This is a genomic window from Amycolatopsis thermoflava N1165 (assembly GCF_000473265.1).
Lineage (GTDB): Bacteria > Actinomycetota > Actinomycetes > Mycobacteriales > Pseudonocardiaceae > Amycolatopsis_E > Amycolatopsis_E thermoflava.
This window is the reverse complement of sequence record NZ_KI421511.1, coordinates 2,182,384-2,291,846: the sequence shown is the minus strand read 5'-3', so window position 1 is coordinate 2,291,846 and position 109,463 is coordinate 2,182,384. Positions and strand designations below refer to the sequence as shown.

Here is a 109,463-nt window from a genome sequence, read left to right as displayed (position 1 = left end):
GAGTCCTGCAGCCCGACCGCCACCACCATCCGCGACAGCGCCAGGAACAGCAGGCTCGGCGGCACCAGGTAGACGAGGAAGATCCCGATCGCCATCGGCCCGGACCACGGCCGGTCCAGCCGCGACAGCGCGTAGGCGGCGGGCAGCCCGAACGCGAGCGTGATCAGCACGACCAGCACCCCGACCAGCAGGGTGTTGACCACGAACGTGCCGAACGCGGTGTCGGTGAACAGGTAGGTGACGTGGTCGGGCGTCGGCGGCCGGTTGAACAGGAACGGGTTGTTGACCGGGTTGTACAGGTCCCGGTTCTGCTTGAAGGCGGTGATCAGGCTCCACAGGAACGGCGCGGCGCAGATCAGGGCCGCCAGGATCGCCGCGACGTACAGCCCGATCCGTGCCGAGACGTGCCGCCGCGCGTAGCGGCGCCGCTGCCGGGAAACCTCCTCGACGCCGGTCATCGCACCTCGATCCGGCGCACCGCGCGCAGGATGAGCACGGCGGCGGCGAGCAGCAGCGGGAACAGGAACAACGCGATGACCGCGCCCTGTGCGACGTCGCCGCCGTCGATGCCGCGGTAGAACGCCCAGCTCGCGAGCACCTGTGTGGCGTCGTTCGGCCCGCCGCGGGTGAGCACCCGCACCACGGCCATGTCGGTGAACGTGAAGATCGCGCCGAACAACGCGGCGATCGCGGCCACCGGCAGCACCAGCGGCACGGTGATCTCGAACATCCGCCGCCAGTACCCGGCCCCGTCGACGCGGGCCGCCTCGTCGATGTCCTTCGGGATCGACATCAGCCCGGCCATCATGATCACGGCGGCCAGCGGCACCAGCCGCCACACGTGCACCGCGATCAGCGACCCCATCGCCAGGTCCGGCCTGCCCAGCCAGTACACGTTCTCCGCCGGGCCGAGCGCGCCGAACTGCCGCAACACCCAGTCGATCGGCGAGTAGATCGAGTCCAGCAGCCACAGCCACGAGATCGACGACAGCGCCACCGGCGTGGTCCACGGCAGCAGCACGAGGAACCGCACCACCCACTTGCCGCGGAAGTCGGCGACCAGGATGTTGGCCAGCACCTTGCCCAGCAGCACGATCAGCACCATCGACACGACCGTGAACAGGAACGTGTTGCGCAGCGACCGCCAGAACACCGGGTCGTCCAGCACGGCCTCGAAGTTGCGCAGCCCCACCCAGTCGAACGACGGGTCGCCCGCGCTCACGTCGGAGAACGCGAACGCGATGGCGAGCACGAACGGCACGCCGATCAGCGCGACGATGTAGAGGATGCTGGGCACCAGGAACGCCCACGCCAGCACGCCGTCGCGGTCGGCCATGCGGCGGCGTCCGGTGGTCACCCCGGGCCGGGTGGCGGTGTCCGCGGTGGTGGCCATGTCAGCCGTCCAGCCGCACCGGGGCCGCCCGCTGCCCGGTCGCGGAGTCGAAGAACCGCAGCCGCCGCGCGGACACGGCGAAGGAGTGCGTCTCCCCGGGGATGATCGGGGTGTCCACAGTGGCCGGAAGCCGGGCGACGACGCGGGTGCGCTCGCCGATCCGGGACACCGTGCCGTACACGTGCCGGTCGCCGGAGAGGTACTCCATGCGGTCCACCTCCAGCGGCACCGTGACCCGCTCGCCGTTGACCACCTCGGCGGGCAGCAGGTGCTCCGGGCGGAACCCGACGAGCCTGCCGTCGTGCGGGATGAGGTTCATCGGCGGCGAGCCGATGAATGTCGCGACGAACGTGTCGGCCGGGTCGTCGTAGACGTCCACCGGCGGGCCCGCCTGGCACACCCGGCCCGCGTTGAGCACCGCGATCCGGTCGCCGAGGCCCATCGCCTCGGCCTGGTCGTGGGTCACGTAGATCGTTGTGGTGCCCAGGTCCTGCTGGAAGCGCTTCAGCTCGTCCCGTGCGCTGGCCCGCAGCTTGGCGTCCAGGTTGGACAGCGGCTCGTCGAGCAGGAACACCTGCGGGTCGCGGACCATCGCGCGGGCCAGCGCGACCCGCTGCCGCTCGCCGCCGGACAGCTGCCGCGGCTTGCGGTCCAGCAGCTGCTCGATGCCCAGCAGCCCGGCCGCCCAGCGCGCCTTGCGCTCGCGTTCGGCGCGATCCATGCCGGCCGCGCGCAGCGGGAAGACGATGTTGGCCAGCACCGTTTTGTGCGGGTAGAGCGCGTAGCTCTGGAACACCATCGCGATCTGCCGCGCCCGCGGCGGCAGCCCGGTCACCACGTGACCGCCGATCAGCACGTCCCCGCTGGTCGGCTGCTCCAGGCCGGCGATGGTCCGCAGCAGGGTCGTCTTGCCGCAGCCGGACGGGCCGAGCAGCACCAGGTACTCGCCGGCCGCGGCGGCCAGGCTCACCCCGTCGATGGCGTGCACCCGCCCGCCGTCGAACTCCTTGACCAGTTCCCGGACCTCGACGACCGCCATGGCACTCAGCCGCCGACGAGCCCGGCCGCGCGCCACTTCGCGAAGATGGCGTTGACCTGGTTCTCGGCCTCGGCCACCGACTGCTGCGGCGTCATCTCACCGCGTGCCGCCCTGGCGAACATGTTGGGCACCACGAACGTGCTGAACACCTCGCCGATCGCGGTGCTGGCCGGGCCGGGGTGCCCGATGTTCGCGCTCCACGGGATCGCGTCGGACAGCAGCTTCAGCTTGTCCGGCGGTTTCGACCCGAACGGGTCGGTGGCGAGCCAGCCGGGCAGCTCCGGCGTGAGGCCGGACCACGCGCAGAAGTCGTACAGCTTGGACGCGTACGTCGCCGCCTTGAAGTTGGCGGTGTAGTGCAGCAGGAACTCCTTCGCCGCGTCCGCGCCGGTGGCGTGCTGCGGGACGATCCAGTTGTAGAGCACGTGCTGCGCGGCCAGCGCCGCCCGCGGTCCGCGCAGCGCCGGGACGAAGTAGGTGTCGTCGGCGACGTCCGGGTTGGACGTCGCCGCGGTGCGCCACGCCGAGATCGAGTTGACGATGTAGGACAGCTTGCCCGCGACCAGGCCCTGGTTGTTGCTGGCCGCGTTCCAGGAGAACACCTCGGGTGTCATCGCCTGCTGGTAGAGCCGCGTCATGTACTCGATGGCCGCGATGGTCTCCGGCGAGTTGATCACCACGCGCTCGTTCTCGTCCTGCACCGAGGCGCCGTAGGACCACATCAGGGCCCGCAGCACCATGTTCGAGTCGATCTCCTGCGACATGCCGAGGCCGAGCGGGACGCCCTTGCTGCGCTTGATCTCCGCGGCGCCGGTCAGCAGCTCGTCCCAGGTGGACGGACCACCCGGCATGCCGACCGGCTCCCACAGCGAGCGGCGGTAGTTGCCGGGGTCGGGCACCCAGCCGGGGGAGTAGGCGTAGAACTTCCCGGTCGCCGGGTTGCGGCTGGACTTCTCGCACAGTGGCAGTTGCCGGCCCCAGCGCCGGTTCGCCTCGGCGACCAGGTCCTTCATGTCCAGCACGCTCGGCTCGAACTGGGACAGCGTCGCGATGTACTGGATCAGGTCGTGCCCCTGGCGGGCCTGGATCTCGGCGGCGATGCGGGTCGGGATCTGGGCCTGGTCGATGTGGTCGACCGTGACGTTGACGCCGACGCGCGAGCCCCAGTCGCGCGCGAACCGGTCGAACCACTCGTCGTGGCTGGGCACGAAATGGCTCCACAGCAGGATCCGCAGGTCGCCGGACAGCTTCGTGGCGGGCTCGGTGAAGACCTCCTGCGGCGCCTGCCCCGGGGCGGTGCCCACGCCGCCGGTGTCCTCCTCCGAGGCGCACGCGGCGAGCGCCGCCGACCCCAGCGTCAGGGCTGCCGCCGCGCGCAGCACGTCCCGCCTGCTGTGTCGTGAACCGAAGAAGTCGTTCATCTCGACTCCTCCCCGTGGGGGTGGCTCGAATCCCAGCGTGTATCCCCCAATGTGATCCACAACACATTTTGTGACCGATCTGAGATACAGTGCGGCGTGGTCGCGGTCATCGCCCTGGTCGTCGCCGCCTTCCTGGCGGCGGTGGCCGCGTTCCACTGGTGGGCCTGGCGGCGCCTGGTCGCCGACGCGCTGCCGCACGGCTCGGTGCGGCGGCGGGTCGCGACCGGGACGCTCGTGGCCGGGCCGCTGCTCATGGTGGCCGCGCCGCTGACCGAGTTCGCCGGCGCGCCGTACTGGCTGGTCCGGGTGGTGTCGTGGCCCGGGTTCCTCTGGATGGCGGTGTGCGTGTACCTGCTGCCGGCCCTGCTGGCCGGCGAGGTGGTGCGCCCGCCGCTGCGCCGCCTGCTCGCCCGCCGGGACACCGGGCCGGTGCCGCCGCAGACGGCGGTGACGCGGCGGGTGTTCGTGTCGCGCGTCGTGGGCGGCGCGACCGTCGCCGCGGTGGCAGGCACCGTCGGCTACGGCGTGCACAGCCTGTTCAGCGGGCCCCGCGTGCTGGACGTGACGGTGCCGCTGGCGAAACTGCCGCCCGGCGCGGACGGGTTCCGGATCGCGGTGGTCAGCGACATCCACGCCGGCCCGCTGCTGGGCCGCGGGTTCACGCGGCACGTGGTGGACACGATCAACGCGACCTCGCCGGACCTGGTTGCGGTCGTGGGCGACCTGGTCGACGGCGACGTCGAAGACCTCGCCCCCGCGGTGGCGCCGCTGGCCGGGCTGCGCTCGCGGCACGGCACCTTCTTCGTGACCGGCAACCACGAGTACCTCTCCGGCGCCGGGCAGTGGGTGGACCACGTGCGGGACCTCGGCATGCGGCTGCTGGCCAACGAACGTGTCGAGCTGCCCGGTTTCGACCTGGCGGGCGTCAACGACGTGAGCGCGGACGAGGGCGAGGGCCCGGACTTCGCGAAGGCGCTCGGCGGCCGCGACCTTGCGCGGGCCACGCTGTTGCTGGCGCACCAGCCGATCCTGGTCGGCGAGGCGGCCGCGCACGGCGTGGACCTCCAGCTGTCCGGCCACACGCACGGCGGGCAGTTCTGGCCGGGGCACCTGGTGGTGTCCGGCATCCAGCACACCCTGGCCGGGCTGACCCGCCACGGCGGCACGCAGCTCTACGTCACCCGCGGCGCGGGGGCGTGGGGACCGCCGGTGCGGGTCGGCGCCCCGCCCGACATCACGGTGGTCCGCCTGGCGTCGCGCTAGGACTCGACCAAGGCGCCTCCGGTGAACAGCTCGTACACGAAGTTGACGAAGAAGAACCCGAAGAACAGGAAGTTCAGCAACAGGGTCGCGGTGATGCCCTCCGGCGGGGCGGCGGGGGTGACGAGCCCGCGGATCGCGTCCCACCACACCGATCCCGGCACGGTCGCCGGTGGCCACGACGTCGCGGGAGATCTCGACGTTGTAGGAGGTCTGCAGCAGCGCGGAGACCGTGATGACCCAGCCGACTGCCGATGGAAATGCCGAGCGTGATCAGGCTCGGCCCGATCACGAACCGGACGACCTGCGCCGGCCTCAGCCGCTGGACCCGGAGCACCTCCTGCTGACGCCGATCTGGTGCTCACCGACCGCGGCCGGGGGCACCGGCCTTCCGGATGCGCCGACCATGACCACCTCCGGGCCCGATACGGACTTTCCGGGCAGCAAGCACCCCGGTGCGCGCCGGGTCAAGGGCCCGCGCGCAGATCGTGACATTCGGCTCTAGGCGGCCCCGGCCACGGTTCGCTATACCCCTGCGGAGGCCCTCGACGGGGAGGAAGGCCAATGTCCAGAAGGCTGATCGTGTGCTGCGACGGCACCTGGTGCGACCCCGAACTGGACGCGGTCACCAACGTGCGCCGCCTGCACAACGCGCTCGCCGCCGCCGACAGCAGCGGCCGCGAGCAGCTGTCGAGCTACCGGCGCGGCGTCGGCACCCGGGGCGGGCTGCTGAGCAGGCTCGCCGCGGGCGCGATCGGCGCCGGGCTGCCGAAGGACATCGTGGCCGCCTACCTGTGGCTGTGCACCAGCTACCGCCCCGGCGACCAGATCGCGTTGTTCGGGTTCAGCCGCGGCGCCTTCACCGCCCGCAGCCTCGCCGGGCTGGTGAAGGAGTCCGGCCTGCTCGACCTGCGCGAGGTCGACTCGCGCACCAGCGGGCTGCTGGCCGCCCGCGCCTACCGGCACTACCGCACCCGCTCACCCGGCGACACGTGGCGGGGCGGCCTGCGGTTCCACTTCGACCCGGAGCGGGCCGCAAACATCCCGATCGACTTCATCGGCGTGTGGGACACCGTGGGCGCGCTCGGCGTGCCCGGCTACTTCGCCGGGCTGAGCGAGCTGACCCCGGGCTCGCGTTACCAGTTCCACGACGTCGAGCTGAACCCGCACATCCCGTACGCGCGGCACGCGCTGGCGCTGGACGAGTGGCGACGGCCCTTCACCCCGACGCGGTGGACGCCCAACGGCAGCACCGACATGGCGGAACGCTGGTTCCCGGGCAGCCACATGGATGTCGGCGGCGGCCACCGGGAGACCGGGCTGAGCGACATCTCGCTGCAGTGGATGACCGACGAGGCGGCGAAGTGCGCGGGCATCGCCTTCCACCCACCCGCGCTGGCCGGCCTCGCGCCGGACCCGGCCGGGCTGCTGCACGACGACGACCGCGGCGTGTTCGGGGTCGCGCCGCCGCTGGTGGACCCGCTGCTGCAGCCGCTGCTGGAGGTCGGTCTGCACTACCGGCCGCGAGCGGTGCCCGCCGTCGTGCCCGGCGGCCAGGGCGGTGTGCTGGACCCGTCGGCGCTGGAACGGCAGCAGGCGCAGCCGATCACCGGCGGCCCGTACCGGCGGACGCGCATCCTGGGCAGCGGCCAGCAGGCGACGATCGAGGTTCCGGCGGAGGAGCTGTGGACCGGCACCGGGCTCTACCTGGAACCCGGCCGGTACACGTTTACGGCGGCCGGGCAGTGGTCGGACGGCGTGGACTGGTGCGGGCCAGGCGGGATCCCGCTGCTGCGCGGGCTGAGCCCGCGCCGGCTGGCCGGCAGCGTGGTCGGCGAGGCGGTCGGACTGTACCGGCTCGTGCGCCGCGCCCGCGGCGCGCACGCCCCGCTCGCGCCGCGCGAGGTGGACCTGCCATGGCTGTACCTCGTCGGCTACGTCGCCAACGACAGCGACCGCACCGGCGCGGACCCCGAACACGAACGGATCGCGATCGGCGCGGGCACCGCCCACGAGGTCACCGAGCCCGGGTACTTCTACGCCTTCGCCAACGACGCGTGGGGTTTCTACGGCCGCAACTCCGGCGCGGTCCGCCTGACAGTGACGCGGCTCTAGATTGTGCTGCCCGAGCGGCGATCGGTTGTGCTGCCCGAGCGGCGAGCCGGCTGCGGCGGGCCGGCAGCCGGCGCGCGGCCGGTGGTGGCCGTCGGCGGGCTGGGCCGCTACCCGCACAGGCTCCGGCGCAGCGCGGGTGGCTGCGGCTGCGGTGGTTCACTCCCGGTGGCGGGCCGGTCAGTCACCGCCCCGGCACGTAGCGCCGGGGCGCGGTGGGCCGCCTGGCGGTGACCCGGGCTAGGCGAGGACGGCTTCGATGCGGAAGTAGTCCAGCGCGTAGGGCATCGGTGGCTGGGCGGGCAGCCGCGGGGTGCGGATGGTCAGCGTGCGCATCAACGCCGCGCGCAGTGCTTCGCGGCCGGTGAGCAGCGCCAGGTCCACCCCGGCGCAGCGCTGCGGGCCGCGGCTGAAGTGGTTCACCCCCGGCGGCGGGCCGTCCAGCCACCGCCCCGGCACGAACGCGTCCGCGTCCGGCACGCGCGCCGGGTCGCGGTGGAAGAACGTGTTCACCACCAGGATCCGCGTCCCGGCGGGCAGGACCGTCCCGTCGTCCCACACCACCTCGGCGCGGGTCTCCCTGGACAGCATCGGCGTGGTCGGCCACAGCCGCATCGTCTCCTGCAGGCACGCCGCCGCGTGGTCCGCGTCCGCCAGGGCGCGTTCGGCGTCCGCCGGGCGCTGGCCGAGCACCGCGAGCGCCCGCAGCGCGTTGGCCGCCAGGGTGTCGCCGAGCGCGAACAGCCAGTGCGTCACCTGCGCGCCCGGCTCGGTGTCCGGACCGGCCGGCGTGTCCGCGATCGCCGCGGCCAGGCTGCCCGGCTCGGCTCGTTCCAGGTGGCCCTCGACGCTTGCGCGGAAGGCGGGCAGACGCCGGGACGGCCGGCGCGGCAACCGGTTCGCCTCGGCCATCATCCGCTCCAGCGTCACCGACAGCGCGTCGTCACCGGCGGCCTCGTCGCCCAGCACGACCCGGCGCGCGATCCGCTGGAACGCCCGGTTCCACGGCCGCCACCCGGTCACCGCGGGCAGCCGGGTGATCTCCTCCGCGACGCACTGCGCCACGCGCGGCGCGAGGGCGGGCACCGACGCGAGCACCGCGTCCGTGAACCGGCGCCGCTCCCGCCACGCCTCGCCCCGTGAGATCGTCACCGCGCCGGGCTGGAAGTGCGCCATGCCCCGGTGTTTCGGGTCCGGGTCGCCGGCGTAGACGTCGACCGGCCCCTCGAGCACCCGGTCGGCGTCGCGCGGGTCGAGCAGAAGCACCGTCCCGCCGACGCGCACCGGCCGGGGGTTCCGGCGCGCCATCGCCGACAGGTGCCGCACCGCCGCGCCGTCCACCCCGGCGGCCGCCGCGGCCCGGACCACGGCGGGCCTGCGGGCGAACAGCCCCTGCGCCAGGTTCGGCGCCAGCACCAGCGCGCCGACCGCCAGCGCGTCGGGCAGGGCCGCGCGGGGCACCACGGCGCGGGCGGGGAGGGTGGTCGTGGACATCAATTCCACCTCCGGCGAGGACAATTCCGCGGAGATTCGATTCCGGCCTTTTCCAGGCTACCCGGGAAAATGCGCAATCGCCCGGCTGCCGGTGTTGGTGAAATTCCCGCAGCGGCGCCGCGCACTTGGGCCATCCGGGTACTGGACAGGGCGCGTGATCCGGTGCCACGCTGGGCATTTCGCGACGCACGCTGGCAGGCAAGGCGCCGATCTTCGCACGTCCATTCGCGCAACCGACGAATACGGGGGAACCCGCGATGGCCGATCAAGAAAACACCACCCGGACATATCGCACCAGCCTGCCCTGGCGGGCCTTCACCATGATCACCGGAATCGTCGACCGCGTGGTGGGCTGGGACCGGCTGCCGGTCCCGCTCGGCCTGCTCGACCTGATCGGCCTGCGCACCAGGCTGCGCCAGGAGAACCTGCACGACATGAGCCGCCTGCCGGCGATGGGCACGCCGCCGGTGCCGCCGCTCACGCCGGACCACCTGGTGAGCCGGTCCGTCGACGGCAGCCACAACGACCTGACCGAGCCCGCGATGGGCATGGCGGGCTCGCGGTTCGGCCGCAACATCCCGCTCGACAAGATCACCCCGGCCACCGAGGACTCGGTGCTCACGCCGAGCCCGCGCGAGATCAGCCGGAAACTGCTGACCCGCACCACGTTCGTGCCTGCCACGTCGGTGAACTCGCTGGTGGCCGCGTGGCTGCAGTTCATGATCCGCGACTGGTTCAGCCACGGCACCAGCCCCACGGAGAACCCGTGGGTGGTGCCGCTGGCCGACGACGACACCTGGCCGGACAAGCCCATGCGCATCATGCGCACGCCCGGCGACCCGACCCGCCCGCCGGGCGCGTCGATGCCCCAGACCCGCGTCAACGTGCTCACCCACTGGTGGGACGGCTCGCAGATCTACGGCGTCACCGGCGAGGAGCAGGGCTGGCTGCGCAGCGGCGAGCAGGGCAAGCTGCGGGTGCTCGACAACGGCCTGCTGCCGATCCCCGACGACCCGTCCCGCGATCCCGCGCTGGTCCCCGGCTTCTGGCTCGGCACCGAGATGCTGCGCACGCTGTTCACGTTGGAGCACAACGCGATCTGCGACCGGCTGCACGCCGAGTACCCGTCGTGGCCGGACGAGGAGCTGTTCCAGCGCGCCCGCCTGGTCACCTCGGCGCTGCTGGCGAAGATCCACACCGTGGAGTGGACGCCCGCGGTGATCAGCCACCCGACCACGAAGGCCGCGCTGCGGGCCAACTGGTTCGGGCTGGCGGGGGAGCGGGTGCACCGGCTGTTCGGCCGCATCAGCGGCAGCGAGGTGGTCAGCGGGATCCCGGGCGGCGCGACCGACCACTACGGGGTGCCGTTCGCGCTGACCGAGGAGTTCGTCGCGGTGTACCGGATGCACCCGCTGGTGCGCGACACCTGGAGCCTGCGCTCCGCCGGCGACGACGCCACGATCCTGGACTGCGAGTTCCCCGACATCGCCGGCGCCAACGCGCTCAAGGTCCTCAACAGCATCGCGATGACCGACCTGCTGTACTCCTTCGGCACCCTGCCGCCGGGCCTGGTCACGCTGCACAACTTCCCCAAGCACCTGCAGCAGTTCCAGCGCCCGGACGGGCACCTGCAGGACCTGGCGGCCACCGACATCCTGCGCTCGCGGGAGCTCGGCGTGCCGCGGTACAACGAGTTCCGCCGCCTGCTGCACCTGCCGCCGGCGCGGGACTTCCGCGACCTGACCGCCGACCCGGAGTGGGCCGAGGAGATCCGCCGCGCCTACGACGGGGACATCGAGCAGGTCGACCTCACGGTCGGCATGTTCGCCGAGCGCCGCCCGGAGGGCTTCGCGTTCAGCGACACGGCGTTCCGCATCTTCGTCCTGATGGCCTCGCGGCGGCTCAACAGCGACCGGTTCTTCACCGAGTACTACACGCCCCAGGTCTACTCCGAGGCCGGGCTGGCGTGGATCCGGGACAACTCGATGGCCACCGTCCTCACCCGGCACTACCCGGGCCTGCGGCCGGTGCTCGCGACGGTGGACAACGCGTTCGCCGCGTGGGAGGTGCGGACATGACCGTCGTGGACGAGGCCGCGCTGCTGCGCGCGAGCCACGACGAGCTGGACCGGCTGTTCCGGGCCAGCCCGCCCGGCGAGGTGCCGCACGGCCCGATGGACGGCACCGCGGTGCTCGCGCCGGGCACGCCGGTGAACCGGCTGGTCGCCTCCCTCGCCCGGTCGGTGGCCTGGCGCGGCAAGGTCTTCGACCCCGCGGGCCGGACCCTGGCGAACCGCATCGGCCCGGTCGGCGTGACCGCGATCAAGGCGGCCGTCGCGCCCGGGCACAGCTGGGTGGACGGCCGGGAGTGCGTCGTCATCGACTACTCCAAGACCTCGCTGGTGGCCCGCGGGGTGCGGGACGAGATCCGGCTGGTGGCCAAGGACCTCTACCTCGGCGTGGTGTGGCTGTGGCGGCGCCGGGTCGGCTGGTTCCTGCTGCGCAGGCCCGGCACCGGCGCCGCGGCCCGCCCGTCGCCGCACCAGGTCCCGCTCACCATCCGGGCGCCGCTGCGGCAGGGCCACGAGGGCGACGTGCCCGGACTGCTGGACGAGCTGCGCAAGGGCGTCGACTCCGACGGCGGCCCGTTCCGCGACATGGCCGGGGTGCACTTCGCGCGGGTGTTCGTGCTCCCGCCCGACGGTGACGGCCGCGAGTCGCTGGTCTACATGGCCGAGCTGGACACGCCCGTGCTGGCCCACCTGCACGACCTCGCCGCCGCCCGCGGCGACGCGCTGTCCGCGTTGCTCGGGTTGTGCGAGGAGTACCCGGAAACCCGCACCGCGGGCGGCCGGGTGCGGTGGCTGCGCGACCACGAGATCCCGCCCGTCGCGACGTACGTGCACCGCGCCGGGCGGAGCCTCGCGCGGATCCGGGACGAGGCGAGGCTGCGGGAACGCATCGAGCAGTTCCTCGACGAGAAACCGGAGTGGACGGGCACCGGCGAGGTGGCGGTGCACCGCGCGATCCGGGACTTCGTCGCGCAGCAGCCGGACCTGTCCTGGGCGCTGCGGCCCGCGGCCCCCACCGCGGTGGGGCACCGCCTGCGCGAGGCCGCGCACCTGGTCGCGGTCCCCGCGGTCGCGCCGCTGCTGCTGCCGGCCGTCCCGGCGCTCGCCGCGCTGATCCGCCTCAAGGAGCTGCGCGACGAGCCCGAACACGCGACCGTGTCCCGGGAGCGGCTCGCCGAGCTGACGCAGCAGGAGGACACCCGGGTGCAGAACCCGTTCACCGCCACCGGCTACGTCAAACCGGGACCGGTGCGGCACTTCACCCTGCGCACCGTCCTGTTCGGACTGGACTGGTTCAACCGGCACGTCTACGCCACCGACAACCTGGCCGGGGTGCGGACCATCCACTTCGCCCGGTGGGTCTACCTCGACGGCGGCCGCAGGCTCGTCTTCGCCAGCAACTACGACGGCAGCCTGGAAAGCTACATGGACGACTTCATCGACAAGCTGTCCGCCGGGCTCAACGCGGTGTTCAGCAACGGCGTCGGCTACCCGCGCACGCGGTGGCTGCTGTGGGGCGGGGCCCGGGACGAGCAGGCCTTCAAGTCCTACCTGCGCGCCCACCAGCTGCCCGCCGTCTGGTACTCCGCCTACGGCGACCTGTCGGCCCGCAACATCGACGACAACTCCGCCCTCCGGGACGGTCTCACCCGCGACCTCGACGCGGATGCGGCGCGGTCCTGGCTGGCCCTGCTGTGAGGTGCCGGTGATGACCCTCGACTTCAGCGACACCCAGGGCCTGCTCGTCCGCGGCTACGGCGGGCTGCGGCACGCCACGTTCCTGCTGTTCGCCGTCACCGACGAACGGGCGGCCCGCGCGGCGCTGCGGAACCTGGCGGGCCAGGTGTCCACGGCGGCGGCCAAGCCGGCCGAGACCGCGGTCAACGTGGCCCTCACCGCCGCCGGGATGCGCGCGCTCGGCGTCCCCGCGGCGGTCGCCGACTCGTTCTCGGCGCCCTTCGCCGAGGGCATGACCACCGAGCACCGCAGCCGCCTGCTCGGCGACTCCGGCGACGCCGACCCGCGGCGGTGGGCGTGGGGCGGGCCGTCCACCACGCCGGTGCACGTGCTGGTCCTGGTGTACGCGGCGACCGCGACCGCGCTGCGGCGGCGCGCAGCCCAGATCAAGCGGGAGAGCGAGGGACTGTCCCTGACCGTCGCGCTGCCCACCGACGCGCTCACCCCGACCGAGCCGTTCGGCTTCCGCGACGGCCTGTCCCAGCCGAAGCTGTCCGGCCTGGGGGAGGAGGCCGCGCCCGGCGACGTCGAGCTGGGCGAGTTCGTCCTCGGCTACCCCAACGCCTACGGGCGGCTCACCGAACGGCCGCTGTTGCCCGCCGACGCCGATCCGCGCGGCCTGCTGCCGCGCACCGCCGACGGCGCCGCCGACCTCGGCCGCAACAGCAGCTACCTGGTGTTCCGCCAGCTCCGCCAGGACGTCGACGGGTTCTGGGCGCACCTGCGCGAGCGGGCGGGCGGCGAGCAGCCCGCCCGGCGGCTCGCGGCCAAGATGGTGGGCCGGTGGCCCAGCGGCGCGCCGCTCGTCCTCGCCCCGGAGCGGGACGAACCCGCGCTCGCCGAACAGGACTTCGCCTACCACGCCGAAGATCCGCACGGCCTGTCCTGCCCGCTGGGCGCGCACGTGCGCCGCGCGAACCCACGCGACTCGCTCGACCCCGACCCGGGCTCGGCGAAGTCGGTGGCGGTCAACAACCGGCACCGGCTGCTGCGCCGCGGCCGCAGCTACACGATCGCCGGCGCGGACGGTTCCGGCCCGGACGAACGCGGGCTGCACTTCCTGTGCCTGAGCGCCAACCTGGCCCGGCAGTACGAGTTCGTGCAGCACACCTGGATCAACAGCCCGGTGTTCAACGGCCTGCACGACGACGCCGACCCGCTGGTCGCGCCGAAGAACGGGCGGGGCGCCCTGTTCACCGAGCAGGCCACCCCGGTGCGGCGGCGGCACAGCGGGTTGCCGTCCTTCGTGCAGGTCCGTGGCGGCGCGTACTTCTTCCTGCCCGGCGTGGCGGCACTGCGGTACCTGGCGGCGTGATGAACTGGCTGAAACTGCTCAACGACGCGGTGCTCGGGCTGGTCGCGGCGGAGCGGCGGGTCGACCCGTGGGTCCGGCCCGCCTTCGACGCCGTGGTCCGGCCGCCGGTCCAGGCGCTCGTGCAGGCCGCGCTGGTCCGTAGCCGGGTGCCCGGCTCGCCGGTGCCCGCCGAGGAGACGCCGCTGCCCGGGGAGGCCGCCGCCACCGACGAGATCGTCGACCTGATGAGCCGGTTCCTGCACCGGCACTACACGCACGGGCACGCGCTGCGGGCGGGCAACACGAAGACCTACGGCGTGGTGCGCGGCTCCCTGCGGATCCACGACGATCTGCCGTTCCCGGTGCGGCACGGGCTGTTCGCGCGCCCGGCGACCTACCCGGCCTGGGTACGCTTCGCCGGCCCCGGGCCGTTCGCCCCGCCGGACCTGAAGGACAACGGGGTGCTCAGCATCGGCGTCAAGCTCGTCGGGGTGCCGGGGCCGAAGCTGCTCGACGACGAGCGGCACACGCTGGACCTCACCGGCATCAGCGCGCCGACGTTCACCACCCCGGACGTGGTGGAGAACGCGAAGCTGCAGCGGCAGATCGGGAACGACTCGCCGCTGTGGTACTTCGTGAACCCGCGGGACAGCCACCTCGCCGACCTGGTGATGCAGGGGCTCTACGCCCGCACGCACAGCAGCCCGCTGGACACGCCGTACTGGAGCTGCGCGGCGTACCTGCTCGGCCGGGGCCGGGCGATGCAGTACCGGTTCGTGCCGCGGGGCGCGCGCGGGCGGGCGCCGTGGAACCCGTCCGACGACTACCTGTCCGAGGCGCTGCGGGCCACGCTCGCGCAGCGCCAGGCCGGGTTCGACCTGTGCCTGCAGGTGCAGACCGAGCCGCGGCGGATGCCGGTCGAGGACGCCTCGATCGTGTGGCCGGAGCGGCTGTCGCCGCCGGTGCGGGTCGCGACACTGGTACTGGACCGGCAGGAACTCGACCCGGCAGAGCAGCGCGCCCGGGCGGACAGCCTGTCGATCAACCCGTGGCACACCATCGCCGAGCACCGGCCGCTGGGCAGCCAGAACCGGGCCCGGCGGGAGGTCTACCAGCAGCTGTCCCGGCTGCGGCAGGACATGAACGCGGTCAAGCACGTGGAACCGGGCGCGGAGCGGTTCTTCCCGGAGGACGGCCGTGGTTGAGCACCTGCGGGTCGCCGCGAACGGGCTGGACTTCCACGTGCTGGCCGACGGCCCGCGCGACGCCCCGCCGGTGTTGCTGCTGCACGGGTTCCCGGAGGGCGCGGCCGGGTGGCGGCCCACGATGGCTGCCTTGGACGGCCTGCGGGTGTACGCGCCGGACCTGCGCGGCTACCCGTGCAGCGACCGGCCACGGCGGGGCTACGACGTGTTCACGCTCACCGACGACGTCCGGCTGCTCATCGAGGCGCTCGGGCTGGACCGGCCCGCGCTGGTGGCGCACGATTGGGGCGGCGCGCTGGGATGGATCTTCGCGCACCGGTTCGGGCCGGTGATCAGCCGGCTGGTCGTGGTGAACTGCACCCACCCGCGCACGCTGGTGCGGGCCGCGCTGACGTTCCGGGAGCTGCAACCGCTGCGGATCCCGTGGGTGCTGCCGTTCCAGGTGCCGTTCGCGCCGGAGTTCCTGCTGACGACCCGGCTGGGCCGCGCCGGGCTGCGGCTGTCGTTCACGCTGCGGGAGGGCTCGCGGGGCCGGATGGACCGGGCGCTGGTGGACGAGCTGGTCGGCCGGTTCCGGTCGGCCGCCGATCTGGGCCCGCCGATCGACTACTACCGCGCGATCCTCGCGACGCTGGTGTTCCCGCTGTCCCGCGCGCGGCTGTACGCCACCTACGACCGCCCGATCCCGGTGCCGGTGACGCTGGTGTGGGGGCTGGAGGACGAGGCGCTGCCGTCGGCCGTGGCGCGGGACAGCTTCCGCGACGCGGGCTGCGACGTGGAGTGGCGGCCGCTGGAGGGCATCGGGCATTTCGTGGACCTGGAGGCGCCGTCGTTGCTGGCGGCGGAGATCGAGCGGGCGGTACTCGTCAAACCGGCTTGATGTATCAAGGCAGTTTGATGCACCATGGGGAGATGGTCCCGGATTTCGTCCGGCTCGCCGCCCACCCGCTGCGGTGGCAGCTGCTCGGCCTGCTCGCGGGCGGCGACCTGCGCGTCCGCGAACTGGTCGCGCTGACCGGTGAGCCGCAGAACCTGGTGTCCTACCACCTGCGGCTGCTGCGCGAGGCCGGCCTGGTGACCGCGGCGCGCAGCACGTTCGACGGCCGGGACAGCTACTACCACCTCGACCTGCGCCGGTGCGGGGACGGGCTGGCGGCGGCGGGCGCCGCGCTGCACCCGTCGCTGGGCCAGGGCGTGGTGCCGGTGCGGCGGGGGATCGCCGTGTTGTTCGTGTGCACCGGGAACAGCGTGCGGTCGCCGATGGCCGAGGCGCTGCTGCGGCACCACACCGAGGGGCGCGTGCGGGCGGCGAGCGCCGGGGTGCGGCCGGCGGAGCGCCTGCACCCGTCCGCCGTGCGCGTGATGCGCGAGCTGGGCGTGGCGGTTTCGGGGAGGCCCCGCGACGTCCGCACGATGACGCGGCGCCGGTTCGACCACGTGATCACGTTGTGCGACAAGGCCCGGGAGGTCTGCCCGGAGCTGGGGGCGCGGCGGGCGCACTGGAGCATTCCCGAGCCCGAGGGGTACGAGGGTTTCCGCGCGACGGCCGCGGAGATCGATGTCCGTGTCCGGCACCTGGTGCCGGCCCTGACCGGAGGAGCAGTGTGATGACCGAACACGCCTCGGTCCGCTACCTGGTCGACGACGTCCAGGCGGCGGTCGACTTCTACACCGGGCACCTGGGGTTCACGGTGAACACCAGTGCGGCCCCCGCGTTCGCCGACGTGCTGCGTGGACCCCTGCGGCTGCTGCTGTCCGGCCCGGCGAGCTCCGGCGCGCGGGCCACACCGTCCGGAATGGACGGTGGAGGCAACCGGATCCACCTGGTGGTCCCGGAACTGGACGCGGAGATCGAGCGCCTGCGCGCCGAAGGGGTGTCCTTCGTCGGCGAGCCGGTCACCGGACCGGGCGGGCGGCAGATCCTGCTCACCGACCCGGCCGGCAATCTGGTCGAGCTGTTCCAGCCAGCGGCCGGGTGAACGGCGTCACGCCGCGGCGCAGCGCCTCGCGACAGCCAACTCACCGCCCGGAAGAGCCAACACGGCCGCGGGCGGCGTGTTTGCCGCTTCGGTGAGCGGAGCCGGCTTCTGGCGCACGCCCGTCCGGGCTTGCACCGGCGGCCGGTGAATCGTCACCGGCGGGTGGCGCGCACGAGCACATCGGGGCGAACGCGCGCGCGTTCGCTGATCGCCCACGCCCCGAGCGCGCCCAGGGCGAACGCCGCACCCAGGAGGGCGCAGGTCGTCCAGCCCGCGGCGTCGAACAGGGCGGTCGTCGCGGTGGCGCCGAGTGCGGAGCCCAGCGAGTAGAAGACCATGTAGCCGCCGATCGCGCTGCTGGTCCGGTCCGGGAACGCGCTCGTGAGGACGTGCTGGTTGCCGACGTGCACGGCCTGGACGGCGAAGTCGAGCACGACCACGCCGGCGATCAGCAGCACCAGTGACCAGCCGAGCTGCCCGATCGCGACCCACGACCCGAGCAGGAGCGCGAGCGCGACGCCGCTGACCCGGGCGCCGTGGCCGGCGTCGGCCCAGCGGCCGGACCGCGCGGCGCCCAGCGCGCCGGCCAGCCCGGCGATCCCGAACAGCCCGATCTGCGCCTCGCTCAGCCGCCACGGCTCGCCGGCCAGCGGCAGCGCCAGCCCGCTCCACAGCGTGCCGAACGAGGCGAAGAGGAAGAACGCGATCAGCCCTCGCCCGAGGAACACCGGCCGCGTGAACAGCCCGCCCAGTGACCGGAGCACCCGCCGGTACGGTTCCGCGCCGGCCCGGACGTCCGCGGGCAGCGCGACCAGGCTGAACACGCACAGGGCGGCCGCGAGGACCGCGAGGGCGAGGTAGCTGCTCCGCCAGCCCCACAGCTCCGCCAGGCTCCCGGTGACCACCCGCGCGCCGAGGATGCCGGCCACCACGCCGGAGGTGACGACGCCGAGGTTCCGGCCGCGCTCGCCGGGCGGGGAGATCGCCGCGGCGAACGCGACCGCGGTCTGCACGACCACCGCGAACGCACCGGCCACGACGAGACCGGCGAACGCCAGCCACGCGGCAGGCGCGGTCGCGGTGACCGCCAGTCCGGCGGCCACCAGCCCCAGGTGCGCGGCGATCAGCCGCCTGCGGTCGAGCATGTCGCCGAGCGGCACCAGCAAGACCAGCCCGGCCAGGTACCCCAGCTGCGCGGCGGCCACGAGCCAGCCGGCCGAATCGCGGGCGACGCCGAGGTCCTGCCCCATCTGGACGAGCACCGGCTGCCCGGCGTACACCCCGGCGACCGCCACCCCGCACACCGCCGCCAGCAGCAGCCTCGTTCCGCGCCCCACCCGTGCCTCCAATTTGGTTTCAAATTGCAACTCTTCGGAGGTTAGGGCAGAATGGTTTCATTACGCAACTCATTGGAGGGCGGCGTGTGGACGGACCCGGAGTGCCCGGTCGCGCGGGCGGCGGACGTGGTCGGGGACCGGTGGAGCCTGCTGATCATCCGGGACGCGATGGACGGCGCCCGCTCGTTCACCGACTTCCAGCAGCGCACCGGCATCGCCCGCAACATCCTCGCCGACCGGCTCCGCAAGCTCGCCGCGCACGGCCTGATCACCCAGGTCGAGGCGCCGTCGGGCAGGCGGAAGGTGTACGCGCTCACCCCGGCTGGCAAGGACCTGTTCCCGGTGATCGTCACGCTCCGGCAGTGGGGCGAGCGCCACGCCTACGCGACCGGTGAACGGCATTCGGTGCTGGTCGACGACCGCGGCGAGGTCGTCCCGCCGCTCGTCCCTGCCGACGCGGGCGGGCGGCCGCTGACGAGTGACACCACGTCGGTGCGCAAGTAGTGTGCGAAGCGTGCGGCGGGTCGGCGTGACGGACGAGGAACTGCTGGTGGAGGTCGCCCTCACGCGGCTGGACCACCCGGACCTCGACCTGGAGGAGATCGCCGAACTGGTGGTGCGCAAGGCGGGGCCGGACGCCGTGCTCGAGTTCGCGTCGCGCAACCTCGCCGAACGGGGCGAACTGCGGGGCGCCATGTTCGCGGCGGCTGTCGAGCACGTGATCCGGGTGGTGCTGACGCTGCGCGGGCCTTCGGACTAGCCCGCGGTCTGCGTGTTGTCGGTAGTGGGCGGGGTTTGCGGCCACGACGAAGGAAGCCGGCAGCGGCCGGCGTCGGGGTTTTGGGGCAGAGGCTGCGCGGCGGTCGTGGGGCCGGCGCGACCGAGAGCCGGCGGCCGTCGAGCACGTGATCCGGGTCGTGCTGACCCTGCGCGGGCCTTCGGGCCAGCCGCGCGCGACCGCCGCCGCATCCTCCCCGGCTCCGGTGAACTCCCGGCGCGTGCTCGCCGGACTAGCAGGTGGGGCTGCCCGCGCCGGCGGACAGCCCCACCCGGCTCACGCGCCGATCGTGGCGGTGTCGATGACGAAGCGGTACCGCACGTCGCTGTTCTCGACGCGCTCGTAGGCCTCGTTGACCTGGTCGGCGGAGATCGTCTCGATCTCGGCGCCGATGCCGTGCTCGGCGCAGAAGTCGAGCATCTCCTGCGTCTCGGCGATCCCGCCGATCATCGACCCGGCCAGCACCTTGTTGCCGCCGAGCAGGGAGAACGCGTTGTAGGACAGCGGCTCGCCGGGCGCGCCGACGTTGACCATCGCGCCGCCGACGCGCAGCAGGCCGAGGTAGGCGTCCACCGGCAGCTTGGCCGACACGGTGTTCAGGACCAGGTCGAACCGGCCGCGCAGCGCCTCGAACGTGCCCTCGTCGCTGGTCGCGTAGTAGTCCTTCGCGCCGAGCCGCAGGCCGTCCTCCTGCTTCTTGAGGCTCTGGCTGAGCACGGTGACCTCAGCGCCCATCGCCGCGGCCAGCTTGACCGCCATGTGGCCGAGCCCGCCGAGGCCGATCACGGCGACCTTCTTGCCCGGGCCGGCGCCCCACCGCCGCAGCGGCGAGTAGGTGGTGATCCCGGCGCACAGCAGCGGCGCGGCGACGTCGAGGCCGATGCCGTCGGGGATGCGGCAGACGAAGGCTTCCTTGACGACGATCTGCCTGCTGTAGCCGCCGTAGGTGTTCTCGCCGTCGAAGCCGACCCCGTTGTAGGTCTGGACGTTGCCCTTGACGCAGAACTGCTCGGTGCCCGCGCGGCAGTACTCGCACTCGCCGCACGAGTCGACCATGCAGCCGACGCCGACGCGGTCGCCGACCCGGTACTTGGTCACGTCGGGGCCGACAGCGGCGACGACACCGGCGATCTCGTGACCGGGCACCATCGGGAAGATGGCCTGGCCCCAGTCCTCCTTCGCCTGGTGGATGTCGCTGTGGCAGATGCCGGCGAACTTGATGTCGATCAGCACGTCGTCCGGCCGCAGGTCCCGCCGCTCGATGGTGGTGGGCGCGAGGGGCGCGCCGGGCGACGGCACCGCGATAGCGTGCGTGGTCGTGGTCATGGATCCTCCCGGAAACGACGTCGCGGGGCATACTGTAAGAGCCCTCATACATCACCTACGTAAGAGGGCTCTTACATATTTCGGCCGGGGGATGTGAGCTGGGTCATGGGCGGCAAGTACCACCACGGCAACCTGCGCGACGAGCTCGTGCGGGTCTCCCTCGACCTGATCGCCGAGCGCGGCGTGGCCGGGTTCTCGGTCGCCGAAGTCGCGCGGCGCGCCAAGGTCAGCCCCGGCGCCCCCTACCGGCACTTCCCGGAGCGGGAGAGCCTGCTCGCCGCCGTCGCCGCCACCGTCGCCTGGCAGCTCGCCGACGAGGTGCGGGCCGCGGTCGAGCGCGAGGACGACCCGGCCGGCGCGCTCGCCGCGGCGGCGGGCGCCTACACCGCGTACCTGATCCGGCGGCGCGCCGGCATGAACCTCATCTACGCCGAGGGGCTGCACGGCCCCGGCTACACCGAGCTGCACGAGAACACGCGCACCCTGACCGACCACTTCCTCGTGCTGTGCCTGCGCTTGTGCGACAGCCCGCAGGAGGCGCTCGAGCTGATGGAGCAGCTGTTCACCCAGGCGCACGGCTACGGCATGTTCTGGCTCGACGGCGTGTTCGTCAAGCACGGCTACACGCCCGAACTGGTGGTCGCGAAGTCGGTCGCCGCGGCCCGCGTCATGATCGAGGGCCACCGCGCCACGACCGGCCCCGGCTGATCAGTCCACAGTAGACGCCGTACCCGCGGGCACGTTCCCCAGCGGTGGCCGGCAGGCGTACCGTCGGCGTTGAAGGGGAACGGGTGTTCCGGATCGTGCGGAGGTGCGACACGTGGGGGCCGGAGTGACGCGGAAGGCCAGGGCGGACAGCGAGCGCAACCGCAGGCGCATCGTGGAGGTCGCGCGCCGTGGGTTCGCCGCGGAGGGGATCGGGCTGCCGATGCGCGAGATCGCGCGCCGGGCCGGTGTCGGGGCTGCGACGCTGTACCGGCACTTCCCGGCGCGACCCGACCTCCTCGACGCGGTGCTGGCCGAGCAGGTCGCCGCCTGCCGCGAGGACGTGCGGACCGCGCTCGCCGACCCGGACCCGTGGCGGGCGCTGAGCGCGATCGTCCGCCGGTTCGGCGAGCGTCAGGTGCGGGACCGTGGCCTCAACGACGTCCTGCTCGGCTCGCACCCGGAGGCGGAGGCGTTCGCCGAGGAGCGGCGCGAGCACACCCGCGCGCTGGACGCGCTCGTGCGCCGCGCCAGGGCCACCGGCGCCGTGCGGCGCGACCTCGCCCCCGAGGACGTGCGGGTGGGGTTGATGGCGATCGCGTCGCTGCGGGGCCTGCCACCGGACCGGGCGCCGGTGGCCATCCGCCGCCTGACGGAGCTGCTGCTCGCCGGCATGCGTTAGCTGCCCGGGTGGCTGACGAATTCAGGGCAGGCGGGCGTGTTCGGCTCGGGTGGCAGCGATCCGCTCACGCGCGAGCGCACGGGCCCGCTTGGTGTCGCCGCCGGTGAGCCGGGCGAGGATCGCTGCGAGCGGCCTGATCTGGCCCCAGCCGCCCCAGTGACCTTCGGGGATCTCGGTGGGGAACACCCAGATCCGGCTGGGGTCACGCGGCCAGGCGCCGTTCTCCGCGTCGAGGATCGCCTCGGTGACCTCGGCGATGACGCTCGCACGCTTCTGCTCGTCGAGCTGGCCCTCGGGGACGGACGGGACGATCTTGTAGCGAGGTGCGTCCGCGGGTTCTCCGCCGACGTAGACGCCGGCCGGCCGGTGCAGCCAGAGCCAGGAGACGGAACGGCTCACCGGGTCGGCGGGGTCGAATCCCTCGTTGCGGACGAGGATCTCGGTGATGCGGTTCAGCAGCGCCGCCTCGGCGTCCGGTTGGAGCGCGCCGTCGGGAATGTAGACGTCGAGCATGGGCACGGTCGATCTCCTTCTTGAGTTTAGTTTTTCAACTCAGGTCGGAGAGCCTAGCCGAGCTGAGTACAGCTTGTAAACTCAGATGGGTACACTCGCCCCATGGAGACGCGGCGGATCGACCCGGTGAACTGCTCGGTGGCGCGCGCCCTCTCGGTGGTGGGGGAGCGCTGGTCGCTGTTGATCGTTCGGGAAGCGCTGGACGGCGCGCGCCGGTTCGGCGAGTTCCACTCCCGCCTCGGGATCGCCAGAAATCTCCTGGCGACGCGGCTCGAGACCTTGGTGACAGCTGGGGTGATGCGCCGCGTGCCGTATCAGGAGCCCGGGGATCGGCAGCGTTTCGCCTACGAGCTCACCGAGCAGGGCCGGGCGTTGCGGCCCACGCTCGTGGCGCTCCTGGAATGGGGCGACAGGTACCTCGCCGATCCGGAGGGACCGTCGGTCATCGTCCGGCACCGGCCCGTCGACGATGGCAGCCCCTGCGACGAGCCGGTCAAGGTCGTCCTCGAGTGCGCTGCGGGGCACAGCCACCTCGCCCCGGAAGACGTCTGCCGCACGCCCGGGCCGGGCGCGCGCTTCGTGGAAAACTCCTGAGGTTCCAGGACCGAACTCAGCAGCTCATATCGCGGGTGGGGTCCCGGCGCGGGCCGGCCGAACCCCGCGACGATCCGCCGGCGCGCCGGCGCCGACCGGCTTCACGCGTCGCGGTTGCGGCGCGAGCGGTAGGTGCGGGTCTTGTGGCGGTTTCCGCAGACCTCCATCGCGCACCAGCGGCCACGGCCGTTGCGTGAGACGTCGTAGAACGCCCACCGGCAGTCGGGTGCGGCGCAGAGCTTGATGCGCGCCCACTCGCCCCTGGCCACACTGCCCGCCACGGTCTCGACGATGGTGTTCAGCCAGGCCGGGCCGGAGGTCGCGACGAGGCGCATCCCGCCGGAGTGGTCCGGTGCGAGCCGCAACGGGTGGTCCTGCAATGCCGCGGCGGCCGAGGTGTCAGCGACGAGCGCCTTCCGGAGCGCCGTGCGCAGGGCGACGGCGGCTGCCACGTCCGACGCACGCGGCGGGGTGTCACCGAAGGGCAGCCTCCGGGCAGTCAGCCAGTCCGCGAGGGCCTGCGGAGAGGTCAGCCGCTCGCCGGGCACATGACTCTCCCCGTGCCGCTTGAACGTGCGCTCGTCCACGGTGTTGAGGAAGTCTTCGATCACCTGCAGCGCCACCACGACACCATCATCGCACGACAGTGGTGTTGCTGGTTGGCGACACCACTGTTAGCTTTGGCTGGTGTCGCAGATGAAGGAGAGAGCGATGGCCGGCACGCGCGCGGTGCTCGATGTTCCCGACGCTGACCTGGAGGACCTGCGAGAACGGTTGCGCCGCACCCGGTGGGCGCGACCGTGGCCGGCCGAACCCTGGGCGGCGGGCACGGACGGCGACGAGCTTCGCCGCCTGACCGGCTACTGGGCCTCGGCCTACGACTGGCGCAAGCACGAAACCGCGATCAACGCCCTGCCACACCGGTTCGCCGAGATCGGCGGCACGGTCGTGCACTACCTGTACTTCGGCGCCGAGAACGGCGGAACACGAGCGATCCTGCTGGCCAACGGCTGGCCCAGTTCGTTCCTCGAGCTCGTCGGCCTGGCGGAGCGGCTGTCGGCCCCGTCGCGTTTCGGGCGCGACCCGCGGACCGCCTGCACCGTCGTCGTCCCGTCGCTGCCGGGGTTCGGGCTGTCTCCGCAACGCCCGGCGCTCGCCGAGGGCATGCACACGCACGACCTGTGGCATCGGCTCATGACCGAGGAGCTGGGGTTCGACCGCTACGGCGCGCACGGGTCCGACATCGGCGCCGGGGATGTGAGCCGGCTGGCGCAGGCGCATCCCGACGCGCTGCTCGGACTTTACCTGCAGGACGCCGCGAACCCCGCCGGCTACGACGTGGCCGGGCTGAGCGAGGAGGAACGGACCTACCTGGCGGCCGAGCACGCATGGGAGGTCGCCGAGCGCGGGTACTCGCACCAGCAGCAGACCCGTCCGCTGACCCTCGCCCAGGGGCTGTCGGATTCCCCGTCCGGGCTGCTCGCCTGGATCCTTGAGAAGTACCGCGCCTGGAGCGACTGCGACGGCGTCCTGGCCAACCGGTTCAGTGACGACTTCCTCCTCACGCAGGCCTCGTTGTACTGGTTCACCAACACGATCTCGACCTCGTTCCGCCCGTACTACGAGCGCCACCACCAGCTGGTCCCGCCCGTCGAACGGGTCGAGGTGCCGACCGCGCTGGCGTTGTTCCCCGCCGACATCGGCGGACGGCAGCCCCGCAGCTGGGTGGAACGCGTCTACCACGTCACCCGCTACACCGAGATGCCCCGCGGCGGCCACTTCGCCGCCTACGAGGAACCGGATCTGCTGGCCGACGACATCACCGCCTTCTTCGGCTCGCTGAGGTGAGCACGTCCGTCCACACCGGAGCGCCCCAGAACGGAGAACTCCATGCCTGATGCGATCCCCGAAGCCGTTCCGGCGCCGGTGCTGCAGGATCTGCGTGCCCGGTTACGGGCCTACCGCCGGGTGGCGCTGCCCCCGGGATTCGGGTGGGAACGCGGTGTCGACGGCGACTTCCTGGCCGAACTCGTCGCCCACTGGGCGGACCACTACGACTGGCGCGTGCACGAAGAACGGATTCGCGCACTGCCGTGGACACTGGCCGGCGGGCTCCGGCTGATCCACCAGCGCGGAGCGGCTCCCGGCGTTCCGGTCGTCCTGCTGCACGGCTGGCCGGACTCGGTCCTGCGGTTCGAGAAGGTCCTGCCACTCCTGGCGGATCTGAACGTGGTCGTCCCCGCACTGCCGGGTTTCCCGTTCGCCGCCCCGGTGGCGCGCGGGGGCATGTCGGCCGCGGCGATGGCCGAAACGGTGGCCGCCGCCCTCGCCGAGCTGGGCTACGACCGGTACGTGGTGTCCGCGGGCGACGTCGGCTGCGATGTCGCCGAGGTGCTCGCCGCGGCGTACCCGGCCAGAGTCGCCGCACTCCACCTGACCGATGTGTCGCAGTACCGGTTCCTGGTCGATCCGCCGGCGGACCTCTCGCCCGTCGAGCAGGCCTACGTGCGGTCCGGGCACCGCTGGCAACGCCAGGAAGGCGGCTACATGCGGGAGCAGGCGACCAAGCCGCACACCCTCGCGGTGGGGCTCGGCGACTCGCCCGCCGGGCTCGCCGCGTGGCTGCTGGAGAAACTGCGCACCTGGACCGACTGCGGGGGCGACGTCACCACGGTGTTCACCCGCGACGACCTGCTGACCTGGATCACGGCGTACTGGGTCACCGGCTCGATCGGCACCTCGTTCACCCCGTACGCGGAGGCCGGGCCCGGGCCGGGACCGATCGTCGCGCCCACGGCGTTCACGATCTTCCCCAAGGACCTCGTCAACGCGCCACGGGAATTCGCGGCCCGGTTCTTCGACATCCGGTCGTGGGTCGAGGAGCGCCGCGGCGGGCACTTCGGCGCGTGGGAATGCCCGGAGCAGTACGTCGCGGGCGTTCGCGCCGCCGTGTCCCTCGTCTGAGCGTCCTCAGGTGCGGCGGGCGGCCCAGACGGAACGCCTGGTGCGGACCGCGAGGTCGTGCCGCCGCAGCAGGCTGTGCGGGCCGTCGACGTCGAGCAGCCGGTCCAGCGCGGCGAGGTCCGCGCTGTCGAGCTCGGCCGCGACCGCGCCCCGAACGCGTTGCAGCGCACGGAGGGCGTACTGGCCGACCGCCGGGTTGCCGGCGCCCTCGATGTTCACGTCGAGGGCGAGCTCGCCTTCCACCACGAACCCGGCGGCGGTGAGTTCCGGCCCCCAGTCCGCGCCGCGGTGGGGGAGGTGCCGGGCGTGGAGCCGGTCGCCGGCGGCGTGGACGCGGTCCTCCAAGCCGGGCCGCTCGGCGGGTGCGGTCCCGGGCAGGAAGCGCGGCAGGCCGGCCATCTCGACCACGACGAACAGGCCGCCGGGCGCGAGCAGGTCGTGGACAGCGCGCAGGGCGCGGCCGGGATCCGCCAGGTGGTGCACGGAGCCCGAGGCCCACACCAGGTCCGGGGTGCCGAGGTCGGGCCAGCTGGCCTCGTCGAGGTCGGCGAGCACCGTGCGCACATGTCCGTCGACCCCGCGGGCGCACGCCTTCTCGCTGAGCCGCCGCATGTGGCCGGGCGAGCTGTCCACGGCCGTGACATGGGCCTCGGGGAACTGGCCGAGAAGGGCGAACGTGCCGGCTCCGGTGCCCGCGGCGAGGTCGACGATCTGGCGCGGGCTGCCGTGCAGGGGCAGCCACCGGATGATGCCGGTGGTGTGCTCGGCGAGGGCTTCCGCGTCCAGTTCGAGGATCTCCGCCTGCGCGCTGTCCGCGTCGTGGTGGTCGTGATCGTGGCTGTGGTGCTGGGCATGCGCACGCGTCATGCCGCCACGATAAGAGCGTTGCGCTGGTCTGCTCACTCCGTTGCCGATTGCGCAAGGAAGTCGGCTCCCGCGATGCCCCGGACGCAAATCGCCGCCGTCATGAGCCGTTGTTCCCGTCGTCGTCGGTCTCGTTTTCGCGATGTCCGCGGCGAGCGTCGCGGTCGTAGATGAACATGACCTCGCACGGGCGGCCACGGGCGCCGATGGCGTGCGGCGTCATGGTCGGGAACTCGGCGGCGCGGTTCGTGTCGACGCGGAAGCTGCGGTCCCCCAGCAACAACGTGGCGGTGCCGGACAGCACGACGAGCCATTCCCGGCCGGGGTGGGCACGCATCTTGGCGGGGTTGTCCGGCGGCGGGTCGGTGAACCGCCTGCGCATGACGGTCATGCCGGGATCGCCCTTCATCGGCCAGCTCAGCCCGTGCGGGCCGTGGTTCATCGGGCTGATGACGACGTCGTCCACGGTGTTCTCGACCAGCTGGTCGAGGGTGGTGTCCAGGGCGCGGGCCAGTGCGACGAGCTGGTCCAGCGCGAGGCGGCGCTGGCCGTTTTCGATGCGGCTCAGCGAGGACTGTCCCAGGTGGACCCGGGCGGCCAGTTCCTCGAGGGACAGGCCTTGGGCGACCCGCAGCGCCCGGATCCGTTTGCGCACGAGGCTGTCCAGCGCTCCTTCTTCTTGCTTCATAGGCAAGATGAAATGCCAGCCCGGCAACTCGTGCTTACCCTCGCGGCAGTCGTGAACTCCCACGCCCTTCCGAGAGGAACCCATGAGCACCAACCAGCCCGCGCAGGGGGCTGCCACACCGGACGCGCGCCGGCTGCGCACCATCCTCATCTCCGTGTCCACCTCGTTGATGGCCGTCGTCGCCTCGGTTTCCGGCCTCGGCGTCGCGCAGACCCACCTGGCCGTCGAGTTCGGAGCCTCGCTCGGCACGGTTCTGTGGATCATCAACGTCTACACCCTGACCCTGGCCGCGCTGCTGCTGCCGTTCGGCGCGATCGGTGACCGCGTGGGCCGCAAGCCCGTGCTGACCGCCGGGGTTGCGTTGTTCGGCGTCGCGAACGTGGTGGCGGCAGTGTCCCCGACGGCGGAGGTCATGATCGCCGCCCGCGTGGTGAGCGGCGCCGGCGCCGCGATGATCATGCCGATCACGCTGGCCGTCATCACCTCCACCTTTCCCGAGGAACAGCGCGGCAAAGCCATCGGCGTGTGGACGGCCGTCGCGGGCGGCGGCGGCATCCTCGGCATGTTCCTCTCCGCGCTGCTGGTCGACGTCGCCGACTGGCGCTGGCTGTTCGCGCTCCCGGCCGCGCTGATCGTCGTGGCGCTCGTGACGACGGTGAGGTCGGTGCCCAACTCCCGCGAGCGCTCGGCTCACCCCTTCGACGCGGTCGGCGCGCTGCTGTCCGCCGTCGCCGTCGTCGGCCTCATCTTCGTGCTGCAAGAGGGACCCGTTCGCGGCTGGACCGCCCCCGTGACGGTGATCAGCGTCGCCGCCGGCCTCGTCGCCGGCGTCGGTTTCGTGGTCTGGGAACTGCGCCGCCGCGACGCGGCGCTGCTGGACGTGCGGATGTTCGCCGAACGCGGCCTGATGGGCGGTTCGCTCACGTTGCTCGTGGTCTTCGGTGTCCAGGCCGGTATCGCAGTGGTGCTGTTCCCGTTCTTTCAGGCCGTGCTCGGGTGGTCCGGACTGGTGTCGACGGCGGCCCTGATGCCCATGGCGGTTTCGATGATGCTGGCTTCCGGTCTCGCGGCCAGGCTGGCCGGGCGCATCGGCTCCCGCGCGACGATGACCACCGGCGTCGCGCTGGCCGGCGTGGGACTGGTGTCCATGGGGCTGTTCGTCTCGGTGGCGGGCGGCTACCTGTCGATCCTGCCGGGGCTGGTCGCCATGGGCCTCGGCATGGGGCTGGCGATGACGCCGTCCACGGAGGCCGTCACCGGCTCCTTGCCGCGGGACAAGCAGGGGGTCGCCTCCGCGCTCAACGACATCACCCGCGAGTTCGGCACCGCGCTGGGTGTCGCCCTCCTGGGCGCGCTCCTGTCCGCCGGCTACCGCGGTTCGATCGACGGCATGCTGTCCGGTGTGCCCCGGGAGGCGGCGGACGTCGCCAGGGAAGGCGTCGCCAACGCGATCGAAGTCTCGGGCAGCACCGGCTCGCACGCCGCGCAGATCGTCCACGCCGCCCGGGAGTCCTTTGTGGCCGGTTGGCAGCACGCGATGTGGGCGGGCGCGGCCGTCATGGCGGTGCTGGCCGCCTACGTCGCCGTGCGGGGCCCCCGGAGTCGCCCCGCGGCCGATACCGCCGCGTCCAGCCGGGCGGGATCAGCCCGGTGACCGCGCCCGTCCGCGGTGCGTTTCGCGATGACCAGCCGCTCCGCGATCTTCCGGTTCGACAGGCCGTTCTCGACGAGGGCGGCCACCTCGAGTTCCCGCTTGGTCAGGGCTTGCGGCACGCCGTCCACCTTGGTCAGGTCCCGCTCGACGCCCAGCCCGAGCGTGATCACGGCGTGCAGGTCCGCGAACGGGCCCGATGCGGGAAGGCTCTCCGGCACCGGGGAAGACCGCGGCTGCGGAGTGTGCCGCTGGGTGCCCGTTCGACCTGGCGCCGGTCGTGCGCCACGCAGGCCAGCAGGTGCGTGGTGAGGGCGACGCAGATGCCGTCGGACAGAGCACGCTGCAGTCGCAGCACCGCACGCGCCGATTGTTCGGCCTCGTCGAGGCGTCCCAGCCGCCATTGCGCGACGCCTCCCGCCCACAGGGTGCAGCAGCGAGATCCACGTCAGGCCCCACACGCAGTCGTCCCGCCCCGCGGTGGGCGCGGGAGCTTGCGCGAGCAAGGCCTCGATCCGCATCCGCCCCTCGGCGAGCAGCCCGCCGGACAACCAGTGGTACCGCAGCCGCGCCAGCAGGCGCAGGCCCGCCTCCGCTTCGCCCGGCGTGGTGGCGCTCCACTGGATCGCCGCGACGTACCCGGCGTGATCGAGTCGCATGTCCTCGCATGAAAGCGGTAGTGGTCAGCTGAAGGTGCTTCGCACACACGGCACGCTGGTGTTCTGCGGACCGCTGATCGGCGACGTGCCGACCATCGCGATGAACGAGATCGCGCGCAACACCCGGCTCACCTACGGCACCCTCCGGACCACATCCGCCCGCGCGAAGAGCTCCTCGAACACGCGGCCGAGCTGTTCGCGACGGTCCACAAAGGAGAGTTGACAGTGCGGATCGGCGGCCGCTACCCGCTCGCCGAGGCGGCGCGGGCGCGCGCGCGGACATCAAATCGCGCGCGACGACCGGGAAACTGCTGCTGATCCCGTGACCGCCGGCTCCCGGTGAGCCACATCACTTGCTTCGAATTCGAAGCGGGAGTACCGTCGCTTCCAGTTGCTTCGAAGTCGAAGCAAGACGATCGAAAGGGAGAACCCCGATGAAGGCAGTGCGTTTCCACGAGTACGGCGACCCCGGCGTCCTGCGTTACGAGGACGTGGACCTGCCGGTTCCCGCGGCCGGGCAGGTCCGGGTCCGGGTGGCGGCGACGTCGTTCAACTCCGTCGACGGCAACATCCGCGGTGGCTTCATGCAGGGGCCCATCCCGGTGCGGCTGCCGCACACCCCCGGCCTCGACGTCGCCGGCACGGTCGACGCGCTGGGCGAAGGCGTCGACGGCCTCGCGGTCGGCGACCAGGTCATCGGTTTCCTGCCGATGGACAAGCCGGGTGCGGCTGCGGAGTACGTGCTAGCCCCGGCGGAGGTCCTGACGCCGGCGCCGACGAGTGTCCCGCTGGCTGACGCTGCGGCGATGCCGGTGGTGGCGCTGACCGCCCGGCAGGCGTTGTTCGATCACGGCAAGCTGGTGGCCGGGCAGCGCGTGCTGATCAACGGTGCCGGGGGAGCGGTCGGCGGTTACGCCGTGCAGCTGGCCAGCGGCGCCGGAGCGCATGTCGTCGCCACCGCCAGCGGGCGCAGCAGCGAGGCGGTCAAGGCCGCCGGCGCGCACGAGGTCATCGACCACACCACCACGAGCGTGACGGACGCGGTGACCGAGCCGGTCGACGTCGTGCTGAACCTCGCCCCGGTCGACCCGGACGCACTCGCCGCACTGGTCACCCTGGTCCGGCCGGGTGGGGTCCTGGTCAATACGACGGTGTGGATGCCCGCGCCGAGCGACGAGGAGCGCGGCGTGCGCGGCATCGACCTCTTCGTCCGCAGCGACGCGGAACAACTGGCGTCGCTGGTGACGCTGGTCGACCGCGGCGAGCTGCGCGTCGACGTCGCCGAGCGGGTGCCCCTGGCCGAGCTGCCTGCGCTGCACGCCCGGGCCGCCGAGGGCGCGGTGCGCGGCAAGGTCGTTGTCGTCGTCTCGTCCGCCGCCTGACGTCCCCTCCCGAGCACGACAATGCGAACGGCTCAGTCGAGGTCACACCAGTGGACGCCACGGCGGACGACAGCGGTCGGATCGCGATGCGGTGGTACCGCAAGGACGGGCGGGGCTTGCCGTGCTGTTCTTCCACGGCTGCGGCGCGGATCGGCGAGCTCTGTGCTCGCCTATCCCACGCGCAGTTCGGCGCCGCCGACGGTCACGACGTCGCCGCGCCGCAGCTGCCGTCCCCGGCGCTCCTCGACCTCGCCGTTGACCTGGACCTGCCCGTCCTCCAGGAGCGCCCGGGCGTCGGACCCGGACTCGACCACGTTGGCGAGCTTGAGGAACTGACCGAGCCGGATGGACCCATCACTGGTGGCGATCTCGCGCATACCACCATTGTCCCGGACGGCCTCGGTCCCAGGGCGGCGCACGCCAGCGACGGCCTTCACGGTCACGCTTCCCGGTGGCCGAGCGTCGCATGTAAAGGATGGTGCCCCCGGTGAGATTCGAACTCACACTGGACGGGTTTTGAATCCGTTGCCTCTGCCAGTTGGGCTACGGGGGCGGCGCAGCCAGACTTTACGCGCCCCGCCTGCTGCCCCGGCAGTGGGGGTAGCCCTGCGTGACGACCGGTCACACGGGAGCCGATCAACGCGACACGCCGTGCCACGACGTGGTGAACACCATGCTCACCACGTGGTCCGCGTCATCCACCGACTGGATCGTTCCGGGTAGGCTCGTCCTGCGGTTAGCCGCATTCCACATTCCGTCGAGCACGCAGGAGGACCCCGGTGACCGAAGAGGCTACCGAGGCCAGCGGTGTGGCCACCGCTCCGCAGCGTCGGGTGCTCGTCGCCGAAGACGAAGCACTGATCCGGCTTGACCTCGTCGAGATGTTGCGCGAAGAGGGATACCAGGTGGTCGGCGAGGCGGGCGACGGCGAAGAGGCCATCAAGCTGGCAGCCGAGCTCAAGCCCGACCTGGTGATCCTGGACGTCAAGATGCCCAAGCTGGACGGCATCGAGGCGGCGTCCCAGATCACCACCGACCGCATCGCCCCCGTGGTCATCCTGACCGCGTTCAGCCAGCGCGAGCTGGTCGAGCGCGCCCGCGACGCGGGCACGATGGCGTACCTGGTCAAGCCGTTCAACAAGCGGGACCTCGTTCCCGCGATCGAGCTGGCCGTGAGCCGGTTCTCGGAGATGCAGGCACTGGAGGCCGAGGTCGCCAGCCTGTCCGACCGGCTGGAGACCCGCAAGGTCATCGACCGGGCCAAGGGCCTGCTGATGACCCACCAGGGGCTGACCGAGCCGGACGCGTTCCGGTGGATCCAGCGCACCGCCATGGACCGGCGCACGACCATGAAGGCCGTCGCCCAGGCGGTCGTCGAGAGTATCGGTCAGAAGTAACCCCGCGCGATCGCGTGGGAGGTCAAACGCTCCGACATCACTCCAATGAGGGCGTGACGGCGCTGCTCATCTGAGCAAAAGGTCACTGGTTGTTATCACCCGGTTGTTGCAATGCGGCAACCGGGTGTAAATCATGCGTGAACTATAGTGACCCCCGTCACGATGTGGAAACAAGACAGCGCGTACCGCTGTGCTTGACCTCACCGGGCGGCTACGTTCAGCGCCCGATAGGTCCCATCCCGGGACGGCCGCAGTCCGCGGCCGGCTGGATATTGGAGGAACGAGTGTCAGGAGCACGACTCACGCGAGTTCTCGTGCTGGCGGCGGCAGCAACGCTGGCGCTGGGTGCGTGCGCGGCGCGTGACGAGGGGAGCACGTCGGGCAACACCACGGGCTCGGCGGCGGCGCCTTCGCAGGCGGCCGACGCGGCCAACCCGCGCGGCGACGGCAAGGCGGTGTGCTCGGGAGTCTCGATCGCGTACGCGGGCACCATCAACGGCGCCAGCGCGGCGCTCGGCCAGAACATCCTTCGCGGCGCCGACCTCGCGGTGAAGCAGCACAACGAGGCCAACCCGAACTGCCAGGTCACGCTGAAGCAGTTCGACACCGAGGGCAAGCCGGACAAGGCCCCGGGCATCGTCACCCAGGTCATCAACGAGGCCGACATCATCGGCGTCGTCGGCCTGCCCTTCTCCGGTGAGTCGAAGGCCGCGGGCAACCTGTTCAACCAGGCAGGCCTGGTCACGATCAGCCCGTCGGCGACCAACCCGGCGCTGGCCGACAACGGCTGGAAGACCTTCTTCCGCGGCATGGGCAACGACTCGGTCCAGGGCCCGGCCGCGGCCAAGTTCCTCACCGACACGCTCAAGGCCAACAAGGTCTGCGTGATCGAGGACGACTCCGAGTACGGCATCGGCCTGTCCAACGCCGTCAAGCAGGCGCTCGGCTCCAAGGCCTCCTGCACCGACAAGGTGAAGACCGGCCAGACCGACTTCTCCGCGGTGGTCAACAAGATCTCCACCGAGAACCCGGACGCCATCTTCTACTCCGGCTACTACCCCGAGGCCGGCCCGTTCGCGCAGCAGCTGAACGACAAGGGCGTCACCGCCAAGTTCGTCGGGCCGGACGGCGTGAAGGACAACGAGTTCCTCAAGGGCGCCGGCGGCGGTGCGACCAACGCCTACTTCACCTGCCCGTGCGTCCCGGAGGACAACTTCAAGGACTTCACCGCGGCGTTCAAGTCGGTCGAGGGCGCCGACCCGGGCACCTACTCGCCCGAGGGTTACGACGTCACCACCATTCTGCTCAAGGGTATCGACAGCGGCATCAAGGACCGCGCGGCGATGCTGAACTACGTCAAGAACTACGACGGTCAGGGCTTGACGAAGAAGTTCAAGTGGAACGACAAGGGCGAGCTCTCGGACACCCCGGTCTGGAGCTACCGCGTCGAGAACGGAAAGATCGTCAACAACGGCCAGATCAGCTAACGACCTGACCTATCGGGCATGCACGCGGCCGATCGTCGCGTGCATGCCCGATCCATACCCGGGAATAGAGTGAACCCTTGCACCCCGCGATGACCCCATTCCTCGCGCAGTCCGAGCCATGGATCTCCTTCGACGTGGCCGGCCTGGCGGAGCAGTTCTGGAACAACACCGTCGACGGCCTCGCGCTCGGCGGCATCTACGCACTGGTGGCGCTGGGCTACACGCTCGTCTACGGCGTGCTCAAGCTCATCAACTTCGCGCACTCCGAGGTCTTCGTCGTCGGCGCGTTCGCGACCTGGCTGACGTTCTACGGCCTCGGTTTCCGGTCCGGCGCCACGCCGGTCCTCTCGGTCTTCGAGATCATCCTCTTCCTCGCCATCGCCTGCCTCGCCGCGATGGCGGTCTCCGGCGGCACCGCGGTGCTGCTGGAACGCGTGGCCTATCGTCCGCTGAGAAAGCGCAACGCGCCGCGCCTGGTCTTCCTGATCACCGCGATCGGCGCCTCGTTCGCCATCCAGCAGACCCTGCGCCTGATCTTCGGCCTCAACCAGCAGCCCCAGATCCGGCTGCTGCAGCCGGAACCGCTGTTCAAGCTCTTCGGCGCCACGGTCACCAACATCCACGTCATCCTGTTCGTGGCCGCCGTGCTGCTGTGGTTCGTGGCCGACTACTTCGTGAACCGGACCCGGCTGGGCCGCGGCATCCGCGCGGTGGCCCAGGACCCGGACACCGCCACGCTGATGGGCGTCAACAAGGAACGGGTCATCGTCATCACGTTCCTGGTCGGCGGGCTGCTCGCCGGCGCCGCCGCGCTGTTCTACATGATGCGGATCCCGCAGGGCGCCATCTACAACGGTGGCTTCCTGCTCGGCATCAAGGCGTTCACCGCCGCGGTGCTCGGCGGGATCGGCAACCTGCGGGGCGCGCTGCTCGGCGGGTTCCTGCTCGGTCTCGTGGAGAACTACGGCCAGTCGCTGTTCGGCGGCGAGTGGAAGGACATCGTGGCGTTCGTCGTGCTGATCGTCGTCCTGATGTTCCGTCCCACCGGCATCCTCGGCGAGTCCCTCGGGAAGGCACGCGTATGACGACCCAGACCGTGAGCGCGCCCTCGAAGCGCCGCTCCATCCGCGAGCAGTGGAACAACCTGTCCCGGCCGGCCCAGTGGGCGTTCCTCATCCCGGTCGTGGTGCTGATCTACTTCCTGCCGGTGCTCAACCCGCCGCTGATCGCGACGACCGGCACCGACTTCCCGACCGCGATGTTCGACGTGGCCCGCTACGCGCTGGTCGCGATCGGGCTCAACGTGGTGGTCGGCCAGGCCGGCCTGCTGGACCTGGGCTACGTCGGGTTCTTCGCCGTCGGCGCCTACGTCGCGGCGCTGTTCACCAGCCCGAACTCGAGCCTGCACCACCTGCCCTACCTGTGGACGCTGCCGCTGGCGATGGTGGTCACGATGATCTTCGGGATCATCCTGGGCACCCCGACCCTGCGGCTGCGCGGTGACTACCTGGCGATCGTCACGCTCGGGTTCGGCGAGATCATCCGCCTGGTGGCGGACAACGTCGACCCGCTGCGCGGCCAGTCCGGTTTCGAGCGGGTCGGCACCGATGCGAACGGCACGCCGTTCTTCGCCAACGCCACCGCCTGGTACTGGCTGACGGTCACGATCATCATCGCGGTCCTGCTGCTGGTCGGGAACCTGGAACGCAGCCGGGTCGGCCGCGCCTGGGTGTCGATCCGCGAGGACGAGGACGTCGCCGAGATCATGGGCGTCCCGGTGTTCAAGTTCAAGATCTGGGCGTTCGTCATCGGCGCCGCGATCGGCGGCCTGTCCGGCGCGCTCTACGCGGGCAAGCTCGGGTTCGTGAACAACCAGTCGTTCGACGTCATCACCTCGATGCTGTTCCTGGCCGCGGTGGTGCTCGGCGGCGCGGGCAACAAGGTGGGCGTGCTGCTGGGCGCGGCCGTGGTGGCGTACCTGCCGCTGCGGTTCGTGCAGCTGGCCGAGTACAACTACCTCATCTTCGGCATCGCGCTGATCATCCTGATGATCTTCCGCCCGCAGGGCCTGCTCGGCGCCCGGCAGCGGCTGCTGGCCCGGGGCCGCCAGGCCTACCAGCGGCTGCTCGGCCGCGGTGAGCAGATCAGCGGGGAGAGCGCGCTGGCCGCCGACACGACGGGAGGTCCCCGATGAGCCACCCCACCGAGGACGCCCCGGTCGAGGGCGGCCTGGTCGCCGAGGTCGCCCGGATGACCCCGGAGCAGCTCGCCGAGCACGAGGCCGAGGTCGCCGAGGCGGTCGCCGTCGACCGCGACATCAAGGTCGAGGTCGGCGAGACCCTGCTGGAGATGCGGGACGTGACGCTGAAGTTCGGCGGACTGACCGCGCTGGACTCGGTGTCCTTCGGCATCCGCCGCGGCGAGATCCTGGGCCTGATCGGGCCCAACGGCGCGGGCAAGACCACCTGCTTCAACGCGATGACCGGGGTCTACCGGCCCACGTCGGGGCAGGTGCTGCTGGAGGACAAGCCGCTGGGCAAGGCCAACCGCCACCAGATCACCCAGCGCGGCATCGCCCGCACCTTCCAGAACATCCGGCTCTTCGGCGAGATGACCGCGCTGGAGAACGTGGTGGTCGGCACCGACGCCCGCCACAAGACCAGCGTCATCGGCGCGCTGCTGCGGCTGCCGCGGCACCACCGCGAGGAGAAGACGGCGGTCGAGCGGGCGATGGCGCTGCTGGAGTTCGTCGGCATCGCCGACCGGGCCGCGGACAAGGCCAAGAACCTCCCGTACGGCTACCAGCGCCGCCTGGAGATCGCGCGGGCGATGGCCACCGAGCCGAAGCTGCTGTGCCTCGACGAGCCTGCCGCCGGGTTCAACCCGGCGGAGAAGGAAGAGCTCATGGGGCTGATCCGGAAGATCCGCGACGACGGCTTCACCGTCCTGCTCATCGAGCACGACATGAAGCTCGTCATGGGCGTGACCGACCGGATCGTCGTTCTGGAGTTCGGCAAGAAGATCGCCGAAGGACTGCCGGCCGAGATCAGGGAGAACCCCGCTGTGATCGCCGCCTACCTGGGAGTGCCTGACGATGACGCTGCTTGAGCTTGACGGGGTCTCCGTCCACTACGGCCGGATCCAGGCGGTCTCGGAGCTGACGCTGCGGGTGGACGAGGGCGAGGTCGTCGCCCTCATCGGCGCGAACGGCGCGGGCAAGAGCACCACGATGCGCGCCATCTCCGGCATCCGCCCGCTGTCGGCGGGCCGGATCACCTTCGCCGGCGAGGACATCACGAAGTTGCGCGCCGACCTGCGGGTCGTCCGCGGCATCTCGCAGGTGCCCGAGGGGCGCGGGGTGTTCCCGGGGATGACGGTCGCGGAGAACCTGGACATGGGCGCCTACGCGCGCAAGGACCGGAAGAACCTGCAGCCCGACCTGGACCGCGTGTTCGACCTGTTCCCGCGGCTGGCGGAGCGGCGCAACCAGGCCGGCGGCACGCTGTCCGGCGGTGAGCAGCAGATGCTGGCGATGGGCCGGGCGCTGATGGCCAAGCCGCGGCTGCTGCTGCTCGACGAGCCCTCGATGGGGCTCGCGCCGCAGTTCATCCAGCAGATCTTCCGGATCGTCACGGAGATCAACAAGCAGGGCACCACCGTGCTGCTGGTGGAGCAGAACGCGCAGCAGGCGCTGTCCCGCGCCCACCGCGCGTACGTGCTGGAGACCGGCCGGATCACCAAGACCGGCACCGGCACCGAGCTGCTGGCGGACTCCGCGATCAAGGAGGCCTACCTGGGCGTCGCCTGATCGGGTGGACCTGGAACGAGAAGGGCCCCGGCGCTCGTGCGCCGGGGCCCTTCTTCGTGATTGTCAGCGGCTGCCGGGGGCGGCGTCGCGCACCAGGCAGGACAGGCGCGCGGTGCAGGTGCGGCGGCCCTGGTCGTCGGTCAGCACGATCTCGGCGGTGATGGTGCCCCGGCCGACGTGCAGCGGCGTCGCCACGCCGGTGACCAGGCCTTCCCGCGCGGCACGGTGGTGGGTGCAGGACAGCTCGAACCCGAGCGTGGCCTTGTCCGCCCCCGCGTTGAGCGCTGCCACGGTCGAGCCCAGCGCCTCCGCGAGCACGGCGTTCGCGCCGCCGTGCAGGAGGCCGTAGGGCTGCAGGTTGCCCTCGACGGGCATCGTGCCGACCACCCGCTCCGCCGTGAGCTCGACGAACTCGATGCCGAGCTTGTTGTTGAGCTGCTGCTCCGCGACGCGCGGATCGATGCCCGCGAGCTGCTCGCGGATGGCTTCGGAGAGGTTCTCGGTCAACGCGGGTGACTCCTCGGTGAGACGACGGCAGGGCGGAACGACCGCTCGCGCGGTTCTGTCGGTGCCCCACCCTAGACTCGCACCCGTGAGCCCCAGCCAGAACCAGCCAGTAGCCAACACCACAGCGACGGCGCCCGCGGAAGGACGGCCGCGGCTGTTGCTGATCGACGGCCACTCGATGGCCTACCGCGCCTTCTTCGCCGTGCCTGCCGACCGGTTCAAGACCTCCACCGGCCAGGTCACCAACGCGGTGTTCGGGTTCACCTCGATGCTCATCAACCTGCTGCGCGACGAGCAGCCCACGCACCTCGCGGTGGCGTTCGACGTGTCGCGGCAGACGTTCCGCTCGGCCACCTTCGCCGACTACAAGGCGACCCGGACGTCGACGCCGGACGAGTTCAAGGGGCAGGTCGACCTGGTCAAGGACGTGCTCGGGGTGCTCGGCATCCCGGTGCTGACCAAGGAGAACTACGAGGCCGACGACATCATCGCCACGCTTACCACGCAGGCGACGGCCGAGGGCTACCAGGTCCTGATCTGCACCGGCGACCGCGACGCGCTGCAGCTGGTGGACGACTCGACGACGGTGCTGTACCCGCGCAAGGGCGTGTCCGACCTGGTCCGCTACGACCCGGCCGGGGTCGCGGAGAAGTACGGGCTCACGCCCTCGCAGTACCCGGACTTCGCGGCGCTGCGCGGCGACCCGTCGGACAACCTGCCGGGCATCCCCGGCGTCGGGGAGAAGACCGCCACCAAGTGGATCCAGCAGTTCGGGTCGCTGGACGCGCTGATCGACCGGGTCGACGAGGTCAAGGGCAAGGTCGGCGACGCGCTGCGCGCCCACCTGAGCTCGGTGACGCTCAACCGCCAGCTCACCGAGCTGGTGCGGGACGTGCCGCTGGACGCCACGCCCGGCGACCTCGCGCTCAAGCCGTGGGACCGGGACGCGGTCCACCGGCTGTTCGACGAGCTCGAGTTCCGGGTCCTGCGCGACCGGCTGTTCCAGACGCTGTCCAGCGCCGAGCCGGAGGCCGAGTCCGGGTTCGAGGTGGAGGGCGCCGCGGTGCCCGCCGGCGGTCTCGCGGCGTGGCTGTCGAAGCACACCAAGGCGGGCCAGACCGTGGGCCTGTCCTTCCGCACCACCGGTTCCTCGGTGCGGTCCGACATCCAGTCGATCAGCCTGGCCGCGCCGGGCGGGGAGGCCGGCTACGTCGACGTCACCGCCCTGGACGAGGCCGACGAGCAGGCGCTGGCCGCGTGGCTGGCCGACCCGGCGATCGCCAAGGCCGGGCACGCGCTGAAGGTGCCGCTGCACGCGTTGCGGGCGCGCGGCTGGAAGCTCGCCGGCCTGGCGATGGACACCGAGCTGGCCGCGTACCTGGTCCGGCCGGGGCAGCGGTCGTTCGAGCTGGACGACCTGGTGCTGCGGTACCTGCAGCGCGAGCTGCGCAACGACAGTGACTCCGGCGACGGCCAGCTGTCCCTGCTCGACGGCGACGACGGCGACCAGAAGCTGGTGCAGGGCGAGCTGGTCCGCGCCAGCGCGGTCGCCGAGCTGGCCGGCGCCCTGTCCGGCGAGCTGGAGAAGATCAGCGGCACCAAGCTGCTCGGCGACATCGAGCTGCCGTTGCTGCAGGTCATCGCCGAGGTCGAGGCCGCGGGCGTGGCCGTCGACATCGAGCAGCTGACCGCGCTGGAGGCGCACTACGGCGCCCGAGTGAAGCAGGCCGCCGAGGCCGCCTACGGCGTGATCGGCAAGCAGGTCAACCTCGGCTCGCCCAAGCAGCTGCAGGTGGTGCTGTTCGACGAGCTGGGCATGCCGAAGACCAAGCGCACCAAGACCGGCTACACCACCGACGCCGAGGCGCTGCAGACGCTGTACGAGAAGACCGAGCACCCGTTCCTGCAGCACCTGCTGGAGCACCGGGACGCCACCCGGCTCAAGAGCACCGTCGAGGGCCTGCTCAAGTCGGTCGCCGACGACGGCCGGATCCACACCACGCTGCACCAGACCATCGCGGCCACCGGCCGGCTGTCCTCTGTGGACCCGAACCTGCAGAACATCCCGATCCGCACCGAGGAGGGCCGCCGCATCCGCGACGCCTTCGTCGTCGGCGACGGGTACGCGGAGCTGCTCACCGCGGACTACAGCCAGATCGAGATGCGGATCATGGCGCACCTGTCCGAGGACGCGGCGCTGATCGAGGCGTTCCAGTCCGGGTTCGACTTCCACGCCGCCACCGCGGCGCGCGTGTTCGGCGTCGACCCGGCCGAGGTCACCGGGCCGCAGCGGGCGAAGATCAAGGCGATGAACTACGGCCTGGCCTACGGGCTGTCGGCCTACGGCCTGTCGCAGCAGCTGCGGATCTCCACCGAGGAGGCCCGCGGGCTGATGGACGAGTACTTCGCCCGGTTCGGCGGGGTGCGCGACTACCTGCACAGCGTCGTGGTCGAGGCGGGCAAGGTCGGCTACACCGAGACGATCTTCGGCCGCCGCCGCTACCTGCCCGACCTCAACAGCGACAACCGGCAGCGGCGCGAGATGGCCGAGCGGATGGCGCTCAACGCGCCGATCCAGGGCAGCGCCGCCGACATCATCAAGGTCGCGATGATCGGCGTGCACCGCGCGATCGCCGAAGCCGGCCTGCGGTCGCGGGTGCTGCTGCAGGTGCACGACGAACTGATCGTCGAGGTCAGCGAGGGCGAGCGCGACCAGGTCGAGGAGCTGGTGCGGCGCGAGATGGGCGCGGCGTACGAGCTGGCCGTCCCGCTGGAGGTGTCGGTCGGGTTCGGCCGGTCCTGGAACGAGGCGGCGCACTGACGGCATGACGGACCGGGCGGCGGTGGTGGCGCAGGTGCGCCGCGCCAAGGACTGGATGGACGCGCACTACGCCGAACCCCTCGACGTGGACGCGCTCGCCGCCGTCGCCTGCTGTTCGCGCTACCACTTCATGCGCTCGTTCGCCGCCGCGTACGGGGAGAGCCCGAAGGCCTACCTGACGCGGCGGCGTATCGAGCGGGCGCAAGACCTGTTGCGGTCGGTGAACCTGACCGTCACCGAGGTGTGCCTGGCCGTCGGGTTCACCAGCCTCGGCACGTTCAGCCGCCGCTTCGCCGAGATCACCGGCTCCTCGCCGAGCGAGTACCGGACGCGGGTGCGCTCGGACGCCCCGCCGCCGGTGCCCGGGTGCTACCTGATGATGTGGACCCGGCCGACGGCGGGAACAGCACATTCGGAGAAGCCCGGGGACGCCCCAGGTCAGTAGCGTTCCTCCCATCGACCACAGGAGGTTCGCGATGATCAAGGGGCTGTCCCACTCCAGCGTCTACGTGCTGGACCAGGACTCGGCGAAGGCGTTCTACACCGAGAAGCTGGGCTTCGAGGTGCGGCAGGATCTGCGGATCGGCGAGTTCCGCTGGCTCACGGTCGGCCCGGCCGGCCAGCCGGACCTCGACTTCATCCTCATGAAGCCGGGGCCGCCGCAGCACGACGCGGAGACCGAGAAGCAGATCCGGGAACTGGTGGCCAAGGGCGCGCTCGGCGGGGGCGTGTGGAAGACCGCCGACTGCCGCGGGACGCACGCCGAACTGGCCGCCCGCGGGGTCACGTTCCTGCAGGAGCCTGCCGAACGGCCGTACGGGATCGAGGCCGTGTTCCGCGACGACTCCGGCAACTGGTTCAGCCTCACCCAGCCGCACGCGTTCGACCCGGGCAAGGACTGGGGCTGATCTTCGCCGGTTTCCGGCCGGATCGGGCGCTTCGCAGTGGAAATGTGTCCGGCGCGTTGCGGGCGGGAGAACGCCACGTCGCGAGGCTGCCCGTGCCGGGAGCAGCAGGTAGCGTGGGGTCATGGCTGGCCGGAAAGCGCTGATCCTGGCGGGTACGGGGATGCTGGCCGGGCTCGCCGAAGTCCTGACGCGGGAGGGCTGGCACGTGGTGCTGCCGTCCCGGCGGTACCACCCGCTCGACTGCGAGGTGCGGCCGGGGGAGGCGGCCCGGCGGTCGATGCGGCCGCCGGGGCACCGGCCCTTCCGCGACGGCACGATCCGCCCGTGGGGCGGTGGGAAGGCGATCTGGGTCGAGGCGCACTGGGACCGGCCGCGGGAGCTCGCGGCGAAGGCGGAGCTGGCGCTGCGCGGGCAGGCGGACCTGCTGGTCGCGTGGATCCACGAGCAGTACCGGCGGTCGGTGATGGGCGCGGTGGAGTCCCTGCTCGCCGACGGCGCGCCGGTGGTGGAGGTGCGGGGCGGCCTCAGCGGCACCGGGGCGGCCGAGCCGCCCGACCCGCTGCTGCCGCTGCACCCGACCCAAGTGGTGCAACTGGGCACGGTCTCCGGCTACGACGCCCACCGGTCACTGGCGCAGGCCGAGATCGGCGAGGGAGTGCTCGAAGCGGTGCGCCGGGCCCTGGACGGCCACACGACGTCCACGCACCAGATCGGCCAGCTGCGGCCCATGGTGCGCTGAGCCCCGCGGCAGGCAGCTCCGGCCGCCGGCCCCGGAGGCTCCCCATGCCCGGCGCGACCTGCCTTGATAGCGGGCCTATGTCGGGCGGGGATCGGTCTTGATGACGGGCAGGTTGTGGCCGCTGGTCCGTTGGGTCGTTTGCTCGGCGCCCGCCGGGACCGCATGCCCAGGGGAGCGCCCCGGCGGTGGGCCGCCGAGCGCGGCGCGTCAACCCGGGGCGTCCCTTTCCCGCATCTCGGCGAGGCGGTCCGCCAGGAACGCGCGTTCGGCTTCGTTCTCCGTCAGGCGCAGTGCTTCCGCATAACACCCGGCGGCCTCGGGGAACCGGCCTAATCGCCGCAGCAGATCGGCCTTGATCGCGGGCAGGTACCGGTACCCGGACAACCGGCGGTCGTCTTCCAGCTCCGTCACCTCGGCCAGGGCCTGCGCCGGGCCGTCCACCATCGCCACCGCCACCGTCCGGTTCAGCGCCACCACCGGGGACGGCCACACCTTCGCCAGTTCGTCGTACAGCACCAGGATCTGCGGCCAGTCCGTCTCCGAGTACGACGGTGCGCTCGCGTGCAGCATCGCGATCGCCGCCTGCAGGGCGAACCGTCCTGGCGGGCCGCCCCGCAGGGCCGACACCACCAGCTCGTCCGCCTCCGCCAGCGCGCCGCGGTCCCAGCGGGAACGGTCCTGTTCGGACAGCAGCAGGAGCCGCCCCGACGCGTCCGTGCGCGTGGCCCGGCGCGCGTGTCCCGCCAGCAGCAACGCCAGCAACCCGCGCACCTCCCGCGAGTCCGGCACCAGCTCCCGCAGCAGCCGCGCCAGTTCCAGTGCCCGCTCGGCGCACGACACCCGCGTCAGCGACTCGCCCGACGGCGCCGTGTGCCCGGTCGTGAACAGCAGGTGGATCGTGGTCAGCACCGCGTCCAGCCGCTCCGGCAGCTCGGCCGGCGCGGGCATGCGGAACGGGATCCGCGCCGCCGCGATCTTCTTCTTCGCCCGCGTGATCCGGGCCGCCATCGTCGCCGGGGGCACCAGGAACGCGGCCGCGACGTCCGGGGTCGGCACGCCGCACACCAGCCGCAACGTCAGCGCCACCTGGGCCTCGGGCGACAACGCCGGGTGGCAGCACAGGAACACCAGCCGCAGCGGGTCGTCGGCGACCGGGCGGTCCGGCGCGGGCTCGACCAGCAACGGCAGCTTCGCGCGCAGCGTCGCCGCGCGCCGCAGGGCGTCCAGCGCGTTGTGCCGCGCCGCGGTCGTCAGCCACGCGGCCGGGCGGTCCGGGACGCCGTCGCGGGCCCACGAGTCGAGCGCGGCGGCGTAGGCGTCCTGGACGCACTCCTCCGCCAGGTCGAGATCACGCGTGACGCGCACTGTCGCGGCGAGCACCCTGGCCCACTCGCGGCGGTGCGCGACGGCGACGGCGTCCCGGACCCCGGTCACACCTCCATCAACGGCCGCACCTCGACCGCCCCGTCCATGATCGGCAGCAGCTTCCCGATGGCCACCGCCTGGTCGAGGTCGGCGGCCTCGACCACGAAGAACCCGGCGATGACCTCCTTGCTCTCCAGGAACGGGCCGTCGGTCACCGCGCCGCCCTGGTGGATCGTGCGGGCCCGCGCCACCGGCTGCAGTCCCTGCTCGTGCACCACCCGCGCCCCCATGGCCTCGATCTTCGGCCCGACGGCCAGGTTGGCCTCCATGACCTCCGGCGGGATGTCGGCCACGCCGCCGGGAAGTTCCTTCTCGTAGATCAGGATCGCGTACTGCGGCATCGTCTCGTCCCCGCTCACCAGTTGCCCGTTTCCGGGCCCATCGCACCACATTCGAGCCCGCCCGCGCGCCGGTAACGGTGGAGCAGCCCGCCCCGCGGCAGCCGCTCGGAGTGGGTCAGCTCCAGCCCGCCCGCGGTCGTCCCGTCGCCGAAGAGCCGTTTCCCCGGCCCGGTCAGCACCGGGAACAGCAGCAGCTGGAACTCGTCGGCCAGGTCGTGGGCCAGGAGCGTCTGCACCAGTTCACTGCTGCCGTGGACCTGGATGTCCCCGCCCTCGCCACGCTTGAGCTCGGCCACCGCCTCGGCGGCGTCCCCGCGCAGCAGCGTGCAGTTGCGCCGGCCCACCTCGCTCAGCGTCCGCGAGGCGACGAACTTCGGCAGGCCGTTCACCACGTCGCCGAACGGGTCGTCGGCCAGCGGCCACGTGGCGGCGAACTCCTCGTAGGTCTTCCGGCCGAGCAGCAGCGCGCCTGCCCCGCGGGTGAACTCGAGCATCAGCTCCAGCACCCGCTCGCCGATGAACGGCACCGCCCAGCCGCCGTGGGCGAAGCCGCCGTCGCGGTCCTCGTCCGGGCCGCCCGGCGCCTGCATCACGCCGTCGGCCGTCACGAACGCCGTGACCACCAGTTTCCGCATGTCGATCCTCTCCTCGGGGGCGCCCTGGTGACGCCCGCGCCCTGACGGCGAACGAGCGGCCCCGGAATCGACAACCGGCGGGAACTAATCGGCGCGGGCCACACCCCGCACGAGGAGCATGATGCCCTCGCGCACCTCGGCGCGGGAGCGCTGTGGCTGGAACACCTGCCAGTCCAGCGCGACGACCAGCAGCGTGCCGAACAGCCCGGCCGCCGCGGTCGGCACCTCGATCCCCGGCGGCAGGCGGCCGGCGTCGGCCACCCGCTGCAGCTGCTCCTTCACGATGGAGACGATGTCCTCGCGCAGCAGCGACAGCGTCTCCTGCCACTGGCCCGGCGTCCGCCACAGCTCGCTGACCAGGATCTGCGAGAACCCGCGGTGCCCCGCGATGAACTCCAGCCCGGTGTCCACCAGGGACTCCAGCGCGGCCACCGGGTCCGGCTCGGCCGCGTGCGCCCGCAGCCGCTCGGCGAGCTGACCGACGCCGTAGCGCAGCAGCGCGTCGATCAGCCCGTCCTTGCTGCCGAAGTTGTAGTACACGGTGCCCTTCGCGACCCCGGCCGCCGCCGCGATCTCGTCCACCGTCAGCCCGGGCAGCCCCTTCTCCGTGGCCAGCCGCAGCGTCGCCTCGAACAGCTTCTGCTTGGTGCTTTCGCCGCGCGGGCTCACAGCGACAGCTCCGGCTGCAGCTTCGACACCGTCCACACCCGTTGCCTGCGCGCCGCCAGCGCCGACACCGCGAGAGCGCCTGCCAGGTAGGCGACCAGCACCCCGATGTCCAGCAGGTTCCGCAGCGACGCGCCGGTGTAGAGCAGGTGCCGCAGCCCGTCGACCACGTACCCCATCGGCAGCACGACGTGCAGCGGGTACAGCGCGTCCGGCAGGGTCTGCCACGGGAACGTGCCGCCCGCGCTGACCAACTGGAGCACCAGCAGCACCAGCCCGAGGAACTTGCCGACGGCGCCGAAGAACGCGTTGAGCGCGTGCACGATCGCGGTGAACGTCAGCGACGCCAGGATCGCGAACGCCAGCGCGCCCACCGGGTGCGCGATGTGGATGCCGACGAACCAGGTCACGGCGGCGAACAACACGACGACCTGCGCGATGCCCAGCAGCGCGGAGGGCAGCCACCCGCCGAGCGCGACCCGCAGCGGCGCGGTGCCCGCCGCGATCGCCCGCGACGACAGCGGCCGGATCAGCAGGAACAGCACGAACGCGCCGATCCAGGTGGCCAGGGCGAGGAAGAACGGGGCCAGCCCGGCGCCGTAGGTGCCCGCGGAGGCGACGCCGACCGAGTTGACCGCGACCGGGTCGGCGATCGTGTCCGCCGTCGCGGTCCGCGTCGGGTCGCTGGGGTTGGGGATCTGCTGCAGCCCGTTGTTCAGGCCGTCCCGGAGCTGCCCGGCTCCGGTAGCCAGCTCCTGCGAGCCGGACAACGCGGCCTTCTCACCGTCGTTGAGCTGGTTCGCGCCGGCCGAGAGCGTGCTCGCGCCGTCGGCCGCCTGCGCGATCCCGCCGGACAGCGCGGGCGCCGAGTTCGCGAGCGTGGCGGCGCCGGCCGCGACCTGCCGTGCCCCATCGGCGAGCTGGTTCAGCTGGGACGACGTCTGCTGGACCTTCGCGTTGGCCTGGTCGACCGGGGCCCGCAGATCGCCCAGCACGCCCTGCACCCGCTCGATGTCGGCCTCGGACAGCCCGGCCGCGCGCAGCCGGTCGGTGAGCTGGTTGTTCACGTCGTCGAGGTTGCGCACGAGCTGGGCGGACCCGCTCGCGACGGTGGACCCGGCCGCGGCGACCTGGCTGTTGCCGTCGGCGACCTGCTGCGCGCCGTCGGCCAGCTGCCGGGTGCTCTGCGGCAGGGTCGCGGTGCTCGACCGGAGCGTGGACAGCCCGGACGACAGCTGGGCGCTGCCGGTGGCCAGCTGCTGCGCCCCGTCCGCGAGCTGCCGCTGGCCGGACAGCAGGCGGTTCGCGCCGTCGGCGAGCTGGGTGGCGCCGGTCGCGGCCTGCTGGGTCTGCTGGTAGATGGTCGAAAAGCCCATCAGGAACCGGTTCGCGGCTTCGCTGCCCACCTTCTCCGCGATCGTGTCGCGGATCTGCTCGGCGACCTGGTTGGCGATGGTGTGCGAGAGGTAGTTGTTCGCGTCGTTCGTGGTCAGCTGGATCGTGGCGCGCTGCGGGGTGAAGTTCCCGCTGGAGAGCAGCGCGGCGGAGAAGTCGCGCGGGATCGTGATCGTGAACGCGTAGCGGTCGTCGCGCACCCCGGCGTCGGCCTCGGCCGCGGAGACCTCGTGCCACTGGAACGTGCCCGACCCGACCACCGAGGACGTGACCTCGTCGCCGACGTTGCGGTCGGCGGAGCCCGCGTCCTCGTTCACGATCGCCGCGGGGAGCTTGCCGAGGCGGCCGTAGGGGTCGAAGTTGGCGTAGAGGTAGAACGACGCGTACAGCAGGGGGACGAGCACCAGCGCGGCCACGGCGAGCTTGGGCAGCTTGCCGGAGGTCAGGCGGCGCAGTTCCCCGGCGGCGAGCCGGAGGCCGGTCACTGCGGATCTCCTTGCACGAGTTCGGGTTCGGGCTGTTCGGTGTGGCCGAGCAGCGCCGGGGGAGCGGGCAGCACCCCGGGCGGAGCGGTCGCGGTCAGCACGACGACTGCGAAGCCGCGCTCGGCGTGGTCGCGGGCGAGGTCCGCCCAGGTCCCGACGTCGCTGGTGTGCCGGTCGGGGGTGTCCAGCACGATCAGCCGCACCCCGGGCCGCGCCGCGGCCAGCGCGGTGAGCAGCCGGGTGCGCTCGGCGGGGGACAGGTGCTCGAACCGGACGTCCGCGCGCCCGGCGAGGTCGTGCTCGGACAGCCACCGCGCGACGGCGTCCTTGCCCGCGGGCAGCTTCCCGATCGACAGCTCCTCGGCGACGACCATCCGCACCGGCAGCGAGCCCTCCGGCGCGGTGATCTCCGGCGCGTCCACCACCGCGCTGACGCGGCGCAGCTTCGCGGCGTCCGCCTTGCCGTCGAGCGTCACGAGCCCGGTCGTCGGCCGCATCCGCCCGGTCAGGGCGAGACCGAACGCGGACACCCCGGCGCCCGGCTCGCCGTGCGCGAAGACGAGTTCGCCCTCGGCGACGGTGAGCGAGGTCGGCGGCAGCACCGTGCCGTGCGGACCTTCGACGGTGACGCGGTCGGCGTGCACCCGCACAGGATCCCCCTCTTTTGAACTGACTGGTCAGTTCAAAAGCTACGCCCGTCCCCGGGAGCCCGCAACTCGGGGGTCAGCGCAGCGCGGACGCCGGCCGGACCTCCCAGTACGACCACAGCGGCCGGTACCCCTGGCGCGGCCAGAACACCGAGGACAGCGGGTTGGCCGGGTTGTAGTAGAGGTAGGTCGCGCGGGCGCCGAGGTCGGCGAACTCGCGGTGAACCCGGCTCAGCAGCGCCCTGCCGATGCCTTCGCCGCGCGCGTGCTCGCTGGTCGCCACGTTGTTGACGTAACCCCACTGCCCGGCGGGCAGCAACTCGGCGGCCCACGACCCGGGCGCCGACTCGACCCAGCCGCAGTCGGCCAGCGCGACGGCGACACCGTCCCGTTCGGCGAGCCAGACCGGCGCGTCCGCGGCGAGGTTGCGCTCCAGCCGCGGGATGATCAGCTCCGCGGTGCCCGGCCGCCACGGCCCCGCGACCAGGCTGGAGTAGCGGAACGTGACCAGCGACAGCGCCACGACCTCCTCGAGGTCCTCCGGCCGCGCGCGGCGGATCGTCACCCCCGGCGGGGGCGGGTGCTCCACCGGCGGGCCGGTGCGCACGGCGAGCACGGACAGCGGGACCAGGCCGTGGTCGAGGAACGCGCGCACCGCCTCGGCGTCCCGGCTCGGCCAGGTCACCGTGCACGACGAGTCCGCGCCGGGCGACTCGCGGTCCATCCGGCGCCGCCAGGCCCGCAGCAGCGCGTCCATGCCCGCGGTCCCGGTGTCCCCGACGCACGGGAACAGCTGCCACACCTGCGCGGCCGACCACAGCAGGTCGAACGCGCCCGGCTGGTGCCGCTGGACCTGGACCACCCCGGTGACGCGGGTGCCGTCCGCGGTCGCCGCGATCAGCACCTCGCCCTCCGGCGGCGGCGCGGCGGGCGGCAGCAGCGGGTCCAGCGCGCTGAACCGGGCCCGCTGCGCGGACAGCAGGGCCGCGCTCACGGGCACGCACGCGCCCGGAAGATCGCCGTGCCGGGGAAGAGCTTGCCCCGCAACGGGCTCCACTGGCCCCACACCCGGGTGTGCCCGGCCGGCCACTCCTGCTCGATCAGGTCCTCGAGCGCGAACCCGGTGGCGGCCAGCGCCCGCACGTAGTCGCCCACCGTGCGGTGGTACTCGACGTAGGTCGCCTTCCCGTCCGCGTCGACCTCCACGTAGGGGGTGCGGTCGAAGTACGGCTGGCTCGCGGTCAGCCCGGCGGGCCCCGGGTCGTCCGGGAAGATCCACCGGATCGGGTGGGTCACCGCGAACACCCACGGCCCGCCCGGCCGCAGCACCCGGCGCACCTCGGCGAACACGGTCTCGATCGAGGCCACGAAGGGGAGCGCGCCGAAGGCCGAGCAGGCCACGTCGACGCTGCCGTCCGCCAGCGGCAGCCGCTCGGCCGTCGCCTGGACCAGGGGGACCTCGATCCCGGTGCGCGCCGCGCCCGCGCGGGCGTGCCGGAGCATCCCGGCCGACAGGTCGAGCCCGACCGGGTGCGCGCCCGCCGTGGCCAGCCAGCGCGAGCACGCCGCCTGGCCGCACCCGATCTCGGCCACACGGCGGCCGCGCACGTCGCCGAGCAGCCGGGCGTCGGCCTCCCGCACGCCCTCCGGGCACCACACGAAGTCCGCGTCGCCGAGGAAGCCGCCGTGGGCCGCCTGGTAGTCGTCGGCGTCGGCGTCCCACCAGGCCAGGTTGGCCGCCGTCGCCTCGTCCGCGGTCACCTGCCGGTGCGCCACGCCGACCGTGCCGAGCCGGTGTTCGGCGCGGGCGTGCCGGTCCGGGTCGAGGTCGCCGCCGTTGTCGTCTGCCGCCGTCGTCACACCGGTATTCTCACCGGTCAGCCCCGCCGCGTCCGTGCGGGCGACCCTGTTTGTGCCGCGCGTGGGCGGCCGCGTACGATATCTCTAGCGCAGTGGGTTCGCGCTACCTTCCACTCGGCAGAGCTGAGCCGGGTTTCGGGTCGCGCACCGTCGGCGGTGATGCTCCGCGGCCGTTCCGTTGTGAACGTTTGCTCATGGTTGCCGTCGCACGCTCACCGCGCGCGCAAACTGCAAACCTACTCGAGCCGTAAACCAACCGGAGCAACCCACCTAATGACCACCGACACCACCACCGCCCCGACGTCCGGCGCCGCCCAGGTCGCCGTCAACGACATCGGGTCGGAGGAAGACTTCCTCGCCGCGATCGACAAGACGATCAAGTACTTCAACGACGGCGATATCGTTGAGGGCACCATCGTCAAGGTCGACCGCGACGAGGTGCTGCTCGACATCGGTTACAAGACCGAGGGCGTCATCCCCTCGCGTGAGCTGTCCATCAAGCACGATGTCGATCCCGGCGAGGTCGTCAGCGTCGGTGACGAGGTCGAGGCCCTCGTTCTCCAGAAGGAGGACAAGGAAGGCCGGCTGATCCTGTCCAAGAAGCGCGCCCAGTACGAGCGCGCCTGGGGCACGATCGAGGAGCTCAAGGAGAAGGACGAGCCCGTCAAGGGCACCGTCATCGAGGTCGTCAAGGGCGGCCTGATCCTCGACATCGGCCTGCGGGGCTTCCTGCCCGCCTCCCTGGTGGAGATGCGCCGCGTGCGCGACCTGCAGCCCTACGTCGGCCGCGAGCTCGAGGCGAAGATCATCGAGCTGGACAAGAACCGCAACAACGTGGTCCTGTCCCGCCGGGCCTACCTCGAGCAGACCCAGTCCGAGGTCCGCAGCGAGTTCCTCAACGCGCTCGCCAAGGGCCAGGTCCGCAAGGGCGTCGTGTCCTCGATCGTCAACTTCGGCGCGTTCGTCGACCTCGGCGGCGTCGACGGTCTGGTGCACGTCTCGGAGCTGTCCTGGAAGCACATCGACCACCCGTCCGAGGTCGTCGAGGTCGGCCAGGAGGTCACCGTCGAGGTGCTGGACGTCGACATGGACCGCGAGCGCGTGTCCCTGTCGCTGAAGGCGACCCAGGAAGACCCGTGGCGCCAGTTCGCCCGCACCCACGCGATCGGCCAGATCGTGCCGGGCAAGGTCACCAAGCTCGTCCCGTTCGGCGCGTTCGTCCGCGTCGAGGAGGGCATCGAGGGCCTGGTGCACATCTCCGAGCTGGCCGAGCGCCACGTGGAGATCCCGGAGCAGGTCGTGCAGGTCGGCACCGAGGTCATGGTCAAGGTCATCGACATCGACCTGGAGCGCCGCCGGATCTCGCTGTCGCTGAAGCAGGCGAACGAGGGCTTCACCACCGACACCGAGTTCGACCCGACGCAGTACGGCATGGCCGCCGAGTACGACGACCAGGGCAACTACATCTACCCCGAGGGCTTCGACCCCGACACGCAGGAGTGGCAGGAAGGCTACGACAAGCAGCGTGAGGAGTGGGAGCGCCAGTACGCCGAGGCGCACGCCCGCTACGAGGCCCACATGCGGCAGATCGCCAAGGCTGCCGAGGCCAGCGCCCAGGCGGCGGCCGAGGAGGCCACCGGTGGTCCGGTCGGCGGCGGCGAGCAGAACTACAGCTCGACCGGCGGCGGCTCGGAGCAGCGCAGCGGCGGCACCCTCGCCAGCGACGAGCAGCTCGCGGCTCTGCGCGAGAAGCTCTCGGGCGGTGCGTGAGCCCTCCCGGCTGAGTGACTGATCCGTGGCCCCCGGTCCTGCTTGGACCGGGGGCCACGGTCGTTCCCGGGGCCGAGTGGCGGCCGCGGCCCGAGGCCGACGCCGCGGGAGTGACTCGGGTCGGCGCTTCGATGCGTAGGGGGGCGCGGTGTCCCTTCGTGCGGGGGTGTCGCGTCGCGGAGGGGTGCGGGAGTGGCTCAGGCGAGTTCGAGGTCCAGCCCGTTGATCATCGCGCGGATGCCGGAGCCGAACACCTCGTCGTAGGCGTCGTCGGTGGTCTCGATGAACCACTTCGGCGGTGGGTTGCGCGCGCGGTGCGTCAGCTCGACGCTCACCAGCCCGTGCATCGTGGTCCAGATCAGGTATCCGGTGACGTTCGGGTCGCGGCCGGGCGGCGTCACCGGCGCCACCCGGTCCACGAGCAGGTCGAAGCTGCTGCGCTGCGCGAACGCCCGCAGGTCCGGGTCCGGGTCGAACCCGGGCACCGACTGCTCGAACATGAACGCGTACCGCGCCGGGCTGTCCAGCGCGAACCGTCGGTAGGCGCGGGCCAGCGCGAGGATCCCCGCCGCCGGATCGCCGGAAACCGGCGGCACCGCCCGGAACTCCTCGTGCAGCATCTCGAAAGTGCGCTCGTACAAGGCGTCCAGAACGCCGTTGCGGCCGCCGAAACGCGTGTAGACCCCGATCGTCGACGTGCTGGCCGCCTCGGCGACGCTGCGCACCGTCAGCCCGGAAACGCCCTGCTTGAGGAGAACCGTCAGCGCGGCCTGCAGGAAGCGTTCCCTGCTGTGGCTGTCGCCCTGGCCGTGTCGGGTGGCCATCCGCCGCGCACCCCCTTCGCTCTCCTGGAAGCAACTTAGGGCATAACGCGCGTTATCGCGCCCCCGCCACGGCAGGCATGATGAACTCGTGGCAGTCGACTTGGTCTTCCGCGGGCGGCGCGTCGTCGCCGACCGCGCGCTCGTGATGGCGATCGTGAACCGCACACCCGACTCGTTCTACGACCGGGGCGCGTCCTTCGCGGACCCGGACGCGCTGGCGGCGGTCGACCGCGCCGTCGTGGAGGGCGCGGACATCGTGGACATCGGCGGGGTCAAGGCCGGCCCCGGCAGCGACGTCGGGGTCGACGAGGAGACCCGCCGGGTGGTGCCGTTCGTCGCGGAGATCCGGCGGCGGCACCCGGACCTGGTGATCAGCGTGGACACCTGGCGGCACGAGGTCGGACGGCTGGCCTGCGAGGCCGGGGCGGACCTGCTCAACGACACCTGGGCGGGCGCCGACCCGCGACTGGCCGAGGTCGCGGCCGAGTTCGGCGCCGGGTACGTGTGCTCGCACACCGGGGGAGCGGTGCCGCGCACGCGCCCGTTCCGCGTCCGCTACGAGGACGTCGTCGGCCAGGTGATCGAGGAGATCACCCGCCGGGCCGAGGAGGTCGTGGCGCTCGGCGTGCCCCGCGGCGGGGTCCTGATCGACCCGACGCACGACTTCGGCAAGAACACCTGGCACAGCCTCGCCCTGCTGCGGCACGCGAGCGAACTGACCGCGACCGGCTGGCCGGTCCTCATGGCACTGTCCAACAAGGACTTCGTGGGGGAGACCCTCGGCGCGGACGTCACGGAACGGCTGGACGGCACCCTGGCCGCCACCGCGCTCGCGGCCAGGGACGGTGCGCAGGTGTTCCGGGTGCACGAGGTCCAGCAGACGCGCCGCGTGCTGGAGATGGTGGCGACGATCGCCGGGGACCGGCCACCGGCCCAGGCGGTGCGCGGCCTGGCCTGAGCCGGGTGCCGGAAAGCGCTATCGCGAGGAGCCGTTGAGCCCGTGCAGCACGCGCTGCAGGATCTGCGAGTCCAGGAAGTCCGGCTCCGGCAACGGCTCCTCGGCCGGGTACTCGGTCGCCGGGCTGGGCATGCGGTGCGGGGAGCGCGTCGGGAGGGCCCCGGTCAGGCCGGCCGGCAGCGGCAGCTCGCACCACGCCGTGCGGTGCCCGCCGGGCAGGGCGACGGTGTTGATGGTCCAGCCGGGCAGCTCGGGGGGTTCGCCGGGGCGGTCGTCGTCGAGTTCGACGACCACGACGTCGCGGTGCAGGCGCAACCGGACGGTCAGGAAGCGGGGCGATCGCCGGTCCGCCCCTTCCACCGAGGACCGCACCAGGTGCCGGATGACGGTCGCCGCGTCGTCGGCCAGTGGCCGCAGTTTCCACTCCAGGAGGGCGAAACGGACGAACATCTCGGCGCAGCTGACGGCGGTCGGTGCAGCCACGAGCCGAAGGTCGTCTACCTGGGTGGTCGCGGTGGTCACGCCAATCCTCCCTAACATCCCCGTGGCCCGGCGAGCGCCACGGGACCGTACATGTCGATCATCCCCGCTGGTGCGCGAGACCCTACGGCAAGGCTCGCGACAAAGCGAGAGCCGCCGTGCGCACCGCTGGAGAGACGCGCTCGACCCGGACCCGGTTGCTCCAGCCCGAGATCGAAATCGCGGCCCGTGCCCGGCCGGTCGCGCCGAGCACTGGACTGGCTGCACAGGTTACGCCCACCCCGGATTCCTCCCGCTCGTAGGCGACCCCCTCGTCGCGGATCCTGGTCAGCTGCCGCCGCAGCAGCCCGGGCGCGGTGATCGTGCGCGGGCCGACCCTGGTCAGGCCCGCCGCCAGCACGGTGTCCAGAACGGACGCGGGGGAGTGCGCCAGGATCGCCTTGCCCACCGCGGTGGCGTGCGCGGGGAAGCGGCCGCCGATGCGCGAGGGCAGGGCCGGCGCGTCCGGGCCGCGCACGATGTCGAGATACACCACCTCGGTGCCCTCCAGCACCGCCAGGTGCACCGTGTTGCGCGTGGCCTCCCGCAGATCGGCCAGGTAGGGGCGGGCGGCGTCGACGAGCCCGCGTTCGCGGCCGGCGAGCTGCCCGATCTCGAACAGCCGCAGCCCGAGCCGCACCGCGGTGCCGTCCCGTTCCAGCAGTCCCTGCGTGACCAGGTGCCCGGTCAGCCGGTGCACCGACGACTTCGGCAGGCCGGTGCGGCGCGCGAGTTCGGACGCGCCCAGCGCCTGATCGCCCGGCCGGAACGCGCCGAGCAGCGCGGCGATCCTGGCGGCGGTCATCCCGTCGTCCCGCTCAGCGGCACACATGCGTTGAGTGTGCCGCACTCCGGGGCGCACCGTGGAGCCGACCCCGGAAGGAGGGCGCATGAGCACCCGGAAGGCACGGGCCGCGATCGTCGGACCCGGCAACATCGGCACCGATCTGCTCGTCAAGCTGCGGCGCAGCGAGCACATCGAGGTCGCGTACATGGTCGGGGTGGACCCGGCATCGGACGGCCTGAAGCGCGCGGCCGCGCTGGGCGTGGAGACCTCGGCCGAGGGCATGGACTGGCTGCTGTCCCGCGACGAGCTGCCGGACATCGTCTTCGAGGCCACGTCCGCCAAGGCCCACCTGGCCAACGCGCCGCGATACGCCGAGGCCGGCATCCAGGCCGTCGACCTGACCCCGGCCGCCGTCGGCCCGTTCACCTGTCCCGCGGTGGACCTGCCGGACCAGCTGGGCGCCGCGAACTTCAACATGATCACCTGCGGCGGCCAGGCCACGATCCCGATCGTGCACGCCGTCGCGCGGGTCACCGAGGTGCCCTACGCCGAGATCGTCGCGTCGGTGTCGTCGCGGTCGGCGGGTCCGGGCACGCGCGCCAACATCGACGAGTTCACCCAGACCACCGCGCGCGGGCTGGAGATCGTCGGCGGCGCCGCGAAGGGCAAGGCGATCATCATCATCAATCCGGTCGAACCGCCGCTCATCATGCGCGACACGGTGTTCTGCGCGATCTCGCCGGACGCCGACCGCGACGCGATCACCGCCTCCATCGAGCGGATGGTCGCCGACGTGCAGGAGTACGTGCCCGGCTACACGCTCAAGGCGGCGCCGCAGTTCGACGACCCGCGGCCCGGCTGGCAGGGCCGCGCCAGGGTGGCGGTGTTCCTGGAGGTCGCCGGCAACGGCGACTACCTGCCGCCCTATGCCGGGAACCTGGATATCATGACCGCCGCTGCCGCCCGCGTCGGCGAGCTGCTGGCCGCGAACCGGACGCAGGAGGTGCCGGCATGACCGAGCGGGAGGTGCGGCTCGTCGACACGAGCCTGCGCGACGGCAGCCACGCCATGGCCCACCAGTTCACCGAGGAGAACGTGCGGGACACCGTGCGCGCGCTCGACGCGGCCGGGATCTCGCTGATCGAGGTGACCCACGGCGACGGGCTCGGCGGGTCGACCTTCAACTACGGCTTCTCTCTGGTGGACGAGCGGAAGCTGATCGCCGCGGCCGTCGAGGAGGCCAAGCAGGCCAAGATCGCGGTGCTGCTGCTGCCCGGCCTCGGCACGGTCGCCGACCTGGAGGCCGCCGCCGACCTCGGCGCGGGCGCGGTGCGGATCGCCACGCACTGCACCGAAGCGGACGTGTCCATCCAGCACTTCACCGAGGCGCGCAGGCTCGGGCTGGAGACCGTCGGGTTCCTCATGCTGTCGCACATGGCCACGCCGGAGACGCTGGCGAAGCAGGGCCGGATCATGGTCGACGCGGGTTGCCAGTGCGTGTACGTCGTCGACTCGGCCGGGGCGCTGATCCTGGAGGAGGCCGCCGACCGGGTGGCCGCGCTGGTCGCGGAGTTCGGCGACGCGGCGCAGGTGGGCTACCACGGCCACCAGAACCTGAGCTTCGGCGTCGCGAACTCGGTGCTCGCCCACCGGGCGGGCGCGAAGCAGATCGACGGTTCGCTCGTCGCGCTCGGCGCGGGCGCGGGCAACTCGCCGACCGAGGTGCTGGCCGCGGTGTTCGAACGGCTCGGCGTCGCGACCGGCGTGGACAAGGACGTGCTGATGGACGCCGCGGAGAACGTGGTGAAGCCGTTCATCACGCGGCTGCCGGTGATGGACCGGTCGTCGATCGTGCAGGGCTTCGCCGGGGTGTACTCCAGCTTCCTGCTGCACGCCGAGCGCGCCGCGGAGCGCTACCAGGTGCCCGCGCACGAAATCCTCTACCGCGTGGGGGAGAAGCGCTACGTCGGCGGTCAGGAGGACATGATCATCGACATCGCGTTGCAGCTGGTGGCGGAGCGCGAGTCTGCTTAGGACGACCGCACCAGCAGGCGCACGCAGTGCTCGACCAGGCGCTCCCGGGGCATCTCGGGGGTGCCGGACAGGTAGGCGGTGAACAGGTGGGTCAGCGCGCCGACGAGGCCGATCGCGGTCAGCTGCTTCTCCAGCGCGTCCATGCGCGCGGGCAGCTGCTCGCGGATCAGGCCGGCGAAGGCGGGCAGCAGCGCCATCCCGCGCGCGGACAGGGCCGGGTCGGTGATCGGGGCCAGCAGCAGGACCCGGCCCTTGCGTGGATCGTCCAGCATCAGCTCGACGAACGCGGTGACCGCCGCTTCGGCCCGCTGGGCCGGGTCACGGCGGCTGTCCGGCACCGCGCCGGCGATGGCGCTGTGGGCCTCGGCGGCGACCTGCTCGTAGACCGCGACCACCAGTTCCTCGCGGTCGGCGAAGCTCTCGTAGAAGTACCGCTCGGTGAGCTTCGCGTGCCGGCACACCGCGCGCACGGTGACCGCCGCGCTGCCCTCGGTGCCGAGCAGGTCCAGCCCGGCGTCGAGCAGCTGGGCGCGCCGGGCCGCCCGGCGGTCGCTCAGGGTGGTGCCCGCCCAGGTCTTCTCCGCCATCCGCCCTCACAATTGACTACAGGTGTTGTCAATTGTAGCGTTCGGATCATGGCACCGCAGCCCCTGGGCCCCGATTCCCTGACGTGGAAGTACTTCGGCGACTGGCGGACCCTGCTCATGGCACTGTGGGCGGGATCGCTGCAGAACATGCACCCGGAACTCGGCGCGGGGGTGGAGGAGCACTCGCGGTTCTTCGCCGAGCGGTGGGAGCGGTTGTTCCGCTCGCTCTACCCGATCGGCGGCGTGGTCTACGACGGGCCGCGCGCGGCCGAGACCGCCCGCGCGGTGCGCGGCTACCACGAGACGATCCACGGCGTGGACTCCCGCGGCCGCCGCTACCACGCGCTGAACCCGGGCACGTTCTACTGGGCGCACTCGACGTTCTTCATGCTCACCGTGGTCGCCGCGGAGCGGATGATGGGCGGGCTGAGCGAGGCGGACAAGCGGCGGCTGTTCGACGAGCACGTCGAGTGGTACCGGCTCTACGGGCTGAGCATGCGGCCGGTGCCGGGCTCGTGGGAGGAGTTCCAGGCCTACTGGGACCACATGTGCACCGAGGTCCTGGAGGACAACAAGGCCACCAGGGACGTGCTGGACATCGCCGGCATCGCCAAGCCGCCGTTCGTGTCGTGGATGCCGGACCCGGTCTGGCGGGTGCTGCGCGTGGTGATCGCGAAGTCGTTCGTGTGGTGGACCGTCGGTCTGTACCACCCGGCGGTGCGCGAGCGGCTGGGTTACTCCTGGTCGCGCCGGAACGAGGTGCTGCACCGGCTGGCCGGCCGCGCGATCGGTCTCGCGTTCCGGTTCGTGCCGCACGACCGCCGCTACCACCCGCGCGCCAGGGCGGCGTGGCGGCGGGTGCGCGGCGAGGTCCCGGCGGACGCCCCGCTGGTGGAGACACCGGCCCGCAACCTGCCGCCGCTGTCCGAACGGGACAGTCCCACCCATTACGTTCCCCGGGAGGTGTCGTGAAGCTCGGCTATCACATCGGTTACTGGTCCTCCGGCCCGCCGGAGGGGGCGCTCGACGCGATCCGCACGGCGGAGGAGCTGGGGTTCGATTCGGTGTGGACGGCCGAGGGGTACGGCTCGGACGCGCTGACCCCGCTGGCCTGGTGGGGCGCGGCGACCTCGCGGGTCAAGCTCGGCACCAACATCGTCCAGATGTCGGCCCGCACCCCGACCGCCACCGCGATGGCCGCGATGACCCTGGACCACCTCTCCGGCGGCCGGTTCATCCTGGGTCTCGGCGCGTCCGGGCCGCAGGTGGTGGAGGGCTGGTACGGGCAGCCCTACCCGCGGCCGCTGGCCCGGACGCGGGAGTACGTCGAGATCGTGCGGCGGGTGGTGGCCCGGCAGGAGCCGGTGACCTTCGACGGCGAGCAGTACCAGTTGCCGCTGAAGAACGGGACCGGGCTGGGCAAGCCGCTGAAGTCCACAGTGCACCCGCTGCGCCCGGAAATCCCCATCTACCTGGCGGCGGAGGGGCCGAAGAACGTCGCACTGGCGGCCGAGATCTGCGACGGCTGGCTGCCGCTGTTCTTCTCCCCGAAGAGCGACCCGTTCTACCGGGAAGCGCTCGCCGAGGGCTTCGCGCGCCCGGGCGCCCGGCACACGCAAGCCGACTTCGAGGTGGCCGCCTCGGTGCCGGTCATCGTGCACGACGACGTGGAGACCGCGGCCGGGTTCATCAAGCCGTCGCTGGCCCTCTACATCGGCGGCATGGGGGCCAAGCAGGTCAACTTCCACAAGGACGTGTTCGCCCGCCTCGGGTACGCCGACGTCGCGGAGAAGGTGCAGGAGCTCTACCTCGCCGGGCGCAAGGCCGAAGCCACCGCGGCGATCCCCACCTCGCTGGTCGAGGACACCTCGCTGATCGGGCCGCCGGAGAAGATCCGGGCGGAGCTGGCGGCTTGGGAGGAAACCGTGGTGACGACGTTGCTGCTGCGTGGGGACGCGGGGACATTGCGGCGGATCGCCGAGGTGGTCGGCTGAGCACCCCGCTCGCACCATGCCGGAAATGTGCGACGGGTGGGCCACCCGATCGAGGGTTGGCAGCGCTGGACGGGCTCCTCTAGGCTCCGTGAAACCTGAAACGGCTTCACGTCTGGAGGGAGGGTCGCCGATGCCGGTGAGCCGCAGGAGTGTCCTCGCCGGGGTGGCCGTCGCGCCGCTCGCCGCGGGAGTGCTCGCCACCCCGCAGGCGGCCGCGCAGCAGGGCTATCTCGTCGGCGTCGGCATCTCCGACGTCACCGGGCCCGCGGCCGAGTGCGGCATGATGGGCTACTCCATGCCGCAGCAGCAGACCGCCGGCATCCACCAGCGCACCCGCGCCCGCGCGTACATCGTCGCGGAACCCGGGGGCCGCCGGATCGTGTTCGTCAACGCCGACGTCGGCGCGTTGTTCCAGTCCGTGCACCAAGGGGTGCTCGCCCGGCTCGCCGAGCGGTTCGGCGACCTCTACACCGAGCACAACGTGCTGCTCAACGCCACGCACACGCACGCGGGCTGCGGCGGATCGTCCTGGTACGCCGCCTACAACCTGTCCATCCTGGGCTTCCAGCGGCAGACCTACGACGCCCAGGTCGACGGCATCACCGAGGCCATCCAGCAGGCGCACGACAACCTCGCGCCGGGCACGATCAGCCTCGGCCGGACCGAGCTGACCGACGCCAGCGTCAACCGGTCCCGCACCGCCTTCGAGCTCAACCCGCAGGCCGACAAGGACCACTTCCCGCTCGCCATCGACCCGGCCGTCACGGTCCTCCGCTTCCGCCAGGGCGGCCGCGACATCGGCGCCATCGCCTGGTTCGCCACGCACGGCACCTCGATGACCAACGCGAACAAGCTGATCAGCGGCGACAACAAGGGCTACGCCGCCTACGCCTGGGAACACGGGCGCGGCACCCGCTACCTCGACGGCGCACCGCAGTTCGTCGCGTGCTTCCCGCAGACCAACTCCGGCGACATGTCCCCGAACCTCAACCTCAAGCCCGGCTCCGGCCCCACCGAGAACGAGTTCGAGAACACCCGCATCATCGGCGAACGCCAGTTCACCGCCGCGAAAGCCGCCTTCGACAACGCCACCACAGCCGTCACGGGACCGCTCGACTACCGCTTCTGCTACGTGGACATGTCCCGCGTGACCGTGGACGGCCGGTACACCCCGGACGGGCGGCAGCGCACCACGGCCACCGCCGCGATCGGCGTGTCGATGCTCGCCGGCAGCACCGAGGACGGCCCCGGGCTCCCGCTGCCCGAGGGCGTCCGCAACCCCTTCGTCGACGCGCTCGGCGGCATGGACGCGCCGATCCCGCAGGCGCTGGCCGACGCGCACGCGCCGAAGGTGATCGCGGTGCCGTTCGGCGCCATGAAACCCTACCCGTGGGCGCCGGAGGTGCTGCCGCTGCAGATCCTGCGGCTCGGGCAGCTCCACCTCGTCGCCGGGCCCGCCGAGTACACGATCGTCGCCGGGCTGCGCATCCGCCGCACCGTCGCCGCCGAGCTGGGCGTCCCGCTGGAAAACGTGATCATGCAGGGCTACGCCAACGCGTACAGCCAGTACGTCACCACGCCCGAGGAGTACGACTCGCAGCAGTACGAGGGCGCGTCCACGCTCTTCGGCCGCTACACGCTGCCCGCCTACCAGCAGGAGTTCGCCCGGCTCGCGGCCGCGATGCGGGCCGGCACGAGCGTCCCCCGCGGCCCGCAGCCGCGTGACCTGTCCGGCGACCAGCTCAACTTCCAGCCCGGCGTGGTGGTGGACTCGCCACCTTTGCTCAAGCGGTTCGGCGACGTGCTCACCGAGGCCCGTAGCAGCTACCGGCGGGGCGAGCAGGTGCTGGTCGAGTTCGTCACCGGCCACCCGAAGAACGACCTGCACCGCAACGGGACGTTCCTGGAGGTCCAGCGCCTGGACGGCGGCACCTGGGTCCGCCACGCCGACGACGGCGACTGGTCCACCAAGTACCGGTGGCGGCGCACCTTCCTGGCCGAGTCCACGGCGACGATCACCTGGGACATCCCGCCGGACACCCCGGTCGGCCAGTACCGGGTGGTCCACGCCGGCGACGCGAAGTCCCTGGACGGCACGATCACCCCCGTCACCGGCGCCTCCCGCGCGTTCGTCGTCTCATAACGAATTCGCGCCCCGGGCGCTCCCCGGGCCGTGATCGATGACACGATGCGGGCGATCACCGGGTGCAGATCGGAGGACCATGGTCGCCCTACCGGCCAAGACCAGGCTCGGCTACTCCGCCGGGTCGTTCGTCACCGGCGCGTTCGGCACGGTGCCCGGCCTGCTGCTGTTGCCCTACCTCACCGACACGATGGCGGTGCCGGGCGCGGTCGCCGGGGCCATCGTGCTCGTGCCGAAGGCGTGGGACGTCGTGTTCAACCCGGTCGCCGGGCGGCTGTCCGACGCGAGCCTGAACCGGCGGGGGAGCAGGCGGCCGTTCCTGCTGTTCGGCGGGCTCGGCGTCGCGGTCCTGTTCGCCGCGATCTTCGCCCACCCCGGGTTCGGCAGCACCCCGCTGGACGCCGGGTACGTGGTGCTCGCGTTCTTCCTGTGCGCCACCGCGTTCGCCTTCTTCCAGGTGCCCTACAACGCGCTGCCCGCCGAGCTGACCGACAACTACGACGAGCGCACCCGCCTGACCAGCTGGCGCATCGGCCTGCTCGCGATCGCGATCCTGGTCTCCGGCGGCGGCGCCCCCGAGATCACCAACCAGATCGGCGGGGTCAGCGGCTACCGGGTCATGGGGATCGTGATGGGCGCGATCATGGTGCTCGGCACCGTCGCGGTGTTCCTCGGCACCCGGGGTGCGCCGGTCGGCAACCTGCGCCCGCCGACGCCGGGCTGGCGCGAGCTGCTCGCCACGATGCGCCAGTGGCGTGCCTTCCGGTGGCTGCTGGGCGTCTACTTCGTCCAGTCGCTCGGCCTGGCCACCCTGCTGGCCGGGGTCAACTACGCGTCCCGGTACGTGTTCGGCGACGCGGACCTGCAGACATACCTGTTCGTCGGGTTCGTGCTGCCCGCGCTGGTGACCATGCCGCTGTGGCCGCGCATCGGCGCGCGCTGGGGCAAGCTGTGGGGCTTCCGGTTCGCCTGCATCGCCTTCGGCGTCGCGTGCGCGGGCCTGTGCGCGGCGCTGGTGCTGCCGGTCGGCGTGTCGTTCGTCTTCGTCGCGCTCGCCGGGGTCGGCTACGCCGGGATCCAGGTGTTCCCGCTGGCGATCCTGCCCGACCTGATCAGCGCCGAGGAGGAGCGCACCGGCGCCACCCGCGCCGGCGTCACCGCCGGCGTGTGGACCGCCTCGGAGACTCTCGGCCTGGCGCTGGGACCGGGCCTGTTCGGGCTGGTGCTGACCGCGGGCGGGTACGTGTCCAGTGTGGACGCCTCCGCCGCGCAGCCGGACAGCGCGGTCACCGCGATCCTGCTCGGGTTCGCGCTGCTGCCCGGGATCCTCGTGCTGGCCGGCCTGCCGTTGCTGCGCCGCTCGATCCTGGAGCCGCGATGAGGCCCGCCCGCGAGGTGCTCGCCCAGCTGCGGGAGCTGCGCGCCGGCGACCTGCCCACCCACGGCGGCCGCACCCTGGCCTACGTCTACGACAGCGGACTGTCCGGTGTGGACGAGCTGGCCGCGCAGGCGCACGCGCTCGCCTCCTCCGCCAACGGCCTCGACCCGACCGCGTTCCCCAGCCTGCGCCGCCTGGAGAACGACCTGGTCGCCGCCACCGCGCGCCTGGTCGGCGGGACCCCGTCCACGGTCGGCGCGGTGACCTCCGGCGGCACCGAGTCGTGCCTGCTCGCGGTGCTCGCCGCGCGCGAGGGCCGCCCCGATGTCGCCGAGCCGAGCATCGTGCTGCCCTCGACCGCGCACGCCGCGTTCCACAAGGCCGCGCACCTGTTCCGGGTGCGGCCCGTGGTGGTGCCGGTCGACCCGGTGACCTTCCGCGCCGACCCGGACGCCATGGCCGCCGCGATCGACGACACGACGGTGCTCGTCGTCGCCGGCGCCCCGTCCTACGCGCACGGCGTGATCGACCCGGTCGCGCCGATCGCCGCCGCGGCCGCGGCGCGGGGCGTGCGCACGCACGTGGACGCCTGCATCGGCGGCTGGGTCCTGCCGTACTTCCGCCGCCTCGGCAGGCCGGTGCCCGAGTTCGGGTTCGGCGTCGAGGGCGTCACCAGCGTCTCGGTCGACCTGCACAAGTACGCGTACTGCCCGAAGGGTGTGTCGGTGCTGCTGCACGCCGACGCCGAGCTGCGGCGCGGGCACTACTTCGCCAGCGCGGACTGGCCCGGCTACACGATGCTCAACAGCACCATCCAGTCCACCCGATCCGGCGGGCCGCTCGCCGCCGCGTGGGCCGTGGTGCAGCACCTCGGCGACGACGGCTACCTGGAACTCGCCCGGCAGACGCTGGCCGCGGTGACGGCCATCGCCGACGGCATCCGGAGCATCGACGGCCTGCGGCTGCTCGCCGAACCGGACTCGACCCTGATCGCGCTCGCCGCCGGCGACGACAGCTTCGACCTGTTCACGGTCGCCGACGAGATGCGGGCCCGCGGCTGGTACGTGCAGCCGCAGTTCGCCCACGGGTCCTCGCCGGTAAACCTGCACCTCACCGTCACCGCCGCGAACCGGGGCGGCGAGGCCGGGTTCCTCGCCGACCTCGCCGCCTCGGTCGCCGGCGCCCGGGAGGCCGGACCGGTGACGGTGGACGAGAACGTGGCCGCGTTCGTCGCCGCCCTCGACCCGGACACGCTGACCGGCGAGCAGTTCGAAGGCCTGCTCACCGCCGCCGGGATGGGCGGTGGCGCGGGACTGCCCGGCCGGATGGCCGGGATCAACGCCCTGCTCGGCGCCGCCACCCCGGCCCTGCGGGAACGCCTGCTGCGCGAGTTCCTCGGAATGCTCTACCGGCCGGACTAGTGCGCCGCGTGGTCGTGCGGCTCCCACGCGGGGAACGGGTCCGGGCCGGCCTCCTCGCCGAGGCAGCTCTCCAGTGCGGCCGTCAGCGCCGAGTGGTCCAGGCCCGTCCCGATGAACACCAGCTCCTGCCGCGCCGGACCGCTGCCCTGCGGTTCGAACCGCGCCACCGAACCGGCCTGCGACCACAGGCCCACCACACCGGGGCGGGACGCCAGCGCGAAGAACCCCTTGGAGCGCAACACCTTCCCGAACCGGCCGGAGTCCAGGTCCCGCGTCACGAACGACCACAGCCGCTCCGGCGCGAACGGCCGCGAGGACCGGAACACGACGCTGGAGATGCCGTACTCCTCGGTTTCCGGCACGTGGTCGCCGTTCAGCTCCGCCACCCAGCCGGGCGCCTGCTGGGCCCGCTCCAGGTCGTAGCGGCCGGTCCCGAGCACCTCCCGCACCGGCACCTTCCCGAAGCCGGCGCGGATCACCTCCGCCGCCGGGTTGAGCCGCCGCAGCAGCGCCTCCAGCTGGACCAGCTCGTCCTCGCCGACGAGGTCGGTCTTGTTCAGCAGCAGCACGTCGGCGAACTCGACCTGGTCGATCAGCAGGTCGCTGACGGTCCGTTCGTCACCCTCGTACTGGTCCAGGGCCCGCGCGGCCAGCTCGTCGCCGCGGTCCAGCTCGCGGGTGAAGTTCACCGCGTCCACCACGGTCACCATGGTGTCCAGCCGCGCCCGCGGCAGGAACGTGAACGTCGCCGCGACCGGCATCGGCTCGGAGATCCCGCTCGACTCGATCAGCACATGGTCGAACCGGCCCTCGTCGCAGAGCCGGCCCACCTCCTCCAGCAGGTCGTCCCGCAGGGTGCAGCAGATGCAGCCGTTGGTCATCTCGACCAGGCGTTCCTCGGTACGCACGAGCGCGGCGTCGATGTTGACCTCGCTCATGTCGTTGACGATCACCGCGACCCGCAGGCCGCCGGTGTTGCCCAGCACGTGGTTGAGCACCGTCGTCTTGCCCGCGCCGAGGAACCCGGACAGGACGGTGACCGGGAGCGTCACCGCGCCAGCCGGTGAAAGTGGCCGAGCAGCCTGCGCGGCACCAGCTGCTCCTTGCCGTCGATCACCACCGGCACCAGATCCGGCTTCACGGCCTTCCACTGGGCGCGGCGGTGGCGGGTGTTGCTGCGCGAGGTCTTGCGCTTGGGAACGGCCATCACTTCCGCCTTCCGTAGCGGCGGTGGAACTTCTCCACCTGGCCCGCGGTGTCCATGATCCGGCGCGCGCCCGTCCAGAACGGGTGCGACCACGCGCTGACGTCGACGAGCACGAGCGGGTAGGTGTTGCCGTCGCTCCACTCGATCGTCTTGTCCGAGGTGATCGTCGAGCGCGTCAGGAACGCGTCGCCGGTCGCGGTGTCCTGGAACACCACCGGGTGGTAGTCGGGATGGATGCCCGGTTTCACTGCTTCTCCCTTCCGGACGTGACGTTCACGTCCTGCGTCTCGTCGATGTCTTCGCACGGCTCCTCGTGCCAGGCGCCGAACGGGTCGTCGTAGGTCAGCCACTCGCGCTGCCCGGCCGCGAGCTCGGCGTCGGTGAGCAGCGCCCCGGACAGGGCGTCGTCGATCTCGGCCGGCGTGGCCTGATCCGTGACGACGAAGATCTCCGAGGCCCGGTCGCCGAACACCGGGTGCCAGCGCAGCGACGCCAGCGTCCGCCGCTCCGGGGACACGTCCGTCCACGCCGGACCGTCCGGCGCGTCCAGCCACGGCCCGGCGTGCCCGACGCCGAGGCCGCCGCCCGCCGACTCCAGCCACAGCGCCATGTCCGGCTGGCTGGCCACCCACACCCGGCCGCGGGTCCGCACCACCCCGTCGAGCAGCACGTCGAGCGCGTCGTGCAGGCGTTCCGGGTGGAACGGGCGCTGCGCGGTGAACAGCAGCGTCGCGACACCGCAGTCCGCGCCAAGCGGCGGCTCGCCGTGCAGGAGCGGGCCGTGCATGTCGGTCACCTCGCCGCGTCGCGCGTCCCGGGGAACCTCGGCCAGGCGCGAGGTGCGCAAGGCCGCGGGCGCGACCCGGTCCAGGACGGCCGCGGTCTTCGCGTCGGTCCAGGCGTCGGCCGTGCCGGTCAGCACGAGCACGTCGGCGAACTCGGCCTGGGACAACGCGACCTGCGCGACGGTCCGCTCGTCGTCCTGGCTGGCCTGCAGCCCGCGCTCCTCCAGGGTGTCGTCGCCGGTGGCGTCGGCCAGCCAGGAGCCGCGGTCCAGCACCGTGTGCACGCCGTCGATCGTCACGAAGTCGATCACCGGCCGGTCCCCGACGAGGACGTGCCGGATCGCCCAGCAGACCGGTTCCGGCTCCATCGCCTCGTCCAGCCGCACCACGATGTGCCGCACGCCGGGCGTGCCGGCGAGGCGGCGCAGCAGGGGGAGCAGGTCCTCCCGCAGCGTGCAGGACACGCAGCCGTGCGCGAGTTCCAGGACGGTCGTCTCGTCGCGGTCGCCTAGCCGGAGCCGCCGTCGCACGACGCCGCCCCGGATCTCGCGCAGGTCGTGGTGCACGACCGCGGTGCCGGGCCGGGCCGCGCGGGCCTGTTCGGCGAGGTCCGCGGTCGCCGCCGGGACGAGGCCGCTGATCAGGGTGAGGGGCACCCGGGTGGTGCCGGTCGTTTCGGGATCCACGCGTTGTAGAGTAGGTGATAATGAAAATCGATACCAACTAGGGAGGGTGGATGTCGGCGGTCTGCCAGGTCACCGGCCGCAAGCCGGGCTTCGGCAAGCAGGTGTCCCATTCGCACCGGCGGACGTCGCGGCGGTGGGACCCGAACGTCCAGCGGCGGCGCTACTGGGTGCCGTCCGAGGGGCGCTGGGTCACGCTGCGGGTCTCGGCGAAGGGGATCAAGACGATCGACAAGCGCGGGATCGACGCCGTCGTGGCCGAACTGCGCGCGAAGGGGGTGAAGCTGTAGTGGCCCGCAACGACGTCCGGCCGATCATCAAGCTCCGCTCGACCGCGGGGACCGGCTACACGTACGTGACCAGGAAGAACCGGCGCAACGACCCGGACCGGATGGTGTTGCGCAAGTTCGACCCGGTGGTGCGCCGCCACGTCGAGTTCCGGGAGGAGCGCTGATGGCGAAGAAGTCGAAGATCGCCCGCGACGAGCAGCGGCGCACCGTCGTGGCCCGCTACGCCGAGCGCCGGGCCGAACTGAAGGCGGTCGTGTCCTCACCGCGGTCCACTCCGGACGAGCGGGCGGCCGCGGTGGTGGCGCTGCAGAAGCTGCCCCGCGACGCCAGCCCCACGCGGCTGCGCAACCGCGACACCGCCGACGGCCGCCCGCGCGGCTACTTCCGCAAGTTCGGGCTGTCCCGGGTGCGGCTGCGCGAGATGGCCCACCGCGGCGAGCTGCCCGGCGTGTCGAAGTCGAGCTGGTGAGCGCCGTGCCCAAGTACGTCAAGGACCGGCCCGGCCGCCGTCGCCGCAACCTGCTCGCCGAGGCGGACGTGTCCGTTGTGGACTGGAAGGACGTGGACCTGCTGCGCAAGTTCATCTCCGACCGCGGCAAGATCCGCGCCCGGCGGGTGACGGGCTTGTCGCCGACGCAGCAGAAGCAGGTGGCCCAGGCCATCAAGAACGCGCGCGAGATGGCCCTGCTGCCGTACCCTTCGTCGGCGCGCTGACCCTAGTGCGGGCCGTCCGGCCGGACGGCCCGCACTAGGGTCGACGTCGTGAGCGAGCCGTCCGACGAGATGATCGAGCTGTGGAGCCGGGGCTTCCAGATGGCCAGGGAGGGGCAGACGGAGACGCTGGTGGCCTACGTCGACGCCGGCATCGCCGTCAACCTGACCAACGACCGCGGCGACACGCTCGTGATGCTGGCCGCCTACCACGGCCACGCCGGGACGGTCAAGGCACTCCTCGACCGAGGCGCCGACCCGAACCGGCTCAACGACCGGGGCCAGAGCCCGCTGGCGGGCGCGGTGTTCAAGAACGACCCGGACGTGGTGAAGGCGCTGCTGGAGGGAGGCGCCGACCCGGCGGCGGGCACACCGTCGGCGGTGGACACCGCGCGCATGTTCGGCAACACGGAGATGCTGGGGCTTCTGGGGCTCGCCTAGAAGCTTGCCGAACGGTGCGGAACAAGGACCGAAGCCGTTGGGCTCATCGTTACTTCGGTAGCAGCGGTTCGACTCTGGCCGCCAGGTCCCGCGTCAGCGCCTTCCGGCCGTGCACGGTGGTGTCGGTAGCGTCCGGATCGGATCGCCGGAACTCCGCAAGTCCGTGCACGGGATCCAGGGTCAGGCCATTGCTGCCGAGGCCAGACTTCTGATCCGAATCCACGCCGGCCTGGAAGGGTCTCCCGCGAGCCGAGCAGGTCATCAAGCTGACCGGCTGGGGACGTTGCGGAACCACTCCGCTCGAGACCGGTGAGGAGCGCAGGCAATACGGAGTTGCTCACACTCCCGCAGCCCTGAGGTGTTTTCGCGCCACCGAGCAGGCATGCTTGTCCGCATGCCTGAAGACCAGCACTACCTCGTCGGCCTCGACCTCGCCGGGCGGCGCGTGGTGCTCGTCGGCGGCGGCACCGTCGCCCAGCGCCGGCTGCCCCGCCTGATCAGCGCCGGCGCCGCGGTCGAGCTGATCTCGCCGTCCACCACCCCGGCAGTCGGCGGCATGATCGACGCCGGCGAGGTCGTGTGGCACCAGCGCCGCTACGCCGACGGCGACCTCGACGGCGCGTGGTACGCCCTGGCCTGCACCGACGACCCCGAGGTCAACGCCGCGATCTGCGCGGAGGCCGAGCGGCGCCGCATCTTCTGCGTGCGCGCCGACGCCGGCATCGAGGGCACCGCCGTGACCGCCGCGGTCGGCCGCCACGAAGGCCTGGTCGTGGGCGTCCTCTCCGGCGGCCAGCCGCTGCGCTCGGCGGCGGTACGCGACAACATCGTCGAGGCCCTGCACACCGGCGCGATCGCCGACGACATCACCCCGCCGGACGCCGCCGAACTGCCCGGCGTCGCGCTCGTCGGCGGCGGCCCCGGCGATCCGGAGCTGATCACCGTCAAGGGCCGCAGGCTGCTGGCCCGCGCCGACGTCGTGGTGGCCGACCGGCTGGCCCCCCGCGAGCTGCTCGACGAGCTGCACCCGGACGTCGAGGTCGTGGACGCCGCCAAGATCCCCTACGGCCGCGCCGCCAGCCAGGACTTCATCAACGCCACCCTGATCGAACACGCCAAGGCGGGCAAGTTCGTGGTCCGGCTCAAGGGCGGCGACCCGTACGTGTTCGGCCGCGGGTTCGAGGAGCTGCTCGCGTGCGCCGAGGCGGGCGTGCCGGTGACCGTGGTGCCGGGCATCACCAGCTCGATCGCCGGCCCCGCGGCGGCCGGGGTGCCGGTCACCCACCGCGGGGTCGCCCACGAGGTCGTCGTCGTGTCCGGGCACGTCGCGCCGGACCACGAGAGCTCCCTGACCGACTGGTCGGCGCTGGCGAAGCTGCGCGGCACGATCGTGCTGATGATGGGCGTGGAACGGCTCGGCCAGTTCGCCGCCGCGCTGCTCGACGGCGGCCGCCCCGGCGACACCCCGGTCGCGGTCGTGGAGAACGGCACCATGCCCACCCAGCGCGTGCACCGCTTCACCCTGGCCACCGCGGCCGAGGACGCCAAGGCCGCCGGGGTGCGCCCGCCCGCGGTGATCGTGATCGGCCCGGTCGCCGGCCTGCTGCCGGACGACCTGCGCTGACCGCGGGCGCCGCGCCCGGGACCGGAAGCCGTCAGGCGGCGTAGCAGCGCCGCACGAAGTCCAGGATCGCCGCGGTCAGCCGTTGCGGGTCGAACCGCAGCTCGACCGGGCTGCGCGCCTGTACGAACTCGGCCGCGGGCAGGTCGGCGGCCAGCGTGTCGGCGTCCCCGAACGGGTGAACCGGGTCGCGCTGGTGCCCGATCACCAGCGCGGGCACCTCGATCCGCTTGCGCACCGACCGGGGCGGCGCGATCCGGCCGAAGAACACGCCGTGCAGCAGCGCCGCCATCGACGCCGGCCGCTGGTCGAGCGTGTCGGTGACGACGTCCACCCACTGGCTGCCCTGCGGCACCAGGCCGGCCACCTTCGCCACCGCCTGCACCCCGAACGGCACGAACCGCGCCGCGAACAGCAGCGGCGTGAACGCCAGCAGCCCGGCGACGATCGCGTTGTCCAGCACCGGCATCTCCACCACGACCCCGCGCAGCCGCTCCGGCGCCTTGACCGCCGCCTCCAGCGCCACGTTCGCGCCGAGCGACGTCCCGCCGACCACGGCCCGGTCCACGTCCAGGTGGTCCAGCAGCGCCAGCACCTGGTCGCCGAAGGCCGGGATCGAGTAGTGCCACGACTCGCGCGGCCGGTCGGAGTCGCCGTGGCCGAGCAGGTCCAGCGTGACGACCCGGAACCCCTCGGCGGCGAGCCCGCGCGCCAGCGGCGCGTGCATCCGCCGGGTGAACATCAGGCCGTGGGCCAGCACGACCACGCGGTCGCCGGTGCCGAACTCGGTGTAGCAGAGCCGGTGGCCCTCGAAGGTGAACGCGGCGGCCAGTCCGGTGGTCTCCAGGGGACGGGTCAGCATGACGATCAGGAAACCACCCCCGGGGCGCCCCCGCACAGGCTTGTGCGCGGGATCGTGTCCGGATGCGTCAAGATGGCCGCATGACTGACACCGCCGACAAGCTCCCGGACCTGGTCTCGCTCGCCGTCGAGCGGACCGGCCCGGTCGCCCGCGTGACCCTGCTCGGGCCGGGCAAGGGCAACGCGATGGGTCCGGACTTCTGGCGCGAGCTGCCGATCGTGTTCCGCACCCTGGACGCCGATCCCGCGGTCCGGGCGATCGTGCTGACCGGCAGCGGGAAGAACTTCTCCTACGGCCTCGACCTGCCCGCGATGATGGGTGGCTGGGCGCCGCTGCTCGCCGGCGACGCCCTGGCCGGCCCGCGCACCGAGTTCCTCCGCGAGATCCGGGTGCTGCAGGACAGCGTCACCGCGGTGGCGGAGTGCCGCACCCCGGTGATCGCCGCCGTGTCCGGCTGGTGCATCGGCGGCGGCGTCGACGTGATCGCGGCCGCCGACGTGCGGCTGGCCAGCGCGGACGCGAAGTTCAGCGTGCGCGAGGCGAAGGTCGCGATCGTGGCGGACCTGGGCAGCCTGCAGCGGCTGGCCGGGATCATCGGCGAGGGTCACCTGCGCGAGCTCGCCCTGACCGGCAAGGACATCGACGCGGCCCGCGCGGAGCGGATCGGCCTGGTCAACGACGTGTACGCCGACCAGGACGCGGTGCTGGCCGCGGCCGACGAGCTGGCGCGCGAGATCGCCGCCAACCCGCCGCTGGTCGTGCAGGGCGTCAAGGAGGTGCTGTCGCTCAACACCGAGCGGCAGGTCAGCGACGGGCTGCGCTACGTCTCCACCTGGAACGCGGCCTTCCTGCCCAGCAAGGACATCCAGGAAGCGGTGCGGGCGTTCATGGAGCGCCGGGCGCCCGAGTTCACCGGCGAGTGAGGAGCAACGCCATGAGCAGTGTCCATTCAGCCGCTCACCAGCGGTTCCGCGAGGCCCGCGACTTCCTGCTCGCGCACCGCGAGGACTACGACACCGCCTACCGCGACTTCGCCTGGCCGGAACTGGACGAGTTCAACTGGGCGCTGGACTGGTTCGACGTGGTCGCCGCCGATCCGGCCAACGCGGAGAAGTACGCGCTGTGGATCGTCGAGGAGGACGGCGGCGAAGGCCGCTGGACCTACCCCGAGATGTCCCGCCGCTCCAGCCAGGTCGCGAACTGGCTGCGCGGGCTCGGCGTCCGCCGCGGCGACCGCCTGATCCTCATGCTCGGCAACCAGGTCGAGCTGTGGGAGACGATCCTCGCCGCGATCAAGCTCGGCGCGGTGATCATCCCGGCGTCGACCCTGCTCGGCGCGGCCGACCTGCGGGACCGCGTGGACCGCGGCAACGCGCGGCACGTCGTGGTCCGGTCGGCGGACGTCGAGAAGTTCGCCGACGTCGCCGGCGACTACACGCGAATCGCGGTGGGGGAGCGGGCCGAGGGCTGGCACTCCTTCGCCGACGCCTATTCCGCGGAGGAATCGTTCACTCCGGACGGTCCCACCGTCGCCACCGACCCGCTGCTGCTGTACTTCACCTCCGGCACCACCGCCAAGCCGAAGCTCGTGCAGCACACGCACGTGTCCTACCCGGTCGGGCATCTGTCCACGATGTACTGGATCGGGCTCGAACCCGGCGACGTGCACCTGAACATCTCCTCGCCCGGCTGGGCGAAGCACGCGTGGAGCAATGTGTTCGCGCCGTGGAACGCCGAGGCGACGGTGTTCCTGTTCAACTACTCCCGCTTCGACGCCGGCGCGCTGATGACGCAGATGCAGCGGTGCGGGATCACCAGCTTCTGCGCGCCGCCGACGGTGTGGCGGATGCTGATCCAGGCCGACCTCGGCGCGCTGGAAACGCCGCCGGTCAAGGTGGTCGGCGCGGGCGAGCCGCTCAACCCGGAGGTGATCGACCAGGTCCGCAAGGCGTGGGGCGTCACGATCCGGGACGGGTTCGGCCAGACCGAGACCAGCGTGCAGATCGCCAACACACCCGGCCAGGAGGTCAAGTCCGGGTCGATGGGCCGCCCGGTGCCCGGGTTCAAGGTCGTGCTGGTCGACCCGGTGAGCGGGCAGCCCGCCGAGGAGGGCGAGATCTGCCTCGACCTGACCGAGCGGCCGGTGGGGCTGATGGTCGGCTACGCCGACGACGAGGAGCGCACCGCGGAGGCGTTCCGCGGCGGCTACTACCACACCGGCGACGTCGGCTCGGTCGACGCGCGCGGCTACATCACCTACGTCGGCCGCACCGACGACGTGTTCAAGGCGTCGGACTACCGCATCTCGCCGTTCGAGCTGGAAAGCGTGCTGCTCGAACACGACGCGGTCGCCGAGGCCGCGGTGGTGCCCGCGCCGGACCCGATCCGGCTCGCGGTGCCCAAGGCCTACGTGGTGCTCGCGGCCGGGTACGAGCCGGATGCCGCCACGGCGGAGAGCATCCTGGCGTTCTGCCGCGATCATCTGGCGCCGTACAAGCGGATCCGGCGGCTGGAGTTCGCCGAGCTGCCGAAGACGATCTCGGGCAAGATCCGCCGCGTCGAGCTGCGCGGCAGGGAGCAGGCCGCGCCGGACTCCCGGCCGGCGGGCGAGTTCCGCGAGGACGACTTCCCGGGATTGAAGGGGTGAGCGCGGGCCGCCCCCGGTCCCGGCCGGGGGCGGTTACTCCGCTTCGGTGACGCGAGCGAAGACGGTGTCCTCGCCGCGGCTGCACGTGGTGCCGCCCTGCGACGCGGGCGGGCCGGAGACGCACAGCCAGCCGTCCACGGTCTCGCTCACCGGGCGGCCCGACCCGGCAGGCTGCCGCCCGGCGATCGCCCGCTGGAACCGGGTCACCAGGTCGGTGGCCTGACCGCAGCTGAGGGTGCTCGTCGTGGTGTCCATGACCTGCAGGGTCAGGCCGCTCGCGGCCGGCACGGTGCCGCAGCCGTCCGCGCGTGCCCCGGTCGTGCCGGCCGACGTGCTCGGCGCGGGGGTGGCCGTGCCCGCCGGGGTGCTCGCGGGCGCGCTCGCGGACGCACTCGTCTGGGGTGCACTCGTCTGGGGTGCGACGCCGGGCGTGGCGGAGCAGCCGGTCAGGACGCCGGCGGACAGGAGCAGCAGCGGCAGGACGCGGCGGGGTGCGGTCATCAGTGGTTGCCTCCTCGGCGGGAAAGTACCGCGACACCGGCGAAATCGCAGGCAGGACGCGCCCTCCGGAGCTCCACTGTGGACAATGATCCACCGGCCGGGTGAATAGTTGGCAGGCGGCTAACACTTCGCCCGCCTCGCGCGACACCACAGTCGTGTTGAGCACCGAGACCGCCACCGAGACGGATCCGCTTCCGACCGCCCCCTGCTCCGTCGTGTGGAGCCAGGGCCGCCCCTACGTCCTCGAGCCGGGGGCCGGGACCCTGCGCTGGGTGGGCACCGACCACCTGGGCCGCCCACTCACCCTCACCGGCGACGAACTCCGCCGCCGCGGCTGGACGCACCGCCGCGCGGGCTGACACCCCCGCACACGAGGTCCCAGGACCGGCGGAGCCGGGTTCGGCGAGCGGTCGCGGGCCGAGCGCCTTGCCCGGCTGCCCGGCCTGCCGCGGAGGCGGGAGGCCGGGATCGCGCGGTTGCCGAGGCTGCATGCCGCCGGCCCGGTCGGGTTCCGCGAATGGCCGGGGCCGACGCCTCGGCCGGCGGCCCGCGGGCACAGGCCGCAAGCCCGCCGGTTCCACGGCGCTGCTCGGCTGTCGGCCCGGCGGGCCGAGCCGCTTCCCGAACCGGCCGGCCCCGAGCCGCCGGGTCCGGCGGTCGCCACCAGGGACCGCCACTCCGAGGGTGAACCCGCCGCCGCCCCACCGATTAGGGTTACCCCGTGATCGAACCCCGCGCCGAGACGGCCGAGCCCAGCCTGCTGCGCCAGGCGTGGACCGTGCCGAACCTGCTGTCCCTGCTGCGGCTCGCGGGCGTCCCGGTGTTCCTGTGGCTCCTGCTCGGCCCGCGCGCCGACGGCTGGGCCCTGGCGCTGCTGGTGTTCAGCGGCCTGTCCGACTGGCTGGACGGCAAGCTCGCGCGCTGGCTGGACCAGACGAGCCGCCTCGGGCAGTTGCTCGATCCGGCCGCCGACCGGCTCTACATCGTCGCCACGCTGATCGCCTTCCTGGTCCGCGGCATCGTGCCCTGGTGGCTCGTCGCGGTGCTCGTCGGGCGTGAGCTGCTGGTCGGGGTGGCCCTGCTGGTGCTGCGCCGCCACGACTACGCGCCCCCCGAGGTCACCTACATCGGCAAGGCCGCGACCTTCGTGCTGATGTACGCCTTCCCGTTCCTGCTGCTCACCCAGGGCGGCTCGACCGCGGCCGCGATCGCCCGGCCGATCGCCTACTCCTTCACCGCGTGGGGCACGGTGCTGTATGTGTGGTCCGGCGCGCTGTACCTGCTGCAGACCTTCTGGGCGGTCCGGCGTGCCAGAGCGGGCGGGCGGATGTAAGACTTCGCGCGAGCATCGCGACGCCACGCGCGAGCCGGGCAGGAAAGGGGACGTGGAGTGTCCGCGCCAGAAGAGTTGCGCTACACCGAGGAGCACGAGTGGGTGGCCACCCGTGACGGCGACGTGGTCCGGGTCGGGATCACCGAGTACGCGCAGGACCAGCTGGGTGACGTGGTGTTCGTCGACCTGCCCGAGGCCGGCAAGGCGGTGACCGCGGGGGAGCCGTTCGGCGAGGTCGAGTCGACCAAGAGCGTGTCCGAGCTGTTCGCCCCGGTCGACGGCGAGGTCGTCGCGGTCAACGACGCGGTGGGCGACTCGCCGGAGCTGATCAACAGCGACCCCTACGGCGAGGGGTGGCTCGTCGAGATCCGGGTGAGCGACGCCGACGCCGTGGCGGGGCTGCTCGACGCCGACGCCTACAACCGGCTGACCGCAGGCTAGGACCGCGTTTTGGGGGGAGCCGCGGGGGCCGAATCGATCAGGCACGGTACGTTGGCAGCCACAGGTTTTCAGCCAGCGACACATCAGTGGTGAGGAGAGCTCAGGTGAGCACCAACGACGGGCCCGGCGTTCCCCCGGAGCAGTCTCCGGAGCGGACCTCGGTCTTCCGGGCCGACTTCCTGGCGGACGTGGAGGGTCAGGAGGCGCCGACGCCGGAGCCTTCGGTCGCCGGTGTCGACGCGCTGCCGGCAGGCACGGCGTTGCTGGTGGTCAAGCGGGGCCCGAACGCCGGTTCGCGCTTCCTGCTCGACCGGGACACCACGAGCGCCGGGCGCCACCCGGACAGCGACATCTTCCTCGACGACGTCACGGTGTCCCGCCGTCACGCGGAGTTCCGCCGCGAGGGCGGGGAGTTCGTCGTCATCGACGTGGGCAGCCTGAACGGCACCTACGTCAACCGCGAGCCGGTCGACCAGGCGGTGCTCGCGGGCGGTGACGAGGTGCAGATCGGCAAGTTCCGCCTGGTCTTCCTGACCGGCCCGGGGCACGGGGGCCAGGGGGCGCGGTGACGGCTGCCGGGCGGCCACAGCGTGATGGACTGAGCATCGGGGCGGTGCTGGCGCAGCTGCGCCCGGACTTCCCCGATGTCACCATCTCCAAGATCCGGTTCCTCGAGTCCGAGGGACTGGTCCGCCCGGGCCGGACCGCGTCCGGATACCGGCAGTTCTCCGCGGCGGACGTCGAGCGGCTGCGGTTCGTGCTGGCCGCGCAGCGGGACCACTACCTCCCGCTCAAGGTCATCAAGGAGCAGCTCGACGCCGCCGACCGCGGCCTGTCCGACGGCCAGGGCCTCGGCGGGAGGCTGCCGCGCAAGCTGGTCCCCATCCCGGCGACGCCGGGCCCCGGGGACGGGCTGCCCCGGCCCGACGACTTCGCGCCGGGCCGCGACGTCCGGCTGACCAGGGAGGACCTGCTCGCCGAGGCGGGCGTGGACAACTCCCTGCTCGCCGAGCTGGAGCAGTACGGCCTGATCCGCCCCGGCGCGGCCGGGTTCTACGACCCGGACGCGGTTCTGGTGGCCCGCACGGTCCGCGCCATGACCGAGTACGGCATCGAGCCGCGGCACCTGCGTGCCTTCCGCGCGTCGGCGGACCGCGAGGTCGGTCTGCTCGAGCAGATCGTCGCGCCCGTGTCACGGCAGCGTGACCCGGACGCCAAGGCGCGGGCGGACGAGCTGGCGCGGCAGCTGGCGGCACTGTCGGTGACGTTGCACACGCTGCTGGTCAAAGCGGGCATCCGGGACGTGACCGGCGGGTGAGCCCGGTGGTGCGGTTCTGGATCTCCGCTGGTCGTGGGTCGCGACGGTAATGACATGGTTTCGGGACTCCGCAGCGAGCCGCCGATGCCGTACCGTTGGTGATGGATTTGCCGGAACGGTCCACGCGACTGCCACACAGTCCCCGCGAGCGAGCACGGTGCCGGGATGGCGGGTAGCGTCGGAGATGTCGATGCGGGGTCCTCGGACCAGCGCCGCGGCCCGCGCACACGAGAGGGAGGCGAAGCCCGATGAGCGAAATGCGCGTCGTCGGCGTGCGGGTCGAGTTGCCCGCGAACCAGCCGATCTTGTTGCTCCGGGAGGCGCAGGGTGAGCGGTACCTCCCCATCTGGATCGGGTCCGTGGAAGCCACCGCGATCGCACTCGAGCAGCAGGGCGTCCGCCCCGCGCGCCCGCTGACCCACGACCTCCTCAAGGAGGTCATCGGCGCGCTGGGCCGCGAGCTCGAACAGGTCGTGATCACGGACCTGCGCGAAGGCACGTTCTTCGCCGAACTGGTCTTCGACGGCAACGTGCGGGTGTCCGCGCGGCCGAGCGACTCGGTGGCGCTGGCCCTGCGCGTCGGGGTGCCGATCCACGCGGTGGACGCGGTGCTCGACGAGGCCGGGCTGATCATCCCGGACGAGCAGGAGGACGAGGTCGAGAAGTTCCGCGAATTTCTCGAATCCGTCTCGCCGGAGGACTTCCGCGGCGCGGACACCTGACCGCCCCGCCTCCGGCGGCGCCGAAGGGGTCTTCCCGGCTCGAGCACCGGCCGGGAGGGCCCCTTCGGCGCGTTCCGGGGTCTCTGCCGCCTTCGCGGCGAAAATTACCCGTCCGGGTAACCGTGGTCGGAGCGTCTTCACCGATCAACTCTCAAGACTGTGTGAAGGCGGGGCCGCGCGTCGCGTTGACCGGGCGCGCGCCCGCGCATACCGTCGATGGCGGTAAATCGCTTCGGTGTGATTCGGCCGCGGCGCGGTCACTGGGGCACCGGAGCGGTTCGCCACTGCCGCGGGTCCTACTCCAGGGCCCCGGGTGCTTGTTTCGACCGGCCGCACGGCCGGGCGAGGGGAGGCATGCGTGGTCGACGAAAGGCCGGTTCAGGTCGTGCCCGGGGAGCAGGGTGAGCTCTTCCCGGACTCGTCCCTGCCTGACGAGCTGGTCGGATACCGAGGTCCCGCGGCCTGTCAGATCGCCGGCATCACCTACCGGCAGCTGGACTACTGGGCGCGCACCGGGCTGGTCGCGCCGAGCATCCGCACGGCGCACGGTTCGGGTTCGCAACGGCTGTACTCGTTCAAGGACATCCTCGCCCTCAAGATCGTGAAGCGTTTACTCGACACGGGCGTCTCGCTGCAGAACATCCGTGTCGCCGTCGAGCACCTGCGCAAGCGCGGGGCACGCGACCTGGCGAAAGTCACCCTGGTCTCGGACGGCACCACCGTCTACGAGTGCACCTCGCCCGAGGAGATCGTGGATCTGCTCCAGGGCGGCCAGGGCGTGTTCGGCATCGCGGTGAAGGTCCCGATGCAGGAGATCAGCGGCACGATCCACGAGTTCCCGGCCGAGCGCGCCGACGGTGGCGAGATCGAACCGGTCGTTCCGGACGAACTCACGCAGCGCCGCAACGCACGCCGGACCGGATGATCGTCTCCCCGAACCGGGGAGTAGGGTACTGAACGCGGTCGCCGAAGCCGCGCGGGAGAGACCGGGCCACCACCAGCGCGCCCGGCGCCGAAGGAGCAAAGCCTCCCCGGAACCTCTCAGGCACCCTGGACCGCGCGGACGAGACGCCTCTGGAAAGCGGGCCGACGGGCACAACTACGTCCGGCCCCGCCGAAGGTGCAAACCCGGCTCAACACTCGGGTGAACCTCTCAGGCGCCCTCACGGGGCACGACAGAGTGGGGAGGGCCCGGAACTGGGGGTTCCGGGCCGGCCGGCGGATCCGCGTCAGCTGGGAACCTTGTCCAGGAAGCCCAGCACCCGAGCGATCCGGCCGTCCTCGACCACGACGACGTCGAAGCCGATCGCGAGCGGCTCGGCGGCGCCCGGCGCGCCCAGGTGCCACGTGAACCGGGCCTGGTCGTGGTGGCCGTCCACGGCGCCACCGAGGCTGAACTCCAGCCCCGCGAACTGCGCCTGCGCCGCGCCGATGAACTCGTCGATCGCGGCGGTGCCGCGCACCGAGTCGATCGGGTCGGTGAACTGCGCGTCCGGGGTGAACAGCTCCTCCACCAGCGCCCGGCGCTTGTCCGCGTCCGTCTCGTTCCAGACGTCGATGTAGCCCTGGGCGAGAGCGGTGTAGTCGGTCATCGGATTCCTCCTGATCGGTCGGTGTGACCTGATCACCATCGCCCGGATCGCGCGGCCCGTCGATTACGCGGGAGGTAATGGCGGCGCCGTGCGCGCGCCCCGTAACTTCGCACGGGTGACGACCATGCAGCGCCCCGTGGGCGAGCAGTTGCGGCAGTGGCGGGAACGCCGCAGGCTCAGCCAGCTCGACCTCGCCCTGTCCGCCGAGATCTCCACGCGCCACCTCAGCTTCCTGGAGAACGGCCGGTCCCAGCCGAGCCGGGAAATGGTGCTGCGCCTGGGAGAGCGGCTGGAGGTGCCGCTGCGGGAGCGCAACCGGCTGCTGCTGGCCGCCGGCTACGCGCCGGTGTTCCCGGAGACCCCGCTGCCCGACCTGGGCGCCGCGCTCGACGCCGTCCGGCACCTGCTCGCCGGGCACGAGCCGTACCCGGCCGTCGTCGTGGACCGCAACTGGGACCTCGTCGAGAGCAACAGCGGCATCACGCTGCTGACCGACCTCGTCGACCCCGCGCTGCTGGAACCGCCGGCGAACGTGCTGCGGATCGCGCTGCACCCCCGCGGCCTCGCCCCGCACGTGATCAACCTGGGGCAGTGGCGGGCCGAGCTGCTCGGCAGGCTGCGGCGGCAGGTGGAGATCACCGGCGACCCCGGTCTCGCGGACCTGCTGGCCGAGGTGAGCGGATACCCGTGCGACGACCCGGTGGACGAGGCCCCGGCCGGCTCGGTGTTCGTGCCGGTGCGGCTGCGTCGCGGCGACGCCGAGCTGACCCTGCTGTCCGTGGTGGCCACCTTCGGCACCGCGCTGGACGTCACGCTGGCCGAGCTGGTGATCGAGTCGTTCTACCCGGCCGACGCGGCCACCCGCGAGGTGCTCACCGGCCGACGGCCGGCGTGAGCGCGGCGCTGGTCACCCCGGTGTCCTGCACCGCGCCCAGGCCCACTGCGCCGGCGAGCAGCCGGGGCCGCGCCACCGGGCGCAGGCGCAGCCGGACGAGCCCGCGTCCGGCGGCCACTGCGAGCAGCGCGGTCCCGGCGGCGATGGCGACGACGGCGAGGCCCAGCCCCGCGGCGCCGAGGACGTCGAGGCGCGCGCCGGCGAGCGGGTCGCGGTACCAGCCGCCGATCGCTTCGCCGACCAGGTGGCTGCCGCCGCTGTTGATCAGCGTGCCGCCGCGCCGACCACTTGGCCGACTGGTCCACCACGCCGACGATCGCGAGCACGACGCGCCGGCCACCCATGAAGCTCCCTCGGCTCCGCTCCGGTCCGGGCGCGTCGAGTCAACCGGGGTGACCCGTGCGGTCACCGGTGCGCGAGCTGTGCGGCGACTGTGAGCCAGGATCGGCGGGGGCGTCCGTTGCGGGCCGTGTTTCGCCCCAGGGCGCGGTGCCCTAGGCGCCGGGGTTGAGCAGGCGGGCGAAGTCGGCCTGCTGCGCCGGTTCCTGGAGGTAGTTGCGGAACCTCTGGGAGGCGCGCTGCTGGACCTCGTCGACGTCCTCGGCGGTCAGCACCGCGCACGGGTAGTCGGCGCGGGCGTTGGCCGCGAGCGGCTCGGCCGGGGAGGTCAGCAGGGTGGGCCGGGCGGTGGTCAGCTCGGTGATCGTCGCCGTGGTCTCCGGGATCCAGACGGCGGGCTGGCCGCCGATCGAGTCGAGGTTGCCGCGGCCGGTGAGCGCCAGCAGGACGCGCTGGTCGTCGATGGCTTGGACCTGGACGTGGACGCAGTGCGCGTGCACCACGGTTCTCGCCTGGTTCCACCGCTCGGCGGCGGCGGTCACCGCGGGGGCCACCGACGGGGCGGCGACGACGTTCAGGTTGGAGTCGCCCTCGGCGCACGCGCTGGCCTGGGCCTCGGCCCGGTTGGCGACGATGCTGTCCGCCCAGCCCCAGCCGAGGATCCCGAGGACGAGGAGCACGACGAACACCCCGGCGACGATCGGCCACTTCGCGATGCCGCGCTTGGCCTCGCCGAGCACCCGGTGCGAGCCGGTGGCCTCGCCGGGCGCGACCCGGTGGGAGCCGGTGGATTCGCCGGCCCCGGCCCGGCGGCGACCCAGTTGCGGGCGGCCGTCCACGGCGAGGATGCGGGTGCTGGTGCCCTCGCCCGCGCGGCCACGCCGGTAGCCACTGGACTCACCCACCGCCCGGCGGCTGCCGGTGGTCTCGGTGGCGCTGACGGCGCGGCGGCCGCCGGTGGTTTCGGTGGCGCTGACGGCGCGGCGGCTGCCGGTGGTTTCGGTGGCGCCGACCGCCCGGCGGCTGCCGGTGGACTCAGAGGCACCCACGGCGCCCCTGCCAACCGTGGGCTCGGAAGCGCCCACGGCGCGGCGACTGCCGGTCGCCTCGCCCGGGGCCGCCACCGAGCGGGCCCCTCGGAAGCCGGAGTTCACCGCACGGCGGCTGCCGGTCGTCTCGCCGGGCGCGGCGAAACCGCCCGCGCGGCGACTGCCCGCCTCGACGGGAGGAGTCCGGCCGCCCGCGGGAACACCAGGGGCCACGCCGTGGGAAACACCGGGGGCCGCGCCGCGGGGAACGCCAGCGGCCGCGCCGTAGGGACCATCGCCAGGAGCACCGCCGGGCACGCGCTGGTACCCGCTCGCCGAGCCAGGATCCACCGGGAAAGCACCCACCGCCTCGCCCGGCCGCGGCGCCGCCTGCCGGTACCCCGTCGGCTCCCCAGCCTCAGGACGGCCGTGAGCGGGGTCGTCGCCCCTGCTGTGTCGCCCCATGCGTGCTCTTCCTCAACTCTCCGTGTGCTCCGACAAACGACGTTCACCCTAACAGGGGTTCGTCGTTAGCGAAACGTGATGAACCCACGAAAATCGCAGGACTGAGCGTTACTGCCCTTGTGCGAGGAGCGTCCGGCAGTGCTCGATCAGCCGAGCGCGCAGCGGCTCCGCCCGGGCGGCGAACGCCGCCTGGGCACGCGCATACTCCGCCCGCCCTCGCGCGGTCTCGATCCGCACGGGGGAGTAGCCCAGTCCTGACAAATCGTACGGGCTCGCCCGCATGTCCAGTTCGCGGATCTCCACCGCCAGCTCGAAGCAGTCCGCGACCAGCTCGGACGGCACGAACGGGTCGAGTTTGAACGCCGCCCGGTACAGGTCCATGTTCGCGTGCAGGCACCCCGGCTGCTCCAGCTCCACCTGCCGCTCCCGCGACGGCTCCAGTGCGTTGCGCGGCCGCGCGGGCGGGGTGAAGAACCGGAACGCGTCGTAGTGCCCGCAGCGCAGTTCCAGCGACTCGACGACGGTGTCGGTGCCGGACGCGCCCAGCCGCAGCGGCAGCTGGTTGTGCCGCACCTGCCCGGGCGCCTGCCGGTACACCATCGCCCATTCGTGCAGCCCGAAACAGCTCAGCCGCGGCGGGCGGGACGCGGTGGCCTCCAGCAGCACCAGCAACGCCCGCACCCTCGGCACCTGCTTGGCAGGGAGATCACCGAGCACCACGCCGCCCGCCGTCTCCCGGAACTCCGGCCGCGCCAGGAACTCCGAAGCGGCCCCCGCCAGCACCACACCCGGTCCCGGGCTCCACCGTTCCAGGTGCGCCGGGCGGTGCGGGTAGTACTGGAACAGGAAGTCGTGCACCGGGTGCTTCTCGCCCCGCGACCGGCGCTCCTGGTAGGGGCCGGTCCAGCGGCGGACCCGCGCGACGTGGTCGCGTTGCCGGGCCCGCCACTCGTCCTCGGCCAGAACCCGCATCACGCCGTCACGTGCGTCCCGTCGCGCACCGTGCCCACGTACTCCTCGACCAGGTCCTCCAGGGCGACCACGCCGATGATCGTGCCGTCCGCGCCGCGGGCGCGAGCCAGGTGGCTGCCCTCGCGGCGCATCGCGGACAGTGCCTCGTCGAGGCGGGCGTGCGCGGGCAGATCGGTCAGCGGCCGCGTCTTGTCCGCGGGCACCCGGCTCCCCGGGGCCTCGCCGATCTGGTCGAGCACGTCCTTGACGTGCAGGTACCCGATCAGCTCACCGCCCGCCGACCGCAGCGGGTACCGAGAGAAGCCCGTCGACGAGACCGCTTCCTCGACGTCGCCCACCGTCGGCGTGCTCGGCAGCGTGGTCAGCTCGGCGGTGGGCACCAGGACGTCGGCGACGGTCTTCTCTACCGACGACAGCGTCTGGCTCAGCCGCTCGTGCTCGGACTGCTCCAGCAGGCCCTCGCGGCGCGATTCGGACAGCAGCTCGGCCAGCTCGTCGGAGGTGTAGGCGGTCTCCAGTTCGTCCTTCGGCTCCACCCGGACCAGCCGCAGCAGCGCGTTGGCCATCGCGTTGAGCAGCCAGATGAACGGGTTGGCGAGCTTGACCCACCCGACGTGGATCGGCACCAGCCACAGCGCCAGCCGCTCCGGCTCGGCGATGGCGAGGTTCTTCGGCACCATCTCGCCGATCAGCACGTGCAGGACGGTGATGAACGCCAGCGCGATCGCGAAGGACACCGTGTGCAGCACGACGTCCGGCAGGCCGAGCAGCCCGAACAACCCCTCGAGCTGGTGCGCCACCGCGGGTTCGCCGAGGCGGCCGAGGATCAGCGAGCAGATCGTGATGCCCAGCTGGGCGCCGGCGAGCATCTGCGACACGTGCTTGCTCGCGTTGATGACGATCCGCGCCCGGGTCTTGCCCTGTTCCAGCAGGGCCTCCAGCCGGTCGCGGCGCGAGGAGATCAGGGTGAACTCCGCGCCCACGAAGAACGCGTTCAGCAGCAGCAGGACGACGATCAGGAAGATCGCGAGCCAGTCGTTCACCGCGCCACCTCCGTCCGCCCGGCCCGCGGCCGCAGGCTCACCTCGGCGATGCGCAGCCGGTCCATTTCGGACACCGTCAGGCACCAGCCGTCGACCTCGGTGGAGTCCCCGGGTTCGGGGATGCGGCCGAGCCGCTCCAGCATCAGGCCGGCGATGGTTTCGTAGTCGCCGTCGGGCATCCGGAAGCCGGTGACCTCGGTGACCTCGTCGGCGCGCAGCTGGCCGGAGACCAGCCAGGTGTCGGAGCCGACCTGCTGCGAGGACGGCGCCTCGCCGGTGTCGTGCTCGTCGCGGACGTCGCCGATGATCTCCTCGACCACGTCCTCCAGCGTCACCAGGCCGGCCGTGCCGCCGTACTCGTCGACGACCATCGCCACCTGGAAGCGCGAGTCCCGCAGCCGGGACAGCAGCGCGTCACCGGGCAGCGACTCCGGCACGGTGGGCACCGGCCGCATGATCGACGCGATCCGTGTGGTGCCCCGCTCGGCGGCGGGCACGGTGAACGCCTGCTTCACGTGCACCGCGCCCTGCACGTCGTCCAGGTCCTCGGTGTAGACCGGGAAACGGGAGTGGCCGGTGCGCCGGGACAGCTCGACGAGGTCGTTGATCGTGTCGCCGACCGTGAGCGACTCGACCTGCACGCGCGGGGTCATCAGCTCCTCCGCGGTGCGGTCGCCGAAGCGCAGCGACTTGTCCAGCAGCTGCGCCGTCGAAGTGTCGAGGGTGCCGCTTTCCGCGCTGGTGCGCACGATCGAGCCGAGCTCCTGCGGGGAGCGCGCCGAGCGCAGCTCCTCCTGCGGCTCGATGCCGAACTTGCGGACCAGCCAGTTCGCGCTGTTGTTCATGAGCGTGATCAGCCAGCGGAACAGCGCCGAGAACCGCGAGTGGTAGCCCATCACGGCCCGCGCGGTCTCCAGCGGCTTGGCCACCGCGAGGTTCTTGGGCGCCATCTCGCCCAGCACCATCGACAGGATGGTCGCCAGGAGCAGGGCGATGACGAGCGAGGCGCCCGCGGCGAAGCCGTCGGACATGCCGGCGGCGGTGAGCAGCGGGCGGACCAGGTTGCCGATCAGCGGCTCCGCGACGTACCCGGTGACCAGCGTGGTCAGCGTGATCGCGACCTGCGCGCCGGAGAGCTGGAACGACAGCGTCGAATGCGCCTTGCGGACGGTGCGTGCCCGCTTGTCACCGACCTGGCGGACGTGCGCCTCGACGGTGCTGCGCTCGAGCGCGGTGAGGGAGAACTCGGCGGCCACCGCGAGACCGGTGCCGACGGTGAGCAACACGAAGAAGAGGACTCCGAGAACGGAGAGGAGCACTTCCGTCATCGGCCGTCACGGTCCTGAACCGGGCCGGGGAGGTGCTCTGGCAAGCCGGGTCGATCACCCGGCTTCGTACTGTCACCAGGTGACTGCGCGTCGCGCACGAAAGAAGTCACTCCTTGGGAGTTGGCTGTGAATGTGTGCGCCATGATACCCGCCCGTGCGCGCGCACGAGGGCGTCGGCGCTGGTGAGCGTGTCAGGAGTCGGCCGAGGCGCGCACCCGGTGCCGCCGCACGCTTTCCTCCACGAGGTCGAGCACGGGGCCGAGGTCGTCGGCGGGCAGGCCCATCGCCAGGTGCGACACCAGGCCCTCCAGGACCAGTTCCAGGTAGGCGGTGAGCACGTCCACGTCGACGTCGTCGCGGAGGTTGCCGGCCTGGCGCTGCCACAGCAGGCGCTGCCGGGTGGCGGCGGTCAGCTGGTGCGAGCGCTCGGCCCAGCGGCCGCGGAACTCCGGGTCGGTGCGCAGCCGCCGGGAGACCTCCAGCCGCGTGCCCAGCCAGTCCGCGGGGTGGTCGCTGCCCTCGGCGAGCAGTTCGCGCATCACCTGCACCAGGCCCTGCTGGGCGACCACGTCGGCCATCCGGGCCGCGTCCTCCTCCGCGAGGGCGAGGAAGAGCGACTCCTTGTCGCGGAAGTGGTGGAAGATCGCGCCGCGGGAGAGCCCGGTCGCTTCCTCCAGCCTGCGCACCGTGGCACCCTCGTAGCCGTACCGGGCGAAGCAGACGCGGGATCCGTCGAGGATCTGGCGCCTGCGCGCTTCGAGGTGGTCCTGGCTGACCCGGGGCATGGCTAAATCCTGACACCGCGGGCCCGGCTTTCGCAAACCGTACGTACTTACTGCAATTCTTACGGATGTGTTGCCGGCAGTCGCGAACGGCCCCGGTCAACCCTGAAAATTGTCGGTACCCGCGTGTAGCGTCCGAAAGCGAGTGATCCCCGGCGATTGGACACGACATGACAGCGGTCCGGCCCACGTCACCCGCCCCCGGTGGCGCGGTGGCGGCGAAGGTGGTCTCCGACCGCGCCGAGGGTGAGGCGTACGTGGCGTCCGTGTGCTTCAAGCACGGGCCACCCCGCCTGCTCGGCGTGGAGCTCGAGTACACCGTGCACTACGCGGACGACCTGCGAAGACCACTCGACCCTGCTGACCTCGCCCGTGCGCTCGGCCCGCACGCCCCGCGCACCCTCAGTCCCGGGAGCCCGGCCAGGCCGTTGCCCGCCGGCTCGCCCCTGACTCTCGAACCCGGCGGCCAGGTGGAGATCTCCGCCCTGCCACAGGCCTCGCTCCGCGAGCTCGCCGACGTGGTGGCCGCCGATCTGGCTCACCTCACCGAACTGCTCGCCCGCCACGGGTTCGTCCTGCGCGACGACGGCATCGACGCCCACCGCGCCCCGGCCCGGCTGCTCGACACGCCCCGCTATGCCGCGATGGAACGCCGGTTCACCCCGATGGGCGACGGCGGTGTGACGATGATGTGCAGCACCGCCGGCCTGCAGATCTGCGTCGACGCCGGGGAGGCGGACACGTTCGCGGCCCGGTGGGCCGCCGTCCACGCCCTCGGCCCGCCGCTGCTCGCGTTGTTCGCCAACTCCCGGCGGCACGCGGGGCGGGACACGGGCGCGGCGTCGGCCCGCTGGCTGGCGGTGATGGGCACCGAGGCGTGCCGGACCTCCGCGGCCGCGTGCGGTCCGGACCCGGCGGCGAGCTGGTCGCGCCGCATCATGGACACCCCGCTGCTGGTGGTGCGGCGCGGCGACGGGCCGTGGGACGCGCCGGAGGGCCTCACCTTCGCCGACTGGGCCGCGGGCCGCGGCGCCGGACGGGTCCTGCGGCGGCCGACCACGGCCGATCTGGACTACCACCTGACCACGATGTTCACCCCGGTGCGGCCGCACGGCTACCTGGAGGTCCGCTACCTGGACGCCCAGCCGCGGCAGCGTTGGCTGCACCCGGTCGCGTTGCTGACCGCCCTGCTCGACCGTCCCTCCACAGTGGACCGGGTGCGCGAGGTGTGCGCGCCCGTCGACGGCGAGTGGGAGCGCGCCGCGCGCGCCGGGATGGCAGACCCGCGGATGGCGGCGGTGGCGCGCGAGGTCGCCGACCTCGGGTGCGCCGAGCTGGCCCGCACCGACCTGACCGAGGAGACCGTCAACCGGATCAGCGAAGGCGTGCAGCGGCTCGCGCACGCCGGGGAGGGGACGAGATGACCGACGTGTCGCCGTTGACCGAGGCGCCGAACCCGGTGCGTGAACTGTCCGAAGAGGCGCTGCGTTCCCGTGCGGCCGCCGCGCTGGAGCGGGCCCGCGCCCGCAGCACGGCGCTGACCGCGGCGGTGGACGACGACGACCTCGTCCGCCAGCACTCGAAGCTGATGTCGCCGCTGGTGTGGGACCTCGCGCACATCGGCAGCCAGGAAGAGCTGTGGCTGGTGCGGGACGTGGGCGGCCGGGAGCCGCTGCGGCCCGACATCGACGACCTTTACGACGCGTTCCAGCACCCGCGCGCCACCCGGCCGTCGCTGCCGCTGCTGGGGCCGGCCGAGGCGCGCGCCTACGTCGCCGAGGTGCGGGCCAAGGCGTTCGACGTGCTGGAGCGCGCGCCGATGACGGGCCGCCCCCTCACCGAGGCCGGGTTCGCCTTCGGCATGATCACCCAGCACGAGCAGCAGCACGACGAGACCATGCTGGCCACCCACCAGCTGCGCAAGGGCGATCCGGTGCTGCACGCGCCCGCGCCGCCGCCCGCGCGATCGGGGCCGCTGCCCGGCGAGGTCCTCGTCCCGGCCGGCCCGTTCGTCATGGGCACGTCGCTGGAGCCGTGGGCGCTGGACAACGAGCGCCCGGCCCACGAGGTCGAGGTGGACGCCTTCCACCTGGACACCGTGCCGGTGACCAACGGGGCGTACGTGGAGTTCCTCGAAGACGGCGGCTACGACCGGCGTGAGCTGTGGAGCGCGGCCGGCTGGGCGTACCGCACCGAGCACGACATCACCGCGCCGCGGTTCTGGCGCCGCGAGCCGGACGGCTGGTGGCGGGTCCGCTTCGGCGTGCACGAGCCGGTGCCGGCAGACCAGCCGGTGGTGCACGTGTCCTACTACGAGGCCGAGGCCTACGCCGCCTGGGCGGGCAAGCGGCTGCCCACCGAGGCGGAGTGGGAGAAGGCCGCCCGGTTCGACCCGGCGACGGGGGAGTCCCGGCGGTACCCGTGGGGCAACGACGATCCCACGCCCGAGCACGCGAACCTGGGCCAGCGGCACCTCTCGCCCGCGCCGGCAGGCGCCTACCCGAAGGGCGCCTCGGCGCTGGGCGTGCACCAGCTGATCGGCGACGTGTGGGAGTGGACGAGCACCGACTTCGCCGGATACCCGGGCTTCCGCGCCTTCCCGTACCGGGAGTACTCGGAGGTGTTCTTCGGGCCCGAGTACAAGGTGCTGCGCGGCGGTTCGTTCGGCACCGACGCGGCGGCGGTCCGCGGCACGTTCCGCAACTGGGACTACCCGATCCGGCGGCAGATCTTCGCCGGGTTCCGCTGCGCGCGGGACGCCGCGCCGGGCGAGCGGGCCTGACGATGTGCCGCCACCTGGGTTACCTCGGCCCGCCGCGCTCGCCGGCCGAGCCGGTGTTCGACGCGCCGCACTCGCTGCTGCGGCAGACCTACGCGCCGCGGGACATGCGCGGCGGCGGCGTGGTCAACGCCGACGGGTTCGGGCTGGGCTGGTTCGGCGACGGCCCGGAGCCGGTGCGGTACCGGCGCCCGGTTCCACTGTGGAGCGACCAGGACCTGCCCCGGCTGGCCCGTTCGGTCCACAGTGGAGCGTTCGTCGCCGCCGTGCGCAACGGCACCACCGGGATGCCGTCCGGGGAGGGCGCGTGCGCGCCGTTCACCGGCGGCCGGTGGCTGTTCAGCCACAACGGGATGGTGCGCGGCTGGCCGGACAGCCTCGCCGCGCTGGCCGGGAAGCTGCCGGTCACCGACCTGATGACCCTGGAGGCGCCCACCGACTCGGCGGTGCTGTGGGCGCTGCTGCGGGAGCGGCTCGAGGCGGGGGAGGACCCCGTCGGCGCGGTGGCCGACCTGATCACCCAGGTCGAGCGCGCCGCGCCGGGGTCGCGGCTGAACTTCCTGCTCACCGACGGCACCGTCCTCGTCGGCACCGCCTGGACCCACGCCCTGTCGGTGCGGGTCGAGGGCGAGGCCGTCCTCTTCGCGTCCGAACCGCTCGACGACGCGCCCGGCTGGTCGGAGGTGCCCGACCGGCACCTCGTGGCGGCCCGGCACGGCGCCGTCGAAGTCATCCCTCTCAACGCCGATCGGAGTGTTCCCTGATGACCGAGTCCGAACTGGACATCCACCGCGGCGCCACCGAGATCGCCGAGGCGCTGCGCGCGGACGTGCGGGAGGGGCTGTCGGCCGAGCAGAAGTGGCTGCCCTCCAAGTGGTTCTACGACGCGGCGGGCAGCCGGTTGTTCGAGGACATCACCGCGCTGCCCGAGTACTACCCGACCCGGGCCGAACGCGAGGTGCTGGCGCGGGAGGCCGCCGGCATCGCGAAGCTCACCGGCGCGCACACGCTGGTCGAACTCGGCTCGGGATCGAGCGAGAAGACCCGGCTGCTGCTCGACGGGCTGCGCGAGCACGGCAGCCTCCGCACGTTCGTGCCGCTGGACGTGTCGGAGGCCGCGCTGGCCGAGGCGGTGGAGGCGATCCAGGCCGACTACCCGGGGCTCGACGTGCGCGGCGTGGTCGGCGACTTCACCGAGCACCTCGGCCTGCTGCCCGGGGAGCCGCCGCGGCTGGTCGCGTTCCTCGGCGGCACGATCGGCAACTTCCTGCCCGCCGACCGGGGGAAGTTCCTGCGGTCGGTGCGGGACGTGCTGGGCGAAGGCGAGTGGTTCCTGCTGGGCACCGACCTGGTCAAGGACCCGGAGACGCTGGTCCGCGCCTACGACGACTCGGCCGGGGTGACGGCGGAGTTCAACCGCAACGTGCTGCGGGTGGTCAACGAGGTGCTGGGCGCGGACTTCGACCCGGACGCCTTCGAGCACGTCGCCCATTGGGACGCCGGGAACGAGTGGATCGAGATGCGGCTGCGCGCCCCGGAGGCGATGCGGGTGTCGATCCCGGGCGCCGGCCTGGAGGTCTCGTTCGAGGCGGGCGAGCACATCCGGACGGAGATCTCGGCGAAGTTCCGCCGCGAAGGCGTGACCGCGGAACTGGCCGACGCCGGCTTCGAGGTCGAGCAGTGGTGGACCGACGCCGCGGGACGGTTCGGGGTGTCCCTGGCCCGCGCGATGAGCTAGTGCGGGAATCGTGACCGGCGCCGCAGCGCGGGTCGACCGGTGGCGGGAGCGGGTGGGTGGTCCAATAGGGGTCGTGAAGAACCCGCTCCCGCTCCTGGCCCGCAGGCTGGGCACCCGCCCGTGGCTGATGCGGCTCGCGAAGGTCATCATCTGGGCGGACAAGCGGCTGCACCGCTGGTTCGGCGGCCGGGTGACCCTGGTCGGCATCGCGGGCCTGCCGTCGCTGCGGCTGACCACCCTGGGGCGCAAGAGCGGACTGCCGCGCAGCACGAACCTGCTGTACTTCCCGCACGAGGACGGTTTCGTGCTCGTCGGCTCCAACTGGGGCCGCCCGCGCGACCCCGGCTGGACCTTCAACCTGCGCGAGCACGCCGAGGCGACGGTGGCCATCCGCGGGAAGGAGATCCCGGTCACCGCGCAGCCGGTGAAGGGCGAGGACTACGACCGGATGTGGCAGCGCCTGCTCGACTTCTGGCCCGGCTACGAGATGGAACGCCTCGCCGCCGGCCGGGAGCTGCCGATCTTCCTGCTCACCCGCCGGTAGCTCCGCGGCAAAAAAATTCCGGGGGCGGTGTCGGATCCGGGTGGTGGTGTTCGTGGTCAGGGTGAGGCCGCCCGCGAACGGGGCGGCGCCGAGGTGGAGGAACCGCGACCATGAAACTGACGACCATGACCCAGATCACCGTCGACGGCGTGATGCAGGGCAACGGCGGCGCGTCGGAGGAGGACCGCCGCGGCGGGTTCGACCGTGGCGGCTGGGCGCTGGGCAAGGGCGACGCCGGCACCCACGCGCTGATCAAGCAGACCTACCAGCGCGCCGACGCGTTCCTGTTCGGCAGGCGGACCTACGAGCTGTTCGCCGCCTCGTGGGGATCCTGCACGGACGCGGACGTCCCCGGCTGGGAGCCCGTCCGGCGGGCGCTGAACTCCCGGTCCAAGTACGTCGCCTCGACGACCCTGACCGACCCGGCGTGGCCGGGCACCACCGTCCTGGGCGGCGACCTGGCCGCCGCCGTCGCGGACCTGAAGGCCAAGCCGGGCGGCGAGCTGCAGGTGCACGGAAGCGGCGCCCTGACCCGGTGGCTGCTGGCCAACGACCTCGTCGACGAGATGACCCTGATCGTGATCCCGGTCGTCCTCGGCCAGGGCGCGCGGCTGTTCCCGGACGCCGGCCCCGATCTCGCGCTCGACCTGGCCGACTCGCGGACGGACTCGGAGGGCGTGACCATCCAGGTCTACCGGCCCGCCGGGCGCCCGCAGTACCCGGCCGCCTGAAAACCCGCCCACCGACACCACAGGAGTTGATCCTCGGATGCAGTACCTGGTTTCCGTCATCGACGACAAGGAAAACCCCGGCCGGACGGACCGGCAGCCGGCCATCAGCGAGTTCAACGAACGCCTGATCGCCGAGGGCCACTGGGTCTTCGCGGGCGGGCTCGCGGACACCGAGTCGGCCACGGTCGTCGACAACCGGGGCGAGCAGGCGGTGTTCAGCGACGGGCCCTTCGTCGAGTCGAAGGAGTACCTCGCCGGGGTCTGGATCTGGGAGGTGCCCGATCTCGACGTCGCGCTCAAGCTCGCCACCGAGGCCTCGAAGGTCTGCGACCGCAAGATCGAGGTGCGGCCGTTCCGGTGACGGACGCGCGCGAGGCGGTCACCCGGGCCCACCGCGAGGAGTGGGCCCGGGTGGTGGCCGCCCTGACCCGGCGCTTCGGCGACCTCGACATCGCCGAGGAGGCGGCCGCCGAGGCGTTCGCGACCGCGGTGGAACGGTGGCCTGCCGACGGGGTGCCGCCCAACCCCGGCGCCTGGCTGACCACCACCGCCACCCGCAAGGCCATCGACCGCATCCGGCGCGAGAACAAACGCGACGACAAGCAGAAGGAGGCCCGGATGGTGCACGACGACGAACCACCCGGGACCCTCGGCGTCATCGACGACGACCGGCTTCGGCTGATCTTCACCTGCTGCCACCCCGCGCTCGCGGTGGAGGCCCGCGTCGCGCTGACGCTGCGCATGGTCGGCGGTCTGACCGTGCGCGAGATCGCCCGCGCGTTCCTCGTGGCCGAGACCGCGATGGAGCGGCGGATCACCCGCGCGAAAGCCAAGATCAAGGCCGCCCGCATCCCGTACCGCGTGCCGTCGGCGGAGGACCTCCCGGCCCGCGTGTCCGGCGTGCTCGCCGTGCTGTTCCTGGTGTTCAACGAGGGCTACCTGGCCACCGGGTCCGCCGCCGATCCGGTGCGCGACGACCTGACCGCCGAGGCGATCCGGCTCACCCGCCTGATCCGCGCACTCCTGCCGGACGACGGCGAGGTGACCGGGCTGCTGGCGCTGATGCTGCTCATCGAGGCGCGCCGCCCGGCCCGGATGTCGGCGGGCGGCGAGCTGGTACCCCTCCACGAGCAGGACCGCGGGGCCTGGGACGCGGCGCTCATCGCCGAGGGCCACCGGCTGGTGCGCGAGCGCCTCGCCGCCGCCGCGGCCGGGGTGGCGCCGGGCCGCTACCAGATCCTGGCCGCGATCAACGCCGTGCACACCTCCGCCCGCGACATCCGCGACACCGACTGGTCGCAGATCCTGGCCCTCTACGACCAGCTCGTCCGGCTCGACCCCTCGCCGATCATCGCGCTCAACCGGGCCGTCGCGGTCGCCGAACTCGACGGCCCGGAGGTGGCGCTCGCCGCCGTCGACCGCCTCGAACCGAGGCTGGCCGGCTACCACGCCTTCCACGCCACCCGCGCAGACCTGCTGCGCAGGCTCGGCCGCGGCCAGGAGTCCCGCGCGGCCTACGACAAGGCGCTCGAGCTGGCGGGCAACACCGCCGAGACCGCCTACCTCACGCGCCGCCGCGACCAGTTGCGGTAGCGCCGGAAGCGGGCTCGGGCACGGTGCGGGCGAGGCGCCGCCGGTAGAACGCCGGGGTCCACCAGTTCGCCCGGCCGGCTAGCCGCATGAACGCCGGGAGCAGCACGCCGCGCAGGAGGGTGGCGTCGACCAGCACCGTGACGAACATGCCCAGCCCCAGCATCTTCAGGTACACCACGCCGCCGGTCGTGTAGGTCGCGAACGACAGCGCGAGGATCGCGGCGGCGGTGGTGACCAGCGGAGCGCTGCGCTGCACCCCGGCGGCGACGGAGCCGTTCGTGTCGCCGGTGCGCAGGTACTCCTCCCGGATGCGCGAGGTCACGAACACCTCGTAGTCCATGGACAGGCCGTAGGCGACGCAGAACATCAGGATCGGGATGCTCGTCTCCAGCGTGCCCGTCGGGGTGAACCCGAGCGGCCCGGCGAGGTTGCCGTCCTGGAACACCCACACCAGCGCGCCGAACATGACACCGAGGCTGAGCAGGTTGAGCACCGTGGCCTTCAGCGGCAGCAGCACGCTGCCGGTCATCAGGAACAGGATCAGCAGCGTCAGCAGCACGATCACGGCGAGCACCAGGGGCACCCGGCTGGTGGCCCGTTCCCGCCAGTCCGTCATCTCGGCCGGGCTGCCGCCGACGAGTTTCGCGGCGGGCCCGGGCAGGTCGCGGACGCGCTGCACGAGATCGCCGATGTCGCCGGACAACGCCTGCGCGCTGGGGATGACGGTGAGGAACGTGCCGCCGCCCGCGGTGAACCGGGCGGCCTCCGGACCGGGCGTGCGGGCCAGGGTGCCGGAGACGAACGTGCCCGCCGCGGAGTCGACCTGGGCGACACCGTCCAGTTCGGACAGTGCCTCGGCGTACCCGGTGACCTCGCCTGCCCGTGGCAGGACCACGTAGAGCGCGTCGGTCTCTTCCTGGGCGAACCCGGCGCGCACGTGATCACTGGTGACCCGGCTCGGCGAGTCCGCGGGCAGCACCCGGTCGTCGGGCACGCCGAAGCGCACGCCGAGCAGCGGCGCGGACAGCGCGAGCACGACCAGGAGCGCGAGCCCGCCGGTCAGCACCGGGCGGCGCAGGACCTGGCTGGTGATCCGGAACCACGCCGCCGACCGCCGGGCCCGTGCGGGGCCGGCCGCGCGGTGCCCGAGCGCGGCCAGTGCGGCGGGGAGGACGACAAGCGCGCCGAGCATCGCGGTGAGCACGACGAGCACCCCGGCGTAGGCGAAGGCGCGCAGGAACGCCAGCGGGAACAGCAGGAGCGCGCACATCGAGACGGCGACGGTGAGCCCGCTGAACAGCACGGTCCGCCCGGCGGTCGCCACGGCGGAGGTGACCGCGTCGCCGATGTCCCGGCCCGCGGCGAGTTCCTCGCGATAGCGGGCGACGACGAACAGGCAGTAGTCCACGCCCAGCGCGAGTCCCATGACCAGGGTCAGGTTGGCGGCGAACGTGGACACCTCGATGACCGCGGTCAGCGCGCGCAGCCCGGCGAGGGTGGTGACGATGGCGAACAGGCCGACGCCGAGCGTCACCAGCGCGACCGCGACCCGCCGGTAGACCAGCATCAGGAGCAGCAACACGAGCGGGATCGCGATCGCCTCGGCGCGCAGGAAGTCGGCGCGGGCCTGGGCGCCGACTTCCCGGAACACCTCGTCCTGGCCGCCGGCTTCGAGGGTCACCGGCCCGTGCGGCCCGGTGAAGGCGGCGGCGAGCTCGCCGACGTGCTCGCGGCTTTCGTTCACCCCGCCCGGCACGCGGGCCAGGATGATCGCCTGGCGCCCGTCCTCGCTGCGCAGCGCGGGGCTGCCGCCGCGGGACCAGTACGAGGCGACTTCCGCGACGCCGGGCCGCGCGGCCAGATCCGCGGCGACGGCCTCGCCCGCGGCGCGGACGGCGGCGTCGTCGACGGTGCCCTCGGCGGCGGTGACCAGGAACAGTAGGTTGGGCGGGCCGGTGTCGAACTGTGCGCGCAGGACCTCCTTCGCCTGGTCGGACTCGGAGCCGGGCGCATCGATGCGGGACAGGGTGAGCGCGTTCATGGCGCCGGCGGCGAGCGCGCCCGCGAGCAGTGTGAGCAGGACGGCCGCGGCGAGGACCCAGCGTCTGCGGCGCACGGTGAACCGGCCGAGGCGGGACAGCGGTGAGGGCATGGCGGAACTCCGGGAGGGCGGTAGTCTGACAGGAACACGAGTGATCGCTCGCGTTCGAAATTACGAGCGATCGCTCGCATTTGTCAACTCCGGAGGAGGACTGTGTCCGAAGAGGCCCCGGCCCGCCGCCGACAGGCACGCGGGCAGCGCCGCATGGAACAGCTGACCGACGCGGCGGCCGAGGTGTTCGCCGAAGCCGGGTACGCGCGCGCGACGACGAACGCGATCGCCGCCCGCGCCGGCGTCTCGCCCGGCACGCTGTACCAGTTCTTCAAGAACAAGGAGGCCCTGGCGGAGGCGCTGGCCACCCGGTACCGCGAACAGCTGCGGGCCGCGCACGAGAAGGCGTTCGACGTCGGGTACGCGCAACTGCCGCTGCCCGAGCTGATCGACCGCATGGCCGCGCCGATGATCCAGGTGAACCTGGACAACCCCGGCTTCAAGGCGCTGTTCGCCGACGCCGGCATGCCCGAACGGCTGGCCGCGCCGACCCGCGCGCTGCACCAGGCGGTCGTCGGCAAGATCGAGGAGGTGCTCGCCGCCAGGGCCCCGTCGCTGCCGGCGGCGGAGCGCCGGACGACCGCGGTGGTGGCGACGCAGATCTTCGGCGCGCTGCTGGGCACCGTGGTGAGCGCCGCGGAGGAGGAGCGGGAGATCTGGATTCGCGAGCTGAAGCGCGCTTTGCAGCGGTACCTCGAGCCCGTCATCGCGTGAGCGTCGTATAACGACCTATACGGCGCGACTTTGGGCGATCCGCCCGCGGAGCCGGTCGGCCACCGCCCTCCGGCGTGGTGAACCGCCCGACCTCGGCCCCGGGCACCATCCGCCCGGCCGGGTGGACTGGCCGGCGGCAGGGCACGGCTGCCCGTCCAGGGGAGTCGCGGACGGCGCGACGAAAAGAAGCGCCCGCGAGCGGGGCTCGCGGGCGCTTCTCGGAAGAGAAACCGTCAGGCGCGGGTCATCTTGCGCAGCACGTACTGCAGGATGCCGCCGTTGCGGTAGTAGTCCGCCTCACCCGGGGTGTCGATCCGCACCACGGCGTCGAACTCCACCTTGGTGCCGTCCTCCTTCGTGGCGGTCACCTTGATCGTCCGCGGCGTCTCGCCCTCGTTGAGCTTCGTGATGCCCTCGAAGTCGAACGTCTCGGTGCCGTCCAGGCCCAGCGACGAAGCCGACTCGCCCTCCGGGAACTGCAGCGGGATGACGCCCATGCCGATCAGGTTGGACCGGTGGATCCGCTCGAACGACTCGGCGATCACGGCGCGCACGCCGAGCAGCCGGGTGCCCTTGGCGGCCCAGTCACGCGACGAACCCGAGCCGTACTCCTTGCCGCCCAGCACGACCAGCGGGATGCCGGCCTTGGCGTAGTTCTGCGCGGCGTCGTAGATGAACGCCTGCGGCGCGCCCTCCTGCGTGAAGTCGCGGGTGTAGCCGCCCTGCACGTCGTCCAGCAGCTGGTTGCGCAGCCGGATGTTGGCGAAGGTGCCGCGGATCATCACCTCGTGGTTCCCGCGCCGGGAGCCGTAGGAGTTGAAGTCCTTGCGGTCCACGCCGTGCTCGGCCAGGTACCGGCCGGCGGGCGAGTCCGCCTTGATCGCGCCGGCGGGGGAGATGTGGTCGGTGGTCACCGAGTCGCCCAGCTTCGCCAGCACGCGGGCGCCCTTGATGTCCGTGACCGGCTCCGGGTCGGCCTGCATGCCCTCGAAGTACGGGGGCTTGCGCACGTAGGTCGACTCCGGGTCCCACTGGAAGGTCTTGCCCTCCGGGGTGGGCAGCGACTTCCAGCGCTCACCACCGTCGAACACGTCGGCGTAGTCCTTGGAGAACATCTCCTGCGTGATCGCCGAGTCGATGGTCTCCTGGATCTCCTGCGGCGACGGCCAGATGTCGCGCAGGAACACGTCGTTGCCGTCGGTGTCCTGCCCGAGCGGCTGCTCCTCGAAGTCGAAGTCCATCGTGCCGGCCAGCGCGTAGGCGATGACCAGCGGCGGGGACGCCAGGTAGTTCATCTTGACGTCCGGGTTGATCCGGCCCTCGAAGTTCCGGTTGCCGGACAGCACCGACACCACGGTCAGGTCGTTCTCCTGCACCGCGGCCGAGATCTCCTCGGGCAGCGGGCCGGAGTTGCCGATACAGGTGGTGCAGCCGTAGCCGACCAGGTGGTAGCCCAGCTTCTCCAGGTACGGCCACAGGCCGGCCTTCTCGTAGTAGTCGGTGACGACCTGCGAGCCCGGCGCCATCGACGTCTTGACCCACGGCTTGACCGACAGGCCCTTCTCCACCGCGTTGCGGGCGAGCAGGGCGGCGCCCAGCATGACCGACGGGTTGGAGGTGTTGGTGCAGGAGGTGATCGAGGCGATCACCACGGCGCCGTGGTCGAGCACGAACTCGCCGCGGTCCTCGGAGCGGACCGTGACCGGCTTCGACGGGCGGCCGGACGCGCCGTTCGCTGCAGTAGGAACGGCGACAGCAGCATCTTCGTCGGCGAAGGACAGGCTCGGCGCGTCACTGGCCGGGAAGGACTCCTCGACCTTCTCGTCGACCTTGGTGTGCGGCGTCGGGTGCTGCTCCTCGACGTAGTCGTGCACCGACTTGCGGAACGCCGACTTCGCGTCGGTCAGCTCGATGCGGTCCTGCGGGCGCTTCGGGCCGGCGATCGACGGCACCACCGTCGACAGGTCCAGCTCCAGGTACTCGGAGTAGGACGCCTCGCGGCTCGGGTCGTGCCACAGGCCCTGCTCCTTGGCGTAGGCCTCGACCAGCGCGACCTGCTCGGCCGAGCGGCCGGTCAGCTTGAGGTAGCGGATCGTCTCGTCGTCGATCGGGAAGATCGCCGCGGTCGAGCCGAACTCCGGGCTCATGTTGCCGATGGTGGCGCGGTTGGCCAGCGGCACCTGGGCGACGGACTCGCCGTAGAACTCGACGAACTTGCCGACCACGCCGTGGCGGCGCAGCATCTCGGTGATCGTCAGCACCACGTCGGTCGCGGTCACGCCGGCCGGGATCTCGCCGGTCAGCTTGAAGCCGACCACGCGCGGGATCAGCATCGACACCGGCTGGCCCAGCATCGCGGCCTCGGCCTCGATGCCGCCGACGCCCCAGCCCAGCACGCCGAGGCCGTTGACCATCGTGGTGTGCGAGTCGGTGCCGACGCACGAGTCGGGGTAGGCCTGGCCGTTGCGGGCCATCACCGTGCGGGCCAGGTGCTCGATGTTGACCTGGTGCACGATGCCGGTGCCCGGCGGGACGACCTTGAACTCGTCGAAGGCGCCCTGGCCCCAGCGCAGGAACTGGTAGCGCTCGCGGTTGCGCTCGTACTCGATCTCGACGTTGCGCTCGAAGGCGTCCGCGCGGCCGAACACGTCGATGATCACCGAGTGGTCGATGACCAGCTCGGCCGGGGCGAGCGGGTTCACCTTGTCCGGGTCGCCGCCGAGGTCGGTGACGGCCTCACGCATGGTGGCCAGGTCGACCACGCAGGGGACACCGGTGAAGTCCTGCATGATCACGCGGGCCGGGGTGAACTGGATCTCGATCGACGGATCGGCGGTCGGGTCCCAGTTGCCCAGCGCGCGGATGTGGTCGGCGGTGATGTTCGCGCCGTCCTCGGTGCGCAGGAGGTTTTCGAGCAGGATCTTCAGGCTGTAGGGCAGCTTCTCGGACCCGGACACCTTGTCCAGGCGGAACACCTCGTACGAGGCGTCACCCACCTTCAAGGTGTCGCGGGCGCCGAAGCTGTCCTTGCTGGCTGGTGCGGTCACGTCTAACTCCCTGGGCAGGGTCGTCGCCGTCAGTTCGGTTCGGGTCTGTCTGTCGCGAGTCTGGCGCACGCGGCTCGCGTCCGCAGACGCGGGGACGGCGCAGGCTCCCACACGGCAAACAGTACGCTTGTCCTTTTTTGACTTCAACGCGACCCGCCCAGGCAGCGGTGTGATCTGCTTCGCGCTACTCCGCCAGGCGCAGCAGCGCGGTGATGTCCTCCGGCTGCAGGCTGCGCAGCACGGTCAGACCCAGTTCGTTGAACGTGCGCAGCGGGCTGACGTAGTGCTGCCCGGCCACCTCGATGGTGATCACGCCGAGGCCCTGGCCGAGGATGCCGCTCGACAGGTGCTGCAGGACCTGGGTGACCTCCTCCGGCACCGACGAGCCGACCTCGTCCTCGAGCGTGTCCGCCAGGTAGTCGGCGCACAGCTCCTCGGTGCGGCCCTCGCCGGTCGCCTCGTAGCAGTCGCCCTTCTTCGTCACGGTGTAGGTCTCGCCGTCCGGGCTCTCGATCTGCACGTGGGTGACGGTGGCGCGGGTGCCGCCGGGCACCTCGGACGTCTCGGTCCGCAGGTCGAGCAGCTTCGCGCCGCTGGGCTCGGCGTCCTTGGCCGCGGCGGCGACGAGCGCGGGACCGGCGTCGTGCAGCACCGCCATCTCGTCCGGCGGAAGCAGTTCGATGACGCGCGTGACGTCGGCGTCGAGCGCGGCCTGCACGAGCTGCTTGACCGCCTCGTTCGGGCTGTTCGCGCCGCGCGCCGGGATCGAGGTGGACGGCCACGGCTCGTTCTCGTCGCGCAGCGCGTAGTCGGCCATCGTGTAGAGCAGGCTCGGGTACCACTCGCCGTCGACCTTGACCGTGGCGATGCGGATCGGCTCACCGGAGTCGGCGACCTCGTCGGCGATGTCGATCGTCTCGGTCTGCGGGCCCTCGCCGGCGGGCATCTGCTCCATCAGCTTGTCCGACAGCGGCAGCTTCGACGGGTCGGCGGTCACGGTGATCGTGCCGCCGGTGAGCTTGGTGATGGTCAGGTGGTCGTTGACCTGCTCGGCGCCGGCCTCGTCGAACGTCAGGTTCTCGGCCTTGACCTGCATCCCGGTCAGCGCCTCGGGGTTGGCGTCCGGCTTCAGGATGCCCAGGCGCTTGAGCTCGTCGGTGGTCTGCCCGATCGGTTCGGTCAGCAGCTTCGCCTCGGCGGGCGCGAGCGCGCCGACCATGCCGACCACGTCGTTGCCGCTCAGCGCGGTCGCCAGGTTCCGCGCCGCCTCGGTCGGGGTGGCCGCGCCGGAGGCGATCGAATCACGCTGCGACAGCGCGAACCACGTGCCGCCACCGCCGAGCAGCACCACCAGCGCGACCACCAGCCCGATGATCAGGCCGCGGCGGCCCCGCTTCGGCGGCTGCTGTGGCGGCAGCTGCTGGAAGGGCTGCGTGTAGGGCTGCCCGTACTGCTGCTGCCCGTACGGCTGCTGCGGGTACCCCTGGCCGTACGGCTGCTGCGGGTACTGCTGCCCGGGGTACTGGTTCTGCTGGTACGGCCATTGACCGTCCTGGGGAGGCGTGCTCACCGTGTCCTACCTGCTCTCGCCGTGATGAAGGTGCCGACCGCGCCGGCCAGCGCGAGGGCGGATCCGCAGAGCGTGGTCACCGGCCCGGCCAGGGCGACGGAGACCACCCCCGTGGTTCCGCCCCCTTGGACGGTGGCGATCAGCGCGACGGTTCCCCCGGTAATCGCCAGCAGGGCCGTCAACGTTGCGCCGGTGCGCGCCAGACCGCAGACCAGCAGCACCAGGCACGCCGCCGCCAGCGCCGGGACCGCCACCCACGCCCGCAGCGCCGTGCCGGCGAGCGGGTCGTCGAGCAGCGCCAGCCGGTCGGCCAGCCCGGCCGCCGCGTAGCTGCTCCGGCTCACCGACCCCGACCGGAACCAGGGCAGGAACGTGCCCGCCACCACCAGGGCCAGGCCCAGCGTGGCGACGACGGGGCCGACTCGCGATCTCTGCACGCTCCTCCGACGCGCCGGAACGCCCGGAGGATCCCCGGTTGGGGTGAAAGTTTCAGCTGTGCCGCGTGTGACACCTGGTCTGCGAGTGACTCGGGTGGCACAGTTCGCGATGCAGTGGGGAAGTCTGTCCGCGGGAGGGAGTCGAGGGCGTGGTTGACCAGGGCCGGAGAGCGCGCCGCTGGCTGGGGGCCGGGGCACTGGCGCTCGTGGTGGTGTCGATCGCGACCGGGCCGGCCGCCGCGGTGCCGCCCCCGCCGCCGAACCCGAGCGACTCCGAGATCAGCGCGAGCCAGCGGGACGCCAACGCCAAGGCAGGCGAGGTCGGGCAGCTGACCAACCAGCTCGCCGAGGCCGAGTCGCGGCTGGACGAGCTGCAGAGCACGGTCGAGCTGCGCATGGAAGAGGCCAACAAGGCGCTGGTCGACCTGCAGACCGCGCAGGAGGCGGCCGACCAGGCGCAGCGCGACGCGGACGCGGCCAAGCGCGAGGCCGACGCCGCCCAGGCCCAGATCGACGCGGCCCGCACGAACCTCGACGCGTTCATCTCCAGCAGCTACCAGCAGGGCAGCACCATGGGGTCGATCTCGGCCTACCTGGGCGCGACCAGCCCGAAGGACCTGCTGGCCCGCGCCCAGCTGCTGGAAGCCGTCAGCGGCAGCCAGCTCAACGCGCTGGAGATGATGCAGCAGGCGCAGACGGACAAGTCCAACAAGGACGCCGCCGCGCGCCAGGCGCTGCAGCTCGCCCAGCAGGCGCAGGACCAGGCCGCGCAGGCGAAGATCACCGCCGATTCCGCGCAGGCCGTCGCCGTGCAGGCCCAGCAGAACCAGGCGGCGCAGAACGCGCAGCTGGTGGCGCAGAAGACCACGGTCGAGCAGCAGCTGTTCGAGGCTCAGCAGCGGGTCAGCGGGCTGCAGGGGCAGCGGCAGCGCTACGACGACTGGCTCGCGCAGAAGCAGCGCGAGGACGAGGAACAGGCGCGGCAGGCGGCGCTGGCCGCGGCGCAGGCGTCGAACTCGCAGCCCAGCGGCGGCGGGAACAACAGCAGGCCCTCCCCGCCGCCGGTCGCGTCGGGTTCGTCCTCCGCGACGATCGAACGGGTCGTCGCGCGCGCGATGTCGCAGCTCGGCGTGCCGTACGCGTGGGGCGGCGGCAACGCCTACGGCCCCACGCGCGGCATCCGCGACGGCGGCGTGGCCGACGCCTACGGCGACTACCGCAAGGTCGGGTTCGACTGCTCCGGGCTGATGATCTACGCCTTCGCCGGGGTGAAGGCGCTGCCGCACTACAGCGGCTACCAGTACACCTCCGGGCGCCGGGTGCCGCTGGCGCAGATGCGGCGCGGGGACATGCTGTTCTGGGGCCGCAGCGGCATCCACCACGTGGCGCTGTACCTGGGCAACGGGATGATGATCGAGGCGCCGCAGTCCGGCCTGACGGTGCGGGTGACCCGGGTGCGCTACGGCGACATCATGCCGTTCGCGACGCGCCTGGTCGGCTAGCGCGCCCGGGGCGCGGTAGCCGACCAGGCGGGTGCCGTGGCGTTTAGCCGGCTGGTGCGGAACCCACCGGCCACCAGTTGACGTCTTTCGTCAGACGCGCCCTGGTGGCGGTGGCCATCGGCGGCGCCGCGGTGCCCGGCGGCCGCCGGGGGGCTCGCTGCGGGAGCCGTGGCGTTTGTGGTGGCTTGCGCAGAACGGTGGCACACCGGGTTACCGGACGGAACCTCTGTCAGACGCGCCCAGGCGGCGTCGCGGCGCCCAGCGGCGGGCGGGGTAGTGCGCCCCGGCGGCCGCGGCGTTCGTGGTGGCTGGCGCGCAACGGCGGCGCACCGGTCACCCGCCGGAACCTCTGGCAGACACCCCGCGCCGGCGGGGCTAGCCTGGGCGGCGTGACCGACCTGGCCGCCGTGGTGCTCGCGGGAGGCTCCGCTCGCCGGATGTCCGGTGTGGACAAACCCATGCTGCCGGTCGGCGGGCGGCCCTTGCTGCACCGCGCGCTGGCCGCGGTGGCCGGCGCAGATCCGGTCGTCGTGGTGGGGCCGGCGCGGGACGGGATCACCGGGGTGCGCTGGGCGCGCGAGGACCCGCCCGGCGGCGGGCCGGTCGCCGCCGTCGCCGCGGGCCTCCGGCACGTCTCCACGAGCCGGGTCGTGTTGCTCGCCGGGGACCTGGCCGGGATCACACCGTCCACAGTGGAGCGGCTCACCACGGCGCTCGGCGACGCCGACGGCGCGCTGCTCACCGACGACACCGGCCGCCGCCAGTGGCTCATCGGCGTGTGGCGCACCGCGAGCCTGCGCGCCGTCCTGCCTGCCGAACCGCACGGGGCGGCCCTGCGGCGCGTCCTCGGCCACCTGGAGATCGTGGAGGTGCCTGCCGCGCCGGGGGAGTGCGCCGACGTCGACACGCCGCAGGACCTCGACCGCCTGGCCTGACGCCGCCCGGCAGTTCACAGTCGTCACACCGCTGAGCGAGTTGACTACCGTGGCGACCTCCCGTGCCCGGCCGGCTAGTACGGTCGCAGCGCAGAGGTGAACGTGAGCGAGGAGGGAACCGTGACCGAGCCCCGCTACCCGGAGGGCGCGAACGGGCAACAGCAGTCCGCGACCCCCGCGCGGGACGCGCAGCTGCTCGAGCGCACCGTGTTCGAGGTCAAGCGGGTGATCGTCGGGCAGGACCGGCTCGTCGAGCGGCTCCTGGTGGGCCTGCTGGCCAAGGGGCACCTGCTGCTGGAGGGCGTGCCAGGCGTGGCCAAGACCCTCGCGGTGGAGACCCTCGCCCGCGTCGTCGGCGGCTCGTTCTCCCGCGTCCAGTTCACGCCCGACCTGGTGCCCGCCGACATCCTCGGCACCCGCATCTACCGGCAGGGCAGCGAGAAGTTCGACGTCGAGCTCGGCCCGGTCGTCGCGAACTTCGTCCTCGCCGACGAGATCAACCGCGCGCCCGCCAAGGTGCAGTCCGCGATGCTCGAGGTGATGGCCGAACGGCACGTCTCCATCGGCGGCAAGACCTTCCCGATGCCCGACCCGTTCCTGGTGCTCGCGACCCAGAACCCGATCGAGAACGAGGGCGTCTACCCGCTGCCGGAGGCGCAGCGCGACCGGTTCCTGTTCAAGATCATCGTCGACTACCCTTCCGCCGAGGAGGAGCGCGAGATCATCTACCGGATGGGCGTCACGCCGCCGGAGCCGCACGAGGTCCTCAGCCCGGCCGAGCTGGTCCGGCTGCAGGACGTCGCCGCGAAGGTGTTCGTGCACCACTCGCTCGTCGACTACGTGGTGCGCCTGGTGCTGGCCACCCGCACCCCGGCCGAGCACGGCCTCACCGACGTCGCGGGCTGGGTGTCCTACGGCGCCTCGCCGCGCGCCAGCCTCGGCATCATCGCCGCCGCCCGCGCGCTCGCGCTCGTCCGCGGCCGCGACTACGTGCTGCCCCAGGACGTCGTCGACGTCGTGCCGGACGTGCTGCGCCACCGGCTCGTGCTGTCCTACGACGCGCTCGCCGACGCCGTGCCCCTGGACCACATCATCACCCGCGTGCTGCAGACCGTGCCGCTGCCGCAGGTCTCCGCCCGGCCACAGGGCGGCCCCGCCCAGCCGCTGCCGAACGGGACCCCGGGGCGGTAGTGGCCAGGGGAAACACCGGCGACGGCAGCGCCCGGCCCGCGTGGGCGCCGCCCGTGCTCCGCGGTGAACGGCTCGATGCCGGCCTGCGCATGCTCGAACTCGAGGTGCGCCGCCGGCTCGACGGCCTGCTGCAGGGCAACCACCTCGGCCTCGTGCCCGGCCCCGGCTCCGAGCCGGGCGAGGCGCGGCCCTACCAGCCGGGCGACGACGTGCGCCGCATGGACTGGGCCGTCACCGCCCGCACCACCGAGCCGCACATCCGCGAGACGGTCGCCGACCGCGAGCTGGAGACCTGGGTCGCCGCCGACCTGTCCGCGAGCCTCGACTTCGGCACCGCCCTGTCCGAGAAGCGCGACCTGGTGGTGTGCGCGGTCGCCGCGATCGCGCACCTGACCGGCGGCGGTGGCAACCGGCTCGGCGCGGTCTTCTCCAACGGGGACCAGACCGAACGCGTCCCGGCCCGCGGCGGCCGCGCGCACGCCCGGAACCTGCTGCGCAAGATCGCCGAGATGCCACGTGCGGCCGAGGGCACCCGGGGCGACCTCGCCGCCATGGTCGAGCAGCTGCGCCGCCCGCCGCGCCGCCGCGGCCTCGTCGTCGTGGTGTCCGACTTTCTCGGCGGCACCGGGTGGCAGCGCCCGCTGCGCGCGTTGTCCGCGCGGCACGACCTCATCGGCATCGAGGTGATCGACCCTCGCGACGTCGACCTGCCGGAGGTGGGCACGGTCGTGCTGGCCGACCCGGAGACCGGCAAACAACGCGAGGTGCGGGCCTCGGCGTTGCTGCGGCGCGAGTTCGCCGCCGCCGCGCAGGCCCACCGTGACCAGGTGGCGCGGGCGCTGCGGCAGGCCGGGGCGGCGCACCTGGTGCTGCGCACGGACTCCGACTGGATCGCCGACACCGTGCGGTTCGTCGTGGCGCGCAAGCGGCGGTGGAGCGGGGGCGTCGCATGAGCCTTTCCGGTTTCAGCGCGCCCTGGTGGTTCCTGCTGCTGTTCGTGGTCGCCGCGGTGGCGGTCGGCTACGTGCTGGCGCAGCGCGCCCGTCGGCGCCGCACCATGCGGTTCACCAACCTGGAACTGCTCGACCGCATCGCGCCCCGCTCGCAGGGCTGGCCGCGGCACGTGCCTGCCGCGCTGATCATCGTGTCGCTGCTGCTGCTGACCGTCGGGCTGGCCGGGCCCACCGCGGAGCAGAAGGTGCCGCGCAACCGCGCCACCGTGATGCTGGTGGTGGACGTGTCGCTGTCCATGGACGCCACCGACGTCAAGCCCTCCCGGATCAAGGCGGCCCAGGACGCGGCGACCCAGTTCGCGCAGGGCCTCACACCCGGCATCAACCTGGGCCTGGTGTCGTTCGCGGGCACCGCGACCGTCCTGGTGGCGCCGACGACGCAGCGGCAGAGCGTGGTCAGCGCGATCGACAACCTCAAGCTGGCCCAGTCGACCGCGACCGGCGAAGGCATCTACGCGGCGCTGCAGTCCATCCAGGGTTTTTCGGCGGTGGTCGGCGGCGCCGACGGGCCGCCGCCGGCGCGGATCGTGCTGATGAGCGACGGCAAGCAGACCGTGCCCGACGACCTGTACGCGCCGCGCGGCGCGTTCACCGCCGCGCAGGAGGCGCGCAAGCAGCAGGTGCCGATCTCCACGATCTCCTTCGGCACCAGCCACGGCACCGTCGAGATCGACGGCCGCGAGGTGCCGGTGGACGTCGACGACGGCTCGCTGCAGGAGGTCGCGCGCCTCTCGGACGGGCAGTTCTACCAGGCCGGCTCGGCCGAGCAGCTCAAGGAGGTCTACGCCGACCTCGGCGAGCAGATCGGTTACGAGATGAAGGAAGCCGACGCCAGCAGGCCGTGGGTTCTGCTCGGCACGCTGGCCCTCGTCGCCGCCGCGGGCACGTCGCTGTTCGTGGGGCAGCGCCTGCCGTAGGTGTGTTGTTCGGTGTGGGTGGTTCACGACCGGTTCTCGTCCGTGACACACCGGCCCAGCCACAGCCGGACCGTCGGGGCGTAGATCCGCCGAAACGCGGGCCGCCCGGGGCGTGCGCCGATACAGTGCTCGATCATGACCGCACTGCACGAGGCGTCCGCCGGGACACGGGGTGACACGGCGGACGCCCCGCCGGACGCGCTGGTCGCGGAACTGCGCGACCGCCTGCCGGACCTCGTCGACGAAGCGCTGGCCGACCCCTCGGTCGCCACCGAGCTCGGCCGTCGCGTGGCCGAGGCCGACCGGGCGGGCGTGCGGGCGCACGTGCGGTCGGCGGTGCTGCGCGGCAGCCAGGGCATCCTGCGGCACACCAACCCGGAGATCGCGGGGCTGCGGCTGGCCCGGCAGGCGCTGGCCGACCACGAGCAACGCGACGCCACGCCGGCCGCCCGAACGCCGTCGGCCCGGGACCGGAAGGGCCACGCGCTGACCGGCGCCGCGATGTGGCCGGGCCTGGTGTTCCCGCTCGCGACGTGGCAGCTCGGCCAGACGTCGCTGAGCGGCGGCGCGCGGTTCTGGATCTTCGTGGCCGGGGCGGTGGCGGGCGGGTTCGCGCTGCGGTGGGCTCACCGGCTGATCGCCCGGGCCGGCACGAGGTTCACCGGCAAGCCCGCCCGCGCCGGCGCCGGCTGGCCGGTGACGACCGCCATCGCGACGACGTTCCTGCTGGTGCTGTGGCGGCTGTGGCCGTCGTCGAAGGCGGCGATGGGGCCGTTCTGGGCCACCGTGGTGTGGGTGCTGGCCGGGCTGGCCGCCGGGTTCGTGTTCCTGACGGCGTGCCTGGCGACCTTCAGCCCCGAGAAGGACGAGGAGCCGGGACGCCGCATCCCGCCGCCGGTCGTCGCGCGGACCACGCTCACCGCCGCGGTGGCCGCGGTGGCGGCCTACCTGCTGTTGTCGCACGTGATCCCGTTGCCGTGGCCGGACTGGCAGGTGTGGTTGCTCGCCGACGGTGTCACCCTGCTGGTCCTCGTGCTGGGCGGCCCGCTGTCGCTGAGCCCCGGGCTGGTGCCCGCCCGGCTGTCGCAGGACCCGGAGCGGCGCGGCAGCGCGAAGTGGACCGCGACGCGGGACGCGTTGCGGGTCCGCGCCGGACAGGCCGAGCGGGACTGGCGGTCCGCGGCGATGCGCGCGGTGCTCCCGGCGGTCACCCGGCACCTGAACGAGGCGGTGAACCCGTCGTTCAGCACGGTGCTGCCGGAGCTCAACCGCGCCGGGCTCGGGCTGATGCGCGCGGGTGACCGCATCGTCGACACCGCCGCGTTCACCCGGCTGCGCCGGCTCACCAGCGGGATCAGCGGCGGGGCCATCGGCGTGGCCGGGCCGCGCGGCGCGGGCAAGTCCACCCTGCTGGAGGCTTACCAGGCCGGCCGGTTCCTCGAGGCGGGCAGGCAGCACATCGTGGTCCTGGAAAGCGTCCCAGTGCGCTACGACGCCCGCGAGTTCGTCCTCCACCTCTTCGCGCGCACCTGCGCCGAGGTGCTCGGGTTCTGCGCCGCGCGGATCAAGGACCGGCCCCCGCGGTGGACCGAGCGGCTCGCGCTGCTGCGGCCCGCCGCGCCGTTGCTGGCCGCCGTCGTCCTGTGGGTCGTGGTCGGGTTCGTCGGCGCGGCCGCGGTCAGCGGGCCGCGCCAGGACTTCGGCAGCTGGCTGTCGGCCATGTGGTGGCCGCTCGTCGTCGTGCTGGCCGGGGTGACCGTGCTGTACCTGGCGCGGCGTCGCCGGTTCGCGCGGGCGCCCGCGCCCGCCCTCACCCGCAGGCCGCGGGACCTGCCCGGACTGCGGGACCTGGCCAGGGAAACCCTGGACGGCATCGAATTCCAGCAGAAGCACACCTCGGGGTGGTCGGG

The 109,463-nt window shown here is 72.4% G+C and carries 114 protein-coding genes, 1 tRNA gene and 1 riboswitch (2 of these 116 only partly in view); of the genes, 70 read left to right on the top strand and 45 right to left on the bottom strand.

The genetic code is table 11. From position 1 onward, the window contains the following. The 4 genes in view from AMYTH_RS0111355 to AMYTH_RS0111340 are tightly spaced (at most 5 nt apart) and all read right to left on the bottom strand, a layout consistent with a single transcriptional unit that may run on beyond the window. On the bottom strand, positions 1–458 hold the 5' portion of the coding sequence (locus AMYTH_RS0111355; protein WP_027930425.1) for a carbohydrate ABC transporter permease. It extends 424 nt beyond the left edge of the window; only the first 458 of its 882 coding nucleotides appear in the window; it begins with the start codon at positions 456–458; its stop codon lies beyond the left edge, outside the window. Further along, a complete protein-coding gene (locus AMYTH_RS0111350; RefSeq protein WP_027930424.1) occupies positions 455–1,393 on the bottom strand; it encodes a carbohydrate ABC transporter permease in 939 nt (312 codons plus the stop codon). The genes AMYTH_RS0111355 and AMYTH_RS0111350 overlap by 4 nt, the downstream gene beginning before the upstream one ends. 1 nt (position 1,394) lies before the next feature. After that, positions 1,395–2,432 carry an ABC transporter ATP-binding protein gene (locus AMYTH_RS0111345; RefSeq protein ID WP_027930423.1) on the bottom strand — a complete coding sequence of 346 codons (1,038 nt, stop codon included), beginning with the start codon at positions 2,430–2,432 and terminating at the stop codon, positions 1,395–1,397. Between the two features lie 5 nt (positions 2,433–2,437). Next, complete coding sequence (locus AMYTH_RS0111340; protein ID WP_027930422.1) at positions 2,438–3,853, bottom strand: ABC transporter substrate-binding protein; 1,416 nt, start codon at positions 3,851–3,853, stop codon at positions 2,438–2,440. A 96-nt stretch (positions 3,854–3,949) separates the two neighbouring features. On the opposite strand from AMYTH_RS0111340, the gene AMYTH_RS0111335 reads away from it, so the two are divergent. Beyond that, complete coding sequence (locus tag AMYTH_RS0111335) at positions 3,950–5,116, top strand: metallophosphoesterase (protein ID WP_027930421.1); 1,167 nt, start codon at positions 3,950–3,952, stop codon at positions 5,114–5,116. Here the strand turns inward: AMYTH_RS0111335 and AMYTH_RS48785 are convergent. Next, entirely contained in the window at positions 5,113–5,277 is a 165-nt protein-coding gene (locus AMYTH_RS48785) for a hypothetical protein (RefSeq protein ID WP_157360580.1), read from the bottom strand. The two genes, AMYTH_RS0111335 and AMYTH_RS48785, sit on opposite strands and share 4 nt — an antisense overlap. 71 nt (positions 5,278–5,348) lie before the next feature. Here AMYTH_RS48785 and AMYTH_RS48780 point away from each other — a divergent pair, with 71 nt between their 5' ends. Next, positions 5,349–5,618, top strand: coding sequence for a hypothetical protein (locus AMYTH_RS48780; protein ID WP_157360579.1), 270 nt, complete (start codon positions 5,349–5,351; stop codon positions 5,616–5,618). 59 nt (positions 5,619–5,677) lie between these two features. After that, positions 5,678–7,228 carry a DUF2235 domain-containing protein gene (locus tag AMYTH_RS0111325; RefSeq protein ID WP_027930420.1) on the top strand — a complete coding sequence of 517 codons (1,551 nt, stop codon included), beginning with the start codon at positions 5,678–5,680 and terminating at the stop codon, positions 7,226–7,228. A gap of 237 nt (positions 7,229–7,465) precedes the next feature. Here the strand turns inward: AMYTH_RS0111325 and AMYTH_RS0111320 are convergent, their stop codons facing one another. Next, positions 7,466–8,719: a cytochrome P450 gene (locus tag AMYTH_RS0111320; RefSeq protein ID WP_228684717.1), complete on the bottom strand. Its 1,254-nt coding sequence runs from the start codon at positions 8,717–8,719 to the stop codon at positions 7,466–7,468. Positions 8,720–8,976: 257 nt separating this feature from the next. Between AMYTH_RS0111320 and AMYTH_RS0111315 the strand changes: the two genes are divergently transcribed. From AMYTH_RS0111315 to AMYTH_RS0111285, 7 genes are read left to right on the top strand one after another with little or no spacing between them, the layout of a single operon-like run. Next, the gene (locus tag AMYTH_RS0111315) at positions 8,977–10,797 is read left to right on the top strand and encodes a peroxidase family protein (RefSeq protein WP_027930418.1); all 1,821 of its coding nucleotides are present in this window, start codon (positions 8,977–8,979) and stop codon (positions 10,795–10,797) included. Next, on the top strand, positions 10,794–12,488 hold the full coding sequence (locus tag AMYTH_RS0111310) for a hypothetical protein (RefSeq protein WP_027930417.1): 1,695 nt from the start codon (positions 10,794–10,796) through the stop codon (positions 12,486–12,488). The genes AMYTH_RS0111315 and AMYTH_RS0111310 overlap by 4 nt, the downstream gene beginning before the upstream one ends. A 10-nt stretch (positions 12,489–12,498) precedes the next feature. Beyond that, on the top strand, positions 12,499–13,842 hold the full coding sequence (locus AMYTH_RS0111305; protein WP_027930416.1) for a Dyp-type peroxidase: 1,344 nt from the start codon (positions 12,499–12,501) through the stop codon (positions 13,840–13,842). Continuing rightward, positions 13,842–15,026: a catalase family protein gene (locus AMYTH_RS0111300; RefSeq protein ID WP_027930415.1), complete on the top strand. Its 1,185-nt coding sequence runs from the start codon at positions 13,842–13,844 to the stop codon at positions 15,024–15,026. Before AMYTH_RS0111305 ends, AMYTH_RS0111300 begins: the two co-directional genes overlap by 1 nt. Next, positions 15,019–15,906 (top strand): alpha/beta fold hydrolase, encoded by an 888-nt coding sequence (locus tag AMYTH_RS0111295; RefSeq protein WP_027930414.1) that lies wholly within the window; start codon positions 15,019–15,021, stop codon positions 15,904–15,906. Before AMYTH_RS0111300 ends, AMYTH_RS0111295 begins: the two co-directional genes overlap by 8 nt. A gap of 32 nt (positions 15,907–15,938) precedes the next feature. Beyond that, a complete protein-coding gene (locus tag AMYTH_RS0111290; RefSeq protein ID WP_037322501.1) occupies positions 15,939–16,634 on the top strand; it encodes an arsenate reductase/protein-tyrosine-phosphatase family protein in 696 nt (231 codons plus the stop codon). Beyond that, positions 16,634–17,005 carry a VOC family protein gene (locus tag AMYTH_RS0111285; RefSeq protein ID WP_027930412.1) on the top strand — a complete coding sequence of 124 codons (372 nt, stop codon included), beginning with the start codon at positions 16,634–16,636 and terminating at the stop codon, positions 17,003–17,005. Before AMYTH_RS0111290 ends, AMYTH_RS0111285 begins: the two co-directional genes overlap by 1 nt. Positions 17,006–17,157: 152 nt before the next feature. Here AMYTH_RS0111285 and AMYTH_RS44620 read toward each other — a convergent pair whose 3' ends face one another. Further along, positions 17,158–18,342: an MFS transporter gene (locus tag AMYTH_RS44620; RefSeq protein WP_037322500.1), complete on the bottom strand. Its 1,185-nt coding sequence runs from the start codon at positions 18,340–18,342 to the stop codon at positions 17,158–17,160. Positions 18,343–18,393: 51 nt separating this feature from the next. Between AMYTH_RS44620 and AMYTH_RS0111275 the strand changes: the two genes are divergently transcribed. Together AMYTH_RS0111275 and AMYTH_RS0111270 are read left to right on the top strand one after the other, a co-directional pair. After that, a complete protein-coding gene (locus AMYTH_RS0111275; RefSeq protein WP_209440761.1) occupies positions 18,394–18,846 on the top strand; it encodes a winged helix-turn-helix transcriptional regulator in 453 nt (150 codons plus the stop codon). 25 nt (positions 18,847–18,871) lie between these two features. Beyond that, the gene (locus AMYTH_RS0111270) at positions 18,872–19,102 is read left to right on the top strand and encodes a hypothetical protein (protein ID WP_027930410.1); all 231 of its coding nucleotides are present in this window, start codon (positions 18,872–18,874) and stop codon (positions 19,100–19,102) included. A gap of 294 nt (positions 19,103–19,396) precedes the next feature. Here the strand turns inward: AMYTH_RS0111270 and AMYTH_RS0111265 are convergent, their stop codons facing one another. Beyond that, complete coding sequence (locus tag AMYTH_RS0111265) at positions 19,397–20,446, bottom strand: NAD(P)-dependent alcohol dehydrogenase (RefSeq protein ID WP_027930409.1); 1,050 nt, start codon at positions 20,444–20,446, stop codon at positions 19,397–19,399. Positions 20,447–20,551: 105 nt separating this feature from the next. On the opposite strand from AMYTH_RS0111265, the gene AMYTH_RS0111260 reads away from it, so the two are divergent. Further along, complete coding sequence (locus AMYTH_RS0111260; RefSeq protein WP_027930408.1) at positions 20,552–21,154, top strand: TetR/AcrR family transcriptional regulator; 603 nt, start codon at positions 20,552–20,554, stop codon at positions 21,152–21,154. A 112-nt stretch (positions 21,155–21,266) separates the two neighbouring features. Next, a complete protein-coding gene (locus tag AMYTH_RS0111255) occupies positions 21,267–21,833 on the top strand; it encodes a TetR/AcrR family transcriptional regulator (RefSeq protein ID WP_084022569.1) in 567 nt (188 codons plus the stop codon). 21 nt (positions 21,834–21,854) lie between these two features. Here the strand turns inward: AMYTH_RS0111255 and AMYTH_RS44615 are convergent, their stop codons facing one another. Next, positions 21,855–22,352 (bottom strand): tautomerase family protein, encoded by a 498-nt coding sequence (locus tag AMYTH_RS44615; RefSeq protein WP_037322499.1) that lies wholly within the window; start codon positions 22,350–22,352, stop codon positions 21,855–21,857. Between the two features lie 96 nt (positions 22,353–22,448). Here AMYTH_RS44615 and AMYTH_RS0111245 point away from each other — a divergent pair, with 96 nt between their 5' ends. Further along, positions 22,449–22,940 (top strand): winged helix-turn-helix transcriptional regulator, encoded by a 492-nt coding sequence (locus AMYTH_RS0111245; RefSeq protein WP_027930406.1) that lies wholly within the window; start codon positions 22,449–22,451, stop codon positions 22,938–22,940. A 101-nt stretch (positions 22,941–23,041) separates the two neighbouring features. On the opposite strand, the gene AMYTH_RS0111240 is transcribed toward AMYTH_RS0111245, so the two are convergent. After that, the gene (locus AMYTH_RS0111240; protein ID WP_228684715.1) at positions 23,042–23,563 is read right to left on the bottom strand and encodes a CGNR zinc finger domain-containing protein; all 522 of its coding nucleotides are present in this window, start codon (positions 23,561–23,563) and stop codon (positions 23,042–23,044) included. A gap of 88 nt (positions 23,564–23,651) precedes the next feature. On the opposite strand from AMYTH_RS0111240, the gene AMYTH_RS0111235 reads away from it, so the two are divergent. Both AMYTH_RS0111235 and AMYTH_RS0111230 read left to right on the top strand, forming a co-directional pair. Further along, a complete protein-coding gene (locus AMYTH_RS0111235) occupies positions 23,652–24,788 on the top strand; it encodes an epoxide hydrolase family protein (protein ID WP_157360577.1) in 1,137 nt (378 codons plus the stop codon). Positions 24,789–24,830: 42 nt separating this feature from the next. Continuing rightward, complete coding sequence (locus AMYTH_RS0111230) at positions 24,831–25,904, top strand: epoxide hydrolase family protein (RefSeq protein ID WP_051362640.1); 1,074 nt, start codon at positions 24,831–24,833, stop codon at positions 25,902–25,904. Positions 25,905–25,910: 6 nt separating this feature from the next. On the opposite strand, the gene AMYTH_RS0111225 is transcribed toward AMYTH_RS0111230, so the two are convergent. Then, a complete protein-coding gene (locus AMYTH_RS0111225; RefSeq protein WP_027930402.1) occupies positions 25,911–26,771 on the bottom strand; it encodes a class I SAM-dependent methyltransferase in 861 nt (286 codons plus the stop codon). Positions 26,772–26,868: 97 nt separating this feature from the next. Next, on the bottom strand, positions 26,869–27,456 hold the full coding sequence (locus tag AMYTH_RS0111220) for an XRE family transcriptional regulator (RefSeq protein WP_027930401.1): 588 nt from the start codon (positions 27,454–27,456) through the stop codon (positions 26,869–26,871). A gap of 82 nt (positions 27,457–27,538) precedes the next feature. On the opposite strand from AMYTH_RS0111220, the gene AMYTH_RS0111215 reads away from it, so the two are divergent. Continuing rightward, positions 27,539–29,110 carry an MFS transporter gene (locus tag AMYTH_RS0111215; protein WP_027930400.1) on the top strand — a complete coding sequence of 524 codons (1,572 nt, stop codon included), beginning with the start codon at positions 27,539–27,541 and terminating at the stop codon, positions 29,108–29,110. On the opposite strand, the gene AMYTH_RS50255 is transcribed toward AMYTH_RS0111215, so the two are convergent. Beyond that, positions 29,032–29,328, bottom strand: a complete 297-nt coding sequence (locus AMYTH_RS50255) for a LuxR C-terminal-related transcriptional regulator (protein WP_027930399.1) — start codon at positions 29,326–29,328, stop codon at positions 29,032–29,034. The genes AMYTH_RS0111215 and AMYTH_RS50255 overlap by 79 nt on opposite strands. Positions 29,329–29,587: 259 nt before the next feature. Between AMYTH_RS50255 and AMYTH_RS50250 the strand changes: the two genes are divergently transcribed. Beyond that, positions 29,588–29,755: a hypothetical protein gene (locus AMYTH_RS50250; protein WP_228684713.1), complete on the top strand. Its 168-nt coding sequence runs from the start codon at positions 29,588–29,590 to the stop codon at positions 29,753–29,755. A 445-nt stretch (positions 29,756–30,200) separates the two neighbouring features. After that, positions 30,201–31,148: an NADP-dependent oxidoreductase gene (locus AMYTH_RS0111200; protein WP_027930397.1), complete on the top strand. Its 948-nt coding sequence runs from the start codon at positions 30,201–30,203 to the stop codon at positions 31,146–31,148. A gap of 170 nt (positions 31,149–31,318) precedes the next feature. Here AMYTH_RS0111200 and AMYTH_RS0111195 read toward each other — a convergent pair whose 3' ends face one another. Both AMYTH_RS0111195 and AMYTH_RS0111190 read right to left on the bottom strand, forming a co-directional pair. Then, positions 31,319–31,525, bottom strand: coding sequence for an RNA-binding S4 domain-containing protein (locus AMYTH_RS0111195; RefSeq protein ID WP_027930396.1), 207 nt, complete (start codon positions 31,523–31,525; stop codon positions 31,319–31,321). 99 nt (positions 31,526–31,624) lie between these two features. Continuing rightward, positions 31,625–31,701, bottom strand: a tRNA-Leu gene (locus tag AMYTH_RS0111190). Between the two features lie 226 nt (positions 31,702–31,927). On the opposite strand from AMYTH_RS0111190, the gene AMYTH_RS0111185 reads away from it, so the two are divergent. The 6 genes from AMYTH_RS0111185 to AMYTH_RS0111160 all read left to right on the top strand — a co-directional run bounded on the left by AMYTH_RS0111185 (position 31,928) and on the right by AMYTH_RS0111160 (position 37,840). Continuing rightward, positions 31,928–32,545, top strand: coding sequence for an ANTAR domain-containing response regulator (locus AMYTH_RS0111185; protein WP_017988040.1), 618 nt, complete (start codon positions 31,928–31,930; stop codon positions 32,543–32,545). Between the two features lie 314 nt (positions 32,546–32,859). Continuing rightward, a complete protein-coding gene (locus AMYTH_RS0111180) occupies positions 32,860–34,032 on the top strand; it encodes a branched-chain amino acid ABC transporter substrate-binding protein (protein ID WP_027930395.1) in 1,173 nt (390 codons plus the stop codon). An 89-nt stretch (positions 34,033–34,121) separates the two neighbouring features. Next, entirely contained in the window at positions 34,122–35,117 is a 996-nt protein-coding gene (locus tag AMYTH_RS0111175) for a branched-chain amino acid ABC transporter permease (protein WP_027930394.1), read from the top strand. Continuing rightward, on the top strand, positions 35,114–36,226 hold the full coding sequence (locus AMYTH_RS0111170; protein WP_027930393.1) for a branched-chain amino acid ABC transporter permease: 1,113 nt from the start codon (positions 35,114–35,116) through the stop codon (positions 36,224–36,226). Before AMYTH_RS0111175 ends, AMYTH_RS0111170 begins: the two co-directional genes overlap by 4 nt. Next, positions 36,223–37,140, top strand: a complete 918-nt coding sequence (locus tag AMYTH_RS0111165) for an ABC transporter ATP-binding protein (protein ID WP_027930392.1) — start codon at positions 36,223–36,225, stop codon at positions 37,138–37,140. The genes AMYTH_RS0111170 and AMYTH_RS0111165 overlap by 4 nt, the downstream gene beginning before the upstream one ends. Continuing rightward, on the top strand, positions 37,127–37,840 hold the full coding sequence (locus AMYTH_RS0111160) for an ABC transporter ATP-binding protein (protein ID WP_017988045.1): 714 nt from the start codon (positions 37,127–37,129) through the stop codon (positions 37,838–37,840). Before AMYTH_RS0111165 ends, AMYTH_RS0111160 begins: the two co-directional genes overlap by 14 nt. Before the next feature lie 63 nt (positions 37,841–37,903). Here AMYTH_RS0111160 and AMYTH_RS0111155 read toward each other — a convergent pair whose 3' ends face one another. Then, positions 37,904–38,347: a hotdog fold thioesterase gene (locus AMYTH_RS0111155; RefSeq protein WP_027930391.1), complete on the bottom strand. Its 444-nt coding sequence runs from the start codon at positions 38,345–38,347 to the stop codon at positions 37,904–37,906. Between the two features lie 85 nt (positions 38,348–38,432). Here AMYTH_RS0111155 and polA point away from each other — a divergent pair, with 85 nt between their 5' ends. From polA to AMYTH_RS0111135, 4 genes are all read left to right on the top strand, one after another. Beyond that, positions 38,433–41,168 (top strand): DNA polymerase I, encoded by a 2,736-nt coding sequence (gene polA / locus AMYTH_RS0111150; protein WP_027930390.1) that lies wholly within the window; start codon positions 38,433–38,435, stop codon positions 41,166–41,168. Positions 41,169–41,172: 4 nt separating this feature from the next. Next, positions 41,173–41,613, top strand: a complete 441-nt coding sequence (locus tag AMYTH_RS0111145) for a helix-turn-helix domain-containing protein (RefSeq protein WP_027930389.1) — start codon at positions 41,173–41,175, stop codon at positions 41,611–41,613. Between the two features lie 31 nt (positions 41,614–41,644). Beyond that, a complete protein-coding gene (locus AMYTH_RS0111140) occupies positions 41,645–42,076 on the top strand; it encodes a VOC family protein (RefSeq protein WP_027930388.1) in 432 nt (143 codons plus the stop codon). 121 nt (positions 42,077–42,197) lie between these two features. Continuing rightward, on the top strand, positions 42,198–42,815 hold the full coding sequence (locus AMYTH_RS0111135) for a Rossmann-fold NAD(P)-binding domain-containing protein (protein ID WP_231960537.1): 618 nt from the start codon (positions 42,198–42,200) through the stop codon (positions 42,813–42,815). 207 nt (positions 42,816–43,022) lie between these two features. Here the strand turns inward: AMYTH_RS0111135 and AMYTH_RS0111130 are convergent, their stop codons facing one another. The 8 genes from AMYTH_RS0111130 to AMYTH_RS0111095 all read right to left on the bottom strand — a co-directional run bounded on the left by AMYTH_RS0111130 (position 43,023) and on the right by AMYTH_RS0111095 (position 50,269). Beyond that, positions 43,023–44,249: an RNA polymerase sigma factor gene (locus AMYTH_RS0111130; protein WP_027930386.1), complete on the bottom strand. Its 1,227-nt coding sequence runs from the start codon at positions 44,247–44,249 to the stop codon at positions 43,023–43,025. Beyond that, on the bottom strand, positions 44,246–44,599 hold the full coding sequence (locus AMYTH_RS0111125) for a YciI family protein (RefSeq protein ID WP_084022567.1): 354 nt from the start codon (positions 44,597–44,599) through the stop codon (positions 44,246–44,248). The genes AMYTH_RS0111130 and AMYTH_RS0111125 overlap by 4 nt, the downstream gene beginning before the upstream one ends. Next, the gene (locus AMYTH_RS0111120; protein WP_027930384.1) at positions 44,596–45,216 is read right to left on the bottom strand and encodes a dihydrofolate reductase family protein; all 621 of its coding nucleotides are present in this window, start codon (positions 45,214–45,216) and stop codon (positions 44,596–44,598) included. Before AMYTH_RS0111120 ends, AMYTH_RS0111125 begins: the two co-directional genes overlap by 4 nt. An 84-nt stretch (positions 45,217–45,300) precedes the next feature. Beyond that, positions 45,301–45,885 carry a TetR/AcrR family transcriptional regulator gene (locus tag AMYTH_RS0111115; RefSeq protein ID WP_027930383.1) on the bottom strand — a complete coding sequence of 195 codons (585 nt, stop codon included), beginning with the start codon at positions 45,883–45,885 and terminating at the stop codon, positions 45,301–45,303. Next, entirely contained in the window at positions 45,882–47,762 is a 1,881-nt protein-coding gene (locus tag AMYTH_RS0111110; protein WP_027930382.1) for a YhgE/Pip family protein, read from the bottom strand. The genes AMYTH_RS0111115 and AMYTH_RS0111110 overlap by 4 nt, the downstream gene beginning before the upstream one ends. Further along, positions 47,759–48,412 (bottom strand): ATP-binding cassette domain-containing protein, encoded by a 654-nt coding sequence (locus AMYTH_RS0111105; protein WP_027930381.1) that lies wholly within the window; start codon positions 48,410–48,412, stop codon positions 47,759–47,761. The genes AMYTH_RS0111110 and AMYTH_RS0111105 overlap by 4 nt, the downstream gene beginning before the upstream one ends. Before the next feature lie 73 nt (positions 48,413–48,485). Continuing rightward, positions 48,486–49,409 (bottom strand): GNAT family N-acetyltransferase, encoded by a 924-nt coding sequence (locus AMYTH_RS0111100; protein ID WP_027930380.1) that lies wholly within the window; start codon positions 49,407–49,409, stop codon positions 48,486–48,488. Next, positions 49,400–50,269, bottom strand: coding sequence for a class I SAM-dependent methyltransferase (locus AMYTH_RS0111095; protein WP_027930379.1), 870 nt, complete (start codon positions 50,267–50,269; stop codon positions 49,400–49,402). The genes AMYTH_RS0111100 and AMYTH_RS0111095 overlap by 10 nt, the downstream gene beginning before the upstream one ends. Positions 50,270–50,542: 273 nt before the next feature. Between AMYTH_RS0111095 and rpsA the strand changes: the two genes are divergently transcribed. After that, the gene (rpsA, locus tag AMYTH_RS0111090; protein ID WP_017988058.1) at positions 50,543–52,039 is read left to right on the top strand and encodes a 30S ribosomal protein S1; all 1,497 of its coding nucleotides are present in this window, start codon (positions 50,543–50,545) and stop codon (positions 52,037–52,039) included. Positions 52,040–52,236: 197 nt separating this feature from the next. Here the strand turns inward: rpsA and AMYTH_RS0111085 are convergent, their stop codons facing one another. Beyond that, a complete protein-coding gene (locus tag AMYTH_RS0111085) occupies positions 52,237–52,863 on the bottom strand; it encodes a TetR/AcrR family transcriptional regulator (protein WP_027930378.1) in 627 nt (208 codons plus the stop codon). Positions 52,864–53,008: 145 nt separating this feature from the next. On the opposite strand from AMYTH_RS0111085, the gene folP reads away from it, so the two are divergent. Beyond that, a complete protein-coding gene (folP, locus tag AMYTH_RS0111080; RefSeq protein ID WP_051363054.1) occupies positions 53,009–53,821 on the top strand; it encodes a dihydropteroate synthase in 813 nt (270 codons plus the stop codon). Between the two features lie 18 nt (positions 53,822–53,839). Here the strand turns inward: folP and AMYTH_RS0111075 are convergent, their stop codons facing one another. Together AMYTH_RS0111075 and AMYTH_RS0111070 are read right to left on the bottom strand one after the other, a co-directional pair. Next, a complete protein-coding gene (locus AMYTH_RS0111075; RefSeq protein ID WP_228684711.1) occupies positions 53,840–54,304 on the bottom strand; it encodes a hypothetical protein in 465 nt (154 codons plus the stop codon). A gap of 121 nt (positions 54,305–54,425) precedes the next feature. Continuing rightward, complete coding sequence (locus AMYTH_RS0111070) at positions 54,426–55,172, bottom strand: IclR family transcriptional regulator (protein WP_026153989.1); 747 nt, start codon at positions 55,170–55,172, stop codon at positions 54,426–54,428. 58 nt (positions 55,173–55,230) lie between these two features. On the opposite strand from AMYTH_RS0111070, the gene AMYTH_RS0111065 reads away from it, so the two are divergent. Together AMYTH_RS0111065 and dmpG are read left to right on the top strand one after the other, a co-directional pair. Continuing rightward, positions 55,231–56,142, top strand: coding sequence for an acetaldehyde dehydrogenase (acetylating) (locus AMYTH_RS0111065; RefSeq protein ID WP_027930375.1), 912 nt, complete (start codon positions 55,231–55,233; stop codon positions 56,140–56,142). After that, positions 56,139–57,161 carry a 4-hydroxy-2-oxovalerate aldolase gene (gene dmpG, locus AMYTH_RS0111060; protein WP_027930374.1) on the top strand — a complete coding sequence of 341 codons (1,023 nt, stop codon included), beginning with the start codon at positions 56,139–56,141 and terminating at the stop codon, positions 57,159–57,161. Before AMYTH_RS0111065 ends, dmpG begins: the two co-directional genes overlap by 4 nt. On the opposite strand, the gene AMYTH_RS0111055 is transcribed toward dmpG, so the two are convergent. Next, on the bottom strand, positions 57,158–57,748 hold the full coding sequence (locus AMYTH_RS0111055; RefSeq protein ID WP_027930373.1) for a TetR/AcrR family transcriptional regulator: 591 nt from the start codon (positions 57,746–57,748) through the stop codon (positions 57,158–57,160). The two genes, dmpG and AMYTH_RS0111055, sit on opposite strands and share 4 nt — an antisense overlap. 48 nt (positions 57,749–57,796) lie before the next feature. On the opposite strand from AMYTH_RS0111055, the gene AMYTH_RS0111050 reads away from it, so the two are divergent. The 5 genes from AMYTH_RS0111050 to AMYTH_RS0111030 all read left to right on the top strand — a co-directional run bounded on the left by AMYTH_RS0111050 (position 57,797) and on the right by AMYTH_RS0111030 (position 64,684). After that, positions 57,797–58,720, top strand: a complete 924-nt coding sequence (locus AMYTH_RS0111050) for an oxygenase MpaB family protein (protein WP_027930372.1) — start codon at positions 57,797–57,799, stop codon at positions 58,718–58,720. Then, positions 58,717–59,742 carry an LLM class F420-dependent oxidoreductase gene (locus tag AMYTH_RS0111045; protein WP_027930371.1) on the top strand — a complete coding sequence of 342 codons (1,026 nt, stop codon included), beginning with the start codon at positions 58,717–58,719 and terminating at the stop codon, positions 59,740–59,742. The genes AMYTH_RS0111050 and AMYTH_RS0111045 overlap by 4 nt, the downstream gene beginning before the upstream one ends. A gap of 130 nt (positions 59,743–59,872) precedes the next feature. Then, positions 59,873–61,885 (top strand): neutral/alkaline ceramidase, encoded by a 2,013-nt coding sequence (locus AMYTH_RS0111040; RefSeq protein ID WP_027930370.1) that lies wholly within the window; start codon positions 59,873–59,875, stop codon positions 61,883–61,885. A 79-nt stretch (positions 61,886–61,964) separates the two neighbouring features. Beyond that, the gene (locus AMYTH_RS0111035) at positions 61,965–63,266 is read left to right on the top strand and encodes an MFS transporter (protein WP_027930369.1); all 1,302 of its coding nucleotides are present in this window, start codon (positions 61,965–61,967) and stop codon (positions 63,264–63,266) included. Next, positions 63,263–64,684, top strand: coding sequence for a pyridoxal phosphate-dependent decarboxylase family protein (locus AMYTH_RS0111030; protein ID WP_027930368.1), 1,422 nt, complete (start codon positions 63,263–63,265; stop codon positions 64,682–64,684). The genes AMYTH_RS0111035 and AMYTH_RS0111030 overlap by 4 nt, the downstream gene beginning before the upstream one ends. On the opposite strand, the gene AMYTH_RS0111025 is transcribed toward AMYTH_RS0111030, so the two are convergent. Genes AMYTH_RS0111025 through mrf form a run of 4 tightly spaced genes read right to left on the bottom strand, consistent with a single transcriptional unit; the run spans position 64,681 to position 67,362 of the window. Next, positions 64,681–65,736 (bottom strand): GTP-binding protein, encoded by a 1,056-nt coding sequence (locus AMYTH_RS0111025; protein ID WP_027930367.1) that lies wholly within the window; start codon positions 65,734–65,736, stop codon positions 64,681–64,683. The two genes, AMYTH_RS0111030 and AMYTH_RS0111025, sit on opposite strands and share 4 nt — an antisense overlap. Next, on the bottom strand, positions 65,733–65,891 hold the full coding sequence (gene rpmF / locus AMYTH_RS0111020) for a 50S ribosomal protein L32 (RefSeq protein WP_017988073.1): 159 nt from the start codon (positions 65,889–65,891) through the stop codon (positions 65,733–65,735). Before rpmF ends, AMYTH_RS0111025 begins: the two co-directional genes overlap by 4 nt. Then, positions 65,891–66,139 carry a type B 50S ribosomal protein L31 gene (locus AMYTH_RS0111015; RefSeq protein WP_017988074.1) on the bottom strand — a complete coding sequence of 83 codons (249 nt, stop codon included), beginning with the start codon at positions 66,137–66,139 and terminating at the stop codon, positions 65,891–65,893. The genes rpmF and AMYTH_RS0111015 overlap by 1 nt, the downstream gene beginning before the upstream one ends. Further along, positions 66,136–67,362, bottom strand: a complete 1,227-nt coding sequence (gene mrf / locus AMYTH_RS0111010; RefSeq protein WP_027930366.1) for a ribosome hibernation factor-recruiting GTPase MRF — start codon at positions 67,360–67,362, stop codon at positions 66,136–66,138. The genes AMYTH_RS0111015 and mrf overlap by 4 nt, the downstream gene beginning before the upstream one ends. Positions 67,363–67,412: 50 nt before the next feature. On the opposite strand from mrf, the gene rpmB reads away from it, so the two are divergent. The 6 genes from rpmB to cobA all read left to right on the top strand — a co-directional run bounded on the left by rpmB (position 67,413) and on the right by cobA (position 70,425). Further along, on the top strand, positions 67,413–67,649 hold the full coding sequence (gene rpmB / locus AMYTH_RS0111005) for a 50S ribosomal protein L28 (protein ID WP_020418487.1): 237 nt from the start codon (positions 67,413–67,415) through the stop codon (positions 67,647–67,649). Next, positions 67,649–67,813, top strand: a complete 165-nt coding sequence (gene rpmG, locus AMYTH_RS0111000) for a 50S ribosomal protein L33 (RefSeq protein WP_017988077.1) — start codon at positions 67,649–67,651, stop codon at positions 67,811–67,813. Before rpmB ends, rpmG begins: the two co-directional genes overlap by 1 nt. Then, complete coding sequence (rpsN, locus tag AMYTH_RS0110995) at positions 67,813–68,118, top strand: 30S ribosomal protein S14 (protein ID WP_027930365.1); 306 nt, start codon at positions 67,813–67,815, stop codon at positions 68,116–68,118. Before rpmG ends, rpsN begins: the two co-directional genes overlap by 1 nt. Further along, positions 68,115–68,363, top strand: a complete 249-nt coding sequence (gene rpsR, locus AMYTH_RS0110990; RefSeq protein ID WP_017988079.1) for a 30S ribosomal protein S18 — start codon at positions 68,115–68,117, stop codon at positions 68,361–68,363. Before rpsN ends, rpsR begins: the two co-directional genes overlap by 4 nt. Before the next feature lie 69 nt (positions 68,364–68,432). Next, positions 68,433–68,801 (top strand): ankyrin repeat domain-containing protein, encoded by a 369-nt coding sequence (locus AMYTH_RS0110985; RefSeq protein ID WP_209440851.1) that lies wholly within the window; start codon positions 68,433–68,435, stop codon positions 68,799–68,801. Positions 68,802–69,195: 394 nt separating this feature from the next. Then, a complete protein-coding gene (gene cobA / locus AMYTH_RS0110975; protein ID WP_027930363.1) occupies positions 69,196–70,425 on the top strand; it encodes a uroporphyrinogen-III C-methyltransferase in 1,230 nt (409 codons plus the stop codon). A gap of 31 nt (positions 70,426–70,456) precedes the next feature. Here cobA and AMYTH_RS0110970 read toward each other — a convergent pair whose 3' ends face one another. After that, positions 70,457–71,284, bottom strand: coding sequence for an alpha/beta fold hydrolase (locus AMYTH_RS0110970; RefSeq protein ID WP_157360576.1), 828 nt, complete (start codon positions 71,282–71,284; stop codon positions 70,457–70,459). 80 nt (positions 71,285–71,364) lie between these two features. Between AMYTH_RS0110970 and AMYTH_RS0110965 the strand changes: the two genes are divergently transcribed. After that, entirely contained in the window at positions 71,365–72,207 is an 843-nt protein-coding gene (locus AMYTH_RS0110965; protein WP_020418482.1) for a crotonase/enoyl-CoA hydratase family protein, read from the top strand. Between the two features lie 11 nt (positions 72,208–72,218). Continuing rightward, positions 72,219–73,931 (top strand): AMP-binding protein, encoded by a 1,713-nt coding sequence (locus AMYTH_RS0110960; RefSeq protein WP_027930361.1) that lies wholly within the window; start codon positions 72,219–72,221, stop codon positions 73,929–73,931. Positions 73,932–73,964: 33 nt separating this feature from the next. Here the strand turns inward: AMYTH_RS0110960 and AMYTH_RS50245 are convergent, their stop codons facing one another. Further along, positions 73,965–74,432 (bottom strand): hypothetical protein, encoded by a 468-nt coding sequence (locus AMYTH_RS50245; RefSeq protein WP_228684709.1) that lies wholly within the window; start codon positions 74,430–74,432, stop codon positions 73,965–73,967. 155 nt (positions 74,433–74,587) lie between these two features. Here AMYTH_RS50245 and AMYTH_RS44610 point away from each other — a divergent pair, with 155 nt between their 5' ends. The 7 genes from AMYTH_RS44610 (at position 74,588) to AMYTH_RS0110920 (ending at position 79,171) form a co-directional block, all read left to right on the top strand. Beyond that, entirely contained in the window at positions 74,588–74,791 is a 204-nt protein-coding gene (locus AMYTH_RS44610; protein ID WP_037322498.1) for a hypothetical protein, read from the top strand. A gap of 362 nt (positions 74,792–75,153) precedes the next feature. Further along, positions 75,154–75,765, top strand: a complete 612-nt coding sequence (locus AMYTH_RS0110945; protein ID WP_027930358.1) for a CDP-alcohol phosphatidyltransferase family protein — start codon at positions 75,154–75,156, stop codon at positions 75,763–75,765. Between the two features lie 57 nt (positions 75,766–75,822). Continuing rightward, a complete protein-coding gene (gene gcvH / locus AMYTH_RS0110940) occupies positions 75,823–76,206 on the top strand; it encodes a glycine cleavage system protein GcvH (RefSeq protein ID WP_027930357.1) in 384 nt (127 codons plus the stop codon). Positions 76,207–76,310: 104 nt separating this feature from the next. After that, complete coding sequence (gene garA / locus AMYTH_RS0110935; protein WP_017988089.1) at positions 76,311–76,775, top strand: glycogen accumulation regulator GarA; 465 nt, start codon at positions 76,311–76,313, stop codon at positions 76,773–76,775. Further along, entirely contained in the window at positions 76,772–77,524 is a 753-nt protein-coding gene (gene ftsR / locus AMYTH_RS0110930) for a transcriptional regulator FtsR (protein ID WP_037322497.1), read from the top strand. The genes garA and ftsR overlap by 4 nt, the downstream gene beginning before the upstream one ends. A 248-nt stretch (positions 77,525–77,772) precedes the next feature. Then, a complete protein-coding gene (locus tag AMYTH_RS0110925; protein ID WP_017988091.1) occupies positions 77,773–78,246 on the top strand; it encodes a bifunctional nuclease family protein in 474 nt (157 codons plus the stop codon). Between the two features lie 358 nt (positions 78,247–78,604). Further along, positions 78,605–79,171 (top strand): MerR family transcriptional regulator, encoded by a 567-nt coding sequence (locus AMYTH_RS0110920; RefSeq protein WP_027930355.1) that lies wholly within the window; start codon positions 78,605–78,607, stop codon positions 79,169–79,171. A 42-nt stretch (positions 79,172–79,213) separates the two neighbouring features. After that, positions 79,214–79,314: riboswitch (glycine riboswitch) on the top strand. A 161-nt stretch (positions 79,315–79,475) separates the two neighbouring features. Here AMYTH_RS0110920 and AMYTH_RS0110915 read toward each other — a convergent pair. Continuing rightward, positions 79,476–79,838, bottom strand: a complete 363-nt coding sequence (locus AMYTH_RS0110915) for a nuclear transport factor 2 family protein (RefSeq protein WP_027930354.1) — start codon at positions 79,836–79,838, stop codon at positions 79,476–79,478. A gap of 124 nt (positions 79,839–79,962) precedes the next feature. Between AMYTH_RS0110915 and AMYTH_RS0110910 the strand changes: the two genes are divergently transcribed. Continuing rightward, a complete protein-coding gene (locus AMYTH_RS0110910; protein WP_027930353.1) occupies positions 79,963–80,733 on the top strand; it encodes a helix-turn-helix transcriptional regulator in 771 nt (256 codons plus the stop codon). Here AMYTH_RS0110910 and AMYTH_RS0110905 read toward each other — a convergent pair. From AMYTH_RS0110905 to AMYTH_RS0110880, 6 genes are all read right to left on the bottom strand, one after another. Next, complete coding sequence (locus AMYTH_RS0110905) at positions 80,711–81,073, bottom strand: hypothetical protein (RefSeq protein ID WP_027930352.1); 363 nt, start codon at positions 81,071–81,073, stop codon at positions 80,711–80,713. The two genes, AMYTH_RS0110910 and AMYTH_RS0110905, sit on opposite strands and share 23 nt — an antisense overlap. A 154-nt stretch (positions 81,074–81,227) precedes the next feature. After that, entirely contained in the window at positions 81,228–82,121 is an 894-nt protein-coding gene (locus tag AMYTH_RS0110900; protein WP_037322496.1) for a substrate-binding domain-containing protein, read from the bottom strand. Positions 82,122–82,673: 552 nt separating this feature from the next. Next, entirely contained in the window at positions 82,674–83,537 is an 864-nt protein-coding gene (locus AMYTH_RS0110895) for a hypothetical protein (protein WP_027930350.1), read from the bottom strand. Then, the gene (locus AMYTH_RS0110890) at positions 83,537–84,580 is read right to left on the bottom strand and encodes a hemolysin family protein (protein ID WP_027930349.1); all 1,044 of its coding nucleotides are present in this window, start codon (positions 84,578–84,580) and stop codon (positions 83,537–83,539) included. Before AMYTH_RS0110890 ends, AMYTH_RS0110895 begins: the two co-directional genes overlap by 1 nt. Further along, positions 84,577–85,908, bottom strand: a complete 1,332-nt coding sequence (locus tag AMYTH_RS0110885; RefSeq protein ID WP_027930348.1) for a hemolysin family protein — start codon at positions 85,906–85,908, stop codon at positions 84,577–84,579. Before AMYTH_RS0110885 ends, AMYTH_RS0110890 begins: the two co-directional genes overlap by 4 nt. A gap of 191 nt (positions 85,909–86,099) precedes the next feature. Beyond that, positions 86,100–86,693 (bottom strand): TetR/AcrR family transcriptional regulator, encoded by a 594-nt coding sequence (locus AMYTH_RS0110880; protein WP_017988099.1) that lies wholly within the window; start codon positions 86,691–86,693, stop codon positions 86,100–86,102. A 167-nt stretch (positions 86,694–86,860) separates the two neighbouring features. Here AMYTH_RS0110880 and AMYTH_RS0110875 point away from each other — a divergent pair, with 167 nt between their 5' ends. The 8 genes from AMYTH_RS0110875 (at position 86,861) to AMYTH_RS0110840 (ending at position 94,075) form a co-directional block, all read left to right on the top strand. Beyond that, the gene (locus tag AMYTH_RS0110875; RefSeq protein WP_027930347.1) at positions 86,861–88,114 is read left to right on the top strand and encodes a glutamate-cysteine ligase family protein; all 1,254 of its coding nucleotides are present in this window, start codon (positions 86,861–86,863) and stop codon (positions 88,112–88,114) included. Next, the gene (gene egtB / locus AMYTH_RS0110870; protein ID WP_051362638.1) at positions 88,111–89,472 is read left to right on the top strand and encodes an ergothioneine biosynthesis protein EgtB; all 1,362 of its coding nucleotides are present in this window, start codon (positions 88,111–88,113) and stop codon (positions 89,470–89,472) included. Before AMYTH_RS0110875 ends, egtB begins: the two co-directional genes overlap by 4 nt. 2 nt (positions 89,473–89,474) lie before the next feature. After that, positions 89,475–90,233 carry an ergothioneine biosynthesis protein EgtC gene (egtC, locus tag AMYTH_RS0110865; protein ID WP_027930345.1) on the top strand — a complete coding sequence of 253 codons (759 nt, stop codon included), beginning with the start codon at positions 89,475–89,477 and terminating at the stop codon, positions 90,231–90,233. Further along, positions 90,233–91,207, top strand: coding sequence for an L-histidine N(alpha)-methyltransferase (gene egtD / locus AMYTH_RS0110860; protein ID WP_027930344.1), 975 nt, complete (start codon positions 90,233–90,235; stop codon positions 91,205–91,207). Before egtC ends, egtD begins: the two co-directional genes overlap by 1 nt. Before the next feature lie 73 nt (positions 91,208–91,280). Beyond that, positions 91,281–91,751 (top strand): nitroreductase family deazaflavin-dependent oxidoreductase, encoded by a 471-nt coding sequence (locus tag AMYTH_RS0110855; protein WP_020418462.1) that lies wholly within the window; start codon positions 91,281–91,283, stop codon positions 91,749–91,751. Between the two features lie 110 nt (positions 91,752–91,861). Continuing rightward, the gene (locus AMYTH_RS0110850) at positions 91,862–92,482 is read left to right on the top strand and encodes a dihydrofolate reductase family protein (protein WP_027930343.1); all 621 of its coding nucleotides are present in this window, start codon (positions 91,862–91,864) and stop codon (positions 92,480–92,482) included. Positions 92,483–92,519: 37 nt separating this feature from the next. Further along, the gene (locus AMYTH_RS0110845; protein ID WP_017988106.1) at positions 92,520–92,843 is read left to right on the top strand and encodes a YciI family protein; all 324 of its coding nucleotides are present in this window, start codon (positions 92,520–92,522) and stop codon (positions 92,841–92,843) included. After that, entirely contained in the window at positions 92,840–94,075 is a 1,236-nt protein-coding gene (locus AMYTH_RS0110840) for an RNA polymerase sigma factor (protein ID WP_027930342.1), read from the top strand. Before AMYTH_RS0110845 ends, AMYTH_RS0110840 begins: the two co-directional genes overlap by 4 nt. Here AMYTH_RS0110840 and AMYTH_RS44605 read toward each other — a convergent pair. Continuing rightward, positions 94,047–96,227: an MMPL family transporter gene (locus AMYTH_RS44605; protein ID WP_037322494.1), complete on the bottom strand. Its 2,181-nt coding sequence runs from the start codon at positions 96,225–96,227 to the stop codon at positions 94,047–94,049. The two genes, AMYTH_RS0110840 and AMYTH_RS44605, sit on opposite strands and share 29 nt — an antisense overlap. A 153-nt stretch (positions 96,228–96,380) precedes the next feature. Between AMYTH_RS44605 and AMYTH_RS0110830 the strand changes: the two genes are divergently transcribed. After that, positions 96,381–96,941 (top strand): TetR/AcrR family transcriptional regulator, encoded by a 561-nt coding sequence (locus tag AMYTH_RS0110830; protein WP_051362637.1) that lies wholly within the window; start codon positions 96,381–96,383, stop codon positions 96,939–96,941. Positions 96,942–97,174: 233 nt separating this feature from the next. Here AMYTH_RS0110830 and AMYTH_RS0110825 read toward each other — a convergent pair whose 3' ends face one another. The 3 genes from AMYTH_RS0110825 to AMYTH_RS0110815 all read right to left on the bottom strand — a co-directional run bounded on the left by AMYTH_RS0110825 (position 97,175) and on the right by AMYTH_RS0110815 (position 101,995). Next, on the bottom strand, positions 97,175–99,988 hold the full coding sequence (locus AMYTH_RS0110825) for an aconitate hydratase (protein ID WP_027930340.1): 2,814 nt from the start codon (positions 99,986–99,988) through the stop codon (positions 97,175–97,177). Between the two features lie 184 nt (positions 99,989–100,172). Next, positions 100,173–101,558: a hypothetical protein gene (locus AMYTH_RS0110820; protein ID WP_027930339.1), complete on the bottom strand. Its 1,386-nt coding sequence runs from the start codon at positions 101,556–101,558 to the stop codon at positions 100,173–100,175. Continuing rightward, positions 101,555–101,995 (bottom strand): hypothetical protein, encoded by a 441-nt coding sequence (locus tag AMYTH_RS0110815; RefSeq protein ID WP_027930338.1) that lies wholly within the window; start codon positions 101,993–101,995, stop codon positions 101,555–101,557. The genes AMYTH_RS0110820 and AMYTH_RS0110815 overlap by 4 nt, the downstream gene beginning before the upstream one ends. A gap of 149 nt (positions 101,996–102,144) precedes the next feature. Here AMYTH_RS0110815 and AMYTH_RS0110810 point away from each other — a divergent pair, with 149 nt between their 5' ends. The 6 genes from AMYTH_RS0110810 to AMYTH_RS0110785 all read left to right on the top strand — a co-directional run. Then, on the top strand, positions 102,145–103,497 hold the full coding sequence (locus AMYTH_RS0110810) for an NlpC/P60 family protein (RefSeq protein WP_027930337.1): 1,353 nt from the start codon (positions 102,145–102,147) through the stop codon (positions 103,495–103,497). A gap of 389 nt (positions 103,498–103,886) precedes the next feature. After that, positions 103,887–104,432 (top strand): molybdenum cofactor guanylyltransferase, encoded by a 546-nt coding sequence (gene mobA, locus AMYTH_RS0110805; RefSeq protein ID WP_037322493.1) that lies wholly within the window; start codon positions 103,887–103,889, stop codon positions 104,430–104,432. A gap of 120 nt (positions 104,433–104,552) precedes the next feature. Next, positions 104,553–105,623, top strand: coding sequence for an AAA family ATPase (locus AMYTH_RS0110800; protein ID WP_020418450.1), 1,071 nt, complete (start codon positions 104,553–104,555; stop codon positions 105,621–105,623). Next, the gene (locus AMYTH_RS0110795) at positions 105,623–106,576 is read left to right on the top strand and encodes a DUF58 domain-containing protein (RefSeq protein ID WP_027930335.1); all 954 of its coding nucleotides are present in this window, start codon (positions 105,623–105,625) and stop codon (positions 106,574–106,576) included. Before AMYTH_RS0110800 ends, AMYTH_RS0110795 begins: the two co-directional genes overlap by 1 nt. Further along, positions 106,573–107,553 carry a VWA domain-containing protein gene (locus AMYTH_RS0110790; RefSeq protein WP_017988116.1) on the top strand — a complete coding sequence of 327 codons (981 nt, stop codon included), beginning with the start codon at positions 106,573–106,575 and terminating at the stop codon, positions 107,551–107,553. The genes AMYTH_RS0110795 and AMYTH_RS0110790 overlap by 4 nt, the downstream gene beginning before the upstream one ends. Before the next feature lie 135 nt (positions 107,554–107,688). Further along, a protein-coding gene (locus tag AMYTH_RS0110785; RefSeq protein ID WP_027930334.1) for a hypothetical protein crosses the window boundary here: on the top strand, positions 107,689–109,463 show its 5' portion. Its footprint extends 976 nt past the window's final position; the window shows 1,775 of its 2,751 coding nt (coding positions 1–1,775); the start codon lies at positions 107,689–107,691; its stop codon lies beyond the right edge, outside the window.

Bases quoted from the DNA above. Each gene is read 5' to 3' on its own strand.
- AMYTH_RS0111350 (WP_027930424.1), bottom strand. From the start codon at position 1,393: ATGGCCACCACCGCGGACACCGCCACCCGGCCCGGGGTGACCACCGGA.
- AMYTH_RS0111345 (WP_027930423.1), bottom strand. From the start codon at position 2,432: ATGGCGGTCGTCGAGGTCCGGGAACTGGTCAAGGAGTTCGACGGCGGG.
- AMYTH_RS0111340 (WP_027930422.1), bottom strand. From the start codon at position 3,853: ATGAACGACTTCTTCGGTTCACGACACAGCAGGCGGGACGTGCTGCGC.
- AMYTH_RS48780 (WP_157360579.1), top strand. From the start codon at position 5,349: ATGACCCAGCCGACTGCCGATGGAAATGCCGAGCGTGATCAGGCTCGG.
- AMYTH_RS0111325 (WP_027930420.1), top strand. From the start codon at position 5,678: ATGTCCAGAAGGCTGATCGTGTGCTGCGACGGCACCTGGTGCGACCCC.
- AMYTH_RS0111320 (WP_228684717.1), bottom strand. From the start codon at position 8,719: ATGTCCACGACCACCCTCCCCGCCCGCGCCGTGGTGCCCCGCGCGGCC.
- AMYTH_RS0111315 (WP_027930418.1), top strand. From the start codon at position 8,977: ATGGCCGATCAAGAAAACACCACCCGGACATATCGCACCAGCCTGCCC.
- AMYTH_RS0111310 (WP_027930417.1), top strand. From the start codon at position 10,794: ATGACCGTCGTGGACGAGGCCGCGCTGCTGCGCGCGAGCCACGACGAG.
- AMYTH_RS0111305 (WP_027930416.1), top strand. From the start codon at position 12,499: ATGACCCTCGACTTCAGCGACACCCAGGGCCTGCTCGTCCGCGGCTAC.
- AMYTH_RS0111300 (WP_027930415.1), top strand. From the start codon at position 13,842: ATGAACTGGCTGAAACTGCTCAACGACGCGGTGCTCGGGCTGGTCGCG.
- AMYTH_RS0111290 (WP_037322501.1), top strand. From the start codon at position 15,939: ATGGTCCCGGATTTCGTCCGGCTCGCCGCCCACCCGCTGCGGTGGCAG.
- AMYTH_RS0111285 (WP_027930412.1), top strand. From the start codon at position 16,634: ATGACCGAACACGCCTCGGTCCGCTACCTGGTCGACGACGTCCAGGCG.
- AMYTH_RS0111275 (WP_209440761.1), top strand. From the start codon at position 18,394: ATGGTTTCATTACGCAACTCATTGGAGGGCGGCGTGTGGACGGACCCG.
- AMYTH_RS0111265 (WP_027930409.1), bottom strand. From the start codon at position 20,446: ATGACCACGACCACGCACGCTATCGCGGTGCCGTCGCCCGGCGCGCCC.
- AMYTH_RS0111260 (WP_027930408.1), top strand. From the start codon at position 20,552: ATGGGCGGCAAGTACCACCACGGCAACCTGCGCGACGAGCTCGTGCGG.
- AMYTH_RS0111245 (WP_027930406.1), top strand. From the start codon at position 22,449: ATGGAGACGCGGCGGATCGACCCGGTGAACTGCTCGGTGGCGCGCGCC.
- AMYTH_RS0111235 (WP_157360577.1), top strand. From the start codon at position 23,652: ATGGCCGGCACGCGCGCGGTGCTCGATGTTCCCGACGCTGACCTGGAG.
- AMYTH_RS0111230 (WP_051362640.1), top strand. From the start codon at position 24,831: ATGCCTGATGCGATCCCCGAAGCCGTTCCGGCGCCGGTGCTGCAGGAT.
- AMYTH_RS0111225 (WP_027930402.1), bottom strand. From the start codon at position 26,771: ATGACGCGTGCGCATGCCCAGCACCACAGCCACGATCACGACCACCAC.
- AMYTH_RS0111220 (WP_027930401.1), bottom strand. From the start codon at position 27,456: ATGAAGCAAGAAGAAGGAGCGCTGGACAGCCTCGTGCGCAAACGGATC.
- AMYTH_RS0111215 (WP_027930400.1), top strand. From the start codon at position 27,539: ATGAGCACCAACCAGCCCGCGCAGGGGGCTGCCACACCGGACGCGCGC.
- AMYTH_RS0111200 (WP_027930397.1), top strand. From the start codon at position 30,201: ATGAAGGCAGTGCGTTTCCACGAGTACGGCGACCCCGGCGTCCTGCGT.
- AMYTH_RS0111195 (WP_027930396.1), bottom strand. From the start codon at position 31,525: ATGCGCGAGATCGCCACCAGTGATGGGTCCATCCGGCTCGGTCAGTTC.
- AMYTH_RS0111175 (WP_027930394.1), top strand. From the start codon at position 34,122: ATGACCCCATTCCTCGCGCAGTCCGAGCCATGGATCTCCTTCGACGTG.
- AMYTH_RS0111170 (WP_027930393.1), top strand. From the start codon at position 35,114: ATGACGACCCAGACCGTGAGCGCGCCCTCGAAGCGCCGCTCCATCCGC.
- AMYTH_RS0111165 (WP_027930392.1), top strand. From the start codon at position 36,223: ATGAGCCACCCCACCGAGGACGCCCCGGTCGAGGGCGGCCTGGTCGCC.
- AMYTH_RS0111160 (WP_017988045.1), top strand. From the start codon at position 37,127: ATGACGCTGCTTGAGCTTGACGGGGTCTCCGTCCACTACGGCCGGATC.
- AMYTH_RS0111145 (WP_027930389.1), top strand. From the start codon at position 41,173: ATGACGGACCGGGCGGCGGTGGTGGCGCAGGTGCGCCGCGCCAAGGAC.
- AMYTH_RS0111140 (WP_027930388.1), top strand. From the start codon at position 41,645: ATGATCAAGGGGCTGTCCCACTCCAGCGTCTACGTGCTGGACCAGGAC.
- AMYTH_RS0111135 (WP_231960537.1), top strand. From the start codon at position 42,198: ATGGCTGGCCGGAAAGCGCTGATCCTGGCGGGTACGGGGATGCTGGCC.
- AMYTH_RS0111120 (WP_027930384.1), bottom strand. From the start codon at position 45,216: ATGCGGAAACTGGTGGTCACGGCGTTCGTGACGGCCGACGGCGTGATG.
- rpsA (WP_017988058.1), top strand. From the start codon at position 50,543: ATGACCACCGACACCACCACCGCCCCGACGTCCGGCGCCGCCCAGGTC.
- AMYTH_RS0111085 (WP_027930378.1), bottom strand. From the start codon at position 52,863: ATGGCCACCCGACACGGCCAGGGCGACAGCCACAGCAGGGAACGCTTC.
- folP (WP_051363054.1), top strand. From the start codon at position 53,009: ATGGCGATCGTGAACCGCACACCCGACTCGTTCTACGACCGGGGCGCG.
- AMYTH_RS0111070 (WP_026153989.1), bottom strand. From the start codon at position 55,172: ATGTGTGCCGCTGAGCGGGACGACGGGATGACCGCCGCCAGGATCGCC.
- AMYTH_RS0111065 (WP_027930375.1), top strand. From the start codon at position 55,231: ATGAGCACCCGGAAGGCACGGGCCGCGATCGTCGGACCCGGCAACATC.
- dmpG (WP_027930374.1), top strand. From the start codon at position 56,139: ATGACCGAGCGGGAGGTGCGGCTCGTCGACACGAGCCTGCGCGACGGC.
- AMYTH_RS0111055 (WP_027930373.1), bottom strand. From the start codon at position 57,748: ATGGCGGAGAAGACCTGGGCGGGCACCACCCTGAGCGACCGCCGGGCG.
- AMYTH_RS0111050 (WP_027930372.1), top strand. From the start codon at position 57,797: ATGGCACCGCAGCCCCTGGGCCCCGATTCCCTGACGTGGAAGTACTTC.
- AMYTH_RS0111040 (WP_027930370.1), top strand. From the start codon at position 59,873: ATGCCGGTGAGCCGCAGGAGTGTCCTCGCCGGGGTGGCCGTCGCGCCG.
- AMYTH_RS0111035 (WP_027930369.1), top strand. From the start codon at position 61,965: ATGGTCGCCCTACCGGCCAAGACCAGGCTCGGCTACTCCGCCGGGTCG.
- AMYTH_RS0111030 (WP_027930368.1), top strand. From the start codon at position 63,263: ATGAGGCCCGCCCGCGAGGTGCTCGCCCAGCTGCGGGAGCTGCGCGCC.
- rpmF (WP_017988073.1), bottom strand. From the start codon at position 65,891: ATGGCCGTTCCCAAGCGCAAGACCTCGCGCAGCAACACCCGCCACCGC.
- rpmB (WP_020418487.1), top strand. From the start codon at position 67,413: ATGTCGGCGGTCTGCCAGGTCACCGGCCGCAAGCCGGGCTTCGGCAAG.
- rpsN (WP_027930365.1), top strand. From the start codon at position 67,813: ATGGCGAAGAAGTCGAAGATCGCCCGCGACGAGCAGCGGCGCACCGTC.
- AMYTH_RS0110985 (WP_209440851.1), top strand. From the start codon at position 68,433: ATGATCGAGCTGTGGAGCCGGGGCTTCCAGATGGCCAGGGAGGGGCAG.
- cobA (WP_027930363.1), top strand. From the start codon at position 69,196: ATGCCTGAAGACCAGCACTACCTCGTCGGCCTCGACCTCGCCGGGCGG.
- AMYTH_RS0110970 (WP_157360576.1), bottom strand. From the start codon at position 71,284: ATGCTGACCCGTCCCCTGGAGACCACCGGACTGGCCGCCGCGTTCACC.
- AMYTH_RS0110965 (WP_020418482.1), top strand. From the start codon at position 71,365: ATGACTGACACCGCCGACAAGCTCCCGGACCTGGTCTCGCTCGCCGTC.
- AMYTH_RS0110960 (WP_027930361.1), top strand. From the start codon at position 72,219: ATGAGCAGTGTCCATTCAGCCGCTCACCAGCGGTTCCGCGAGGCCCGC.
- AMYTH_RS50245 (WP_228684709.1), bottom strand. From the start codon at position 74,432: ATGACCGCACCCCGCCGCGTCCTGCCGCTGCTGCTCCTGTCCGCCGGC.
- AMYTH_RS0110925 (WP_017988091.1), top strand. From the start codon at position 77,773: ATGAGCGAAATGCGCGTCGTCGGCGTGCGGGTCGAGTTGCCCGCGAAC.
- AMYTH_RS0110915 (WP_027930354.1), bottom strand. From the start codon at position 79,838: ATGACCGACTACACCGCTCTCGCCCAGGGCTACATCGACGTCTGGAAC.
- AMYTH_RS0110910 (WP_027930353.1), top strand. From the start codon at position 79,963: ATGCAGCGCCCCGTGGGCGAGCAGTTGCGGCAGTGGCGGGAACGCCGC.
- AMYTH_RS0110895 (WP_027930350.1), bottom strand. From the start codon at position 83,537: ATGCGGGTTCTGGCCGAGGACGAGTGGCGGGCCCGGCAACGCGACCAC.
- AMYTH_RS0110885 (WP_027930348.1), bottom strand. From the start codon at position 85,908: ATGACGGAAGTGCTCCTCTCCGTTCTCGGAGTCCTCTTCTTCGTGTTG.
- AMYTH_RS0110880 (WP_017988099.1), bottom strand. From the start codon at position 86,693: ATGCCCCGGGTCAGCCAGGACCACCTCGAAGCGCGCAGGCGCCAGATC.
- AMYTH_RS0110875 (WP_027930347.1), top strand. From the start codon at position 86,861: ATGACAGCGGTCCGGCCCACGTCACCCGCCCCCGGTGGCGCGGTGGCG.
- egtB (WP_051362638.1), top strand. From the start codon at position 88,111: ATGACCGACGTGTCGCCGTTGACCGAGGCGCCGAACCCGGTGCGTGAA.
- egtC (WP_027930345.1), top strand. From the start codon at position 89,475: ATGTGCCGCCACCTGGGTTACCTCGGCCCGCCGCGCTCGCCGGCCGAG.
- egtD (WP_027930344.1), top strand. From the start codon at position 90,233: ATGACCGAGTCCGAACTGGACATCCACCGCGGCGCCACCGAGATCGCC.
- AMYTH_RS0110850 (WP_027930343.1), top strand. From the start codon at position 91,862: ATGAAACTGACGACCATGACCCAGATCACCGTCGACGGCGTGATGCAG.
- AMYTH_RS0110845 (WP_017988106.1), top strand. From the start codon at position 92,520: ATGCAGTACCTGGTTTCCGTCATCGACGACAAGGAAAACCCCGGCCGG.
- AMYTH_RS44605 (WP_037322494.1), bottom strand. From the start codon at position 96,227: ATGCCCTCACCGCTGTCCCGCCTCGGCCGGTTCACCGTGCGCCGCAGA.
- AMYTH_RS0110830 (WP_051362637.1), top strand. From the start codon at position 96,381: ATGGAACAGCTGACCGACGCGGCGGCCGAGGTGTTCGCCGAAGCCGGG.
- AMYTH_RS0110790 (WP_017988116.1), top strand. From the start codon at position 106,573: ATGAGCCTTTCCGGTTTCAGCGCGCCCTGGTGGTTCCTGCTGCTGTTC.